Annotated in this window: 68 protein-coding genes and 13 tRNA genes (2 of these 81 only partly in view); 30 read left to right on the top strand and 51 right to left on the bottom strand. The window is 51.0% G+C overall.

The window, feature by feature from the left end:
- Positions 1 to 76 carry the 5' end (the start) of a hypothetical protein gene (locus tag GmarT_RS08890; RefSeq protein WP_044236710.1) on the bottom strand. Its footprint begins 104 nt before the window's first position, so the window shows 76 of its 180 coding nt (coding positions 1-76); the start codon lies at positions 74 to 76; its stop codon lies off the left edge, out of view.
- Positions 77 to 151: 75 nt separating this feature from the next.
- Entirely contained in the window at positions 152 to 1,519 is a 1,368-nt protein-coding gene (locus GmarT_RS08885) for a PQQ-binding-like beta-propeller repeat protein (protein ID WP_002644744.1), read from the bottom strand.
- Between the two features lie 526 nt (positions 1,520 to 2,045).
- Between GmarT_RS08885 and GmarT_RS08880 the strand changes: the two genes are divergently transcribed.
- The 3 genes from GmarT_RS08880 to GmarT_RS08870 all read left to right on the top strand — a co-directional run bounded on the left by GmarT_RS08880 (position 2,046) and on the right by GmarT_RS08870 (position 9,204).
- Positions 2,046 to 7,526: a protein kinase domain-containing protein gene (locus GmarT_RS08880; RefSeq protein WP_081459399.1), complete on the top strand. Its 5,481-nt coding sequence runs from the start codon at positions 2,046 to 2,048 to the stop codon at positions 7,524 to 7,526.
- 393 nt (positions 7,527 to 7,919) lie between these two features.
- Positions 7,920 to 8,126 (top strand): hypothetical protein, encoded by a 207-nt coding sequence (locus GmarT_RS08875; protein ID WP_002644746.1) that lies wholly within the window; start codon positions 7,920 to 7,922, stop codon positions 8,124 to 8,126.
- 160 nt (positions 8,127 to 8,286) lie between these two features.
- Complete coding sequence (locus GmarT_RS08870) at positions 8,287 to 9,204, top strand: DUF1559 family PulG-like putative transporter (RefSeq protein ID WP_002644747.1); 918 nt, start codon at positions 8,287 to 8,289, stop codon at positions 9,202 to 9,204.
- Positions 9,205 to 9,354: 150 nt separating this feature from the next.
- Here the strand turns inward: GmarT_RS08870 and GmarT_RS08865 are convergent, their stop codons facing one another.
- The 3 genes from GmarT_RS08865 to GmarT_RS08855 form a co-directional block, all read right to left on the bottom strand.
- Entirely contained in the window at positions 9,355 to 9,729 is a 375-nt protein-coding gene (locus GmarT_RS08865; RefSeq protein WP_002644748.1) for an HPF/RaiA family ribosome-associated protein, read from the bottom strand.
- Positions 9,730 to 9,963: 234 nt separating this feature from the next.
- Positions 9,964 to 10,461 carry a hemerythrin domain-containing protein gene (locus tag GmarT_RS08860; RefSeq protein ID WP_002644749.1) on the bottom strand — a complete coding sequence of 166 codons (498 nt, stop codon included), beginning with the start codon at positions 10,459 to 10,461 and terminating at the stop codon, positions 9,964 to 9,966.
- The gene (locus tag GmarT_RS08855) at positions 10,458 to 10,760 is read right to left on the bottom strand and encodes a hypothetical protein (RefSeq protein ID WP_002644750.1); all 303 of its coding nucleotides are present in this window, start codon (positions 10,758 to 10,760) and stop codon (positions 10,458 to 10,460) included. The genes GmarT_RS08860 and GmarT_RS08855 overlap by 4 nt, the downstream gene beginning before the upstream one ends.
- A 522-nt stretch (positions 10,761 to 11,282) precedes the next feature.
- Between GmarT_RS08855 and GmarT_RS29435 the strand changes: the two genes are divergently transcribed.
- The 4 genes from GmarT_RS29435 (at position 11,283) to rnk (ending at position 14,913) form a co-directional block, all read left to right on the top strand.
- Positions 11,283 to 11,429 carry a hypothetical protein gene (locus GmarT_RS29435; protein ID WP_155367898.1) on the top strand — a complete coding sequence of 49 codons (147 nt, stop codon included), beginning with the start codon at positions 11,283 to 11,285 and terminating at the stop codon, positions 11,427 to 11,429.
- Between the two features lie 112 nt (positions 11,430 to 11,541).
- Entirely contained in the window at positions 11,542 to 12,717 is a 1,176-nt protein-coding gene (locus tag GmarT_RS08850; protein WP_002644753.1) for a two-component system sensor histidine kinase NtrB, read from the top strand.
- A 27-nt stretch (positions 12,718 to 12,744) separates the two neighbouring features.
- Positions 12,745 to 14,142, top strand: coding sequence for a sigma-54-dependent transcriptional regulator (locus tag GmarT_RS08845; RefSeq protein WP_002644754.1), 1,398 nt, complete (start codon positions 12,745 to 12,747; stop codon positions 14,140 to 14,142).
- Between the two features lie 357 nt (positions 14,143 to 14,499).
- Complete coding sequence (gene rnk / locus GmarT_RS08840; RefSeq protein WP_002644756.1) at positions 14,500 to 14,913, top strand: nucleoside diphosphate kinase regulator; 414 nt, start codon at positions 14,500 to 14,502, stop codon at positions 14,911 to 14,913.
- 73 nt (positions 14,914 to 14,986) lie between these two features.
- Here rnk and GmarT_RS08835 read toward each other — a convergent pair whose 3' ends face one another.
- From GmarT_RS08835 to GmarT_RS08825, 3 genes are all read right to left on the bottom strand, one after another.
- Positions 14,987 to 15,589, bottom strand: a complete 603-nt coding sequence (locus GmarT_RS08835) for a flavin reductase family protein (RefSeq protein WP_002644757.1) — start codon at positions 15,587 to 15,589, stop codon at positions 14,987 to 14,989.
- A gap of 208 nt (positions 15,590 to 15,797) precedes the next feature.
- Positions 15,798 to 16,694, bottom strand: a complete 897-nt coding sequence (locus GmarT_RS08830; protein ID WP_002644758.1) for a dienelactone hydrolase family protein — start codon at positions 16,692 to 16,694, stop codon at positions 15,798 to 15,800.
- Between the two features lie 440 nt (positions 16,695 to 17,134).
- Complete coding sequence (locus GmarT_RS08825) at positions 17,135 to 19,156, bottom strand: right-handed parallel beta-helix repeat-containing protein (protein WP_052301220.1); 2,022 nt, start codon at positions 19,154 to 19,156, stop codon at positions 17,135 to 17,137.
- 356 nt (positions 19,157 to 19,512) lie between these two features.
- Here GmarT_RS08825 and GmarT_RS08820 point away from each other — a divergent pair, with 356 nt between their 5' ends.
- On the top strand, positions 19,513 to 20,916 hold the full coding sequence (locus GmarT_RS08820) for a DUF1501 domain-containing protein (RefSeq protein WP_002644760.1): 1,404 nt from the start codon (positions 19,513 to 19,515) through the stop codon (positions 20,914 to 20,916).
- Positions 20,917 to 20,918: 2 nt separating this feature from the next.
- Here the strand turns inward: GmarT_RS08820 and GmarT_RS08815 are convergent, their stop codons facing one another.
- Complete coding sequence (locus GmarT_RS08815; RefSeq protein WP_149302553.1) at positions 20,919 to 23,090, bottom strand: sulfatase-like hydrolase/transferase; 2,172 nt, start codon at positions 23,088 to 23,090, stop codon at positions 20,919 to 20,921.
- Between the two features lie 370 nt (positions 23,091 to 23,460).
- On the opposite strand from GmarT_RS08815, the gene GmarT_RS08810 reads away from it, so the two are divergent.
- From GmarT_RS08810 to GmarT_RS08790, 5 genes are all read left to right on the top strand, one after another.
- Positions 23,461 to 25,278, top strand: coding sequence for an arylsulfatase (locus GmarT_RS08810; RefSeq protein WP_002644762.1), 1,818 nt, complete (start codon positions 23,461 to 23,463; stop codon positions 25,276 to 25,278).
- Positions 25,279 to 25,647: 369 nt separating this feature from the next.
- Positions 25,648 to 28,887 carry a 3-keto-alpha-glucoside-1,2-lyase-like domain-containing protein gene (locus GmarT_RS08805; protein ID WP_002644764.1) on the top strand — a complete coding sequence of 1,080 codons (3,240 nt, stop codon included), beginning with the start codon at positions 25,648 to 25,650 and terminating at the stop codon, positions 28,885 to 28,887.
- A 406-nt stretch (positions 28,888 to 29,293) separates the two neighbouring features.
- Positions 29,294 to 30,835 carry an arylsulfatase gene (locus GmarT_RS08800; protein WP_369010746.1) on the top strand — a complete coding sequence of 514 codons (1,542 nt, stop codon included), beginning with the start codon at positions 29,294 to 29,296 and terminating at the stop codon, positions 30,833 to 30,835.
- 106 nt (positions 30,836 to 30,941) lie between these two features.
- A complete protein-coding gene (locus tag GmarT_RS08795; protein WP_002644768.1) occupies positions 30,942 to 31,910 on the top strand; it encodes an HAD family hydrolase in 969 nt (322 codons plus the stop codon).
- Between the two features lie 456 nt (positions 31,911 to 32,366).
- Entirely contained in the window at positions 32,367 to 33,452 is a 1,086-nt protein-coding gene (locus GmarT_RS08790; RefSeq protein ID WP_223123522.1) for a carbohydrate porin, read from the top strand.
- A gap of 16 nt (positions 33,453 to 33,468) precedes the next feature.
- On the opposite strand, the gene GmarT_RS08785 is transcribed toward GmarT_RS08790, so the two are convergent.
- The 13 genes from GmarT_RS08785 to GmarT_RS08725 form a co-directional block, all read right to left on the bottom strand.
- Positions 33,469 to 33,810, bottom strand: a complete 342-nt coding sequence (locus tag GmarT_RS08785) for a YegP family protein (RefSeq protein WP_002644770.1) — start codon at positions 33,808 to 33,810, stop codon at positions 33,469 to 33,471.
- A 96-nt stretch (positions 33,811 to 33,906) separates the two neighbouring features.
- On the bottom strand, positions 33,907 to 34,584 hold the full coding sequence (locus GmarT_RS08780) for a LamG domain-containing protein (protein ID WP_002644771.1): 678 nt from the start codon (positions 34,582 to 34,584) through the stop codon (positions 33,907 to 33,909).
- Between the two features lie 123 nt (positions 34,585 to 34,707).
- The gene (locus GmarT_RS08775) at positions 34,708 to 37,953 is read right to left on the bottom strand and encodes an efflux RND transporter permease subunit (RefSeq protein ID WP_149302551.1); all 3,246 of its coding nucleotides are present in this window, start codon (positions 37,951 to 37,953) and stop codon (positions 34,708 to 34,710) included.
- Positions 37,954 to 38,000: 47 nt separating this feature from the next.
- On the bottom strand, positions 38,001 to 39,242 hold the full coding sequence (locus GmarT_RS08770) for an efflux RND transporter periplasmic adaptor subunit (protein ID WP_081459401.1): 1,242 nt from the start codon (positions 39,240 to 39,242) through the stop codon (positions 38,001 to 38,003).
- A gap of 78 nt (positions 39,243 to 39,320) precedes the next feature.
- Positions 39,321 to 40,091 carry a class I SAM-dependent methyltransferase gene (locus GmarT_RS08765; RefSeq protein WP_002644774.1) on the bottom strand — a complete coding sequence of 257 codons (771 nt, stop codon included), beginning with the start codon at positions 40,089 to 40,091 and terminating at the stop codon, positions 39,321 to 39,323.
- Between the two features lie 82 nt (positions 40,092 to 40,173).
- Positions 40,174 to 41,463 carry an MFS transporter gene (locus GmarT_RS08760; RefSeq protein WP_002644775.1) on the bottom strand — a complete coding sequence of 430 codons (1,290 nt, stop codon included), beginning with the start codon at positions 41,461 to 41,463 and terminating at the stop codon, positions 40,174 to 40,176.
- Positions 41,456 to 42,271, bottom strand: a complete 816-nt coding sequence (locus GmarT_RS08755; protein WP_002644776.1) for an ABC transporter ATP-binding protein — start codon at positions 42,269 to 42,271, stop codon at positions 41,456 to 41,458. Before GmarT_RS08755 ends, GmarT_RS08760 begins: the two co-directional genes overlap by 8 nt.
- Complete coding sequence (locus GmarT_RS08750; protein ID WP_002644777.1) at positions 42,268 to 43,323, bottom strand: FecCD family ABC transporter permease; 1,056 nt, start codon at positions 43,321 to 43,323, stop codon at positions 42,268 to 42,270. The genes GmarT_RS08755 and GmarT_RS08750 overlap by 4 nt, the downstream gene beginning before the upstream one ends.
- A complete protein-coding gene (locus tag GmarT_RS08745; RefSeq protein WP_002644778.1) occupies positions 43,323 to 44,483 on the bottom strand; it encodes an ABC transporter substrate-binding protein in 1,161 nt (386 codons plus the stop codon). The genes GmarT_RS08750 and GmarT_RS08745 overlap by 1 nt, the downstream gene beginning before the upstream one ends.
- Positions 44,480 to 45,628 carry a PepSY-associated TM helix domain-containing protein gene (locus GmarT_RS08740; protein WP_002644779.1) on the bottom strand — a complete coding sequence of 383 codons (1,149 nt, stop codon included), beginning with the start codon at positions 45,626 to 45,628 and terminating at the stop codon, positions 44,480 to 44,482. The genes GmarT_RS08745 and GmarT_RS08740 overlap by 4 nt, the downstream gene beginning before the upstream one ends.
- A gap of 35 nt (positions 45,629 to 45,663) precedes the next feature.
- Positions 45,664 to 46,140, bottom strand: coding sequence for a carboxypeptidase regulatory-like domain-containing protein (locus GmarT_RS08735; protein ID WP_149302549.1), 477 nt, complete (start codon positions 46,138 to 46,140; stop codon positions 45,664 to 45,666).
- A 95-nt stretch (positions 46,141 to 46,235) separates the two neighbouring features.
- Positions 46,236 to 47,222, bottom strand: a complete 987-nt coding sequence (locus GmarT_RS08730; RefSeq protein ID WP_002644781.1) for a DUF1559 domain-containing protein — start codon at positions 47,220 to 47,222, stop codon at positions 46,236 to 46,238.
- 664 nt (positions 47,223 to 47,886) lie between these two features.
- Positions 47,887 to 48,897 (bottom strand): Gfo/Idh/MocA family protein, encoded by a 1,011-nt coding sequence (locus GmarT_RS08725; RefSeq protein ID WP_002644782.1) that lies wholly within the window; start codon positions 48,895 to 48,897, stop codon positions 47,887 to 47,889.
- 274 nt (positions 48,898 to 49,171) lie between these two features.
- Here GmarT_RS08725 and GmarT_RS08720 point away from each other — a divergent pair, with 274 nt between their 5' ends.
- From GmarT_RS08720 to GmarT_RS08710, 3 genes are read left to right on the top strand one after another with little or no spacing between them, the layout of a single operon-like run.
- Positions 49,172 to 52,036 carry a PSD1 and planctomycete cytochrome C domain-containing protein gene (locus GmarT_RS08720; protein ID WP_052301221.1) on the top strand — a complete coding sequence of 955 codons (2,865 nt, stop codon included), beginning with the start codon at positions 49,172 to 49,174 and terminating at the stop codon, positions 52,034 to 52,036.
- A 5-nt stretch (positions 52,037 to 52,041) separates the two neighbouring features.
- Positions 52,042 to 53,505 (top strand): DUF1501 domain-containing protein, encoded by a 1,464-nt coding sequence (locus tag GmarT_RS08715; protein ID WP_232288120.1) that lies wholly within the window; start codon positions 52,042 to 52,044, stop codon positions 53,503 to 53,505.
- The gene (locus GmarT_RS08710) at positions 53,502 to 55,304 is read left to right on the top strand and encodes an amidohydrolase family protein (protein ID WP_002644785.1); all 1,803 of its coding nucleotides are present in this window, start codon (positions 53,502 to 53,504) and stop codon (positions 55,302 to 55,304) included. Before GmarT_RS08715 ends, GmarT_RS08710 begins: the two co-directional genes overlap by 4 nt.
- Before the next feature lie 101 nt (positions 55,305 to 55,405).
- On the opposite strand, the gene GmarT_RS08705 is transcribed toward GmarT_RS08710, so the two are convergent.
- From GmarT_RS08705 to GmarT_RS08690, 4 genes are all read right to left on the bottom strand, one after another.
- Positions 55,406 to 71,269, bottom strand: coding sequence for a golvesin C-terminal-like domain-containing protein (locus tag GmarT_RS08705; protein WP_044236716.1), 15,864 nt, complete (start codon positions 71,267 to 71,269; stop codon positions 55,406 to 55,408).
- A 591-nt stretch (positions 71,270 to 71,860) separates the two neighbouring features.
- A complete protein-coding gene (locus GmarT_RS08700; protein ID WP_052301222.1) occupies positions 71,861 to 73,045 on the bottom strand; it encodes a sialidase family protein in 1,185 nt (394 codons plus the stop codon).
- A gap of 250 nt (positions 73,046 to 73,295) precedes the next feature.
- A complete protein-coding gene (locus tag GmarT_RS08695; protein WP_002644788.1) occupies positions 73,296 to 75,095 on the bottom strand; it encodes a cation:proton antiporter in 1,800 nt (599 codons plus the stop codon).
- 177 nt (positions 75,096 to 75,272) lie between these two features.
- Positions 75,273 to 77,048: a glycoside hydrolase family protein gene (locus GmarT_RS08690; protein WP_149302547.1), complete on the bottom strand. Its 1,776-nt coding sequence runs from the start codon at positions 77,046 to 77,048 to the stop codon at positions 75,273 to 75,275.
- A 384-nt stretch (positions 77,049 to 77,432) separates the two neighbouring features.
- Here GmarT_RS08690 and cls point away from each other — a divergent pair, with 384 nt between their 5' ends.
- Positions 77,433 to 78,872: a cardiolipin synthase gene (gene cls, locus GmarT_RS08685; protein ID WP_002644790.1), complete on the top strand. Its 1,440-nt coding sequence runs from the start codon at positions 77,433 to 77,435 to the stop codon at positions 78,870 to 78,872.
- 22 nt (positions 78,873 to 78,894) lie between these two features.
- Here cls and GmarT_RS08680 read toward each other — a convergent pair whose 3' ends face one another.
- The 3 genes from GmarT_RS08680 to GmarT_RS08670 all read right to left on the bottom strand — a co-directional run bounded on the left by GmarT_RS08680 (position 78,895) and on the right by GmarT_RS08670 (position 84,896).
- Positions 78,895 to 80,319: a DUF1501 domain-containing protein gene (locus GmarT_RS08680; RefSeq protein ID WP_002644791.1), complete on the bottom strand. Its 1,425-nt coding sequence runs from the start codon at positions 80,317 to 80,319 to the stop codon at positions 78,895 to 78,897.
- A gap of 2 nt (positions 80,320 to 80,321) precedes the next feature.
- Positions 80,322 to 82,559, bottom strand: coding sequence for a hypothetical protein (locus GmarT_RS08675; protein WP_002644792.1), 2,238 nt, complete (start codon positions 82,557 to 82,559; stop codon positions 80,322 to 80,324).
- 90 nt (positions 82,560 to 82,649) lie between these two features.
- Complete coding sequence (locus GmarT_RS08670) at positions 82,650 to 84,896, bottom strand: DUF1549 and DUF1553 domain-containing protein (RefSeq protein WP_002644793.1); 2,247 nt, start codon at positions 84,894 to 84,896, stop codon at positions 82,650 to 82,652.
- A gap of 314 nt (positions 84,897 to 85,210) precedes the next feature.
- On the opposite strand from GmarT_RS08670, the gene GmarT_RS08665 reads away from it, so the two are divergent.
- Positions 85,211 to 86,080 (top strand): class I SAM-dependent methyltransferase, encoded by an 870-nt coding sequence (locus GmarT_RS08665; RefSeq protein ID WP_002644794.1) that lies wholly within the window; start codon positions 85,211 to 85,213, stop codon positions 86,078 to 86,080.
- A gap of 25 nt (positions 86,081 to 86,105) precedes the next feature.
- Here GmarT_RS08665 and GmarT_RS08660 read toward each other — a convergent pair whose 3' ends face one another.
- The 5 genes from GmarT_RS08660 to GmarT_RS08640 form a co-directional block, all read right to left on the bottom strand.
- The gene (locus GmarT_RS08660; RefSeq protein ID WP_002644795.1) at positions 86,106 to 87,209 is read right to left on the bottom strand and encodes a type III polyketide synthase; all 1,104 of its coding nucleotides are present in this window, start codon (positions 87,207 to 87,209) and stop codon (positions 86,106 to 86,108) included.
- A gap of 29 nt (positions 87,210 to 87,238) precedes the next feature.
- Positions 87,239 to 88,402, bottom strand: a complete 1,164-nt coding sequence (locus GmarT_RS08655) for an NAD(P)/FAD-dependent oxidoreductase (RefSeq protein ID WP_002644796.1) — start codon at positions 88,400 to 88,402, stop codon at positions 87,239 to 87,241.
- On the bottom strand, positions 88,399 to 89,163 hold the full coding sequence (locus tag GmarT_RS08650; RefSeq protein WP_002644797.1) for a methyltransferase domain-containing protein: 765 nt from the start codon (positions 89,161 to 89,163) through the stop codon (positions 88,399 to 88,401). The genes GmarT_RS08655 and GmarT_RS08650 overlap by 4 nt, the downstream gene beginning before the upstream one ends.
- 121 nt (positions 89,164 to 89,284) lie before the next feature.
- The gene (locus tag GmarT_RS08645) at positions 89,285 to 90,724 is read right to left on the bottom strand and encodes a DUF1501 domain-containing protein (protein ID WP_044236718.1); all 1,440 of its coding nucleotides are present in this window, start codon (positions 90,722 to 90,724) and stop codon (positions 89,285 to 89,287) included.
- A 90-nt stretch (positions 90,725 to 90,814) separates the two neighbouring features.
- The gene (locus GmarT_RS08640) at positions 90,815 to 93,958 is read right to left on the bottom strand and encodes a PSD1 and planctomycete cytochrome C domain-containing protein (RefSeq protein ID WP_002644799.1); all 3,144 of its coding nucleotides are present in this window, start codon (positions 93,956 to 93,958) and stop codon (positions 90,815 to 90,817) included.
- A gap of 300 nt (positions 93,959 to 94,258) precedes the next feature.
- Between GmarT_RS08640 and GmarT_RS08635 the strand changes: the two genes are divergently transcribed.
- From GmarT_RS08635 to GmarT_RS08625, 3 genes are all read left to right on the top strand, one after another.
- Positions 94,259 to 95,152 (top strand): LysR family transcriptional regulator, encoded by an 894-nt coding sequence (locus GmarT_RS08635; protein ID WP_002644800.1) that lies wholly within the window; start codon positions 94,259 to 94,261, stop codon positions 95,150 to 95,152.
- Between the two features lie 167 nt (positions 95,153 to 95,319).
- Entirely contained in the window at positions 95,320 to 96,759 is a 1,440-nt protein-coding gene (locus tag GmarT_RS08630; protein ID WP_002644801.1) for a catalase, read from the top strand.
- A 525-nt stretch (positions 96,760 to 97,284) separates the two neighbouring features.
- Positions 97,285 to 99,270 (top strand): ATP-dependent nuclease, encoded by a 1,986-nt coding sequence (locus tag GmarT_RS08625; RefSeq protein WP_002644802.1) that lies wholly within the window; start codon positions 97,285 to 97,287, stop codon positions 99,268 to 99,270.
- A 50-nt stretch (positions 99,271 to 99,320) separates the two neighbouring features.
- On the opposite strand, the gene GmarT_RS08620 is transcribed toward GmarT_RS08625, so the two are convergent.
- The 15 genes from GmarT_RS08620 to GmarT_RS08550 form a co-directional block, all read right to left on the bottom strand.
- Positions 99,321 to 99,929, bottom strand: a complete 609-nt coding sequence (locus GmarT_RS08620; protein WP_002644803.1) for a hypothetical protein — start codon at positions 99,927 to 99,929, stop codon at positions 99,321 to 99,323.
- A 232-nt stretch (positions 99,930 to 100,161) separates the two neighbouring features.
- The gene (locus tag GmarT_RS08615; RefSeq protein ID WP_002644804.1) at positions 100,162 to 100,725 is read right to left on the bottom strand and encodes a 2OG-Fe(II) oxygenase; all 564 of its coding nucleotides are present in this window, start codon (positions 100,723 to 100,725) and stop codon (positions 100,162 to 100,164) included.
- Between the two features lie 56 nt (positions 100,726 to 100,781).
- Positions 100,782 to 100,854, bottom strand: a tRNA-Ala gene (locus GmarT_RS08610).
- 89 nt (positions 100,855 to 100,943) lie between these two features.
- Positions 100,944 to 101,026 (bottom strand) — tRNA-Leu (locus GmarT_RS08605).
- Positions 101,027 to 101,037: 11 nt separating this feature from the next.
- Positions 101,038 to 101,119, bottom strand: a tRNA-Tyr gene (locus GmarT_RS08600).
- A gap of 21 nt (positions 101,120 to 101,140) precedes the next feature.
- Positions 101,141 to 101,218: transfer RNA gene (locus tag GmarT_RS08595), tRNA-Leu, on the bottom strand.
- 9 nt (positions 101,219 to 101,227) lie between these two features.
- Positions 101,228 to 101,302, bottom strand: a tRNA-Asp gene (locus tag GmarT_RS08590).
- 14 nt (positions 101,303 to 101,316) lie between these two features.
- Positions 101,317 to 101,390: transfer RNA gene (locus GmarT_RS08585), tRNA-Leu, on the bottom strand.
- A 13-nt stretch (positions 101,391 to 101,403) separates the two neighbouring features.
- Positions 101,404 to 101,474, bottom strand: a tRNA-Trp gene (locus GmarT_RS08580).
- A gap of 36 nt (positions 101,475 to 101,510) precedes the next feature.
- Positions 101,511 to 101,585 (bottom strand) — tRNA-Asn (locus GmarT_RS08575).
- Between the two features lie 39 nt (positions 101,586 to 101,624).
- Positions 101,625 to 101,700: transfer RNA gene (locus tag GmarT_RS08570), tRNA-Pro, on the bottom strand.
- 10 nt (positions 101,701 to 101,710) lie between these two features.
- Positions 101,711 to 101,781, bottom strand: a tRNA-Gly gene (locus GmarT_RS08565).
- A gap of 30 nt (positions 101,782 to 101,811) precedes the next feature.
- Positions 101,812 to 101,884 (bottom strand) — tRNA-Thr (locus GmarT_RS08560).
- A 113-nt stretch (positions 101,885 to 101,997) separates the two neighbouring features.
- A tRNA-Lys gene (locus GmarT_RS08555) sits at positions 101,998 to 102,069 on the bottom strand.
- Positions 102,070 to 102,138: 69 nt separating this feature from the next.
- Positions 102,139 to 102,211: transfer RNA gene (locus GmarT_RS08550), tRNA-Glu, on the bottom strand.
- A 492-nt stretch (positions 102,212 to 102,703) separates the two neighbouring features.
- On the opposite strand from GmarT_RS08550, the gene GmarT_RS08545 reads away from it, so the two are divergent.
- Positions 102,704 to 104,062 carry a right-handed parallel beta-helix repeat-containing protein gene (locus GmarT_RS08545; RefSeq protein ID WP_002644808.1) on the top strand — a complete coding sequence of 453 codons (1,359 nt, stop codon included), beginning with the start codon at positions 102,704 to 102,706 and terminating at the stop codon, positions 104,060 to 104,062.
- Between the two features lie 46 nt (positions 104,063 to 104,108).
- Positions 104,109 to 104,627, top strand: coding sequence for a hypothetical protein (locus GmarT_RS08540; RefSeq protein ID WP_149302543.1), 519 nt, complete (start codon positions 104,109 to 104,111; stop codon positions 104,625 to 104,627).
- A 39-nt stretch (positions 104,628 to 104,666) separates the two neighbouring features.
- Here GmarT_RS08540 and GmarT_RS08535 read toward each other — a convergent pair whose 3' ends face one another.
- Complete coding sequence (locus GmarT_RS08535) at positions 104,667 to 105,758, bottom strand: prenyltransferase/squalene oxidase repeat-containing protein (protein ID WP_002644810.1); 1,092 nt, start codon at positions 105,756 to 105,758, stop codon at positions 104,667 to 104,669.
- Positions 105,759 to 105,958: 200 nt separating this feature from the next.
- Here GmarT_RS08535 and GmarT_RS08530 point away from each other — a divergent pair, with 200 nt between their 5' ends.
- From GmarT_RS08530 to GmarT_RS08510, 5 genes are all read left to right on the top strand, one after another.
- The gene (locus tag GmarT_RS08530; protein ID WP_002644811.1) at positions 105,959 to 106,981 is read left to right on the top strand and encodes an NHL repeat-containing protein; all 1,023 of its coding nucleotides are present in this window, start codon (positions 105,959 to 105,961) and stop codon (positions 106,979 to 106,981) included.
- A gap of 112 nt (positions 106,982 to 107,093) precedes the next feature.
- A complete protein-coding gene (locus GmarT_RS08525) occupies positions 107,094 to 107,891 on the top strand; it encodes a hypothetical protein (RefSeq protein WP_002644812.1) in 798 nt (265 codons plus the stop codon).
- 42 nt (positions 107,892 to 107,933) lie between these two features.
- Complete coding sequence (locus tag GmarT_RS08520) at positions 107,934 to 108,236, top strand: S24 family peptidase (RefSeq protein WP_044236721.1); 303 nt, start codon at positions 107,934 to 107,936, stop codon at positions 108,234 to 108,236.
- 340 nt (positions 108,237 to 108,576) lie between these two features.
- Complete coding sequence (locus tag GmarT_RS08515) at positions 108,577 to 109,536, top strand: histone deacetylase family protein (protein ID WP_002644814.1); 960 nt, start codon at positions 108,577 to 108,579, stop codon at positions 109,534 to 109,536.
- 1,005 nt (positions 109,537 to 110,541) lie between these two features.
- Entirely contained in the window at positions 110,542 to 111,297 is a 756-nt protein-coding gene (locus GmarT_RS08510; RefSeq protein WP_002644816.1) for a hypothetical protein, read from the top strand.
- Between the two features lie 14 nt (positions 111,298 to 111,311).
- Here GmarT_RS08510 and GmarT_RS08505 read toward each other — a convergent pair whose 3' ends face one another.
- On the bottom strand, positions 111,312 to 112,676 hold the full coding sequence (locus GmarT_RS08505; protein WP_002644817.1) for an aspartate kinase: 1,365 nt from the start codon (positions 112,674 to 112,676) through the stop codon (positions 111,312 to 111,314).
- A 487-nt stretch (positions 112,677 to 113,163) separates the two neighbouring features.
- Between GmarT_RS08505 and GmarT_RS08500 the strand changes: the two genes are divergently transcribed.
- Both GmarT_RS08500 and GmarT_RS08495 read left to right on the top strand, forming a co-directional pair.
- Positions 113,164 to 113,703, top strand: coding sequence for a DUF6790 family protein (locus tag GmarT_RS08500; protein ID WP_002644818.1), 540 nt, complete (start codon positions 113,164 to 113,166; stop codon positions 113,701 to 113,703).
- A 62-nt stretch (positions 113,704 to 113,765) separates the two neighbouring features.
- On the top strand, positions 113,766 to 115,343 hold the 5' portion of the coding sequence (locus GmarT_RS08495; protein ID WP_002644819.1) for a coiled-coil domain-containing protein. It continues 789 nt past the right edge of the window; the window shows 1,578 of its 2,367 coding nt (coding positions 1-1,578); its start codon is at positions 113,766 to 113,768; its stop codon lies off the right edge, out of view.

Below are 115,343 nucleotides of genomic sequence, written 5' to 3'. Positions count from 1 at the left end.
GCCCTCCCCACAATATTGAACCAGCTAAAAACAGTATTCCGCCAACAACGATACCTTTAAATTGCAAGCGTGTCATCAATCGAGACCTTTCATTGATTACCGTTTCAGTCAGTGTAGAAAAGGAATCAGATCACTTCACCAATCCCCCCATTCACCGACCTGCATCAATACAATACAGGTTGTCGACGGTGCGGATAAAGATGCTGCCGTCGGCGATGGCGGGGGTGCCCCAGGCCTGCTGGTCGAGTTTGTTGACGGCCACCACGTTCAGTTCGTCACCGGCCGCGATGACGTGGGTGTTGCCGTTGGAATCCAGCGCGAAGAGATGTTTGCCGTCGGTCCAGGGGGACGCCCAGAACGCGCGGGCTCCCGGAACGCGGCTTTCGTATTCCAGACGCCCCGTTTCCATATCGACACAACGAATGATGCCCCGGCGACGTTCGAAGAAATACAGGTTGCCAGCTAAATAAGTAGGCGACGCCATTTGAATGCCGGAACCGTCTATCCGCCACTCCACGAACGTTCCCTGCCTGACGTCACCCGGCGGAGTAATATCACCCGCGCCACCCGGTTTGATGGAGTAAAGCCGCCCGCCTCCGTCATCATCGCCGCCACGATTACGCAGTTCATTGCCGATGAACAGCCGATCGCCGACGGCAACAGGGGTCGCCGACGAACGCCCTTTGTTCATATCCAGCGTCCAGAGTAACTTTCCCGTCGCAGGATCATAAGCACGATAGACGGTCCCCCCCACGATCAGTTCATTCCGCAACGAATTCTTCCAGATCATGGGGCTGCTGTATTGAGACTTTTCATCACGGTTGACCTTCCAGATTTCCTCTCCGGTTTTCGTATCCAGGGCCACGAGGAACGACTGCTCCTGGTTATCAACCTGAATGAACAGCCTGTCTTCAAACAGCACCGGCGAGCTCGACGTGCCCCAGCCGGCCCGCATCTCATACACGCCCAGATCTTTCTGCCACAACACGTCGCCGTTCGGGTCGAGACAATAAACGCCGTTCATGCCGAAGTACGCGTATATGCGCTTCCCGTCTGTGACCGGCGTTTCCGTGGCATAGGTGTTGGTGTTGTGCCGCTTCAACGGCGGCTTACCTTCTTTCACTGTCTTCTTCCAGAGCGTCTCACCACTGGCAGCATCCAGACAGACGACCTGGTATTGATACAACACGTTAACCAGATCGTTACGATCGCGGCTGTAATCACCCCTATTGGATTCCGGCCGGGCGCTGTTTTTCTTTACTGGATGGGAGGGCACCGCAGCCGTCATGTAAACGCGATTGTCCCAGACTATGGGCTGCGACCAGCCTTCGCCTTCAAGGGGCTTCTTCCAGCGAATATTGGTTTGTTCTCCTGCCTCATCCGACCAGTTGACGGGCAGCGGCGTGGCAGAGACGGCATTGGAATGCGCGCCCCGGAACTGAGGATAGTTTTCGGCCAGGCAGGTTTGCCCCACGGCCAGCACGACGAACAGCACGGTCAATTGATAAGTGAAATGCATAACCTCTTCCTGACATCCATAACACGCGGTGATACGATGATTCATTGAGAACCATACGAAAAAAAATTTGACTCACTAATAGATAGTGTAAGGGCTGCGAACAAGAATGAAACAGCAATTCTGTGTGAGAGCAAAATCAGTGTCAGGTGCAGGAATCGTTCCTTTTCCCGAGGTCTGTCCTGGAGTTTGATCGCGGTCCCCAGGGCAGGATGTTGCACCGTTTATTCGCTCTACTCCTCCTCTCCGAAGGGATACCGCGGTGGTAGACGCAGTAACGGAGAGCCTTAAAATAACGCCTGATGAGAGGCTCCACCAGCGACAACAGGATTCGAGCACTCATCCTCAGGTTATGATAGACAACCCTGAAATTCAGAACATTCGTATACACGCACTCTGTCCAGTATCGCGAACAGGTCCTTAATGCACAATAATGCCGTAAATAAAGCTTTGTTTTAATCAATGATTTCAGTAGAGTAGCTATACGTAACCCATTTGTTCAGTTCACTTTCGTGCTAGTGCGCCAGCGATGTCGATAACCCTGGAAAAATTTATATCTCAGTTGGATGAAAGTGGTGTTATCTCCGCTGTGGAGATCACTGCCTTTCAACAGTCGCAATCTCCTGCAGCGGAGTCTGCCGAAGAGCTGGGCAAGCTGCTGGTGAAGCACAAAAAAGTCACCAAGCTACAAGTCCAGCTGGTTTATCAGGGCAAAGGCGACCGGCTGCTGCTGGGCAATTATCTCATTCTGGATAAAATCGGTGCTGGCGGAATGGGGGACGTCTACCTGGCTGAACACCGTCGTATGGAAAGGCAAGTCGCCCTCAAAACTCTGCCCGCTGCGATGACCAGAGATACACAGTCTATCCTGCGATTCCATCGTGAGGTCAAAGCAGCCGCCAAGCTGACCCATCCCAACATCGTTGCCGCTTATGATGCCGATGAAGCCAATGGCGTGCATTACTTTGTGATGGAGTATGTGGAAGGGATTGACCTTTCAGCGGTTGTGAAAAAACAGGGTGTGCTGGAGGTTGATGTCGCCGTCGATTATATTCTGCAGGCGGCGAAGGGCCTGGAGTTTGCCCATAACAAAGGTGTCATTCACCGCGATATTAAACCCGCCAATATGTTGCTGGACAACGATGGCACCATCAAAATTCTGGACATGGGGCTGGCTCGGATTGAAGACGAAGCCCACGAGATTCCAGCGACGCAGCTGACACAAGATGGCTCAGTGATGGGCACCGTCGATTACATGGCTCCCGAACAGGCAAAGGATACGCACACAGCCGATGCCCGTTCCGATATCTACAGTTTAGGGTGTTCGCTGTATTACCTGCTCACAGGGGAATCAGTTTACCGTGGAAGCACCATGGTCAACCGAATCATGGCTCATCAGAACGACCCCATCCCTACCCTGACAGGCAAGCACATCCTCATTTCTCAGGATGTGGATGCCGTGTTTCAGAAGATGGTTGCCAAGAAGCCGGAAGATCGTTTTCAGTCGATGAGTGAAGTCATTGTCGCCATTGACAATTGTATTCAGATGAAGTCTTCCTCGACTGTTGCGACAGAGCCATCCGATCCAGAGTTACACAAGTTTCTGCAATCACAGCGTATGGCATCCAGTCCAACTGTTGTCATGTCAGCGGATGCCATGAAGGCAGAGAAACCGTTGACGGATACTCAAAATGAGAGCCTCACTTCTGGCTTTTTGAATCACACGCTGGGTGGCACCAGCTATCAACCGTTAGCAAAGCGAAAGCAGTCCATCGGAAAACGGGGTGGAATTATTGCGGGCGTTGTGCTGGCTTCACTCATTTTAATAGCTGGAATCGTACTGAAAGTAGACACTGCGGCAGGGACCATCATTCTGGAAGTCGACCAGCCCGAACTGGCGGGGGCGGTGGTTTCCGTTGATGAGCAACAGAAAATCACCATCAAGACGGGTAAAGGTACAGAGCCGATTGAAGTGGTGGCGGATGAGAAGACACATACATTACAAGTGACCAAAGGCGGATTCGAAACATTCACAAAACAGTTCATTGTAAAAGCGGGTGGCAAAGAGACGATCAAGGTTCGGTTGGAACCGTTGGCAGTGGCTGAGAAAATACCCCCTTCCCAAAATAGTAACTATGCATTGGAGTTTGATGGGAAGACGAACTACGTTGCGGTAAACCTACCGAAGTATACTGCTAACCATCCGCTGACGCTGGAGGCGTTTATAATCCCGCGAGACTCGAGAAATAGTAAATGGCCGGATTCCCCGGTTGGGCTGGCGAGATTACCCCTGAATCTAAACGTCAAATTAGTGAAAGGAAGAGTGAAACTCGAAATATATGTTGAGAACGACCAAAATAAAAAAGATAGATATGCCGAGTTTCTAAGAACAGAATACATACCAATACCATCGGAAGGATTTCACGCTGCAGTCTGCTATGATGGAAAGCGATTGAGTCTGTTCCTGAATGGAAAAAAATTGAATACAACGCGTATGAAAAGAAACACTGATGGATCATATTCTGAAACCGACGGTGAAATTAATTTAAAAGAATTTTATCCAGGTGAGTCTTTTTTTATCGGTTGTCATAGAGACGGCGCCGAATTCTTCCCCGGCATTGTTGATGAAGTTCGCATTTCCAATGTCGCCCGCTACACCAAAGACTTCACACCAGAGAATCGCTTTGAAAGCGATGAGCACACAATGGCGTTGTATCACTTCGATGAAGGCACAGGCGATGTGCTGAAAGACTCTTCCGGCAACGGACATGATGGCAAGATTGTTGGTGCTAAGTGGGTGAAAGTGGATGATGAGTTGCAGGTTAGAATGGTGCCGTTCGCAGTGGCTGAGAAGAAGATGCCATCTGCGGGTACTCCAGCTAAATCGCATTCTGCATTACGGTTCCAAAACCGCTCCGATCATGTGGCTTTACCGCTGAAACATGAAACAGCAGGCGACTTGACAGTCGAAGCATGGGTCACCATTGATGAGAATTCTAATCAACCATCAACTTATATTACAAATGTTAAAGAAGGGCATGGTCTCTTTCTCAGTCTTGCATCGAGTAGGGGAGATAATCAACAATGGGGTTCGACCATTCTGAATAATGGTGAATTCAGACTTATGCCTAGCCATTCCAAAGTCGAAATTGGGAAAAGAACCAATATTGCAGTCACATACAAAGGTAATGTTGCTCAAATTTATGTGAATGGTCACAAAAAAGGAAAGATGAATTTCAAAGAATTAGATATCCTAACAGATGGGCCCTTTTCCATTGGATGGGTGTCAAACCAGAATTTCAAAGGTTCCATCGACGAAGTACGTTTTTCCAACACCGCACGCTACTCCGAAGACTTCACACCAACGGACCACTTTGAAAACGACAAAAACACACTGGCTCTCTACCACTTCGATGAAGGCACAGGTGATGTGCTGAAAGACTCTTCCGGCAACGGACACGATGGCAAGATCGTCGGTGCCAAATGGGTGGAGGTGGAAGATGAGTTGCAGGGTAGTATGGTTCCGCTGGCAGTGGCTGAGAAGAAGATGCCATCTGCGGGTACCCCAGCGAAATCGCATTCTGCATTACGGTTCCAAAACGATTCCGATCGTGTCGTTTTACCTCTGAAACATGAAACAGCAGGCGACTTGACAGTCGAAGCATGGGTCACCATTGATGAGAATTCTAATAGACCACTAAGGTTTATTGCAAATGGTTCCAGTTTGACCAGCTTCGGTATCGGTTATTCAAAAGCTGAGGGAAAAGAAAAAGAATGGTCTACGAGTGTTTCGAATAATGGTCAATTCCAAGTGCTGCAAACCAATTCCAAAGTCGAATTTGGGAAAAGAACCAATATCACAGTCACTTACAAAGGGAATGTTGCACAAATTTATGTGAATGGTCACAAAAAAGGAGAAATGAATTTCACTGGATCAAATATTCATACAGATGAGTTCATTACCATTGGAAATCGGTATAAAGGCCCTCCAATCAAAGGCTCCATCGATGAAGTGCGTTTTTCCAACATCGCCCGTTACACCGAGGACTTCACACCAACGGACCACTTTGAAACCGACAAAAACACATTGGCTCTTTACCACTTCGACGAAGGCAGCGGAGATATTCTCAAAGACGCTTCCGGCAATGGCCATGATGGCAAGATCGTCGGTGCCAAATGGGTGAAGGTGGATGATGAGTTACAGGTGACTGAGCCATCCACCGCAAGCGAAAAACCCATGACTGAACGTGAGGTTGCCGAGTGGGTGATTGGAATGGGCGGGTGGGTAAACACCGGCGGTAAGAGTATCACCAAGATCGAACAGTTGCCAACCGAACCGTTTGTCATCAACTTTTTAGACCTAAAAGGCACGAGCGTGAAAGACGACGATCTGAAACGCTTGGCTGGATTGAAAACCCTACCGAAATTGAATCTTGAAAATACTCTCGTTAGTGACACGGGACTTCAATATCTGAAAGACATCCCGTTAAACTATATTAGTTTAATCGGTACACAAATTACTGATAAGGGGTTCGGTTACCTCTCGAACATGCCAAGCCTGACAACTCTTTATGTTGGCAGCACCGCAATTTCCAATTCTGGTGTAGAGCAATTGAAAGACATGAAACAGCTTGAGAAGTTATCTTTCACTAATACACAAATCGACGGTGTTGGCCTTGGGCATCTCAAAGACTTGAAGAATTTAAAGATATTGGGTTTAGAATCAACGTCAATCAGTGATGTGGACCTGCAACATCTTCACGGTCTAAAGATATTGATTGTACTCGGTCTCAGTAACTGCAAGATAGCTGATTCCGGCCTTGCGTATCTCAAAGACTTGAAGAATCTAAAGGTATTGAGTTTAGATTCAACGCCAATCACTGATGAAGGCTTGAAACATCTTTCCGGCCTGAAGATGTTGCAGACTCTTGAACTCCAAAAGACAAAAGTCACCCCCCAAGGCATTGCCAGCCTGCAAAAAGCCCTGCCGAACTGCAAAATTGTCAGCGATTTCGAAACGAAGCCAATCATGACAAGCGACTCACCCATGACTGACCGTGAGATTGCTGAGTGGGTGATTGGAATGGGTGGAGGCATTGGCATCGGCTTTAAATTAAATTACAAGATCGAAGAGTTGCCAACCGAGCCTGTAATATTTAATTCTGTAAGCCTGAAGAATGCGAGTTTCGAAGACCACGATCTGCAACGTCTGGCAAAGCTGAAAACTCTCAAGTACTTATTTCTTGAGTCTACATCAATCAGTGATACAGGACTTCAATATCTCAGGCAGATGCAAAATTTAGAAGAAATATTTCTGGATTACACAAACATCACAGATGAGGGACTTTTACATCTCAGGGGGCTCCAGAATTTAAGAGTTTTACGTTTGTCAAAAACTAAGATCACAGGGGAAGGACTTGGTCACCTCAAGGATCTGCCGAGATTGCATACCATTGATGTGAACCGTGCGGCCATTACCAATTCGGGTATGAAAGCCATGGGGGATTTGAAACAGCTGACCTCACTAAATATATCTTTCAATTCACAAGTCGATGATACAGGTCTGGGATACATTGAAGGTCTGACAAAACTGGAGAAACTTTTTGCTCATCTTGTCCCCAAAATCACGGACGAGGGATTGAAACACCTGCAAGGCATGAAGCAATTAGAATCTCTCACATTATCAAGCACAGGAATCACGACTACAGGGCTGGAACAACTTACTAAGCATGAGAGCCTCAGCAAACTGGATCTTACCAACTGCAAGATCACTGACTCGGGGCTTGAGCATCTGCAGGACTTAAAGAATCTCCGGGATTTGAGACTTGATTTAACGCCCGTATCCGATGCAGGTTTGCAACACCTTTATAGTTTGAAGAAGTTGGAGAATCTCGATCTCCGAGAAACCAAAGTCACCTCTCAAGGCATTGCCGACCTGCAAAAAGCCCTGCCGAAATGCAAGATTGAAAGCGATTTCAAAACGAAGCCACCGGCAATGAAAGCTCCGTAGGGTCAAGCAGTTTCAACGGAATCTTGCATTGAAAGAATCCTCAAGAATAGAAACTCGATCTGGCCCGAGCGTCAGGAGGTTCACTATTTTAGTCAGACGCAACGAAGTCAGTCTCTCATAGACTAAGCGAAGCATCACTAGTTTTCGTGTTCCTCGCTACTTCAACCCCCTGCTGGCCAGGTCACAGCATACCAGTCCCAAACCTCTTACACCCCACGTGTACGCGTTCACCACCAGTGAACCTGACGCCACTCTTCTCTCTCCTCTACACCCGATCTTTAAGATATTTTGATCAAATTAAGAATTTATCGGTAAATGATTTTATTTCCGTACGATTTTATTGGTAGCTGGAGTGCTAAGCTCCTTCCAAAATACACATAACTACACTTATTTATGAACGGCTCGTTGAGTGCCGCAGCGATTGATCGCTCTGCCTTGCTGGGAACAGCATTCGATTCAGGGCGAAGTCTGCCAGCCACCCCAGGCCGCCTTCAGGTTCCAATTCGCAATCTTGCAATTCCTGCAGGCTGGTTCGACCAGGTGGGGACGCCCCTGTTAAAGTCGCACGGGTTCCATTCCATCAGCCGCTTTGAGCTTTGATGATTATTTCAGATTGATACCGCACTGGTAACGCACATTTCCGGAGCACTTCATCAGCACGGCAGATGAAACAGTTCCTCTTTTTTTACCCATTCTGAGCACAGATTGAGCACTTGGGTTGTGCTTGTTAACCTCTATTTTAAAGGAACGTGTACTTATTATGAGAATGACTCAACGGAACGAGAAACGCGGCTTTACTTTGATCGAACTTTTAGTTGTGATCGCCATTATTGCCATCCTCATTGCATTACTTCTTCCCGCCGTTCAGCAGGCTCGCGAAGCAGCACGTCGCAGTACATGCAAGAACAACCTGAAACAGATCGGTCTGGCGCTGCATAACTACCATGATACACACCGTGTCTTCCCGATGATGTACCAGGGTCTGTCCAGCGGTGCACCCAACCTAGGAGCCACCAACGGGCTGGGCATCGCCTGGGGAACCTATATTCTCCCCTTCATGGATCAGGCCAACTTATACAACAGTATTTCCACACGCATGTTCGGTGCCACCGGCAACGGTGCCGGCGTGCACTGGCTGGACGACACCACTGCCACCGTGGGCACAACCACCCTGGCAAAAACCATTCTGCCCGCCTTTATCTGTCCTTCTGACCCGATGGGCGGTATCAACTCCGACCGCGGTTCCTACGGGAAATCCAATTACCTGGCAGTTGTGGGAACCGACTGGGACGGCGACGGCCCTATCACCGGCGGTGCAACGACCACCTACAAAGGTGCGTTCTACGGAAACTCTCGAAACAGTCTCCGTGATTTTACCGACGGTGCCAGCAACTCGTTTCTCGCCGGAGAACGGACCACCCAGGGAGCCGCCAATGGTGGTATCTGGATCGGTGCCCGCGGAACCCGTTCTGACAATGGTCTGAGAACTTCCGCGAACGGCAACTTCCTGATCAACAATGCAGGCGCAACCGATGGTGCCGCCAGCAGTGCACACGTCGGCGGTTGCCACTTCCTGTTCGGTGATGGACGCATCAGCTTTCTGAGTGAAAATATCAGCTCGGAAACCTATGAGTACCTGGGACTGATCAACGATGGCAAAGTCATCGGCGAATATTAAATAAATGCATATCCGGTTCGTCGAACCGGGTTCCTGCAAATGACAAACGGCTGTTCGTAAAGAGCAGCCGTTTTTTTGCGAATAAAAAAAGTGCGTCAGCCCCTTAAGACTGACGCACCCGAAGAATCTGATTCAGTTAGAAATCACCCGTCACATTTCCGCATCCATTTCCACCAGCGGTTCGGTAATCGCATGTAACGGCTGACGTTTTTTGTCACGTTTTTTTGCCACCTGTCGTTTGAGTGTATGGGCGGCCCGTTTAATGGCGTGCGTAATCGCCGTGGAAATCCGCTCCTGGGTATCTTGAACAATCACGGGCGCACCCGATTGTGTATGCACGACGATTCGACATCGTTTACTGATCCCGCCGCGCGGGCCGTTGATGTCGGTTAGATAAATGCTGACAGTGCGAATCCAGTTATCAATCCGGTCGATTGCCTGATCCCACTGAGTCTCGACAAATTCTTTCGTTTGAGCGCTGCAATCAGTCTGCAGTGCGACACATTCGAAGTCATAGTTTCGCATCTAACTCTCCTCTGTGAAAAAAAAGTCACTCGGATACTAGAGCATGTCGTAATTCACCATGACGTCTCTCAATAGATTTTTTCGGTCCGAAGGGACAGGGAGACGTGACAGTAATTCCGGACACAGTCTGAGTCCATTTTATCTAACGCTGACTGGCAGACAATAAGATAATTAGAAATAACGCCCGTTGAGAATATTCTTATAATTTTCTGTTCACTCCCCCTATAAACCGGTTTACTGGTCTGTCGAAATCAGCGGTCGCTGCTGCTTCTGCTGTTCAGAGAAGACTCTGACCATCAGATCAAATTCCGCTGATTCGTGTTCCTGAAAAGCACGATAGAAGTCTCTAAACAGATCAACTTGTCTGGTATAGGCCTCTTCATCCATTTGCGGATAGAGCATCGCTTCGGCATTCTCTGCGATGGAACAGATTTGCAGATACAGTTCCTCGTGCTGAGCATGCAGCCGCTGAGCTTCGGCTGAGAGCAGCGGATCGGAACTCACCGGTTTTTCAAAATATCCAAACGCATTTTCCAGCGCAAAATGCATGGCAACCTGATCGCGCAGATCGCTGATGAGTCTACTGAACCATTCCGGTCGGAACACATCGGGACTATTCACCAGCCAGCAGGCACGCAGATTATCCAGCAGTCCATACAGCCGGAGATTGTCATCCTTGATCTCCTGCAGAAAGGCAGCATTGATCGTCAGTTTTGGGTTGACGCTGATCATGATCTTGTTTCTTCCCTTTGCTTGAAATGAGCTTCGAATACCCTCTGTTCTTTACCAACCTGAATCCAGAGATGAACCGGGCAGGTCGTGCTACTGCTCTTCCCTGCAAACAATTGTCGCACGATGCTTAACAGACTTTGCAAGGCGTAATAGGAGGGGGTTCTGCCTCGCACACATAACCGCTCCCCATCCAGTTCGAGCTTCAGTTCGTGGAACAGCATTTTCTGATTCGTGGATACAATTCGAGAAATGAAATACTTGAAAAATTCCGTATGCGGATTCAAATTGATCTTCGACATGAGTACGTTGCCCCTCTATGAGCTGATATCGATTCCCTGGATGCTGCCCTCACTGTCAACCGGGGTTGACGGTTTTCGCTTAAGACAGGCAACTCGTGTTGACAGCCTGTTTGATAGCGACCTGAAGATTCCGTCGCCATTCTGCTGTAAATTGCATAATGCGTTTCCAGCAGTCTAGTCAGGCTTGCGGTAACAGGCCCCTCTGCTGCGAATGGTGAGCGGTTCACCTGACTGGATTCGCAAACCATGTGCCGAACAGAGTTATCAACCAGGGAAACTGATCTTTTCACCCGGACAGACATCGCATGTGGCACCACGCACCGCTGCTTCAAAATCTGACTGGCGGCCGAGCCACGCGGAAGTGGCACACCGATTGCATCACAATCTCTCAGCCTCAACCTCGATTCGCTGCAGCTTCCTGCGAATTTACAGAGGAGTAAGATGCTGCAGGACTCGGGGGGACAGGCGATACGCATTTCAGCGGGGATACCAGAATCAATCGCTTTAGAAAGGACCCCAGCAATGACACACAAACCCCACTTCTCGTTCAAGCCAGATCAGCATCGTGAACCAGTCGTCAACTTCATGACCAGCCGGGAATTTCTGCTGGGACAATTCATTCTCGTGCTGGTAACGCTCATCGCTATTTTACTGCGATATCTGAACTGAAACACATTCCAATCAGTCTGCAGTCCGGAAAAACGAGCTGACTGCAGACTGACTTACTTTTTTCCTGCTGAATTCTATCAGTTACGATGTGGAACAGCGTATAATAACCATTATGAAAACGACTCTTCCCACCGATGATGTGTTCAATAACGATTGCTTTCGTGCCATTGCCAATTGTACGTATGACTGGGAAAGCTGGCATACCAGTGCTGGTCGGCTGTTATGGGTGAATGCTGCAGTCGAACGGATGACCGGCTACTCCCCGGAAGAATGCCTGGCCATGACCGATTACCCGCTGCCGATGGTCGCCCCGGAAGATCGGGATAAGATTTCACAGGTTCTGCAGCAGGCACAGGCAGATCAAATCGGAAACGACGTCGAGTTCCGCGCCATCCACCGGAAAGGGCATGAGCTCTGGATGGCTGTCTCCTGGCAGCCGATGTTTCACGGAAACGGAAAACATCTGGGCTTTCGAACCAGCATCCGCGATATTACCGAACGTAACCAGTTACGTGAGCAGTTAAAGTTGCACGCTGCGCACCTCGAACAGCTGGTACAGGAACGGACCGCACAGATCACCCAACTGGAAAAGAATCGCCGCAAAATGGAAAAACTGGCGGCACTGGGACAGCTGGCTGCCGGAGTCGCACATGAAGTCAATAATCCGCTGGCAGGAATTCGGAATGCGTTCGCTCTGTTCAAAGCAGATGTACCGGCCGAACACGAACATTTCGAACTGCTGGAATTGATTGACCGGGAGATTGAAAGAATCAGCTCCATCACCCATCTGATGTATCAGCTCTATCGCCCGAGTGCTCAATGCGCCACTTCTTTCCTGATCGACAATATAATAGAGGATGTCATCCGACTGCTGGAACCTGCCGCAGGCAAGGCACAGGTGCGGGTCGAACAGGAAGCCGATACCGGCGACATCCAGGTCACATTGCCTGAAGGAGAAGTCAAACAGATCCTGCTGAATCTGATTCAAAATGCGATCCAGGCATCAGCGCCCGGCGGCACCGTTTCCATTCGGGTCCGCACCCATAGTGAAACAGTCAAGGTGCAGGTAGCAGACCACGGATCCGGAATTACGGAAGAGAATCTGCCCCGCATTTTCGACCCGTTTTTCAGTACCAAAACCAGTACGCCCCGCCAGGGAATGGGGCTCGGACTCTCTGTTTCGCGAAGTCTGATCGAAGCCATGGGCGGGAGTATTGACGTGATGAGCGCCCCTGGATCCGGGACCTGCTTCACTGCCAGTTTCCCCCAATTTATCCAGCAATCCTGAAACACATTCAACAATAGCAGCATTCTGATGACCAACAGCCCCCAGCACCGAATTTTGATCGCCGATGATGAGCCACTCTATTTAAGAACGACGGGCGAACTCCTGCGCAAATCCGGTTATGATTGCGTCTGCGTTCCCAATGCTCAACAGGCACTCGAAGCGCTGCAGACTCAGCCCTTCGATCTGATTCTCTCCGATTTGAATATGCCGGGCAATTTCAAACTCGAACTACTTCGTGCCGGGCGCAGCAACTGGTCTCACATCCCCCTGATCGTGGTGACCGGGGTCCCCTCGATTCCCTCTGCCATTGAAAGTATCCGCCTGGGGATAACTGACTATCTGCTGAAACCTGTCAAATTTGAAGATTTACTCAGCAGTGTCCGCCGGGCCATTTCCAGTACGGAGAAGACACCCCCTCCCGCTACAACGGAAGATCGTGGACCGCTCAATCTGTCAGACCGATACCCGGAGATTATCGGCAACAGTGCGCCTGTCATGGAATTACTGGAAATCATCGATCGCCTGGCTGAAAGCGATGCCAACGTTCTCATCACGGGGGAAAGTGGAACCGGTAAAGAAGTGGTAGCCCGCGCCATTCATCAGCACAGCCATCGAAAGAAACACAACTTCCAGGTGATCGACTGCACGGCGATTCCCGAGTCTCTGTTCGAGTCGGTCCTGTACGGCCATGTCAAAGGATCGTTCACCGGTGCAGTGAAAGACCAGGCCGGCCTGCTTAGTCTCTGCCATCAGGGAACCGCATTTTTTGACGAGCTGGGTGAGTTACCCCTGACCTCGCAGGCTAAACTCCTGCGGGCCATCCAGGAATCAAAGTTTACTCCCGTCGGAAAGAACTCGCAGATCGAAGTCGATACCCGCTTCATCAGCGCCACCAATCGTGACCTGGAAACCGAAGTCAAAGAAGGTCGATTTCGACAGGACCTGTTCTATCGGCTGGGAGTGATTCACATTGAACTTCCCCCGCTGCGTGAGCGTGGAACTGACATCCTGCAGCTGGCAGAACATTTTCTTCCCGAACTCAAGCCTGTGAAGTCCCCGGTTAATGGATTCTCTGCTGAAACACTGGAATGCTTTCAGCAGTATCGCTGGCCGGGAAACATTCGTGAGTTGCGAAATGTCATTGAACGTGCAGCCACCCTGTCGCGTACTGATTGCATTGAACTGAACGATCTGCCGGAACAACTCAGACGACAGGAGATAAACGGGGAAGCTTCCTCTCTCGATTTGCAGACTGCCTCACGAAATGAAGCTGTCGAAACCGCCGAGCACTCTTACCTCGCCTCCCTGCTGGAAAAATATGCCGGTAATATTTCTCAAGCAGCCCAGCAGGCCGGCCTCTCCCGCCAGGGAATGCATAAGCTGTTAAAAAAACATGGACTGTCTGCCAACGACTACCGCAACTGACAACCCCGGTTTCCAATGACTGTCAACGGCAGTTCACACAGCCGCCTCAATACGCTGATGATTTCACAACCACAACTGCACGGCAGCCTCTTTCAGGTTCCGTTTATTCAGCACATTTTTCTGTCGCTCCGATATTCCTTCGACTTTTGAAAGACTGGTCTGTTTTTTGCAATGAAACAGATCAGTCAAGACAGACAGGTTCTGTGAATCCCCGCTCACACCAGAGCCTTTCACTTTGAACCATAGTGTCTCTGGCTCTATTTTACTCGGCCAAATGGTCCTGGAGACGTACAAACACACTGGAAACAGTCTAAAACACGACCCTTAGACGATTCATGATATTAGAGGAGACCAGCGATGCCTCAGCAGAAGATCTTCATCACCAAAACGGATTACCAGCGGTTGCAGAATCTGCTGCTCAGCGATTTCACACAGGCGATCGGCAACAAACCCTATCTGAGTGGACTTCACGCCGAACTTGCGGTGGCACACATCGTCGAGTCTGAAGAGATCCCCGCCGATATCGTTACCATGAACTCTACTGTGCGCCTGCGGGATCTGGAAACTGATGAACTGGAAACTTACACTCTCGTGTATCCCCAGGATGCGAATATCAAAGAGGGGAAACTCTCGATTCTCACTCCCATCGGTACCGCAATCCTGGGATATCGCATCGGCGATCAGTTACGCAGTCGGGCTTTAGCCGGCGGCAGTAAAATTCGAGTTGAAGAAATTTTATTCCAGCCGGAACGATCGGGACTGACAATATAGACGGTGTCCGTTTTACTGTCGCGTCTCCTGTGACATTTGCTTCACCGCAGCATCGGAGAGACCAGGCGTTCGACTATTGAGGTCGTTCCATTTCGAATCGATCTGTCGTGCGGCAGTACCAGCTGGGCCGGGCCATTCTGCCAATCAGCCGCAGTTCTTCAGAGCGAATGCGCATCGTGTCTGCTTCCCAGTACTGATCCTGAATATGCACCCGCTTGACCAGCCCGATCACCAGCCGGTTATCGCCGATCTGCAGCGTCCCCCATTCCGCACACTCCAGACTCGCCGGTGCAGCCGCGAGTCGGGGAGGTTTGACTGTCGAAGACGGCAACACCTCCATCCCTGCCGCTTCGACTTCACTCACGCCAAATGGCAGACTGGCTGCCGTCTGATTCATCTGCTCTGCCAGCGATTCATCTACCAGGTTAACCACGAACTCATGCAGCTTACGCACATTGATCGCGGTATCTTTCGGCGTACCATCTTCGCGATTTCCCGGACAGAACCCGACGATCGGCGGATGCGCGCCCAGCACATTGAAAAAACTGAAAGGCGCCGCATTCACGACGCCCGCCTCATCCAGTGACGTCACCCACGCAATCGGACGGGGTGTCACCAGTGACGATAATACGGCATAAGCACGACCCAGATCCGCGCCTTCAAAATCAAGTTCCATGGGTTTCAAATCTAATAATAACGAGATAAGAATCTCAGATACAGTAGGTTTATTTACAATCACGATTCAAAACACGGACGACAGGAAACATCAATATCCTGAATTGGTATTTCGAATTCTACGTATTAGAAAAAGCGATTCACTGAATAGTAAAAGCATCTTCCCCGCTGCCACCAGAAGTGACAGCGGGGAAGAAATCGATCACAGGTTAGTCATTTTCTGCCAGGTTCTTTTTGAAGAAGGCCACTGTCCGCTCCCATGCTTTTTTCGCGGCGGCATCGTCGTAGCGGGGAGTCGTATCATTGTGAAAGCCGTGATTGGCCCCTTCATACACGAAAGCCTCGAACGTTTTGCCATTCTTTTTGAGGGCCGCTTCAAACGGACCCGCACCGGCCATGATGCGTTTGTCGAGCGAAGCGTTCTGAATCATCAGCGGTGCCTTGATCTTCGGCACATCTTCCAGGTCAGGCTGCCGACCGTAGAAGGGAACTCCTGCGTCGATCACGTCGGGAAGTTTAACGGCAAGTTCATACACCACACCGCCCCCATAACAGAAACCGACAGCACCGACTTTACCGGTCGACTTCGGATTGGTATCCAGGAACTTGGCCGCGGCGATAAAGTCTTCGGTCATCTTAGCTTTATCGCGTTTGGCCTGCATCGCACGACCGTCATCATCGTTGCCCGGATAACCGCCCAGCGGGGTCAATGCATCGGGTGCAAACGCCAGAAAGCCATCGACGGCCAGCCGCCGCGCGACGTCTGCGATATACGGATTCAATCCGCGATTCTCATGAATCACCAGTACAGCCGGAAACTTCTTCCCCTTCGCCGGCCAGGCCAGCAGACCTTTCATTTCGCCCGCCCCTTCAGGCGACTTGTAGGTGACCGTCTCGGTCTTGATGCGTGGATCATCAGGTTTGACCTGTTCTGCCCAGGCATAGTTGGGACTCAGGCTGGCCATCAGAGCTTCTGCCGTCATCCCCCCCACAGCAAACATCCCGAGCTTTTTAATATAATCACGGCGGTTGAGTCGTCCATGAGCATAGTCGTCATACAGATCCAGAACTTCCTGATCAAACTCTGAAGTTTCTTTACGTTCCATAAGTATTCACTTTCCTGTTGCGATTGAATTTAGCTGGCCTCACTCTCTGATTTGGGGAATCGACCAGAGCCGCTATCGATTCAAATTTCCCCAGAGGCGGTCGGGTTTATTATAAAGTTCGAACCAGAGGGGTGAAACGATTTTTCGGAGAAAGCTCTGCTACATTTCCACCAGTGACGGCAGTGTTCCCGAAAACGTGGATCGATCAGGATCAGATCGCGACAACATGTTTTGGTCAGCCGGGGGAAAGTGGACACTCTGGTAGATGAGACTCCTGTTCATCAGAGTTTACATGAAGCACACTTCGAACTCTTCATCAGAAGTTCTGTTATCATTCCAGGAGTGCAATCGTTATGAATCTGCAGAAAGAATTGCCAACAAAAGCCCCCTTGCTGATCAAAAGGACGCAGTGAAAGCCACAGGCTTATCCTTGATCACTCTTATTTCTCAAAAGTTACAGCGGGAACCAGTAATTCCCCGGGCGTCAGCGCCAGCACGGAGGGAATCCCTACCAACAGCACATAATGGTCTTCAAAGCCCCCGGTTGAAGGACGGTCCAGCACCAGCCGCCATGTTTCTCCTGCTGCGGACGTTTTGTGAGTTTCTGTATATAACTTCGGAGTATTAATATCCTTTTCCGACCAGACCTGCTTTCCCGTGGAATCATACAGCGTCGCACTGACACGTTCCCCTGCACCGCCGCCAAACACACCCAAGGCCCACTTTTCGATCCCGGCGGGAACGTGGAAGTAGAAATCACCAGTGGCAGCCATGAGACGAATCGGAGATCCATCCGAAGTCAGACACAACGGATGCGTTGACTGGTCCACCGTGACAAAATTTGCCCCCGGATCACAGCTGATACAATACACGCCCGTTTCGGGAGCCGTGAATTCGCAGTTCGCACTCTGCTTGAATGGCACGGAGTCGACCGGAATCACTTTGCCGGAAGGTGCCGTCACTTTCACAGGCATCTTATCCCCCGTATAACGGGCCAGTTGATGATAAGTCAATTGAACGGAAACGTCCTCACCCTGCTTCGCATACACTAGATACTGCGACAGGGCACGCTGACGCACCATCCGTCGTGGCTTCGAACTGGTTTCATGATTTGCTTCCAGCGGCTGAAGTCGGCTGATGTCTGTCTGATAAGGTGTGATGTTCCCCGCTTCACTTGCTGGCATCCATTTTTGGATTAACTCTGAATTCAGACGATACAGAACATTCTGATTGTTGTGTTGAGCCTGCAAAGTCCCCGTGACATTGTCCACAGCGGAGAGATACGAGGCATCATAAAACATCATCACCGGATGCACTTCAGCGGCTTTGATAAGACAGTCTTTAAAGGCAACCCCTCCAATCTTACCCACAACGCCGGGCCGGGCGGTAAACTGAATGACCGGCAGCGCCGCATCATTATTCTCCGGACCGATGATCGTACAGTTTTTCAACGTGACCGGACAGACGTCCGCCGGCTTGTCGAGGAACGTCACCGGAGTCTGTTCGGCACTTTCAAAGGTACAGTTTTCAAAAGTCATCGATCCTGTCACACTGCCTGGTGTATTATTTCTTGTCGTAACGGAAAGAGCCCTCCCCTTGCCTGTACTGCGACAGTTCTCAAACCGGATGGAAACCGGTTTTGAATCCCGTGTCAGGTTCGGCAGATACAGCAGATAACCGGGTCCCTGGTTATTTTCGGAGACACAGTTCCGCAGCACACAGTTGACCAGACATTCATCTGAATGATTCGGTTCAAAATCAACACCTGCCATCGGTGCCGTGCCCGAAGTCTCTTTGAACACGGTATTTTCAATCTGCAAATCCTCTGCACTGATGATGCTGATCCCCTGGCGATAATTTCGTTCAAACACCACATCCCTGATCGTTATTTTCTGGTTGGTCACCCCCCGTTTCGCCACACCCAGGTACACACCGTCGCCGCCGGTTTCGCGAATCACCAGCCCGGAAATGGTGACGTTGCTGCAACTCCGCACGCTGATGCCGTTCCGCCACTCCGCTTTGGTATAGGGAGCTGCATCATAATCGGCTCGCCGCATTTCCAGAATCGCCCCCGCGCCGGTCAGTTGAATATTCTTCTTCAGTGAAGCGGTAAACAACGAGGCGGTGGCTGCTTTAAATTCCCCTTTTTTCGCCTGAACCACCACACCTTCTTCAAAGACGATTTCCTGATCACTGGCCAGTTGGATCGGTGTCACAATCCACGGCCCGTTCATTTTCTCCACGATCACTCTTTTCGCACCGGAATGAATCGCCGCCTGTAGCGCCGCTGTCGAATCTTCTCGCTGAAAACCCCACCAGGATGCATACGCCACATCTGTTTTTCCCGACTTCAATTCGTCAATCGCCCGTTGGTTGATGTCTGGGTTCCCACCTGCTTCGACGGCAGAAATCATCAGGAAACAGAAGAATATAACCAGGACTCGGGAACACGATAAAGACATGAAATACCTTTCATAAGCAGCAGGAGTCTGTGTGACAATCATAGAGTTACTGAAGAATTTTCCGGTCCATCTTGCTGGTCTGGCGGGGGATTCACGGAAGATTTTCCTCAAAACAGGCCACATGAATGGACGATGCAAGGAGAACAGACAGTGATCCTCTCTCCCCACTGAAACTACCAGTTATTCCAATAATAACGACCTGAACAATTCCCGACAGCATTCAAAGGTCGTGCTGGACTTAAATTGGAAAGAATGTTAACATAAACATCAACAGATATGAGACGCGCGCTGTTTACACTGCACATGATACCATTGAGTCTATACCGGACTCCTGTTTCACAACAGAGGAACGAGATATGCAACGACGGCAATTTCTGGTGGCATCGGGGCTCGGCTTTGCCGGCATGTCGTTTGGGAAACCCGCTTCTGTTAAGTCTGCTCCTCAGACTCAATCAGCGCCGGGACGCAAAACCGCCAAATCTACCATTCTCTTCTTTCTGTGTGGCGGTGCTTCGCATCTCGACATGTGGGATATGAAACCCCATGCGCCTTCCAACTATCGTGGGATGTTTTCTCCCATTCAAACTTCCGCACCAGGAGTTCAACTCTGCGAGCATCTGCCGATGCTGGCAAAACAGGCACACCATCTGGCCGTGATCAATTCCGTTGGTGCAACCGTCAACACAAACGACCATCACGCCGGCTACTATTATAATCTGACTGGACACATTCCCGATCAATCCTTTATCACACTCGGCAATAATCGCACCCCCATGCCGGACGACTGGCCTTACATGGGCTCCGTGGTTGCATCACGACGTCCCTCACACAAGAGTCTGCCGAACGCGATTTCTCTGCCGCACATGCCCAGCCGCGCCCCCTACACACGCCCCGGCCAATTTGCTGCCCGTATCGGCGTTGAACACGACCCCATGTACATTCAGGGAACCCGCGAAGAACCACTCAAGCTGCGCGGTCCCGCCATGTCGCTCGAAGGAGATGTCACAGCCGATCGACTGACCGAACGCATGTCACTTCTGAAACAGCTCGACACCGCCCGTCGTCACTATGACAGCTTCGCCGAAGTCACCACCATGAACCGGCATCAGGAACGCGCCCTCTCGCTGCTGCTTTCCTCCGAGTCCACCTCCGCCTTTGACCTGGAACAGGAATCACAGGCCACTATGGAACGGTATGGAAAAACGATCAACGGTATGAGCCTGCTGGTCGCCCGGCGGCTGGTCGAAGCGGAAGTCCCCTTCATCACGGTTTTCTGGAAAGGGGACCTCAACAAACTGGGGAAAAAATGTAAGAGCGCCGGCAGTTGGGATACACACGGCAATAACTTCAACTGCCTGAAAGAAAATCTGCTCCCCGAATTCGACCGCGCCTATTCTGCTTTGATTGAAGATCTCAACGACCGTGGTCTGCTCGATGAAACCCTGGTCATGGTCACCAGCGAAATGGGCCGCAAACCAAAAATCGGCGACCCCCGTTCCGGCGGAATATCAGGCGCCGGACGCGATCACTGGACGCATTGCCTGACCGACGTCCTCGCGGGCGGCGGAATCAAGGGCGGACAGACCTTTGGTGCCAGCGACCGTTACGGCGAATACCCGCTTAACAGCCCGGTCACCCCCGCTGACGTCACCCACACCGTCTACCACGCCATGGGCATCGACGACCTCATCGCTTACGACAAACTGGAACGCCCTTACCATCTGCTCGATGATTCCAAACCACTGACGGCACTGTTCTGATATCAGTCGTGTTTATCCCTGAGCAACACTGGCTCAGGGACTCTTGGTGTACGAGGCGGATAGTTCCAGCCGTAGCTGGCCGGGTTCTGATAGTATAGTAACTGCTGTCGACGCCACTGCTGCAGCAGCCTGGCAAGCTGTTTTGACATCTCCGGTTTTTCCTGCAGAACGTCTGTTGTTTCCCCGGGATCCTCGTTCAGATGATACAGGCTGGTCGTCTCCTGCTCTCTGTCGTGAACCAGTTTCCAGCCGGTTCCGCTGATGACAGCGTCACTTTTGCCGATCGTCGACTGACAATGCACGAACGCCAACCGTCGATCTTCTGCAGGGCGTTCCGAAGAAAGTACATCGATTCCCTGAAAACAGGGATGCACGGGAACTTCCAACAGGCCACAGATGGTAGGCACAATATCAATCGCCTGTGTCAGGTAATCGATCGTTTGAGTAGTCTGCTGGTGGGGCGCGTCGATTACCAGTGCCGTACGAATCGTTGGCTCAAAGGGAGGGCCGGCGTGTGTCGGAAAACCATTTTCATAAAACGCCTCCCCCTGGTCGCCCGCCAGTACCAGAATCGTTTTGTCCCGCAGTTGGTGCGCATCCAGATACGTCACCAGTTTACCAATCTGCTCATCGATATAATGCAACGAATTATAATAGGCATTCCGCATCACCGGAATTTTGTCTTTTGGATAAGAAACAAACGAAGCAGGAAAATCGATCGTCGCCGGCTGGAACGGCCCCGTCTGCCCCGATGGAAGCTCATAAGGAAAATGGGAACTCTGCAGATTCATACACAGCACAAAAGGCTGCTGCTTCGCTTCCTGGCGGGAAATCCAGTCGATGGCCTGCTCCATAGTAATCGCATCATCCAGCTTGCCGGCGACGTGCGTCTTTTGTGCATACTGAGCAAAGCCGACATCTTTCTCCGAGACCCGCGTCGCACCAGCATAGCTGCGCGAATCAAAGAAGACATCCAGGCCGGGGCTCTCCAGAATCGCATCCATGTGCCCCCAGGTCTCATTCTGTGAAGAATAGATGGCAGTCGCGTATCCATGTTGCTTGAGCACATCGTACAACATGACTTTCGGCCAGGGATCGGTACGGGAATAATAATGGTGCCCGGCGGTTCGCAGAGGATACAGCGAACTGAACAGACAGGGGTCAGCGTAATTCGAATGGGTACTCTGTGCATAGCAGCGCGTGAAATTCATTCCCTTTCGCGCCAGCTGATTCAGATGAGGCATCACTTCCCGCCCCTGATGCTTCAACAACACCACATCGCTGCGTAAGGCTTCAATGGCAATATATATCACGGAATATTGCTCTGTAGAGTCTTTCAGCCGCTGATTCACTTCGTAAGGCGTAGAACGAAGCGGACCTGATTCCTCAGCAGTCAATTCGCCCTCTAACTCATCGTTCTGCCAGGCCTGCATCGCAGACTGAACAGTCATCGTCAACACGGGATTTAACCGCGTCCGTAATTCATAATCACAATCCGGGCCTGCATGATTCCACCATTCAATCGTAGCCAACATGCTGTTCTGATTAAGGGACGACATCAGTACCAGCACGAATACCAGCTCTACAGTTAAAAAAACCGTGCGTCGGCCAATTTTTGCACTCGACCAGTCCTGCGGAATTGAATCAGAAACCCGCTGGAGCCGCTTGAAACCGTAAACAGCCAGAAAGAAACCGAACACACAAACTGCTGCGGCCAGCAACAGCGATGTCTGTTCTGACTGCCACAGATAATGTCCCATCATCAGCAGGTTACTGCCGCCAAAGGTCAGCGATTCCCAGTCCAGAAACGCACCGGTGCGCCAGTAAAAAACCCAACTGCAAACATAAAACAGCAATCCGCTACTGAAACAGACCGCCAGTAAGAAGAACAGCACCACGCCTTTATTTTTTCCCACTGGTGTAGATCGAGCGAGTGCCAGCAGCCACCACACAATCCAACTGAACGAAGCCCACGTTAAAACAGAGAGCGCCACCAGCGTCAATGTTTCATACCACACCAGGCTGGAATTATTCCAGAAGCTGTTCGGATGGAATGACAACAATATCAGTTCGCAGACTGCCAGCGCCAGAAAGCACAGCGCAAACCAGGGATGAGGATAGATCTTCCCCAGGTTCGTGACACACATCTTCAATAAAGCAGCAGCTTTCTTCACGCGATTGTTACCTGCAGACTGTTTTCATTTCTCTGAATATCCAGTACTACACTATTACAACGCGACCCCCTGCCCTCACGATAGTTCAGAATTCTTCAGAAACAGGGATTTTGCTGAAACGGGCATTTCTTGAACAAAATTAATTCAGAATATAACGGATATCACAGACGATCGGTTCTGTTGCTTTTAAAATACAAGCGGAGAGTCAAGCAGGCGATTTAAAGAGAAACAGGCCGCAAACCAGAGTCGATCCAATCTCAACGAACTTTTAATTTCTCTCGACGAAAACGTGATCCGAACCCCTTCATCCGGTATTATGAAGTCTGTTTATCAGCGATCTCGAATCCTCTGTTCAGCAAAGCGCATCTCGATGAAAACTTTTTTCTCCCTGTTCCTGCTGGCCTGTATTCTGACTGGTAATCTGACAGCATCTGAAAATAAAAACCCACCTCATAAAAAATCTCAAACCAGACCGGCAACACAGGCAACCACGCATCCCAACATTGTGATCTTCCTCGCCGACGATCAGGGCTGGGGGGACCTCAGTCATAACGGTAATACCAATCTGCACACGCCCAACGTCGATTCACTGGCAAAAGAAGGCGTGAAGTTCAACCGCTTCTACGTGGGCGCAGTCTGTGCACCGACCCGCGCTGCATTCCTGACGGGGCGCTACCATGCCCGCACTGGAACTATCGGCGTCTCCACCGGACAGGAACGTTTCAATTCCGATGAATACACCATCGCCCAGGCCTTCAAAGCCGCCGGCTATGCCACGGGCGCTTTTGGGAAATGGCATAACGGCACGCAGTATCCCAACCATCCCAACGCCAAAGGATTCGACGAGTACTACGGTTTCACTTCGGGTCACTGGGGACACTACTTCAGCCCCATGCTGGATCACAATGGCACCTTTGTAAAAGGGAACGGCTATATCACCGACGACCTGACCGACAAAGCGATGGCGTTCATCGAACAGCAGGTTCAGAATCATAAACCATTTTTCGCTTACCTCCCCTACTGCACACCCCATTCTCCCATGCAGGTGCCCGATCAATACTGGGATCGTTTTAAAGACAAACAACTCAAGCTGCATAACCGGGAACCAGACAGAGAACAGCCCGATCACCTGCGCGCCGCCCTCGCCATGTGTGAGAACGTCGACTGGAATGTGGGACGCGTCCTGAAAAAACTCAACAGCCTGAGAATCACAGACGACACCATCGTGATCTATTTTTCCGACAATGGACCGAACGGGGTTCGCTGGAACGGAGATATGAAAGGCAAAAAAGGTTCGCTTGATGAAGGAGGCGTCCGCTCTCCGTTCGTCATTCGCTGGCCCGGACATCTGCCCGCCGGACAGGAGGTCAATCAGATCGCCGGAGCCATCGACCTGCTCCCTACACTGACTGATCTGGCAGGCATCAAACGCCCCGAGCCCAAACCCATTGATGGCGTCAGTCTCAAACCATTGATGTTAAACTCAAAAGCAGACTGGCCGGAGCGCATGATTTTCTCCAGTCTGCGCAATCGCGTCAGCGTCCGCACCGATCAATACCGCCTGTCTCGCAAAGGGGAACTGTATGACATGCACGCCGATCCCGGCCAGCGAAACAACATCGCGAAACAGAAACCGGAAATCACCGCAAAACTGCAGCAGGCGGTCACAGACTGGAGGCAATCCGTCTGGCCGAACGGTTATCCTGAAGACACGCGACCATTTTTAATCGGCTATGGTGGCGCACGCTCCACACAGCTGCCAGCCCGCGACGCTGTCTCGCATGGCGACATCAAACGTTCCTCCCGGCACCCCAACTGTTCCTACTTTTATCACTGGACCAGTATCAGTGACAGTATCACCTGGAATGCCGAAGTCGACACAGCCGGAATTTACGAAGTAATTCTGTACTATACCTGTCCACAGGCAGACATCGGCTCGACTGTGGAGCTGAGTTTTAACGGCAGTAAACTGCAGGGACAGATCACTCAGCCCCACGATCCGCCACTGGTAGGCGCAGCACAGGATCGCGCCGTGCGCTCCGAGTCGTTCGTCAAAGATTTCAAGCCCATGACACTGGGAAAAATCACCTTAACCAAAGGGACGGGACAGCTCACTCTGCGGGCTCTCGAAATTCCCGGAAGTCAGGTCATGGACTTCAGACTGCTGATTCTTAACCGAATCGAATAATTTTCAGATCACATCGACTTCTGACTGGTGAAAATTACAGCTCCTGATAATTCAGTACAGGATTGCATTTCGCACCAATAATTAACTCCCTTCAGTAACCTGCTGAACAGCCGGTGAACCAGTCGAAAACGTTCTGTTTTGACTGGTATCATCCCGCGCAGATGGTCATAATGGACTGCGATCATCGTATTTCTGTTTCTGTGATACTTTTTTCCAGCTGGAATGTTGGCATCAGACTCACTCCCATCATGAGTGAGAGGAACAGAGATGATCGCCCCCACTAAAGTCCTCGATTCCTGCACTGACTGGCAGGTCAATGATGTCAAATGCCAGTCACTTTTTTATTCCTGATAACCCAATGGATACGTTATGAAACGACTCTTTACACTCTCTGCGATCTGCCTCGCATTGCTGTTTACTGTAACCACACACGCCGACGAAAAAGGTTTCACCCCGTTATTCAACGGTAAGAATCTTGATGGTTGGGTTCAACATGGCGGTAAAGCCAAATACGACATCGTTGATAATACCATCGTGGGCACTTCCGTCCCCAAAACTCCGAACAGCTTTCTGTGTACCAAAAAAATGTACGACGATTTCGAGCTGCAGGTGGATTTCAAAGTCGACCCGCTGTTGAACTCGGGGATCCAGATCCGCAGCAATGTTTATGATGAAGACAAAGTCCTTGAAACCAAAGGCGCGGACGGCAAAGATAAGAAAATCAAAATCGCCGCCGGTCGCGTGCACGGTTACCAGGTCGAAATTGACCCTTCCGATCGCGCCTGGTCAGGTGGCATTTACGATGAAGGGCGACGCGGCTGGTTGAACAACCTCGCAGACAACAAAGCCGCCCAGAAAGCCTTTAAGCAGAACGAGTGGAATCATTACCGCATCGTCTGTCGTGGCGACTCAATCAAAACCTGGATCAACGGCGTTCCCGCTGCCGATCTCAAAGATGATCTGACTTCCAAAGGCTTCATCGCCCTTCAGGTACACGGCGTAGGTAACCATCCTGAAAAAGTCGGCAAACAGGTCAGCTGGCGTAACGTGAAAATCAAAGAACTGAAACCAAAAAAAAAAGTAAAGAAAAAAAAGCCGGCTCCTAAAAAAGAAGTCGGTGCCGCCATTGGTGGCAATAAAGCCACACCCATTGATCGCATCTCAGCCGCCAAAGGATTCAAAGTAGAACTGCTCTACTCCGTTCCCGGTCAGGATCAGGGATCGTGGGTCAACCTCTGCACAGACGATAAAGGACGCCTGCTGGTCAGCGATCAGTACGGCGGACTCTATCGCGTCACGCTCCCGCCCGCGGGAGAAGAAGTGAAAGCAGAAGACGTGGAAAAAGTTCCCGCCGGAATTCGGGGCGTCAATGGGATGCTCTGGTCCAATGGCGCACTCTATGTTGGCGTCAACGATTACGAACGTAAAATCGCTTCAGGCCTGTATCGTATTTCCGACAGTAACGGCGATGATCAGCTGGATCAGGTCGAACTGCTGCAGGAAGTCGAATCACACAGCGATCACGGCGTGCACGCTCTCATGCCCACTCCCGATGGCGAAGACTTCTATCTGGTTACCGGAAACAACACCATCCCCCCCGCACTGGCCGACAGTTCGCCCGTGCGACAGGTCTGGGGTGAAGATCACCTGCTGCCCAGCATGCCCGATGGCCGAGGCCATAACCGAGGCGTACTGGCACCCGGCGGAATCATCTATCGTGTTTCTCCCGATGGCCAGAAATTCGAAGCGTACGCTTCTGGATTCCGCAACATTTTTGACGCCGCCGTCAACCGCGATGGTGAGCTGTTTACCTACGATGCTGACATGGAATACGATTTCAATACCCCCTGGTATCGTCCCACGCGTATCTGCCATGTCACCAGCGGTGCTGAATTCGGCTGGCGCAACGGCGCAGGCAAACGACCTCCCTTTTATGCAGACAATCTGCCGGGTGTACTCGACATCGGCCCTGGTTCTCCAACCGGCATGACGTTCGGCTACGGTGCGAAGTTCCCTGCGAAATATCAGAACGCACTCTACGCACTCGACTGGAGCTGGGGAAAACTCTATGCCATTCACCTCAAACCGGAAGGTTCTTCCTACACCGCCACCAAAGAAGAATTCGTGACCGGCGCGCCACTGCCCATTACCGACGCCATCATTCGCCCCCAGGATGGCGCCATGTATTTCACGATCGGCGGACGTCGCGTGCAATCCGGTCTGTACCGGGTTACCTATGTGGGTGACGAATCTACTGAGCCTGTCGAAGCAACACTCACCGAAAATCAAGCACGTAACACCCGACATGCCCTGGAAGCCTTTCACGGCAAACAGGATCCCGAAGCCATCGAAGTCGCCTGGCCTTACCTCGCCGACAAAGACCGCTTCATCCGATTTGCTGCACGCACCGCCGTTGAGCATCAACCGACAGAAACATGGGCAGAGAAAGCACTCACCGAATCCGATCCTGCCAGGCAGGTCGAAGCCTTACTGGCATTGGCTCGCGTCACAGGCGTCTGTCCTCAACATCGTGATGATCAGACTCCCGAAGTCGACACCGCCATGCGGGACAAACTGCTATCCGCTGTTATCAACCTGGATGACGCCAGTCTCGACCTGTCACAGCAGTTGACGCTGCAACGTGCCTTACAGATTATCCTGAACCGTTTTGGTCGCCCCGATGACGCAACGGTAGCAAAACTCATTGAAAAATTTGATCCGCAGTTTCCTGCAAAATCCCCTGAAATGAACTGGCTGTTATGCGAAACACTCGCCTGGCTGCAATCCCCCACCGTCGCAGAAAAAGCGCTCGCGCTGATACAGTCCGCTCCCACCCAGGAAGAGCAGATGCAGTACGCACGTTCCATTCGCATGCTAAAGACCGGCTGGACTCCTGAACTTCACAAAGCGTACTTTGAATGGTTCCTGAAAGCTGCCAACTATAAAGGGGGCGCGAGCTTCGATAAATTCATCGAATTCGTACGGACCGACGCGGTCGCTTCACTCAGTGAAGAACAAAAAACTGAACTGGCTGAAATCCTCGCACAGAAACCGGAAAAGAAATCTGCCCTCGAAAATCTGGGCGAAGTCTTCGCCGGACGCCCCACAAACAAATGGACGCTCGAAGAACTCTCTGCAGCCGCCAGTAAAGAAATGAAGAAACGGGACTTCGTCAATGGTCAGAAAATGTTCGCTGCGACGGGCTGTTACGCCTGCCATCGTTTCGGTAACCAGGGCGGCATGACCGGCCCCGATCTGACTTCAGCCGGACGACGGTACTCTCCCCACGATCTGCTGGATCAGGTGATCAACCCCAGCAAAGTCATCAACGAACAGTTCTCCGCAATCTCAGTCGTGACAGAGGACGGTAAAGTACATACCGGCGTCGTCGTGAATCTGAGCGGCGACAACATGACCCTCAATACGGATCTGACCGATCCCAACAAGCGGGTCAACATTGACCGCAAAACGATTGACGAGCTGGTGGTTTCCAAAACCTCTCCCATGCCCGCCGATCTGTTTGCCCGCATGACCAAAGACGAAATCCTCGACCTGATCGCCTACCTGATCAGTGCCGGCGATGCACAGCATCCCTTCTTCCAGGATTAAGTCTTTAAAAAGAAAATGAGACAATCATTCCCAGACAGGCTGCTTACTCACAACAGTAAGCAGCCTGTTTTTTTTTGTAACAAGATTAAGATACGCTGAGTTCTACTGATTCGATCTCTTTACTAAATCGAAACATCTCAGCCCTGCATAAGAGTTGATCGATTCTTCTTTCAATTTTAATTGGAATTCCTCTCAAAAAGCTGCTAGCATCGATTTTAATCAAATTGTTTTCGAAATGATCCATCTTTCTTGAATTCTCAAATTTGATCTATTTCAAAATCATCACCTCTGACTAAAACTACATCGGGCCAGATTGTAATTTTCAGACCATCCAGGTCTGTCCGCCAATTCTGTATCTGAGGAACCTCACATGAAAACCAGCACACTCAAGCTCCCTTTATGCATCATGCTGCTGGCATTATGCAGCACAGCGACTCTGTCCGCTGCCGACAAGCCTAATATACTTGTCATCTGGGGTGATGACATTGGTACCTGGAACATCAGCCACAACAATCGTGGCATGATGGGCTATCAAACCCCCAACATCGACCGGATTGCAAAAGAAGGAATTTCCTTCACCGACTATTATGGACAGCAGAGTTGTACCGCGGGTCGTGCTGCGTTTATTGGGGGGAACGTTCCTGTTCGAACCGGAATGACCAAAGTCGGGCTGCCCGGCGCTAAAGAAGGCTGGCAGAAAACCGATGTTACCATGGCAACAGTTCTGAAAAGCAACGGTTATGCCACCGGTCAATTTGGTAAAAATCATCAGGGAGACCGGGATGAACACCTCCCGACAGCACATGGTTTTGATGAATTCCTGGGAAATCTGTATCACCTGAATGCAGAAGAGGAACCCGAACACGAAGACTATCCGGCTGATCTGGTATTGCCTAACGGTAAAACATTCAAGGAACAGTATGGACCACGGGGTGTGATCCATTCCTGGGCCCTGGAAGATGGAACCCAGAAAATTGAAGATACCGGTCCACTGACCAAAAAACGCATGGAAACCATCGACGAAGAAACTGTCGCTGCTGCCAAAAAATTCATCACAGAGCAGAACGCAGCCGGAAAACCTTTCTTCTGCTGGTGGAATGGAACGCGCATGCACTTCCGCACTCACGTCAAAAAAGAACATCGCGGCCTGAGTGGTCCCAGCGGCGATGAATACCACGACGGGATGGTCGAGCATGACATGCAGGTCGGCGAACTCCTGAAACTGCTGGATGACCTGGGCATTGCCGACAATACGCTGGTGATGTATTCCACAGACAACGGCCCCCATTACAATACATGGCCCGATGCAGGAACCACCCCCTTCAGAAATGAAAAGAACTCAAACTGGGAAGGCGCTTACCGTGTTCCCGCTTTCGTTCGCTGGCCCGATCATTTTCCCGCCGGTAAAACACTGAATGGAGTAGTATCACACGAAGACTGGCTGCCCACTTTTGCAGCTGTTGCCGGCGACACAAAAATTAAAGACAAACTGAAAGCAGGCGTTGAGCTCAACGGTCGAAAGTATCACAATTATATCGACGGCTATAATCAACTCGATTACCTTACGGGAAAAACGGAAGACCCGCCGCGTAAAGAGTTCATGTACGTCAACGATGACGGCCAAATCGTCGCGATCCGGGCTGGAGACTGGAAAGCCGTCTTCCTGGAAAACCGCGGGATGGCGTTTGAAGTCTGGCGCGAACCGTTTACCGAGTTGCGTGTGCCTCTCCTGTTTCATCTCAGAAGAGATCCATTTGAAAAAGCACAACACAACGCAACCACTTACAACGACTGGTTCCTGTCTCGCGTGTATGTCATCGTACCAATGCAGCAGATTGCAGCAAATTTCCTGCAGACCATGCAGGAGTACCCCCCCAGTCAGACTCCGGGTTCATTCAACCTGGAAAAAATTAAAAAGACGATCGAGGACGCCGCCAGCGGCAGGTGATCAGACTGGTTGAAATGAAACAGACAGACGGTTGAATTGCGAATCCTGTTCAACCGTCTGTTCTTTTATCACTGCATTTCCCAATTCCTGGCGAGGGGTTCCTGACATGCGATACTTATTTCTTTTACTGTTTCTATTTGTAACTCAAGTTGTATCTGCAGCAGACCCCCTCCCTTCCTGGAACGACGGACCTGCTAAAGATGCGATTCTCAATTTCGTCAAATGCGCGACCAATGATGGTTGTCCGCTCTATGTCCCGCCGAAGGATCGCATTGCCGTCTTCGACAATGATGGAACCCTCTGGTCTGAACAACCGGCTTATTTTCAGCTGCTGTTTGCCCTGGATCGAGTGAAAGCGCTGGCGGATCAGCATCCGGAATGGAAAAACGAACAACCTTTCAAAGCCATTCTGGAAAATGATCTCAAAACAGCAGCGGCATCCGGCAAAGATGGTCTACTCAAAATCATGGCTGTAACACACAGCGGGATGACCACAGATGAATTTGAAAAAACGGTACGAGACTGGATCAGAACTGCCCGCCATCCGCAGAAAAATGTTCCATATACACAACTGGTCTTTGAACCCATGCGCGAAGTATTGAACTACCTGCGTGAAAACGGATTTAAAACCTATATTGTCTCCGGCGGCGGCGTGGATTTTATGCGAGTCTGGGCAGAAGACGTTTACGGCATCCCCCCCGAACAGGTCATCGGCAGCAGCATTAAAGTCAAACTGGCGAAACGCGCTGGCAAACCGGTTCTCGAACGGCTGGCAGAAATCGACTTCATCGATGATAAAGAAGGGAAACCGGTCGGCATCCATCGCTTCATCGGGCGTGCACCGGTGATGGCATTCGGGAACTCGGACGGCGATCTGCAGATGTTACAGTGGACGGACCGTAAGCCGAATACCTTCAAAGCCCTCGTCCACCATACCGATGCAAAGCGGGAATACGCCTACGACCGCAACTCGCACATCGGCCAACTCGACAAAGCCCTTGACGAGGGAACGGAGAAAGGCTGGACCGTGATTGATATGCGGAAAGACTGGAACCGCATCTATCCCACGCCTTAATGGAACGAAATTCATTCACTAACCGGAATAATCGTTAAGATCGTTTTTCTTTTGTTCTGATTATTCTGATTGAAGGGATAATTCATTCAGTAGATGGAGCCTCGCGACGAAAATTACCGAAAGGACCAGCTTTTTCAGAGGATCCCTTTCGAGATATTCCATGCTCACAGGTTTGAAAAAAAACTCCACAACCTGCGAACCAGTCTGATTTTCAAATCGATCTGGTGCTCAATCTGCATTGTCAGTCTTGTTATTTCCACTCGCAGCACGTTTGCCGACGACGCGATACCAGAATCACTGCCAGAAGAGCCTCGGGTAGAGAAACCTGCTTATGAGCAGACATGTTCCAGCTGTGAATGCAGTGGTCCTGATTTCTGGAATCAAACCACACTTACGGAAAACCTGTTTCAGCGAAGGCCATATCTGGCCGAACAAGGCATTACTTTTGAAGCCGATGTGACCCAGTTTTATATGGGGGTCGCATCAGGAGGTGAAGAACAGGATTTCCGCTATGCCGGGCACGGTGATTACGTGTTAAATCTCGATTCGGGAAAACTTGGCGGACCACAGGGATTATTTGTAAAACTCCGCGCAGAACACCGTTTCGGTGAAGGAATTACCGATGCGACAGGCGCCATCATTCCCGTAAACCTGGTTGCTGATCTCCCGGTCGCCGACAGCACAGAACTCTACCTGACCAACGTTCTGTTTACTCAGATGTTTTCCGAATCATTTGGCGTCTTCGCAGGTAAAATGGATACGCTTGATGGAGACATGAATGCGTTTGCACACGGTCGAGGTAAAACGCAATTCTCAAATGCCGCTTTTGTCGCCACTCCCATTGGTCTGCGTACTATCGTTTACTCTTCACTGGGAACGGGTTTTCTGATTATGCGGGAAGGTGAGCCGATCTTTACGTTCACGGTCATCAACTCCACCGACACGTCTGGGACAAGCGGGTTCAAAGAGCTGTTTGCCAATGGTGCATCAGTGATTCCCGAACTGCGACTTCCCACAAATCTCTTTGGCCGCCCCGGCCATTTTCTGTTTGGAGCCAGTTGGAGCAGTCGTGATTATGCGGCGCTTGAACAGGACCCGTTTATTGTACTGCCTGATATTCCTATCAGCCGCAAAACCGATTCATGGTCGCTCTATTGGAACTTCGATCAATACCTGTTCGTTGATCCCTGCGATGCTACGCGAGGCTGGGGGGTCTTCGGCCGTGCCGGTATTGCGGATGCAGAGACCAACCCGATTGAATGGTTTCTCAGCTTCGGCGTGGGAGGCAACAGCCCGATTTCCAGTCGCGAAGCAGATACGTTTGGCGTGGGCTGGTATTATTCTGCCACCAGCGACCGACTGTCTCCCTTTATCAATACCATTCTGGGAGGCGTGGGAGATGGATATGGCGTGGAAATGTTCTACAATATCGAAGTCAATAAATGGTTCCACCTGACAGCCGACATGCAGGTTATTCGACCGGCCCACGAGACCGTCGATACCGCGCTCGTGGTCGGCTTAAGAGCCGTGATTGATCTGTAAAAACAGAATTGTGAAATCAGGTCTTGACGATGATATCTTCCGTGATCGCTTTGGGAGCATTCCGGGACACAGACTTGATTCCATTCTTCATTCCGGTCGAATTGGCGTACCCTTCACTGGTCCCGATCACCAGAGAATTTTTCGCTTTCAGCACAAAATAATGTTCGCCCGCTTTATTGACCAGTGCTTCATAGCGGCTGGGATCAGTAGCGTTTGACTGCACCGAAAGGATTCCCTTCTTCGCCGATGATTTAGATGCATACATCTGGCTGGCGAGAATAATTTCACCATTATTCGCGAGCAGGTGAAAGTAGTACTTGCCATTTCGTGCCTGTTGAATCTGAAATCGGGCTGCCATGCTCGTCCCTTTCTGAAAGTTGAGGAAACATCAGTTCTTGTAGAATTATGGTATCCTTACCATTCTTCACGTGCAAGAAGATTATGGACGCGCCGCTCAACCATGCGTTGATTTCGCATAAATCTTCACATCATCCACAACAGCGTTTCGGGGAACAGCCAGCCGCAGCAACCGTTTGGTCGGATGTGCCATCCCTGCGGATGAAAATGATCCAACGGTTCTGCCATCAATTTTAACAGTCAACTCATCACCGCTGACAGTCACCAGCAGCGTATACCATTTGCCGGTTTCCAGTTTGACCGGAAAGCGTTTTCGTTTGGTCTTCAACTTTTCCTGAAGTTCTGGTGGCAGCTTTTTCGTGAGACGCAACTCTCGGGTTTTTAAATCCATGTTCCCGGTTTTAAGGTCGGTCAATTCGACATATCGCGGACTGACTTTCGCCATAAAGAGATGACCTGCATGCACTTTTTTATATTTCAGATCAGCAAAATTGAGTCCCAGGCTGTCCTTTTCATTTTCCAGCATGAATCGCAGCTCGACGGAACCATCCCGAAATTCGGCAGGTTGTGTTACTGAAACAGCATGGTCCGCAGCTTTGTGAATATAGATATACATCGCTCCATTTTTCAGATCGACCTGCTTATTGCCGGCAGCCCGTGTTCGACTGTTCGTCCCCCAGCCTTTCCCGATTTCATCTTTTATATCCTGCGATTCATTGCGTTCAAAATCGTCTTCAAAAATCAGTTTCCCGCGGTCTTCAGCAAATACAGGCACGGTCAGACAGAGTACAAGAGCGCAGGCAGAGAGGAATTGTGGTTTCACGGGTAGAGACCTTTACAACAGGAGAAGCGCAGAAATCAGGCACCGCATGCCAGACATTAATGAATCACTGTTATTTTAACGAACGAGATTCTCTTTTTGCATCGCATGCGCTTCTTTTTTCGCAGGATCAAGAACAGCCTGCTCTCCGTCGACTGTTTTCGGTCCCGTAAAGAATGACGACAGATCATCAAAAAATGTGTAGAGCACAGGAATCGCCAGCAGTGTCAGCAGCAGTGAAAGCGTCTGTCCGCCGACTGCCAGCACAGCGATGGAACGGCGTTCTTCGGCTCCCGGACCGGTGGCAATCAACAACGGAATCAGCCCAGCCACAAATGAAAGTGTCGTCATCAGAATCGGCCTCAGGCGATCCCGGTTCGCCTGAAGAATGGCCTGGTAGCGGGGAAAGCCCTGTAACTGCAGTGCATTGGTATGGTCAATCTGCAGAATGGCGGCCTTTTTCACCACGCCAAATAAAACCAGAATCCCCAACGCGGAATACAGGTTGAGTGTCTCGCCTCCCCAATGCAGGCTCAATAGTCCAAAAGGCACCGCCAGCGGCAACGACAGCAGAATCACCAGGGGATGAACCAGATTTTCGAACTGTGCCGCCAGGACGATGTACATGAATATAAAGGACAGAACCATGGTCCAGCCGAAGTCACCCAGCGTTCGCTCCAGTTCCCGACCACCACCCAGCACCATTGTGTTATAGCCGTCAGGGATACCAATCTCCTCCGCAGCGGCATTCATGGCAGCGATCCCGTCCCCCAGCGCATAGCCGGAAGCCATGTTCGCACGCACTGAGATCATGCGTTGTCGATTCAGACGGTCGATTCGAGAAGCAGCAGTATTGAATTCGAAATCCACGACGTTATCGATTCGCGCCAACCCGTTTCCAGATGTAGCTGAAGATAAACCTGAGATCGCCTGTGGTGACGTCCGCACATACAACTGTGAAATGGACTGAACATCTCCTCGATCCAGTCCGACCAGACGCAGTTCCACATCGTAAGCATCATCGACGGTCCGATCTCGGTAACGGGAAACCCGATCATCTCCTCCCACTGCAACCCGCAGCGTATCGGCGATTTCCTGCACATCAATCCCTAAAGCAGCCGCCCGTTCCCGGTCAATGCGTGCCAGCAGTTCCGGATTATCAATCTGTAACGTGGAATACACGTCGACGATACCAGGAATCGTTTTTACTTTTTCGCGTAATTTGTTACTGAAGTCCAGCAGTCCATCGATGTCAGGTCCCGTAATTGAAAAGTCAATATCGACGGGTGCCCCCTGACGCAGGGATGTCAGGTTACGTACGGAAATCCGCATGTCCGGAATTGTTTTAAGCTTCTTTCTGACCTCTGCCATCTTTTCACGCTGCGTAAAGTTTCCTCGGAACGCGGCATTGAAATCACCCTGTAACAATCCACCAAAAAAACGACCGAACGAAAAGGTCCGCTGCTCGCTGTCGGTCAGACGTACGAAGATACTTGCCCGGTTTACATCACCAAAGCCACCGGAACCGACTGTCAGCAGCAGTGTTTCCACTCCATCAGTATTAATCAGCTCTTCCTCTGCACGGTCAATGACCTGATTCATCGACTGCAACGTCGCTCCCTGGCGGGCTTCGAGTCGAATTTCAAATTCCGATTCATCCACATTCAGAGGAATATAGTCCTGCTTCACCAGTTGATACAGCGGGTAGTTACTCAAAATCACCCCCACCGAAATCAGCAGCACCAGCCAGCGAAAACGCAGCGAGAGTTTCAGAATCCAGAGATAGGACGATTCGATAATATGATAAAACCCCGAACGTGACCCCGGCCCATCCGGGTTCGGTTCTTCAGGACGCAATAGTTTGCTGCACATCATGGGGGTTAAAGTAAAACTGACGAGCATCGAAACCAGGATCGCAACGGTCGCTGTTACGCCAAACTGAAATAACAGTCTCCCGGTCACACTCGACAGAAACGAAACCGGCAGGAAGACAATCACCAGCGAAATCGTCGTTGCCAGAACCGCCAGACCGATTTCTTTCGTCCCGATGATCGCCGCTTCACGCGGTGACATTCCTTTTTCTTCAATACAGTGAAATACGTTTTCCAGAACCACAATCGCATCGTCGATGACCACGCCTACCATCAGTACCAGAGCCAGCATGGTCACATTATTCAGCGTAAAACCGAATAGTTTCATAAAAGCGAATGTGGAAATAATCGAAGCCGGAATCGCTACCGAAGCAATTATTGTTGAACGCCAGGAGCGCATGAAGATCAATACGGTAATACAGGCTAAGATACTGCCCGAGATCAAATGCTGTTCCAGTTCATGCAACGCAGTAACAATATAACGCGACTGATCTTGAACAATGCTGACTTTGACATCGTCGGGGAGCAACTCCTGACTGCGAGGCAGCATTTTTTTAATGCCTTCCACGACCGCCACGGTATTTTCTCCCGATTGTTTTTGAATCTCCAATACGACAGCTGGTTTCTGATTCAGCCGCGCAATCGTGCGGACTTCTTTTGTATCATCGATCACGGTCCCCAGGTCCGCCAGCCGAACCGGTGTGCCATTGACAGTATCTACAACTAGATTGGGAAACTGGTCGGAATCAGCAACGCGGCCCATCGTGCGCAATGAGCGTTCACGGAATCCCTGATCCAGCCTGCCGCCGGGCACTTCGGTATTCTGCCTGACCAGCGCATCGCGCACCTGTAAGATTGACATCTGGTAGGCGGCCAGCCGATCGGCATCGATATCTACTTTCACCGCTCGATCCGCTGCACCGGCGATCTGAACTTCACCTACACCAGGAGACGACTCGATCACATTTTTCACATACCGGTCTGCAAACAGAAACAGTTCCCGCGAGGTGCGCGGCCCTGAGACTGCCAGCGTCATAATCGGCGACGATTCCAGATCCCGTTTCTGAACAATAGGAGGATCGATGTTCGGCGGAAGTAGATTCATCACCCCCGAGACAGCATCGCGTACATCCTGAGTCGCGGCATCCACATTACGATTCAGGTTGAACGTGATGATCACAAACGATCGTCCGTCGCGTGAAATGGAGCGCAGTTCATCAATGCCGGCTACTGTCGCCACCGCGTCCTCAATGACCGCACTGACCTCGGATTCGACCTCCTGCGATGCTGCACCAGGATAATTGGTACGTACATAGATCGAAGGCATATCCATATTCGGAAATCGGTCGACGCCCAGTTCGGGGAATGCAACCAGACCAGCTACCACTAATGCCATGATCAGCATCAAGGCGAAGACTGGCCTCTTGACACAGATTTCCGCTAAGCCGTACAACGTCGATTCCCTTTATGCGAAAGCAGAATTCGTTTTTCAGAATGATCTTAAATTTGGGTTTTCTGTATTTCAGTCGGCAGTGGTTTCGAATCTCCCAGAACCCCGGGACGCCCTTCCCGGGCATTCAGTAGAATGCGATCTCTCGGTTTCAAGCCTTCTAAAATGCGAATCCGATCGCCTCGCTGTTCACCCAGCAAGACTTCCTGCATCTTCACCTTACCATCCACGACTTTCCAGACTTTCTCTGTTCCGGCGAACTGCACCACAGCTGACATCGGCACCACTATCGCCTTCTGGTCGGGATTGACAATGATCTGTCCTTCTGCAAACAGACCGGCTCGCAGAGCACGCTGGGAATTATCGACGACCGCTTCAAACAGCAGAGCACGACTCATCTGATCCAGAAAGGGACTGATGCGTGTCACTTTAGACTGCTTCAGCGGGAGTGATTCGATCTTCAACTCGACAGGCTGACCGACTTTAAGTTGCGTCGATAAACGCTCGGGAACCGTCCCCCGATAACGTAATTGATCAATCCGCACCAGCACCAGCAGCGGGTCACCCATTTTGATATAGCTGCCCGGAGCGACCAGTCGTTTCTGCACCACGGCGGTATAGGAGGCTGTCAGGACTGTATTATTCAAGTCTTCCTGGGCTAAATCCAGTTGGGCCTGCTGCACGGTGATATTCGCCATCTTTTCACGAACACCATTTAATGCAGAATCGTAACGGGCTGCTGCCACGCGTTCGAGTGATACGATTTGATCGTACTCAGCCTGTCCCATCACCTTCTTGTTAAACAGAACCCGGGCACGCTCGAGATTGGCTTTCGCTTCATCCCACTCTGCCTGTTGTTCTTTGGCAGGAGGAGATTTTTCCGGAACCAGATTTTCAACGGAATCGCCGGGCTTCAAACCAACCGCCGAACGCGCTTGAGATAGTTCAGCTTCTGCCTGTTTGACTCGCAGTTTGAAGTCATCCTGGTAGACCGTGACCAGCGGATCTCCCGGCTTTACGACATCTCCCAGGTCGACATGTACCTTGAAAACGCGGCCTTCCACTTTGATTCCCAGCGTGGCTTCTTCATCAGGATACAGACTTCCCTGGCTCCGGATGATGCGCGGCCAGTTTTCTTCTGCGACTTCCAGAGTCTCCACATTCAAGACCGGTAGCGTTTCACCTGCTTTGGAAGCAGGGGCGGATTCACTACGTTCACATCCCGCAAAAAAGAGAGTTAACAGGAGAGAGAACAGGCAGGTATATGGAGGGCAATAGCAACAATCGTTCATGGTGTTATTGTATCTGCGGATGAGCTAATGTCGAGCGATTTCCCTGCCGTGTCATAAAAATAATTTGCTTTTGACAGCTCAATAATTCAACCTGCGAGATCCTTCTATTCGCTGGCCTGTGAGAACATACGGAGTTCCCTGCAACACACCATAGTTCGGATTCTCTTGTTCATGTTCTTCTCTCGCAGCGAGCACTGATTGCATCGGCAGATTTTGAATATTCCGTAAACCTGCTGCTTCCATTACAACCCGAACCATTCCATCTGTGTGACTGCGGAATGGCAACTGCTCCAGCGCGTTGCGATATGCTTCATCCGGTTCCCAGCCAGGAGCCGGGCGATGCTGGCGTTTCAGCTTTTCTGGATCTGTGGGATTATTCTCGCCGATGAGCACCAGGACCCCTCCCGGCTTCAACAGTCGTATCCACTGCGCCACTGCATAACCAGGGTGAGGCAGTGTGAATAATACTGCGCGACTGGAAATGATATCAAATGTGTTTTCGGGAAAAGGAGGCGCTTCTACATCTGCTTCGACAAAGTCCACAGTCAGACCACGCTCTTTCGCAGCTTCTCGTCCTGCGGAAATCATCGTTGCAGAAAAATCGACTCCCGTTATCGCGTGTCCCAACTCAGCCCATAGCAACGCAATCGTTCCCGGTCCGGTCCCCATATCCAGAATCTTACAAGGGATTTCACCAGGAACTGTTTTCCGCAGCACATCCAGCCAGGCGGAGCGCGAAGCAGCAAATCCAAATTCTCCCTTGATAAATCGCTCAACCCGATGGGAAACTACATTTGGATTGGTCCAGCCAATGTGAAATATCTGTTTGAGTTCTTCATCCCGCATCATCTTTTACCAATCTCTCTTCTACTGTGGTTATGCTCAATGACTATGCTCCATCCGTAGTTCAATCCACCAGAAATCTGTCTGGTCATTTATTTTTTGAAACATCTTCATCTTGAATTTTAAACAGAAAACCAGATAACAATATCAAGGTAGCCAATATCCAGACCGCCAGTAATCCAAACTGGTCAGCCGCCCAGCCAAACAGAGGCAGCAGTACCGCCACTGTCACTGCGCGGGAGACGCTTTCCAATGAAAGAACTGATGCCCGCTCTGTTTTCATCATCTCCGTATTCAAGGCACTGACAAAGATGGGACGTCTTAAATTCTGCAAAAGCGTCAATACCATCAAAAGAACCAGTCCGGGCAGCAGACCCCACTTAAGATTCACAGCGCATCCCGCCAGAAACAGAACGGCAAAAAAGCCTCCAAAATAGATCCGATTCAAAGCATGACTTCGGCTGTCGGCCTGCAATTCAAACACGGAACTGAATCGTGCGCCCAGTGCCCCCAGACTGTCGCGTAGAAACTCATTCAATCCGACAAAGATTGCTCCTGCACTGGCGAAGCCACTGACGCCGACCGGAGCAATGATAGGAATTCCGAACATCGCCAGCCCGTTCTTCAGAAAAGGTTGTGTAAAATACTTAAGGATCATCTTCAGCTGACTCTCAAATACCACTGACTGAATAAACAGCTTGCGAAAATTGGGTCGCCGCCACATCACTCGAAATGGCTGTCGCATGCTGTCTTCAGGATTGACAGAGTTTGTTCGACGGGCACGATAAGCGTCCCCTTCCAGAGCGCGTGGGTATGTTAATAATAATAGAAACCCACAGACGGCGGCTCCCGCAGACAGGTAGAACAGCAATCCATAATCACGCGACCACGCCAGTAATACTCCCCCCGAAACAGCGGCCAGCGCCGAAGTAAATTTAGATACCGAACGCGTGCGACCCAATAGTTGCGTCGCCAGATGCGACTGATCCATAGAGTCCAGATAATCAAGCATGATTGCCTTATGCGAGCCGGTTCGCAGCGCTTCGCCCAAAGCAAATAACGCCAGACAGCCTCCCAGCCAGAAAATCAGCGGTAGCTCTGTAACCTGACCAGTCATGCCAAACCCAGTGAAGGAGAGGCTGTAAAAGGCAAAACATATTGCGGTTGCCCGACGCCGTCCCCAGTAATCCGCGAAAACCCCCGAAGGAAACTCCAACAGCACGGTCACCAGATGCTGCAACCCCAGCAACAGTCCGATTTCTGAATAGGACATCTCCAGTGCCAGAAAATACAGAATCAGAAACGGATCGGCGAAGCGCAGATTCTTGAAAAAGGAATACAGGTAGAACCGCAGGACCATGTGATTCGTATTAAACATCGTTTCCGGCACCCTGCCCTGATTCGGACTCCGCTGATTCAGTGGTAGCCAGCCCCAACACCGTAATCACCGGTCTCTCTTCCTGACTGTAAGTCACCAGCGTCTCCACTCCATAAACGTCTGCAATCAAAGATTCAGTGAGTACGTTTTTCGGTTCTCCGGCACAACACATCTTACCATCCTGAATCACATAAACCCAATCTGCATATCTCGCAGCGAGATTTAAATCGTGTACTGCCAGCGCCGTACTGATTCCCCGCGAATCCGTCAGTCTTCGGATCAAAGTACAGACTTCATACTGTCGCCGTAGATCCAGGTTCGACGTCGGTTCATCTAATAATAACACTGCTGGTTCGCGTGCCAGAGACTGAGCAATTGCCACCAGTTGCCTTTGCCCTCCACTTAATTCGTTGAGAAATCGATCAGCGACATCACTAAGTTGCATCTCATTCAATAACTGATTTACGATTCTGTTATCATCGTCTGAGACGCGCCAGCCCAACTGATGCACACGTCCGAGCAGTACCGCTTCATATACAGTCAACACTGCTGTCGTAATGAAGTCCTGAGGTAGGAAACTTACCTCTCGTGTCAGTTTTTCGTGTTTGAGTGACGACAGCGCGATTCCATCCAGACGAACCTCCCCTTCGGGTCGCAGCAGGCCGCTCAAACACTTCAACAACGTCGATTTGCCGGCGGCATTAGGGCCAATGATCGCAGTCATGCCGGGTTTCAGTTGCAGATTCACATCTGCGAGTACCCGGTGAGAACCATAACTGAAGGAGATACCAGCTGTTTCCAAAATCACCAGTACGATCTCCTTCTCAACAAGGCAATTGCCGCGAAGCAGGGCGCGCCGATGGCTGCTGTCGCGATTCCAATCGGAAATATTGTCCCCGGAATCAGTAGTTTCGTAACCAATGCGGCCACAGAGACCAGAAGTGCGCCACTCAATGCAGAAAGCGGGATGAAATAACGCTGATCTTCACCGACAAGCATGCGCGCCAGATGCGGTGCCAACAAGCCCACAAAGCCTATGACACCAGTAAAGCAGACAGCAGTCGCCGTCAGGATGGAAACCAGAATCAGCGTCTGTAGCCGCAGGCGTTCCGTATTGATTCCCAGACTGCGGGCGTGGTGTTCTCCGAGCCTTAATGCAGTCAACTGCCAGACACGGGACATTAATAATCCCATCGTCACAACCATCACAACAACGATGATTGCCAGTTTGTGCCAGTTCGCTCCCTGCAGCGTCCCAAAGATCCAGAAAACAATGGCTGCCAATGTATCTTCAGAAGCCATATACTGCAGGAATGCCACCCCGGAACTGAAAATAAAATGCAACGCAACCCCACCCACAATGATCGTTTCTGCCGATGCCCCTCTGAGACGACCAATAGCAAAGATCGCCAGAGAACAGCACATCGCACACACAAATGCACTCGTTGGCACAAAGACTGTTGTCGTCCAGATCAGTGTTCCGGATCCCAGAACTAATGCCAATGCAGCACCGAAACTGGCAGCCGCGGAAACCCCCAGAGTATAAGGACTGGCCAGTGGGTTGTTCAAAACCGTCTGCATTTCTGCGCCGGCGATACCCAATGATGCACCGACAAACACCGCCATCAAAGCTGTCGGTAAGCGGAAGGTCCACACAATCGTTCGATTCGCTTCGTTTACCGCCCCTGGCTGAAACAGGGTCGTCATAACATCAGACAGCGACAATGGTGCCGGCCCGGTAATCACATCCAGAAACAATGAGCCCGTGACCAGAATGACCAAAGTCATAATCACGGCTAACCGACGTCGGCCCAAACGCTGATATGCCTGATTGAGATCGTTCGATTTGGTGCTCTGCATCAATTACCGTCCAGGCTGACCATCCAGGTCCCACTCATTTCAACGGGCATGAACTTCAGGTGAAATTCGTGTAACCGTTCTTCTGGATTCAGTTCTTTAAACTCTTCTGGATACAGCCATTTTGCCAACTGTTGCGCCGCTGCAAAACTCATAATGTGACTCCCAAACCGTGTGTGAATCCCATGTACGCGACGCTGCTTGACCGCACTCAATTCCGACCAGCCGGGCCGTTCCGTAAATGCAGCCAGTCGCTTTACTGACTGATCCCGATCTGCATAATATCCCAGCTGCAGACTGTCAGGAAACGCGGTCCAATGCGCCCCCGTAATCACAATCACTTCCGGATCAGCGGTAATCAGGTACTCTGGTCGAATCACTCCCATACCATATAGACCGGAAATCGAACCGGCGGCGATATTTTGACACCGTAACTGTGCCAGCACACTTCCCCAGTTGACTGTTTTTCCCTGTTGATTTTCCCCGAATGTATTTCCATATTTCTCCGGTCCCTGGGTACCTGCTTCCAGATATATGGTGGGAATCTTCCCTTGAATGGTTTCGATTTTACTGAAAACCAGCTGCAGTTCTGCATCAATCCAGTCTGCTGCCGCATTTGCCTCCGTTGCTTTTCCCAGAACTTTACCCAGTAGTCGAATACTCTTCTGTGGATCGCGAAACGGATCTTCCGACTTCAAAAATAACAGAGGCACGCCCGCCTGTTGCAGTCGCTCCACTGTTTTCGAACCACGGTTCAGCATATACGTATTCATGATAACCAGATCGGGCTCTAAAGCCAGTACCGCTTCGGCACTCACCGTGTCGCGCAGGATATCTCCCAGAATCGTCACTTCTTCCAGACGTGGATACTGTGTTACAAACTTTTCATAGGTATCCAGATCACCGGTTTTTAATGACGAATCCCACCCTGCCAGCTTCTCTTCGACTTCGTCTCCCAGTACCGTCGCCAGTTCATATAGTCCCAGGCTGCGCATCAGGATGATCCGTTCGACAGGTTGTTTGAGCGTCACTTCCCGACCGGCCAGATCAGTAACTGTGATCGTGGGGTTCTCTGCTGGAGTAGCAGGTACCGACAGCGTCTCCCGCTGACATCCGGCATAAATCAAGATCAGTAAGCTTAGAATGGCAGCCGGTATTTTCATTTTGATTCTTGAAGCTCGAGTTGGGTGGGAGAATGCGATCTAAGTGAGCGCCGTCTCCGCCACCAGACCAGAAAACCAGTCATATATAATACGGCAGGCAGTAATCCCGACACAAAGACAATCCAGCGACCAGCCAACCCAAACGCTTCCCCATTATGCAGGGGAAACTGCCAGGCGAAGAAAGCGTCAGCTGCTGAACGTTGATTCCAGTCGCGCACCGCCAGCACTTCTCCGTTGAACTGATCAATCCAGACACGGCTGTTGCCCGAACTTCTTCTTACCTCCCCTTTCTGCCTCAGGCGAACCTCGAAAGAATCTTGCGGTTTTGAAGGAAGTTTGACACGTTTAAACTCGGCGTCCGGAAAGAGGGACCGTGCAATGGCAGTCGCCTGACTGACTTCAATTCGTTTACCGGGAATCACAGGCGTTGATTTTTTATTTTCAGAACGAGGTGTATCTTCTTTTAATACCGCCAGGACGCAAGGTCTGATCCAGGCAGGAAAGATCATATACACGCCCGTAAAGGAAATCACGAGCAACAGCACTGCGGCTATAATCCCCGTGCTTTTATGCAGGTCATATTGAAAGCGGCGACCGCTGCGAATGGCAAATGCCACCCGCCAGCTATGTCGCCACAAAGGCCACCAGAGATAAATGCCACTGGCAACTGACACCATCAGTATCAGACCACACAGGCCAACAATAATTTCGCCTGGCCTGCCGGACAGCAGCTTGTAATGCAGACTGTAGAGCCACGTCATCAGGTATTCCCCCCAGACGCGCTGACCCGTCACCTGTGCTGAGTAGGGATCGACATAAATCTGCGTAAAACCAGCTTCTTTATCGGTCGTATTTCGGAACCAGACCGTCCAGACACCGAGCGATGTGCGAGGCGGTTCTGCAAAATACAGCTGCAGACCCGGATCGGTGGCACTCAATTCTGCCGCTTCCAGAACTTCATCCACAGAGCGTGTTGAATCACTTTCCACTGTCAGCAGAATTTGTGGATTGAGCCATTCATCAATCGTGTGATGAAACACCAGCAGGCTGCCTGTCAACCCAATAATGACAAACAGCAGTCCCACCGTTAATCCAAGCCAGCGATGCGTGATCACCCAGAGCCTGCGCAGCCGATGGTTCAGCATAAATGAAACTCCCGGAAGCCCTCAGGCTCAATGACTCAATTGAGAGAAGAGCCTTTCAAGATCTTGACATTCTCCAGCACGATCGGCGCCATTTCATTCGCTCCTTCTTCCACTTTCAGATGAATGGTCGATTTTTTGGGATCGGCATACACGCCTTGCAATCGATCAGGAGGCGGAGGAGGCATTCCCCCATTCGGCGGTCGCCAGTTACGATCGGGCCATTCAACGGTCACCGTGTAAGCACCCGCTGGTGCACCGTCGGGCCCTTCATAAGTTGTCAGCTGATACACGCCTTCTGCATCGACCTTTCCACTGGGAAGCAGCGGGTATTTCGTTCCGGTCTGAGGCGTTTCTGGATGGAATCTGACCGTTGCCCCCGTCGCGGGTGCCCCGTTCACAGTCAGACGACCGGTTACGGCGTTTGTCGTAATCTTATCGTACTCGGTTTCACTACATCCGCTGCTCACAACAAGACACAATACAGCCAGCGAAACGGCCAGTTTCTGAAACATCAAAAACATCTCCCTCAATTCTCTGAACGCATCGTTTCTTCAGCAGTCATGTCTCTGAAGAAACGATCGAAGTAGCCTCAAATGAACTTCTTCGCTTAGAACTCGCCTACAACCTCACCATCCTGCTTACCAATCAGAGAACGAAACGTTCCCTTGTCGATATTGGCACTCAGAAATCGAACGGAGCCATCTCCCAGACTGGCATGCATGCCACCGGTATGATAGGAAAACGCACCACCCCAGTCGTTCGTGCAATTGATTACACATGGACCGTAATACTGCAATCCATCATGGGTCCAGCTGCGAATGCGGTCGTGCTGAGTTGACGCCCACCAGCCCTGGAAGTTGGTATCAACCACTGAAGGATAGACATAATCAGCAGGATCCTTTGGGACACTTCCTTTTCGTAGAATATTGGGAAAGTTACTGCGTTCGAAACAGAAGATGGTATTCGTCAAACCATCGGTGATGCTGTTCATTCTGGATCCACACTGAGTCCAGTTCACGCCGCCACTGATGTCACCGTTAAATAATGCGCCAGTTATCTCCTGGGGCGTAAAAACGGGATCACGGAAACTGCGGGCGATGAAATAGTCACCGCTGCCTGCTCTCAGATTCGTATTGAAGCTGGAAGTGTCGTCTTCCTGCTCGATCACTCCCTGGATCGGACTGCTCCGCGGAGTAGAAGGACAATTAAAGACGGCCAGTTGTGTCTGAATAACTGCCTGATTTGACTGATCTGAAACACCATTCGGTGCATTCTGATTAAACAGGTTATAGGCGGGTGCCTGATCCAGATAAGGTAATAATGAAATCCCCCAACTGGTGGTCCAATGCGATGTTGTCGCGTATGAAATACCGACGTCAGGTACCGGCAACATGTTGAATACGTCATTATAATTATGCATCGCCAGACCGAGTTGCTTCAGATTATTTTTACACTGCGAGCGCCGGGCTGCTTCGCGGGCCTGCTGGACTGCAGGCAGCAACAAGGCAATTAGAATCGCGATAATCGCAATCACCACAAGCAATTCAATTAGCGTGAATCCACTTCGAGACGCGCGGATACTCTTAAACGACATTTGGGAACTCCAGTTAAATCAGGCGGGATAGGTGCGGCTTTGAGGAATGCAAGCGGCGGCGAGCAGTGAGACTGAGTTTCAATCTCCAGCACAATCTTAATATCAGAGCAACATATTTCAACCCTGCACCTCGTATAATTCTCTCTACCCAGCCTGAGAAGACATACCAGGACGAGAATATAATGCACGGGGTGTGAGTTCACCATGCACACACGATTTCCGCAAAGCATTACAAGCAATAACTTTAAGAACATTTCCACTATTATAGATTATGAGAATATGCTGAATCTCAACCTGCATAGGGTTCGACTCACCGATCATAAGCGTTTTTTTTTCTGAGACAGGGCCTCGCAAATTACAATTCCAGCATCAATGCCGCATGCTTTCAGTCTTACTGGTCTGGTATCGAGTAATGACTTGCCTCCCAGCTTGTTATTTTTCTCTATGTCCAGGGAATCACATTCAAACAGTCATCCAGGATCACAGGTCTGAACCTGGATTCAAAAAACGGAATTTCCTCCTAATCTGATTCGCGAAGTTTGATGGTCACCAACGGCAACGCACAATCATTCAAGTGCTTCGCCAGACTTATCAATTGGAACTCTCTATCAGCGCACAACGCAGAAAAACAGTTGGCCACGCCCCATCAAAATCATAGATCGCTTCAAAAAGTAATGACAGAACCCGTCCGCGCGGAGTCCGTTGCCGCTGCCATCCAGGCGACAGCGGCTTGAGATTCTTCAGGAGTAATCCGCGCGGGACGCTCCCCTGTTCTGACACAATCAGCGAAATACCGCAGCTCTTCCTGCAACACTCCCAGGTAACGACCAAACGGCCGAGGCCAGTACATCGTGTCCGGCATTTTCACACCCGCAGCATCATGGATTGTCAGACCTGCCTCACCACAATTGATATAAATCGCACCTTTCGTACCGATGATTTCCATCCGCGCGTCGATGGTATAAGGTGTCGACTCCGGCAAATGCCAGACCGACTCCACCACCGCAACAGCACCATTATCCAGCCGCGCAATCGACCAGCCTCCATCAGGATATTTATTTTTACCCGGATGAACCTCCTGCGCATAAACAGTCGAAACATTCGCACCGCTGAACCAGAGCATCAGGTCCGCATCATGAATTCCATCTCCCATCAAAGCGGAAATGTCATCGAGTACTGTTTCACCGATCGCTTTGGACAGATTCCGCCGCGCATGCATGGAAATAATTTCGCCAATACGTCCTTCTTCAATCGCCTGCTTCGCCAGTGTCACGCGCGGATCGAAGCGACAGATATGCCCCACCATGAAAAAACCAGCCGCGTCGTGAGCGGCCTCCACAATTTTTTCACAGTCAGCCACTGTCGGCGCCATCGGCTTTTCCAGCAGGACATGCTTCCCGCTGCGCAGTGCCTCAATGGCAATGTCTCGATGATCGTTAATGTGAGTAGTGATGCTGACTACATCAATTTCGGGATCAGCCAGCAGTGCACGAAAATCGGTATAGCGTCGCGTGACTTCCAATCGGTCCGCAACTTCATTCAGACGTTCAGGACGTCGGGTGCATAACGCAGCAAGTTCGATTCCCGGCATTTCAGACAGGTTGTCAGCGTGAACTTCGCCAAACCATCCCAGACCAATTACTCCCCAGCGAACTGTTTTTGACGGGCTCATCATGTGACCTCGGTCCTCTCGAATCATGAATTCAACGACTTGTGTGGTAACTCACGATTTCCAAACTACCGCAAACCGGACTTCTCGTCCATCGAACCACGATCTGGATGATCCCGATAACTCACCCAGATATCGTAATGTGAATCTCATCATCAGACCAATTCAGAGACCCGTTTCAGGTCTTTTTTGTCTTGTATGCCCTGCCCGCTTAACGTAGTATAGAGAGAACAACACCTGCGTTCCTCACACCCTCCTGCCAGCGTTACCAATGATGCCTATGCGATTTCTTATTCCGCTGCTTGCTGTTGTTTTTGTTCCAGGCCCATTCGGAACAATTCAAGCCGCAGAAAAACCACTCCTCTTTGAAAAAGATATTCAGCCGGTTCTCGCTGCAAAATGTGGCAAATGCCATAGCGACAAGGTTCGCAAAGGGGGACTCGATCTCTCAAATATTACCGGCGTGCATCGTGGAGGAGAATCTGGAGAATCTGCCATCGCAGAAACAGTCGATGACAGCATGCTCTGGATTCTGGTTGACGGCGGAGATATGCCACCTGAGGGACAGCCTCAACTGACGGAAGCAGAACGCAAACTGATTCACAAGTGGATCGACACCGGTGCCAAATCTGAAAAACCTCATCAGCCCGAAGAAAAGCAGATCACACAACACGATGTCCTGCCCATCGTGCTCCTCCGTTGTACTGCCTGCCATGGCGCACGACTGCAGCGAGGCGGCCTTGATCTGCGGACTCCCGCCAGCATGCGGAAAGGAGGCAATCAGGGCCCGGCGTTTGTCGCGGGCAAACCGGATGAAAGCCTGATGATCAAACGCGTTGAAAGTCATGCCTGCCCTCCCCAGGAACAGCTGCTGAAGTTTTTTGTCAAGCGGCCTCCACAATCAGAAGTCGAAACACTGCGGGAATGGATCGCTGCTGCTGCACCAATCGTCGATCCCGAACCGGAAGTTGTCGGTTTGCAACCAGATCCACTCGTCACGGAAGAAGACCGCCAGCACTGGGCCTTTCAAGCACCACGGACAAAACCTGATATCAAATCCATTGATCAACTGATTCTCAAACAGTTGCAGAAACACGAACTGGAATTTTCTCCCGAAGCCAGCCGCGACACTCTCATCCGCCGTGCCTATCTGGATCTGACGGGCATTCCCCCCTCACTCACGGAGTGGAAACAGTGGCGTCATTCTGATGATCCAGACTGGTATGCGAGTATGGTCGATCATCTGCTCGCTTCTCCCCGCTACGGCGAACGCTGGGGACGCTACTGGCTGGATCTCGCGGGGTACGCGGACTCCGAAGGGGGCGTCTCTTCCGACCCGTTGCGGGCCGTCGCCTGGAAATACCGCGATTATGTCATCGCCGCATTCAATAACGATAAACCCTACGATCGTTTTCTGCTGGAACAGATCGCCGGCGATGAATTAACCGACTATGAAAATGCGCCGGTGATCACAGAAGAAATTGTCGACAACCTCGTCGCCACCGGTTTCCTGCGGATGGGCATTGACCAGACCGGTTCCCGCACGATGAATTTCGTCCCCGAACGCCTGGGAGTGGTCTATGATGCCATCAATGTGATGGGTTCCTCGGTCATGGGGTTAACGCTGGAATGCGCCCGCTGTCATTCACACAAATACGATCCGCTGCCGCATCGTGATTATTATCGCTTCAAAGCAATCTTCCAGGGCGCCCTTGATGAATACGACTGGCTCTCTTTTAAAAACCGTTCACTGGAACTGGGCACCCCCGAACAGAAAAGCCGCGTCAAGCAAACTAACCCGCTGCTCAAAAAAGAACTCGCCAAACTCGAAAAACAGCATAAAAAAGCAATCGCTGCCCAGCAGATCGCCATGCTTCGCCAGTACTATCCCGATCAACCCGCGGAAGAACAACAGGAAACCCTGCAGGCTTTAAAAATTGCCGATAACACCCGCACACAACGCCAGCGGATTCTGGTCGAGAAATTAAGAATCGCGGAAACCATGCCCGAGTCGGATTTCACAGATGAGGTGCAACAGGCATTGCAAAACGTATCATCGATCGAAAAACAGATGAGCGAAGTGCAACAGCAGATGGAGCCCCCCCTCACAATTCGTGCCCTCTGGGACCGCGGTGAACCCTCTCCCACTTACATCCTGTTGCGAGGCGAACACGATCAACCTGGTCAACAGGTTGGTCCCGGCGTCCCTTCGGTTCTCACTGATGGACGTACTCCCTTCACAGTCAACCCCCCTTTTCCTGAAGGAACCCCCAAGACCGGCAGACGGCTGGCCTTAGCACAATGGCTGACTGCCGAAGATCACCCGCTCACTGCACGTGTGATGGTCAATCGAATCTGGTACCACCATTTCGGTACAGGCCTGGTCAAAACACTCGAGAACTTCGGCGTCAAAGGGGAACGTCCCTCTCATCCGGAGCTGCTCGACTGGCTGGCTATCCAGTTTGTCGAACAGAACTGGAGCATCAAAGAGATGCACCGTTTGATGATGAATTCGCGTACCTATAAACAATCCAGCCACATTACTCCTGCGATTCAACAGCATGATCCGCAGAACCGACTGCTTTCACATATGCCACTTCGCAGAATGAACGCCGAAGCACTGCGTGATTCGATCCTTGCCGTCTCCGGTAAACTCGATCCCACTCCCGGCGGTCCCCCTGATTCCATCACCGTCGATCGCAACGGTCTCGTCAGCGCCAACGCCACCAGTAAAGGTGGCTGGCGGCGCAGCGTCTATCTGCAATATCGACGAACCCAGATACCGACGATGCTGGATACATTTGATTATCCGGAAATGGGCCCTAACTGTGTTTCACGCAATGTCTCTACCGTTTCGCCTCAATCTCTGATGCTCTTAAATAACGAACGCGTGCATTCTCTTTCACATGCATTCGCCGACCGGGTTCGCAATCTGCTGTCCGAAGACCAAAAACAGGACCTGGGAGCCCAGATCGACCTGGTCTACCAACTGGCCCTCAGTCGTTCCCCCAGCAAGGAAGAACGTCAACTGGGACAGGCCACTCTGCAGGAGTTGGAAGCACTCTGGAAGGAAACACCGGAAGCCGCTCTGGACACTTATTGCCACACGATTCTTAACTCTGCCGCGTTTCTATACATTGACTGATGAATATGAACAGCCAGCCCGAACCACTTTCCACCCGTCGAGACTTCTTTGCCCGCACCAGTGATGGCGTCATGGGCGCCGCGCTGACACATCTGTTATGCCAGGATTTCTTTGGTGGCACCGCAGCACTCGCGAATGACGCTCCGCACGCACCCCGGCAATACGATCTCAAACCCAAACAGCCTCACCATCCCCCTGCAGCAACTTCAGTCATTCAACTGTTTATGAATGGCGGTCCCAGCCAGATGGATCTGTTCGACCCCAAGCCGGTTCTGAACAAGATGGACGGCAAACCATTCCCGGGTAACATTGAAGACCTGGGAAATTCGAATACCACGAGTATCGGCGAGATGCTGGGCGGGCAATACAAGTTCGCCCGACATGGAGAATCAGGCATGTGGATGGCCGATGCCCTTCCCGAGACCGCAAAGATGGCCGATGAACTCTGCCTGATCAACTCCATGTGGACCGATCACCCCAACCACGATAATGCCCTGTATAAAATTCACAGCGGCCGCCTGTTCATGGGCTATCCCACACTGGGATCGTGGACCGTGTATGGACTGGGAACCGAAAACCAGAATCTGCCCGCGTATGTCGTCTTAACCGATCCACTGGGCGCTCCTAAAAACGGCACACGCAACTGGACATCCGGATTTCTGCCTCCCACGTACCAGGGAACCCGGCTGCGACCCACCGGTTCGCCAATTTTAAATCTCAAGCCGCAATACGACCAACCCTCGGCTGTCACCGAGTCCGCACGCAAACTGCTCAATCAGCTCGATTTCATCCATCGTGACAAACGACCTCACTACCCCCTGCTGGACGCCCGGATCGAATCTTACAGCCTCGCGGCACGCATGCAGATGTCAGCCACAGAAGCCCTTGATTTATCGAGCGAAACACAACACACCCTGACAGATTACGGCATCGGCGCGCAGGAAACCGATTCGTACGGCAAACGCTGCCTGCTCGCCCGCAGACTGGTCGAACGGGGAGTCCGTTTCGTACAGATCTTCCTCGAAGAACAACCCTGGGACAGCCACGCCGACCTGGCCGCCAATCACCGCGCCATGTGTCAGCGAACCGACAAACCCGTTGCCGGCCTGCTCCGCGATCTTAAACAACGAGGCCTGCTCGACTCCACCCTGGTGATCTGGGGCGGCGAATTTGGACGCACTCCCACTACACAGAAATCCGCTAACGGTTTCTCGGGCCGTGATCATAACATGCAGGCCTTCACATCCTGGATGGCAGGCGGCGGAATCAAAGGGGGCACCACTTACGGCGTTACCGATGAATTCGGACACAGCGTGGTCGAAAACCCCGTCAGCGTCCACGACTTCCACGCCACAATCCTCCACCAGTTGGGGCTCCATCACCAGGAACTTTTCTATACGCGCAGCGGACTCGAAGAACGCTTGACCGGTGTTAATCCACCTCGTGTGGTCAAGGAGATCCTCAGTTGAACCACCCGGGATGTGAATTCAACCGACGTGAGTTTCTGACGACATCTGCGACAGTCGGTTTCGCCGCCACTTTCGGCCTGAATACGACACAGTCTGCAAAGAACAAGACACCCGATCTTAAAATCATTGATACCAACGTCAGCCTGTTTCAATGGCCCTTTCGAAAGCTCCCGCTTGACGATACTCAGACACTGGTAAAAAAACTTCAAGTCCTGGGCATGGAACAGGCCTGGGCAGGCAGCTACGAGGGCATTCTGCATCGTGACATTTCGTCAGTCAATCAACGACTGACTGACGAATGTCGACGCTACCCCCAACTCATTCCCATCGGTTCCATCAACCCCACATTACCGGACTGGGAACACGATCTGCAACAATGCAGTCAAAAACATCAGATGCCCGGCATCCGCCTGCATCCCAACTATCACGGCTATACGCTCACAGATCCGCGTCTGCTGGCATTATTACAACAGGCCACCGCTGCAGGACTGTTCGTTCAACTCGCCGTCTCTCTCGAAGATATCCGCACCCAGCATCAATCACTGCAGGTTGCGGACGTAGATTTGACACTACTTCCGGAACTGGCAGCGAATGTTCCTGGACTCAGACTACAATTGTTAAACGCGAAACTCCGACCGGATCTGATCAACAAACTCAGCCAGGCACCAGGCATCTTCTTTGACACGGCCCGCATTGAAAGTACTGATGGCGTACCTGAGCTGGTGAAGCGTCTCCCTGCAGGTCGAGTCCTGTTTGGCACACACGCCCCTTTTCTGATTCCCGAAGCCGCATTAGTGCGTGTCTCTGAATCTTCGATCCTTAACACGGAAGAGCTGAAATTCGTACTGGCAGACAATGCGACTCAATTCTTTTCTGCCAGTAAAGCGAACCAGAAACAGCCTGACAGGATCCGAGTCAAAACAGACGATTCAAAAACAACAACTTCCCCACCTCAGACAGTTGGTCTGCCTGCCAGTAAAGTGCTGAAAGACTATCGCATCTGGGATTCGTATTTCACACCAGCCCATTCCCATCCGGGTAGAGATGGCAGCAGCAGTCTGATTGCCGAAATAGAACGGGCGATGCCCGCGATCAAAGCCGGAAAGTTTGAGAAACTCTGCTACTTCCCTCATGTCGGCATTGGGACAACGACGGACCGTGATCTGGAACAGACACTGCAAGCACATCCGGAACTTGTGGAAGGGCCGCTGAAACGCTGGCCTGATCTGCTGCTGGGCATGATTCAGCTCAATGCCAACAATGTGCCTGGTTCGCTGGACGCACTCAATCGCTGGTTACAGGACGGCCCGATGCGCGGCGTCTATTTTCCGGGAGGCGGACCAGCAGCTCTCACATGTACGCATCGCAATTTCGCCCCTCTCATCGAGCGGATTGCAGACTTGAATGGCGTAATCATGCAGCATACCTGGTTCATTACAGGAGGCAAGAAGAGCACAGGAATGTCGACTCCTTCCGAACTGGCAGTGCTGGCAGAACGCTTTCCGCAGCAGAAATTTATCTGCGCGCATTCCGGCGGTGAGTGGGAACGTGGCATTCGCGCAGTACGCGATTCGGAGAATATCCTTGTGGAAACTTCTGGTTTTGACCCTACAGCCGGCTTCATCGAAATGGCGGTGCGTGAACTGGGAGCCGACCGCGTTATCTTCGGCAGCCACCTGCCTTCCCGTTCGCTGGGAACCGAGCTATGCAAAGTCACGGCAGCACAGATTTCTGAAGCGGACAAACGTCTGATACTCGGCACCAATTTCCGCCAGCTGCTGACTCCCGGTTCTGAATAAGACCGCCTGCAGTCAGACGAATTCGCCTCTTATTTAAAAAAGCAGTCCCCGAAAACCGGAAGTTTTCGGGGACTGTCTGTCAATCATTTTTCACGACTGATTTAGTCCAGCAGTGGGTTATCCCCGTCAGCTACACCGCTGAAGAAATCATCGATTTCAGGCAGATGGCGTTCCGAGGCATCCAGAGCATCACTCATCAGCGAGTCACCATCATCGTCATGATCGTAACCCAGAGTATGGCCCATTTCATGCAGCATAACCGTCAACAGATCCATCTGGCCATAGGCTGCACTTCCAGTACCGGCAATCAGTTCACCACTGGCATCCAGGCTGAATTCACTGTTGTCGAACGGCGTGTCATCCACAAACCAGCCATAGCCAGCGGCATTGACGTCGATCAGAATTGTAGTGGTAGTCGCGGCCCCCAGCATTGCATCAGGAAGATCAGCCAGAACAAAACTGACAGACTCCAGCAGACTGATCTGGGTTTCACTTAATCCTGTCGATTTCCAGTAGCTCAATGCAGCGTCGCGAACAGAATCCAGATCGGATTGAGTAATCGCAGGAGCATTCGAAGTACTGACACCCGCTGCCGCCATCAGTGGCCCCGTGCGTTCGATGCGAATAGCATCAGCCCGGATTCTTCCATCGGCAGCATTCTCAGACAGTGTAACAGAAATCAAACCACCGGCTGTGACATTCACAGTTCCCAAAAGCTCCCAGTTCGCCCCATCACTGTTCAGGTCATTGGGGGCCAGACGCTGATTGACCACAATTGGACCACCCGCGTTAATCGAGTATTCCGCATTGGTGGCCAGACTTCCATGGGCAGACCAGGTCGCGTATACATTAAAGTTGTCACCAGGATTCAGACCACTGAATTCCCAGGTTGCCGTTCCGGTATCACCGGTATTCAGCTGATGGGCATCCCACTCGTAATAGGCCAGCCAGCTTGTCGCAAAGAAGTCACCTGTGCTGCTGAAACCGGTATCACCGTCGTCGATAATCAGTGTAGTCGTCATCGTGGCAGACAGATCAATCTCGAACGAGCCTTCGTCACTATCGTTACTGTTTATAGTAAGTAAGCTGGTTTCCGGACCGGCTGTTCCCGTACTGTTGAATTCCACTGTAAACGTCGTCGATTGACCAGCGTATATTGTAAAATCAGGGAGAACTGGAACACCGAACACAGAGCCATTAGTCAGGGTGACAGAAGATAGACTCAGAGTATCGGTTCCGGTATTCGTAATCGTAAATGTCTGGGACAGTGTTTCTCCATAGAAGGCGGTACCCAGATCGATGTTGCTTACACTATCAACCAGGCTGACGGCACCTGCCTCGATTTCGATTTCCGGATCAATCGTACCGGGTAACAGCACTTCCAGACGCATCGCATCAGCGGCCAATCTACCGGGAGTTCCATTATCCAGCAAAGTAATCGTTAAATCACTACCGCCGGCAACCTGGAATGTTCCCAGTGCTTCCCAGTTCACACCACTACCATCAACAAAATCGTCGGCAGCATAACGCTGGTCCAGCGATACGGTGATATCGCCACCCAATATTCCTGAAATCAAAAATTGAGCATTGGAAGACAGGTTACTGTGGGAACCCCAGTGTGAAGAGATACTGTATGTACCTGCTGCGAGGTTCGTGAAATCCCAGGTAGCGGTATCTGTACTGGGAAGATTATCACTGGCCAATACATCCTGGTCATCTTCGTAATAATCGTAGATTGTAGTGCTGGATTGTGGAATCCAGTTACCACTGGTCGTGTAACCCAGATCACCATTGTCAATAATCATGGAGTTTGCTGCTGACCCGGTAACGGTAAAGTTAAACGGATTCGCATCGGAAGAATCGACACCGAATGAGACCATACCTTCGAAGCTGCCGGCTGAGCTGGCATCCATCTGCAGGGTAAAGGTGGTGGATGCACCAGGTGCCAGATTAGTTGATCCAAACCCACTGATGAGACTGAAGCCGGCAGGTAGATTGATTGTTGGGCTCAGTGCCATGTTTCGTTCACCGTAATTGCTCACAGTGAATGTCTTGACCACAGAAGCTCCCACGATCGTGTCATCAAAGTTGACTGTCCCGCTGTCTTCAACCGTACCGCCATCCACTTCGACTTTGACCACCGGATCGACAACTCGATAGATGCGAATCTGATCCGCGTAAACGATACCATCAGCATCATCGGTCAACTGAACGGTCAATGTTGAACTGGGGTCGGAAACCACAAACGGATCGCCGATGTATTCCCAGAGAATTCCATCATCGAGGAAATCATTGGAACTGGTCTGTTGATTCACATAGACAATTACGGGAGAAAGTCCATCAGAGATTGTGTAAGGAGCATTTGAAGCAGCCCCCGAACCGTTCATGGTCACGCCAGGATCGACAGTCCAGTGAGCAACGACCTGATATCGCCCCGGTTCCACATCAAAGCTCCAGGTCGCGGCATTGGCACCAGTTCCGGGCTGGTACAATTCATTCGCATACAGAAACAGAGGATCGCCTATGTTTTCTGGATTCACTTCCTGCCAGGTCCCAGATTTAGAGAAATTGGTATCGTTAATTCCGACAGTCGCCGGCCCCGCTTCTCCACGAACCGTAAAGTTATACGGGTTCTCGTCAGCATCCCCTGTCGTAAAGGACACTTTACCAAATGTGGTACCGTTCGTTCCCCCGTCAAACTGAATGCTGAAAGTAATACTCGCACCGGCGGCAAGTGGGACTGTAGCCGTATCTGTACCGAACGGTGAAGTGGGCAGGATACTGAAACCCGGTGGGAATTCAATCAGTCCCGTCACATTCACTGCGTCAGTTGTTGACAGGTTGGTAATCGTAAATTCTTTGATCACGGGGATGCCAGGCAGTGTGCTGCCGAAGTCTACCACACCCGTGTCATCATCCACGGGTGAGCCATCAACTGTGATCTCAATATCCGGTACAGGCAGGTATTCAATGCGAACCGCATCCGCAATCACTCCGTTAGCCAGATCCCAGTGATCCCGGACCCAGTTACTGGCTTCGTTCGTCAGGGTGACGACCAGTTCCCCGGTAGTGACATTGAATGAAGTACTCAGATCGAACCAGGCAACTCCATCTTCCACAAAACTGGAAGGTGCTACACTCTGATCGACCTCAATAATCGAACCACCATTCAGTGAGTAAGGAGCATCTTCCACACGATTGAAATATTGAGACCAGGTTGTAGAGACCCGATAGTTTCCGTTCGTCAGGCCGGAAAAGGTCCAGGTAGCAGTTTCCAGTCCTGGAGCTGGTGTGCTGCCAGGATCATTGGGAACAGCCCCTGTCACATCGCCTTCATAACCGTTCGATCCCAGATTCTCCAGCGTGGGAAAATTTATAAAACCGGGTGTCGCTGAAAAGTCTGCATCCCCATCGTCGATGATGATGACATTGGAAACCTGACCATCCAGCAGAATATTGAAGGTCGATTCATCCACATCATCCGTTTCGAATGAGAAGATACCGGAACGGTCGCCGAAGGTGTCAGATCCCATGGTAATTGTAAATGAGACCGTATTCCCGCTTCCGATAACCTGATTCGTCAGAGTGGTTTCGTAACCGGTGGGTACTAAAACATTACTGATCGTCAGATCTGATGAGCCAGAATTGGTAATTTCAAACGTACGCACCACATCGGTCAACAGTTCTGTGGGACCGAACTGAATCCCGTCGGGTTCACCGTCGACAATCTGTGCCGGAGGTTCCATGGGATCGGTCACATCTACCAGATCAATCTCTGGTCCGGCAGAAACGCGTTCGATCCGGATTGCATCGGCGGTAATATACCCGTCGGCAAGGTTGGTCAGCATCACGGTCAACGTTCTGCTGCTTATGGTAAACGTATCCAGAATTTCCCAGGTGGTGCCATCGGCTGAATAATCATCCGGTTCCAACTGCTGATTCAGATCAAAGGTCCCATGATCAATGGCAGTGGAACCGATTTCATCGCGAGTCCCGTCATAGACGGTAAACGGAGCATCCGTTGCCTTGAACTGTGCGGCTGAAGGATTCTCAGAGAAAGGCCAGGTCACGGAAACGCGATATTCACCAGGAGTCAGCCCAAAGAATTCCCAGTAAGCCTGGGCAGGACCGGTACTAAAGGGAGTTTCAGCGTCAGTAACATAAAAGTCGTCTTCAAATCCGGCACCAGTGGTGAGATAGGTATTGCTAAGAGTATACCAGGGCCAATCGCCAGTGAATGTGAATCCAGGATCGCCATTATCGATAATGAAGGCGGGATTATCTTCAAAAGGCGTCACATTTTCGAAGTTCAGGTACTGGACGGTACCCACGCCGTCTGCAGTCAGGGAGAAGCCGGTGTCGATGACTTCCTGTCCCTTGGAGTCGAAATCCAGGAAGTCTGTGCCCCCCTGTCCATCAGCAGAACGCAGAACCGGAGGCCCGTCGATCGGGAAGTTACCATCCTGGGACAGGGGATCGATGTAGATATAATCGTCTTGCTGGCTGCCGACCACATTTTCCATGAAGCTTGGATTCGTATCAGGCTGCTCGGGCTGAATCTGTCGCAGTTCAACCGTGCTCGTACCGAAGACAGTCTGTGCCTCGTTGATGATGTCAACGTCAAACGTGATGCCGGCACTGGCAAAACGGAAGTCGACGGTATCATTACCATGAATGTCAGTAATCACATCGGCACTGCCGGCGTTTCCGGGTTCGATCAGGAACACATCGTTTCCGCCATTACCAGAACCACCTGCCCCGATACCACCGCCAGCACCGAAGCCACCGCCGTCCAGGTTGTCGCTGCCGAGACCGTCTCCCAGAATGTTATTATCATTATCGCCGGTGATGTTATCGTTACCATCACCACCGAACACGTTTTCAATGCTGTTATCATCGTCACCACCGCCGGCACCAGCGAGCAGACTACCAATATTGGTGGCAGTTCCTGCAAACAGGTTGACTGTCACACCCGTTGTAAAGTCCCGGTAATCCAGGCTGTCATTTCCACTGTCACCGTCGAGTGTTCCCGTCAGGCCAGCTCCGTCAGACAGGTCGAATCGATCATCCTGCGAGCCACCAATCAGGTTCTGGAAGCTGGTGAAATCCAGACGCTCTTCCGCTCCGCTGGCAATCGCATCCCCGGCTACTGTCGGACGACCACTGTTCAGATTGGTCCGATCGGCAATGATGAAGCCTTCGTCGGTAGAAGTGATGCCCCAGTAATTACTCAGATCAGGGCCTTGCAGCGTATCCACGCCAGCTGAACCGATCAGGTTGTCGATATTATCGAATCCTGTGGAGAGTACCGTTTCCAGAATACTGGTTGATTCGGTTCCCCTGAAACCATCAGTCGTACCTACTGCATTTAAGATGACATGCACGGCCGGGGTATAGCTACTGTAGTCAATCGTGTCGACATCAGCACCACCATCGATGACGCCCGTCAGCACGTTACTCGCCAGGAAAATGAAATCATCCAGGCCTGCATCACCATTTAAGCGGGTATCAACGCCCGCTGGCGTACTGTTCTGCAGATTGAAGGTATCATCGCCACCGGAACCGTTGATTTCGACGTTATTCAGATCCAGCGATGCTCCCAGATTTACATTGATGGTGTCATTGCCGGCGGTTCCCGTGACGTTCAGATTATCGATGTCTGTAAATGTCACGTCGGTTCCGGGAGAACTGCTGATGCCTTCAATAGTTGTGGAGGTCACTTCAAACGTATCATCACCGGTCACATCACCGGAGTCATCCAGTGTTAAAGTGTCAGTTCCATCTTCCCCGAAGACCGTAATCGCGGCGAAAATATTATCAACGGTATTACCAGCATCGAAGATCTGGATCAGATCATTCCCCAGCCCCCCCCGGACGGTGACATTGGTCACGGTACCTGTAGGAGTAGACTGCACACGGATCGTATCGTTGCCTGTATCCGTACCATCCACATCATCCGCATTCAGTTCCACATCGGTCAGGGTGGTGTCCGAATCCAGACCAACCAGATCCAGTGTTTCGGCCCCCGTTCCGGAAACGACCTGCAGATCATCAAAACCAGAAAAGAGTAGATCGGTGAACTGCATGTTTCCGTCGATGAGTGAAATACCGTCTGCAGGAGTTCCGTCATCGCTAATCGTAATATTGTCGGTAAGGGGAGTCGAAGAGGCATCCACGCGTAATCCGCCGGTCGCAGTACCATTGATCCCCACGCCTTCCAGGCGAGCGAAAGACAGTCCCAGATCAATGTCGGCACCGGCTGTAGTAGCGGCACCAATATTACCACTGCCCAGACCATCGTCGGTATCTGAGAAGTAACCCGTATTATGATCTGACGTGAAGTTCACATTGAGGGTATCTGTTCCCAGCCCCCCGTCATAGTGAATCGTGATGTCGTCAACGGTAAAGGGAGCCGCCCCTGCAAATTCCGCATCCAGGAACGTCTGAGCCGATGTATTCAAATGCGAACCGTTGGATCCAGGAATCGTCGCCGGAGCTGCCCCCTGGAAGAATGGCAAAACACCATTCCCATTCTCATTGATGTTCAATGTTTCGTTATCGGTCGAACCGATTGTAGTGAAGGACAGGATGTCGGCGACGGCTCCGGTGAAGAAGTTGCCTCCGTTGATATCCAGCAGCAGATCGGTGTCTGTTGCATCTACAGTCGCATCAATCGTATCGTCGCTGCTGTCCTGGAAACCGGATGTGAACATGTTGAGCACCAGGTGATATCCACCTACGCTGGTATTCACGTTTTCGATACTCGAGTAATTCACGGGTTGCTCTAAATCGGGAGCCAGGAAACTGAATGCTCCTGAGCCAGCATCAACACCCAATGTCAGAACCGGAGGCGAAGCTAACCCACTGAAGTCCAGATTCAACACATCGCCGGGAACAACTGGTAGTGTAGGATCGCCACCGTTCACGGTAATCGGCGAGTCCTGGGTCGGCAGAATATTGAACGTGTCGGAGTCATCACCACCGCTAATCGTGGTTTGGGCGGCAATCACGTTCCCCAGCAGATCCACTGTTGATCCTGCCAAATCGAGATCGCCTGCACTGGGATCGACATTGATCGCAATCGTCGATGCCGCCTGGATGGTGCCGCCGGCTGTCAGCGTGAAGTCATCTCCGACATTCAATTCCACACTCGCGGTCGTGGATTGTACAGTGACACCGGTATTGATCGTCAAGTCATCGTCAGCTCCGACGGTATCTACAGTAGAAATGGTGACGGAACCATTCGTTGCGACCACCCCCGCGGGGAAGCCGCCTACCGTACCAATCGTCAACGCCCCCGTGTTACTGACCCGGAACTGGCCATTCAGAGAGCGTCCGGCCAATGTCGTCACCGCGGTATTGATGTCATCGCCGGTTCCCACACTGGTGCCGGCTTCCAGATAGGCGTTGGTAGCGGTGATCAGGGGGGCTTCGCCAGGGCTGGTATTGTCTAGAATCGCCCCGTCTTCGGAATCAACCTGGACTGTGGCTCCCCGCAGATCGGCAATCTCGATGTTCCCTTCGGCGGTCACGTTCAAAACACCATCGCGGGCGTTGACCAGACTCGTTCCCCCGCCATCCTGCGAGAAGACACCACTGTCGTTATCATCGAAATCAGCAGTCAGCGTGACCGTCGCAGTGGAGGTGCCTACGACAGTATCGACCAAGGAACTGCTCCCCAACAGCAGATCATTGTCCGCCCGCAGGGTTATGGCACCTGCTGCCGTCTGCACCGTACCGTTCACGGTCAGATCATTGGCAGAGTCCACCTGTATTGCAAACCCACCCGTATTGGAAATCGTTGTAGAAGCATTCAAGACAAAATCGTCAACCGTGTTTTCCAGTTGCAGGTTGCCACCAGAAGCGGTAATACCTTCTGTCACGGTCATGGTACCACTCGAGGTAACACGCGAGGGTGCCCCAGCAGTCAATCCAACAATCCCACCGGTAAACCCGATGTTAAGTGTTCCTGCATCGTCGACTTCCAGACCAGCTCCGGTATTGGCTTCCAGAGCGGTGATCGTCGTTTCCAAGGCATCGCCCACGCCAGCACCGGTGCCGGCAGTCAACGTGGCGTTAACCGCGTTGATGTTAGTCGATCCCGCGTTGTTGTCGGTAATTTCGCCGGCAGTGGCGGTGACAGAGACATTGGCGGAGGTCGTCAACAGACCGAGTTGAACGTCATTCGCTGCGACCACTTCCACATCACCAGAGCCCCCGTCGATTTGTGTACCAGACGTCATCTGAACGTTGCCGGCGGAGGACTCCACATGAATCAGCCCGGAACCGGTCGCGGTTATATCTTCTGTCACTGACAGGGTTCCGGTGGAAGTAATCGTAGAAGCGGCTCCCACAGTTACTCCATTGATGCCGCCGGTAAATCCAATATCCAGGGTGCCCGTGTTATCCACATTTAAAAGACCACCTGCATTAGCCTCCAAAGCAGTAACAGCGATTTCTAATGCATCTAAGAAACCGACATCCCCACTGGAAACCAGCGTAGCATTGGTCGCGGTAATGTTATTGACACCAAGATTGATATCACTGATGATACCGAGAGCTGGTATGCCAGCGGTAGCCGTGAGCGTCACATCGCCCGTAGTCGTGACCTGTCCTAATGCGATATTACCGTTGTTGACGGTCAGGTCAATGTTGCTGGCACCAGCGTCAATCACACCGGCTGGAGTGAACACGATCGTCGTTTCCGCATCAATGTCCACACTGCCCGTTGTAGTAAATACGTTATTGATATTAACGATACCTGCATTCAGATCTGCAATCCCCGCACCGATGTCAACAGTAGTGGTGATGATCGTATCATCATTGCCCGCGTTCACAGTCAGGTTCGCAGTGAAGTTCGCATCGACCGCGTTGATCTGCACCAGGTCTGCTCCACTGCCGCCAGAGGCTTCAGTGTTAATTGTCACGGTGCCACTTGGATGTGCAAATGTGACGGATTCAGCCAGATCGGAATCAATCGTCGACTCACCATCGCCCACATCACCATCATCAGACAGTGTGATCGTTTCGGCTCCACCCAGGAAGCTGAAAATACGATCGGTGGCGGTAATATCATCCTGAATCGGTTCCAGACCGGTATAAGTAATGGTAGCAGTGGGCGAACCATCAATGTGGATGCTGCCGTCATTGTTATTGGTGAAACGGTGTTCTACGGTTGTGGCATCGCCACCCAGAATCTGCAGGCTGTCACCCACAACAGTGTTACCCTGGCCGTTGAAGAAGATACCGTCGACGGGGTTAAACAGGTCTGAGCCTGCTGTAGGAGCAATCCCGGAGTTGTCGATGATCAAAACATCGTCGCCGTCACCACCGTTGAAGGTAAAATCGGTGATGGAATTGATGTTTACGACAGGACCTGGCACGCCCCCGGATACAATCTGGTAGGTTCCGGCGTTGGCAGAAGTCGCGGTGATGGTCAGCACATCATCGTCGGCGGTACCAGTAACCGTGACACTGCCTCCCAGAGTCACCGTTTCGATTTCATCGAATGTGACTGTCTGGAACCCACCTGTCGCAGCGATCGTACCACTGTCGGCTCCCGTTGGTGTGTAGGTAGAACCTTCCCCAAAAGGAGTGAGATAAGTCAGTGAATCGCCGGGAGAGGTCGTCGGATTCCCGCCGATGATATTGATCGCCGTTGATATATTGGGATTGACCGTAATATCATCTGCGTCGGACCCGGAATAGACTGTCAGATCTTCCAGGTCTTCATAACTGAGAGTCACTGCACCAGCACCGATTACCGCACCAACTCCAGGCGCCGTATTCTGGATGATAATGTTATCACCAGTGTTATCGCCGGAGTCATCGACAATTAGTTCATCAGAACCACCACCACCCACGAAAGTGAAGAGCGACTGAATGCCGTCCACGGTACCACCATCGTTAGAGGGACCACCATTCGAGTCAATGATGACCTGATCAGCCTGAGTTCCACCATTCACGGTGATATCTGTTCCCGCTTGCAGAATTCCATTCAGGTTGGCCACACCACCCGCTGCATCTGCAACACCACCAAATGGACTATCAATATTGAGAATCAAAGCTGCCGCGGCATTCAAAGTGACTCCGGTTGCCAGATTCAAATTATCACCGGCCTGTAAATTGAGATTTCCACTTGTAGTGGTGACCCCTGCATTGACGTTCAGATCTTGTCCTGCGCTAGCTGCGTCAACGGCTCTCAGATAACCAATCGTTTCTGCTGAGACTGCCTGATTGACGGTCAACGCACCGGTGGCTGTCACGTAAATCTGGCTGCTGTTCGCTGTGATACCATCCAGGCCATTTACCGACCCGATCTCCAGGGAACCAATATTGTCAATGTCAAAGCCGCCATCTGTTGCTCTGGCAGCCAGAGTATTAACATTGGTCGTGATGCCGGTAATGCCACCAGTTCCAGCACGTAAGGCGACCCGATCAGCCGTAATCTGTGCATTCAAAGTCAAGTCATTAATGCCACCAGTAGTGGCAGTGACCCGCACCTCACTGGTGGTGGTCACATTTAATGAGTTCACATTGGAAGCGGCGGTTAAGTCAATCTCACTGGTACCGGCGTCGATGGACCCGGCTGATGCAAAGGTAATATTTCCAAATGTTGAGACAATATCCACACTGCCCGTGGTCGTGAAAGCACCATTCACATTGACCTGGCCACCAGTCAGGTCGAGCGCTCCCGATCCGATATCAACGGTACCCGTGTTGATCGTATCATCGGTTCCCGCAGTTACTGTCAGATTCGCATCAAAGTCAGAATCAAGACCGACAATATCAACCAGATCTGCTCCAGACCCGCCGGAGACTTCAGTATTGATGAATATATTATCGGTGGGATTGAGGAAGGTGACCACTTCACCGAAGAGATCGGAATCGATGCGAGAAGTTCCGTTCGCAGCTACACCATCATCGGACAGCGTAATTATTTCAGCTGCCCCGGTAAAACTGAAAGTCCGGTCCCCGGCGACAATCGTATCCAAGACTGGTTCCAATCCCGTATAACGGATGAAATCTGTTCCAGAACCATTAAGTTGAACACTACCGCTACTATCACTGGTGAAGATATGCTCGACCGAGTTCAGGCTTCCCCCCAGTAATTCCAGTGTATCAAAACCACCGGTACCGCCATTAAACTGAATCTGCAGCGGTGTTGTATCGTCAATGCCGGTCATGTCGATGCTCAAAGTATCATTCTGACCATCTTCCCCGTTGATGACCAGTGTGCCCTCCAGAGAAGCCAGTGGTGTCGATGAGATAATGTCCCCTGTAGTGACATCTTTGATCACAACATTGGTCCCGTCAATTTCCAATGAATAATGATCAGTCGTGCCATTTGCAGGTAGTGTAACTTCAGGTGTCGAATCTTCCATATGAATCACAACATCGTTTCCGTTACCACCAACATAGGTCAGGTAGGCGTTCAACCCGCTACCCAGGAAATTTGTGAACTCATGACCTTCAGGAAAGCCAATGAAAGTTCCTGTGATTCCGTCGGCAGCGTCATTATCGATCAATGTGAACCTATCACCATCCACTGGAGAATAAGTATTGGTCAGATTCAGAGCGGCATCGTTCAACACAACAGCTCCGTTGACGATAAACTGATCATAACCGGAACCAGCAGTTTGCCCGTTAATTTCGATATCAAGAAAATCATCACCGTTTAAGATCAAGTCTCCGTTAATAACGACCTGACCAGGACTGTTACCTGGTGCTAACGTAACATTCTTGTTAATCCCAGTCACAGTTGCGTCTACATTTCCGGCATAGGTTCCCGAAAGAATGTTGACGGTTCCACCAAAAGTGACATTGGAAATCGCTTCCTGAATACGCCCAGCAGGACCTGTTTGACTACCCAGTGCCGTCACATTGAGTGTGGAGAAATCGCCCTGAAAACCTGCCAGCCCCACGTTTTGGTCTGTGCCGTCATCCAAGAATGAAGTGAAGTCGACCATGAGTGGTGTGCCGCCATCTGCGTCTTCCATTAACGCTTCAATACTACTTTCGTTGGTGGTTCCCCACCAGTTTCCCGATGCATCGGCTGCGGTTGTCTGGTCACCGAAATGTCGAATCGCTTTGGCATCGCCGTGTACGCCGCCATCGATAAATGTGTTGTTGTTGATGTGAATCGTGGATGCATCGATCCCTGGTCCTCCATCGGGGAGACGCAATCGGATCCCGTGAGTCGGCTCGGCAGCACCGACGACATCGTTGTAGTGGATCACGTTATTCTCGATTGTCACGTTCTCTGAAACAGTCGTGCCGTACTGTCCTCCCCAGAGCTCGAATGCCTGCCCAAAGAAACCAGGGCTGGCTTCGATGTTCTGGAATGTGTTGCCGACGATTTCACCACCAATTGTTCCAACCTGAAAACCAGTGAAGAAAGTCCCATCGAAAGTGTTTTCCCGGATCTGAATATTACCAGCATCGCCCATGTTCATCCCGACGTCGCCTGTAAACTCGTTCTGTTCGACGACAGCGTCATTGATCGTGCCGCCGTTTTGGAAGATTCCCCCCGTCGTTCCAGCGAAGTGGTTTCCGACAATGTGCATTCTCTCGAAAGAACCGCCTGCGCCGACCAACAGCGCAGCTCCGCCTCCCGTGAACTGAAAGAGGTTTTGTTCGACTGTCAAATCATCAAACGAACCGGATTGTAACTGGATGCCACCTTGCCCCCCCGGAATATTTGTGTTGTTGAAAATGTTGTTGGCAATGGTCAGGTTATTCGCATCTGCGTAGCTATCGATCACACGTCCGCCGTTTCCTACGAAGGAAAAACCGTCGATTGTGGCATCGTCCGCAGTCGGATTAATCGCATAAAAACCAGCATGGTTGATAATACTTTCGGCTCCTCGGACCATGGAATTCGGGTCGATACCTGCATTAGCTCCGAGCAAATCGACCGACTTGTTCAATGAGATCAGCCCGCTATAAGTACCGGCAGCAATATTAATCGTTGCCCCTGATGCTGCCAGATCAATGGCGTCCTGAATCTCGGCGCCACCGGCAGAACCAGTGATATTCACTGTTGTCGCCGTTCCTGTAATCGCATCTGCAGTCACGTCGCCCGTCAACTCCACAACTTCCGCGTTAAACTGGATTGTCTTTCCTGCAGCCAGTGAAACGGAAGAGTCTACGTTTATCGTATCAGTTTCATCGCCGCCGTTGATGATAATGTTGGCGGTGTAGCCGGCAGCGAGTGAGTTGATATTAATCGTATCCGCACCGGTGCCCGCATTGATGGTCAGTGTTCCCGTCGGGTTGAAAAAGTCAGTCATTTCTCCGAGAGAAGAATTAGCACGTGTCTGTCCGCCGCCCAGATCGGAGATATCGATGATCTCAGCGCCCCCGGTATAAGTCAGCGTCACGTTGGTGGCGTTAACAGTGGATGTAACCGGCTCCAGACCGGTATAGGAAATGAAATCTGAGCCTGAGCCATTCAGCCTGATGCTTCCGCTACTGGGATCCACATAGCGAAACTCCATGGAGTCCAGGTTGCCGTTGACTAATTCCAGTGTATCAAATCCACCGGTCCCGCCATTAAAGATTATCTGGAGATCAGTCGTTTGATCGATGCCGGTCATATCGATCGTCAGCGTATCGTTCGCACCAGCTTCGCCATTAATGACCAGTGTGCCCTCCAAAGCAGACAGGGGAGTATTAGAAACGACATTCCCTGAACCCACTTCAGTAATAACGACATTGCCACCGATAATCTGCATGACATACTCGTCTGCACCACCATCTGCCGGGATATCCACAACGGGAGCAGGGATCTCTGTATAAATCGCAACATCATTTCCATCGCCGCCTGCATAAGTCAGGTAAGCAGAGAGCCCGCCAACTCCGAGGAAATCAGTAAACACATACCCTTCAGGATATCCATTAAATGTTCCCCCAACAGGATTGGGACCATTATTTTCAATCAGGATAAACGATTCAGCGACATCAGGAGTATGACCATCAATCAGGTTCAGCGTGGCACCGCCCAGTGCCAAATCACCATTGACGACGAATTGGTCGTATTCTGTTCCGGCAGTGGTTCCGTTGACTTCGATATCAACAATGTCGTTGCCATCCAGTTTCAGATCACCATTAATCACCACCTGCCCCGGACTGCTGCCGGGGACCAGCTTCACACTTTTATCAATACCCGTTGCTGTGGCATCAACGTTACCGGCATAGGTTCCACTGGCAATATTAATCGTTCCGCCGGGATTTACAGCCTCAATCGCTTCCTGAATCCGGCTCAATGGTCCGGTCTGATCCCCCAAAGCAGTTACATTCACGACATTGAAATTGCCCTGAAAGCCAGCTGTTCCACCGTCTGTATCTGTGCCGCTATTGAGGTAAGAAGAAAAGTCAACCCCCACGGTCATCAGACCAGCGACATCCCCCTCATCAAAACTCCCCCACCAGTTGCCGGAAGCATTTACGATTTCTCCTGTACCGCTGGTGACGCCTGCTGTGTTACCTGCCAGCGAATTATTTGTGACATTCACTTGAGCGCCAGTAGTCAACCCGCCTGGAGTGGATGCCTGCAAATCATAGAGACCGATGGCAGCGTCGAAGCCAGAGATGAAATTGTTTGAGATATCAATAACGGCTGTCGGTGAGATGGCACCCGAATATGAATTGTCTGTGGCGATGAATATTCCTGTTGTTTCATAACCGACAAGGGTCGTGTTGTCTGTCAGCGTATTCCCACTTATCGTGATTGCATCCGAACCCCCGGAAAGCGAAATGGCAGAGGTACCTGTCGATCCAGCACTCGCGCTGCCGGTGAAAGTGATGGAGTTGTTATTAATTGTAACCGGTGCATGGGAGTAACTCGAATTCAGGTTCACATCAATTCGAGTCCACGAATATGTCAGCGTTCCAATATCACTGTCGAACGTGTTATCGCTGATTGTAACGGCGCCTGTTATTGCTTCTGCTCTGCTGTCTAGTTGAATCGCTGGTCTGTCGGAATTTGAGAATGAGTTATTGGTGATCTGAATATTGCCGAAAGCCATGCCATTGGCGGAATACTTGTTATTCAATACGATGTCACGTTCAGAATCACCCGCCGGGTTTCCAAAAAAATCATTGCCGCTGATGTTGGAATCGCGCATGTCTTCTGCATAGATACTGACATCACTGATATTCTGGAATGTCGAATTAGTGACCTGTAGATCGCGAAGATGGCCGCCTGTCACAGTATTATTGCTGGCCTCATTGATGGCATTCTTCATCCCATCAAACTCAGTATTATTAACATGAATGCCATCAGCGACCGCAGTCGACGCCATTCTAATCCCAGTGCCACCGGTACCTGAGAAGAAACTATTAGCAACACTCAGATTCGTTAATACAGCACTATTATGGATCTCAATACCATAGGTACCGGATACAATGCCCTCGAAACTGAGATTATCAACCTGCAAATTGTCTACAACAGAATTGACCCGAATCCCCTGGGTTGCATTCTGTAGAGTCATATCTTGAAAACGGACATCATCGGCAGCCACGGTAAACAGAATTCCGCTTCCAGTAACAGTAGTAGCGGCTGTCCCTGCACCAATAAATTCGATTGACGTTCCCACGGTGACATTCTCATTGTATGTACCGTCTGCAATATAAATGATGTCACTCAAGTCGCCACTGGATGCAGCTGCAGTAACCGCATCCTGAATCGTCGCGAATGCATGAGTTCCAAAAACTCCTGCTTGATCTCCGCCCGTTACAGGATCGAAGTCCGCAATGGCATCCCCATTGGTCAGTCCCGAAAAGTCGTCATCCACTAAAAATGTCGTCAACAGCGTCCGGTCTTCAAGCGCTTCTGTTGTGGAGATTTGATTATTGACGATTGACTGCCAGCGTTTGCGAATGTCGCGACGGTCACGAGAACGGAAAACACGGCGTTTACGGATACGGGAAGTGAGTGTGTTGAGCCAGTTCGTCAGTAGCATCCTGTCATTCCTTCGTAAGTGAATCAAAAGTCTCGGGGATGAGAATCGTTAAGTCTATCTCTATTATTTTCTAACTGTCTAACCTACCGGAGTAACGTTTACAGTCCTGTACATCTCTGCTGATTTCTTCTAAATCCTGAATAACTCTCCAACTGCGCATTCAACCTATTTTCAGTTAAGATAATAGGATTAACCAATCTGTGGAAGAATTTCCACTATAAAATGGGACTTCTATCATAATTTTAACAATTTGGGGGTTTTTACCAATAAATCTACTATGTAGGCTTTTTTCAACAGATTACCTATACAGATCCGGCAATCTGAGTGATATTTTCAGTAAGAGATCGAAAATAATTTGGCCTCACTGCATAGCGATGCCGCCTGGGCTGAGTCCAGTTTTCCTGTTGCGATTCCGGGGCAATTTGGACTGAGTATAAAATATCGAGAGACGCGATGGTGAAGTGTGACGTGATCCAGGTCGACGACTTTTTTTTCAGGCAATGATTCTGAAGTCGTATTACAGAAGAGTGAGTCATATCCGGATCAACAAGCTGCAACAGCTGGAATGCCAGACTTCCTCAGCAGGCATCATCAGGCATAAAACTGCTGGACCTGATAAATTCGCAGTGTAATTTCAGAGTCACGTTTCCAGCGGGTCGAGCGCGAGTAATACGCGATGAATGCCTCATCATTCACAAACGTGATGGAAGGGTAAGCCGCATCAAAAGCGGGTCGCGCATCAATGTCCTTAAAATGCCCCCAGGTTTTACCGTCGTCCTGAGAAATCGCAGCGCTCAAGGGTGTGCGAGGCCAGTTGGTGGGGGAAGCCACATTATTCCACAATAACAGCAGATCCCCAGTCGAGGGAATGCGTTTTACGATCGCCGGTGATTCGGGGGACGGTAGTTTCGTGGGCTCAGGACGGGACCAGTGTGCACCACCATCGTCTGAAAAACTCTGATAGAGCCGTTGATTGGTATTCCTCAGAAAACAGAGCAGGCGTCCCTCTTTCAATTCCACGATTGCCGGTTCATGACAACCGCGCCCTGGTGCCGTCATGCTGTTCGCGCTCCGTTTCCACGTGCGAAAACCATCATCGGAATAAAACACGAACGAATGCAGGTCGCCCCCTTTATAAGAAGTTCCCCCCACATACTGTTTCGCATAGGGACCGTGCGCAGGAATCAGGATGCGACCAGTACTCAAACGCAAAGCATGGTCGGCATTGCAGCAGTACCAGCCGGGTTCAGAAATCTGCTGCTGCTCGCTCCACGTCTTTCCATTATCGGTAGACCGGCGCAGAAAAACGTTTCGCTGATTTTCGTCGTCCCAGCCCACGTAGGAAAACAGGATTTCCTGTTCGGACAGACGAATCAGGTTCGGATGTTTGACATTCTGCTTCCAGCGATTGGGCTGCAGCACCCGATGCTCTCCCCAGCTGCGCCCCTGGTCGGTTGAGATCATCGAGGAGATCTGGCAGGCAACGTGGTCGCTGATTCCCGAATGGCCTTTCCTGGTCGCAGGTCGCGGTGACTGACTGTAGTACTCCGACCAGACCAGCAGCAGCCTCTGCTCATCCAGGGGAAAAATCTGTTGATGATCGTGGCGGGGATGTTCCGGCCGCCAGGGACAGACAATCTGATCATGAACGGGCTTAAGCAGACGACGGTTCTCACCAATTGACTCCCCTTTCGCAGGCAATTGCTTTTGAGACAGGAGGCCTGTCAGCGTCGTCGCCATTGAAGATGTTAAAAAATCGCGTCGTCGTATCGTCATGATTGCAGGATTCCCTTACAGAGGATGTTCGAGAAAGAGCCTCGATTGTAGCAGGGGAATTTTGAGAGGTCGAGCAGGTTTTGTGCATGACAAAGATTTGACGTGCTCTCTCCTCACTCAACAGGAAATTCACGACAAAGACCTGCAGCAGATGTGTACATGCTTCTGCTCTGTAATGCCTGCAGATCAACCGGTAAATCATAGAAACCCTGACTCGGGTGACTGAAATCACTCAGGAGAGACGCCTGCTTTAAGCTTCCTGTTTGACCGCCAGCGCCATGATTTTCCATCCGGCTTTGGGTACAAAATCGGGCTCGGCGGTAAAGACATGTACGACTGCGTTTGCGTCGATCGAAAACAGGGAAACGCGCAGCGTTCCCTGCTGTTCCAGATAGTCTTCGTAGGTGAATTCTTGCGTCAGCTGGGTGGTTTTCATCTCCGCCCCGTGTTGCAGCATTTGTTCGAGATCCTGAAAGGTGACAGAATCACCAAACAGAACGCGTCCACTATATTTGAATGCTGCCTTCGTTTCTTCAGTGCCAGCGGTAGGCTGTGCATTGCGAATCGTAAAAATACTCGAAGGGGCAAACTCCAGTCGGTAATATTGCGCCGCCAGCGCATTCAATTCGACCTGTGGTGACATCGCCAGTAGATTTCCGATCCCCATCAGGTTCAAATTGCGTTCTGCATGCTCCGAAACCGGATTCCCCCAGTAAGCGGCCAGTCCTTTCAGCTTGGCCTCCGTTACTGACGACCAGTTCTGATCCGTCATGAGTGTATGAATACCATTTTTCTTTAATTCCTCGGCAATGATCTGTGCAACGGCATTAGCCCCCACGATCAGGAAGCCTTTGCTTTCCGGTTCAGCAACTTTGAGAAATCGTGCCAGAGGACCGGCTGTCGCACTTTGCAGCAGGACTGTCCCGATGATGACGATAAAGGTTAAAGGCACCATACGTGATGCATCCTGATACCCGAGATATTCCAGGCGAATCGCGAACAGTGCAGAGATGGCAGCAGCCACGATCCCGCGTGGAGCAATCCAGGACAGCAGATGCCGTTCATTCATTGTCAATTTGGATCCTACAGCACAAAGATGCACGCTCAAAGGACGGATCACAAATTGAATCACGGCAAAGACGGCCAGAGCGGGCCAGCCCAGATCGATAAACGCATTCAGGTTCATCCGGGCGGCCAGGATGATGAACAGCATGGAGATCAGCAGGATACTCAGGCTTTCCTTAAAGTCCAGAATATCGTCCAGATCGAGCCCTTTACTGTTGGCCAACCAGATCCCCATGATCGTCACCGACAGCAGTCCCGATTCGGCTTCAAAGACATTGGAAACGGCAAACACCACGCAGACCAGCGCCAATGCAGAGATATTATGCAGATAGTGAGGGATCCAGTATTTCTTTAAGAGAAAGCCGAACAGGAAGCCTCCTGCTGCTCCCAATATCATGCCGATCAGGATCATCTTCCCAAACACCAGCAGGCCCGCGGTAAAACCACCTTCGACTCCCCCGGATACAATAAATTCGAATACCAGCACAGCCAGGATGGCTCCGAGGGGATCAATCAGAATACCTTCCCACTGTAGAATACTGGCCACATTTTCTTTCGGACGAACGGTCCGCAGGAGAGGCATAATCACCGTCGGCCCGGTCACGACCATGAGCGCTCCAAACAGAAAGGAGACACTCCAGGAGAAGTCCAGCAGCGTTCGGGTGGCCAGTGTCGTAATCATCCAGGTGATGAATGCCCCGATCGTAATCAGATTCCGGATCACCCGTTCCAGCCCGGGAATATTCTGAATCTTTAACGTCAGGCTTCCCTCAAACAGAATCACGGCGACCGCCAGTGAGACAAAGGGAAACAACAGTTCTCCGAACAACTGATCCGGGTTGAGCCACTGGGTGACCGGTCCAGCGACAATACCGGCAGTCAACAGAAAAATAATCGCGGGAAATTTGACACGCCAGGCAACCCACTGGCACAGCATGCCTGCAAGCAGGATAAAGGACAGGGAAAGGATTGCGTGTTCATTCATGAAATTTCCAGCTGATCTATTTTAAGTCGGCTCAATTGACGTCAGCCGGTTATTTCGTCTGTTTAATACTTTTGTGGTCCGGTCTTCTGCAGATCGGTGGGACAAAACGGTGAAGTGTAAAACGACTGCAGTGCCGTTCTGCCAGAATCATTACAAGCGTGACTCAAAATGCAAGTGTCAATTATTCTGATCTGGCTCGATACTCACTGCGGTCCCGATTCCGGTTCTCCCATAACCATTCCCACAGTAAAACAGTCGGAACTGCTTTCCCTCCCTAATCACAGAGGGGTATTCCACCATCTGACTCTCCCAGCCGGAACCGGTTGGGGTAAGTTGCAGGTTATCCCCCGAATGCGCACCGCGGGTCCAATAGATCCCATCATCTGATTCTGCATAGCAGATACAATAATACCCCCAGCGGGAACCAATCGCGGAATACCACATCTGAAAGCTGCCATCGTCACGCTGCAGGACTACGGGGCCAGCGACACCTACGTTTTCATAATCCCGCTGGGGATCACGCAGCATGATTGCCCCCCGCTTATCCCAGTGGATACCATCTTCGGAAACAGCCAGACAGATTGTTTTCTGCTGATTGAGCAGGTGAGCCTTACCCGTAGTAGGACAGCCCGTGTAATAAAAACGCCATTCTGTCGTACCATCACTTCGCTCTACCTTCAGCACCGAACCTCCGGCAACGCCGATCGCATCAGGACTGCCCGGTTCTCCACTCCGTGGCAGGACCGGTTGATGACTGAAACGGGACCAGTTTTTACCGTCCACACTGGTCGCTACACCAATCCCGGGAAACGAGCTGAGTCCCGTCCCCTGCCCGCTGTTTCCTGTGTAATACAAATGCCAGCGGTCATCCGCCATTCGAATCGCATGAGGCAGAACACACCAGCGTGCATCAAAGCTTCCCGACATGCCTTTCTCAAATAAAGGATCACCCCGCTTCCACTCTGTGATGGCGTCCACATTTGCAGTCGCCATCCCGATCCGATGCTGACTGTGATCATCACCGCCAGCATAGAACAAATGATACTGGTCATTTTGTCTTACTACCCAGGGATTCATACAACGTGTCGAATCGAAGTTTCCCGCAGCCCGTGGGGGAAGAATGGGATTTTGTGCTTCGCGTTTCCATTGAATCCGATCGCGTAGCTCACTGAATTCGGCGGAATGCGTCAGCCTGAGTTTGACAACCTCTTTCGAACGTCGGATGATGCCAAAGCAGGTTCCAATATCGCTCTGATCCCAGGCAATTCCCTGCCCGGCGATGGGGGCAGATAACGTTTCCACATGCTCCAGAATTCCAGGAGTGTCTGGTATCCTCAGTACATAGACCTCTCCATGATCGTGACCTGTCGCATAGAGCAGCCCATTGGGTCCAAACGCTCCTCCCGAATTACTGTTGGGCAAAAACCGTTTTACGACGGAATCGGGAAATGTCCACTCTGCTTCCGGCTGCCAGTTTTCGTCATAGCGTACTATCCGGGTCTTGCGGACATTTTCGATCTGACCATAAAAAGCATAGCAGACCCACCATTTGCCTCCCCGATGATCGACCCAGTTGATGGCTCCTGCCGTCTCCGGAAATGTCAGTGTTTCCAGATGTTCCAGAGACTCCGGTTTGAAGACCTCAATCGTATTCTTCAGCGGGTTCTGAGGCCAGTTAGAATGGGCACAATACAGTTTCCCGCCCGTTACAATCCCGCTATTCAAATGACGAATGTGGGAGTCTTTCGGGCCCGTCCATTTTGTGAGCTGTTTCCCACTGGTTTTATCATAACGGGCCACTTCCCGACTCGAGATGGTGTAGAACGACGTTTCGTCAACCGCGACAGCCTGATGCGCCTCGGGAGCTTTCAATCGATTTAGTTCCCGAAAGCCGCGTTCCGGTTTCTGAGCCGCTTGTGTTGATGCGATCTGGCTGAAAAAAATGAAAGTCATCACCCAGCAACATCGTATTGGAAATTTTTTCAAGAGGACTTCCGCCTGATCAAAGTGACAATAAAGGTAAATAAGCTCCACTTTGATTTCACACTGGTCTTCTCCAGCAAAAATCAAACGCTCCACAATTTAAATATGATATCCAGCATTTCAGCAATTGTCTAAGTTCAGCTGCCGTGAACCCGCAAACATCTCTCATTCATGTAAAATCAAGTAAACCTCATCGTATCGACAGACAGTTACAAAGCGCCCCTGATTCAATTCTGATCAGAAGAAGGCCTGTCTTGAACTCATACCGACAATGCGGTAAGTTGACCCTTTCCAGACCAGGTTCTTCCAGATTCGATTACGCTGGACTCGATCCGCTTTTGCAGGGAACAATTAATGGACGTCGCTACGATCGCGGTGCTGATTCACGTTTCGATTGAAATCCTGGTCATCATGCGCGTGATATTAAGACCGCATCGTCAACCGACATCGCGGCTGGCATGGATCGTTGTTGTCGTCACGCTGCCTGTGCTGGGTATTCTCGCCTACCTGCTGCTGGGGGAAGTCAATATCGGACGTCGACGCGTCGCCCGTATGCAGAAAGTATTCGAACGCCTGCCGAAATTAAGCTGCAAGACCTGCCCTGAAGAAGATTTTCATACGCAGATTCCCGATAAATATGACCATCTCTTTCGAGTCGGGTGTTCCATCAGTGGCTATTCACCCGTGGGAGGGAACACTGCGCAACTGATGGCGGATTCCAACGCCACCATTGACCGGATGGTCGAAGATATTGACTCAGCACAGGAACACGTTCACCTGATGTTCTATATCTGGTTACCTGATCATAACGGCTGTAAAATAATCGACGCCTTGAAACGCGCGGCTGCCCGTGGTGTCCAATGCCGTGCCATGGCTGATGATCTGGGTTCCCGGATACTGATTAAGTCTGCCTACTGGAATGAATTGAAAGCAGCGGGAGTACAAACCGCAGTCGCATTGCCCATTGGAAACCCCCTGCTCCGTCCCTTTGTGGGACGCATCGATTTGCGCAATCACCGTAAAATTGTGGTCATTGATCACAGTATCACTTATTGCGGCAGCCAGAACTGTGCCGACCCGGAGTTTCGCGTCAAAGCAAAATATGCCCCCTGGGTCGATGCGGTGATGCGCTTTCAAGGACCGGTGGCGCGACAGAACCAGCATCTGTTTATCAGTGACTGGATGACACAGGTCGACGAAGATCTGTCATCACTTTTAGAAACTCCCATCACTCCCAGCGAGACAGGATTCCCGGCACAGGTCGTTGGTACCGGCCCCACCGTTCGCTTTTCCGCGATGCCTGAGATGTTTGAATCGCTGATTCATTCTGCCCGTCACGAACTGGTGATTACAACACCGTATTATGTACCGAGTGAATCGATGCAGGATGCACTTTGCGCCACCGCCTACCGGGGCGTTGATACGAAAATCATATTCCCGGCCCGCAATGACTCCCGGATCGTCGGCGCTGCCAGCCACAGCTATTATGAAGAGCTGCTGGAAGCAGGTGTGAAAATCTATGAATACGAAGGGGGGCTGCTGCATACCAAATCGCTGACGCTGGACGGCGAAGTCACATTAATCGGCTCCGCAAACATGGATCGTCGCAGCTTTGACCTTAACTACGAAAACAACATCCTGTTCTATGACTCTGCATTGACAGAAAAAGTCCGCGAGCGTCAGCAGCAATATCTGGCGTCTTCAAAAGAAGTCACTGCTGAATCCGTTGCCGCCTGGAGTATAGCACGCCGCTTCTGGAATAATACCATCGCCATGCTGGGACCTGTTCTGTAATCAGCGTGAAGCGTGAGCAGCGTTAACCCATCAGTTCCGGAATTGGTTTGCCCTGATCGGCAATGATTGGTGTCGGACGGCCGTTGAAGTCTTCGATGAAGACACTGGACGAATCAATTCCCAGATGATGATAAATGGTCGCCAGGAAATCCCCCGCGCCACAGATTCGTTCAATCGAATCTTCGCCCAGCTTGTCACTCGCACCGATAAAGCGACCGGTCTCGATACCGCCACCGGCCCAGATATTAGAAAATGCACGTGGCCAGTGATCTCGGCCCGGCTGTTTAGTGCCGGCAGGTGCACTCGCATTGCCTGCGCCGGTACTGGGCTGGTAATTGACCTTCGGAGTCCGCCCGAATTCACCGGTGACCACCACCAGCACTCGTTCATCCAGTCCACGGTCGTAAATATCTTCAATCAAAGCAGAGACAGCCTGATCGTATGCCTGTGAACGGAACCGCATGGCGTCGAAGACATGGTGGTTAACGGCATGATCGTCCCAGTTTGACACGCGGCCACAAAGCGGACCACTCAGGCTGGTCGAAATCACATCCACGCCTGCTTCCACCAGACGCCGCGCCATCAGCAACTGCTGTCCCCAACTGTTGCGGCCGTAACGATCACGGGTGCGATCATCTTCCTGGCTCAAATCAAAAGCATCTTTCGCCTTGGGGTTCGTCAACAGAGTCATGGCCTGGGTTTCAAATTCGTCCAGCGCCTGCAGTTCCCCCGCCTGATCAAACGATCGTTCCAGGGTGTCAAGTTTTTGACGCAGAGTCGCCCGACGATCGAGCTGTTTGACTTCAGCCTGGTTCGATAACCCGATATTGGGAACCGTGAAATTTGGTTTGTTGGGATCTCCTGAAACGGTAAAGGGACCATAGGCATCCCCCAGATAAGCCCCTCCCACACGCTGCGAAGAAAAGTTGATTCCCACGTAGGGCGGCAGCGGGTTTTTGCGTGGTCCTTCTTTAGAACGCAGATAATTCGTGACAGACATCCAGTCAGGATATTTGGGAATTTCCTTATCGCGACGATCCGTATCCCCCGTCAACATTCGCAGCGTACCCGCTGGATGCCCGGGGCTGTCGTGACGCATGGAACGCAGAACGGTAAACTTATCTGCAATTTTTGCCTGCATCGGCAGCAGTTCTGTAAAATTCATCCCCGGCACTTTGGTCGGGATCATGCCGAAAGGCCCGCGATACTCAATCGGCGCAGCGGGCTTGGGATCGTAAGTATCAATATGTGAACAACCACCCGGTTGCCAGACCATAATGACAGCCGTCTTTTTCTTTTGATTGGGCAGAGGATTCGCTGCCTGCAATCGCAGAATGCCGGGAAGACTGAGTGAAGCAAAACCAGCCAGGCCCATTTTGAGAAACCCACGCCGCGTTTCAGGACCCGGACATGGATGAACTGTCGATGCGTGAAAAGGATCTGTCATCACTATTTTGCCTTCTTAGCTGGGTTGACTCGAATGGTAATCGGCTTGGAAAAGATAATATCGACAATGTCTTTGGGCTTGGCTTTTGCGGTCGCCTGCTTTAACTGTTTATCGGCTTTTGCCACTGCAGCCTGTGCTGTTTTTGCTTTTGCAGCCGCTTCTTTTGCAGCAGCATCACCCTTTTTCTGCAATTCCTCTGCTTCCGCTGCCAGGGCAGTCGCTTCCTGTTGCGCCTGTTTCAGTTCTGTTTCAGCCAGGGCAACAGCATTCGGGTTTTCTCGATATTTCACCACCGCATAGCCTCCGAAAGCAATATTGTATTCTCCCGGAGGGGTTTTCAAGGTTGCCAGATCCAGAACTGCTTCAGAGGCATCCTCTTTTAAAGGAGCATCAAAGACTTTATTCCTATCAAAGCCTTCTCCATATGTCTTTAAAGTAATATTGGCACCCGAGAATTCACTGCGGCGAACATGCTTGAGCGGAATGGTCAGCTTTTCACCGGCTGTCACTTCCCAGACTTTCTCTTCTGCAGAAGCAATCGTGATCGGTGCCTGTTCCGACGTACTTACGGAAACAGGTACATCAGCCATCAAACGCGGACTGGGTACTTCACTCCAGGCATTTTTCACCGGCCACTGCATGGATGCCAGAGTACAGGGTCGCGTCACGACCTGGTCATTGATGGTCGCCCGTCCGAAGAATTTCGCACTGGTTAAACCACGGGGAGCTCCTTCTGCTGCAGTAATCAGCATCGTGCCCCGTGACTTTCCTTTACCGATCTTCAGTCCGGTTGCAGTAACTCCCTCTGGCAGGTTTTCCATAAACAATTCAATTTCTCCGTCAAAACCATCACGTCTGACCACAACCACTTCGAGAGGCATCGTGGCTCCCCCCCGCAGGGCAATGGGTTTGGACAGGGCATTCCGGTCACCGTTCCGCAGGTTCATATGCAGAGCCCAACCGACCAGCGCAAAATCGGGAGCCGCTTTGCGGATGATCAGTCGATAAATATTTTTTGCATCATTGCGTGTCCCGCCAAACAGATCCCGGATCTGCAGATGATGCACTCCATCCTGCTTAATCTCGACTTTCCCGATAATATCTGAGGAGCCGGCATTATAAGGAGGGCCATTGTAAGAATATCCATTGCTGGAAACCTTCACCGGACTGGGAATGTCGCTCAGTTCAACCAGATCCGTAACTTTGACTTCGGAACCGGATCCACTGACATGCTGCACGACAATGGAAGGATCGGTCGGGCGGCCCAGGCGCTCCGAAGCAACTTCGACCCACCAGACTTCACCTTTTTTAGCGGTAAACTCAAATGTATCAACGTCTGCAGCGGGAAAGAAACTGCCACTGATATCGCAAGGCAGAGTAATTTTTTGTGCTTTCGCACGTGCATTATTCGGTTCTACTTCCGGCTTGAGCATTTCATTTGTGAGCCCTGCGGGTGGCCAGGAGAACGCGCTGACCTTTTTAATGGATGGCATCCGGGGCACAAACTCATCCCGGGCCACGTTCTTGACTGCGAGTCGATAAAAATGATAAGGACCGCCATCATAGGTCAAACCGTGCACCTTAATCACGTATTTCCCTGTTTCAGGAACTTTAAAATCAAGCATCCCTCCGCGACGTTCTACAACCAGGTCCATGCCACGCTCATCGGCAATGATCACCACCGGATTGAGTTTGGAGTCGATGCCTTTCGCGGCGCAGTCAACAATCACCCGTTGATCCTTACCGGCTTCGAAAGTGTAGTAATCGATTTTCTGGCGAGACATCACTGCATTGCAGATCGAATTCAGTTCGAGTTTCTTTGCCGTTTCCAGTGTGGTATTTGCGGCGGTCTGTGAAGCTTCAGGCAGGCGTCCAACATTAAACGCTCGACTGGAAGAAACACCGAGGCGCGTCATGACGCGTGCTTCGTGAACTCCAACGGGACAGTCTTTGCCGATGGTCACAGTATATTTGTTGGGAACCGGCAGGCCGTCTTTTCCCAGTGTTGGGGTGGCAGTAATATCCGGGTGTGAGAAGCTGAGTTCATCGGCATCATCGATATCTTCACCGGTGATCGTCAGTTCAAAGGTGGTCCCGACCTGACCGCCCATCGGCATGGTCGTCAATAACCGGGGTGCAGGCAGACAGACCAGTTGTGCCTGTGCTGTCGCTGAAACCAGACAACTCACTGCCAGGCAGACCCCCATCACAAGTGAGAACTGCAATCGAATGTATTTCATGTTTCCCGGCCTCTACTGTATTGGTTTCGAACTCGATGATAGTGAGAGATACTGCTTCAGAGCAGGATGACTATTATGCGCCACCATTCATTAATGATTAAACAAAAACTCTTTCGTATTCATCAGGGCCCAGATCAGGTCCTGATAATCTTTGGAAGTCGGCGTTTTCTTTGCATCCGGTTTTGCCTTTGCATCAGCAGCCGGTGTCGTCAGAAACTGCACTGCAGTCTGTAATTCTTCAGGCTGAGGCCTGCGTGCAAACGCAATCAGATACAACGCATTCACTTTTTCTTCTACAGTCTTATCTTTCATTTTGGCTAATTCAGCAGCCCGCCCGTTAGCCGTGGCCAGTTTGGACTTCATCTCCGAGGAGTTAATCAGATGCAGACTCTGCGCCAGACTGGATGATTGCACCCGCTCGCATTCACAGACGCTGGCACTGTTGGGACGGCCAAAGACCTTCAGGAAAGCCGAAGCGTTGGTATAGCTGTTATCGGGCAAGGCAATCGCACGCGTTCCCGGTGGTAAATTGGCAAACGCCGTGGTCGAACCAGCCAGTTGATCGACCGAGTCCAGCAGCACTTCCGCCTGCAGACGACGCGGATAGAATCGCGAATAATTCTGGCGATCCTGCAAATTGTATTCGTTCGGCATCGAACTCAGTTGATAGGTATGCGACTGAGTAATCAGCTTGATCAGTTGCTTCAGATCAAAGCCTGACTGGATGAAATGTTCTTCCAATGCAGCCATCAGTTCCGGATTGGAAGGGGGATTCGTATCCCGGATATCATCTTCCGGCTCAATCAGAGCCCGCTTGAAAAAATGTTTCCAGTAGCGGTTCACCAGCGCTTTGGCAAAAAAGGGATTGTCTTTGGAACTCATCCAGTTGCCTAAACGCAGACGGGGGTCTTCATCGGGAGAAATCTCGCCGATATCATCGCCCAACGCCACCGGCTTGAGCATCTCGCCCGATTTCACATTCTTTGCCTGTGCGATACCGCGTTTATGAAATATCAGGTCTTCTCCCTGAGTCCCGGTCGGCTTACGACCAATCTGAGAGAAAAATGCGGACAGACTGTAATAATCGTCCTGACTCCAGCGTTCAAAGGGATGATGATGGCATTGAGCACATTGCATCCGCACTCCCAGAAACAGCTGGGCAATATCTTCCAGTTGATCCTTGGGATCTTTGACGCGTTTGTACCAGGCAACAGGCGGATTGCTCACGACGGTTCCGGTTGCTCCCAGCAGTTCGCGAACCAGTTGATCATAGGGGACATTCGCCAGCAGACTGTCTCGAATCCAGGCATGGAATGCGAAGTTAGAAGTGATATCGTTGGCTGCATCGCGGCGGTTCTTCAGCAGCGGCGTCCACTTGGAGGCAAAGTAGTCTGCATAGTTGGGACTCCGCAGCAGACGTTCCACAACTTCATCCCGTTTTTTGGGATCCTTACTCGCCAGAAACGTTTCGGTTTCTTCCTGTGTCGGAAAACGACCACAAATATCAAGGGTCACGCGACGCAAGAAAGTCTGATCATCACAGACCGGTGATGGGGGAATTCCCAACTCTTTCAAGTTGGCAAACACATGACGGTCTATCATGTTCTTTTCGGAGGGTACTTCCTGAATCGGTGCTCCCAGAGGAATTGCCGCTGTGAAGACCGCAATCTTACCCTGGTAGCGAACCATCACAGCCACTTTTCCCGGGATATCATGAACTTTGACAACCCCTTCCTCGGTTGCTTCTGCCATCGAGTTGATATTCGACTCATACAAGGCCACCTCAGTGACGTCGCGGATACTTCCATCCGAATATTTTGCGATCGCCTTCAGCTGTTGCGTCTCACCCATATTCACCACGCCACGTTCCGGCTGAACTTCCACTGATTCCAGCGTCGGTTCTTTTCCGGTTGAATAGCGGGCACCTTCTTCAATCCAGCGGCGGATTACCCGATAACCTTCAGAATCCTTAGGCAGACGGATTCCGCCCCCGTGTGGATTTTCATTTGATGCTTTGGTGAGCAGCAGGCTTTTGGATGGAACCGAAGGAAACAGACGACGCCCCTGCGCTTCCTTGACCAGACTTTCATAGTCATCCAGCGGCTCAAATCCCAGCAGGGACAGCTGAAAACCATTCTGCCCTCCTCCTGCTTTGGCATGGCAGACCCCCATGTTGCACCCTGCCTTGGTCAATACAGGCACCACATCATTGACGAAACTGACCGGGGTGTTTTTTTCTTCCGCGTTAGTAACGCCTGCAAAACAGCTCAGAAGAATCACAACCGGGAGGCAGAAAACGAACAGACGTCTCGAAGCAGTGTTATGCAATGTGTTCATGTCGATTCTGATTGAGGTGGGAAGGTTTCATGGGGGGCATACTAAAATAGCGCTATCTCTATATATAATATATATAAAAGCATACAGATGCGAATCTCGAATGTCAATAAATAAGTTTCATTTAGCAGACTGATATATATTCATAAACCCACTATAGAAAATTAGTTAAGCAATGAATTTATGTTATTGCCACGACCCTTGATCTCATTTGAAAATGAGCAGGGCAGCAGAATATTATTTGCACATGAGAATCTAATCGATAACATATCCAGTTATGAAACAACGTTTTTGTTAAACCACTTGAGCCTGACCTCATGATCAGTTGCCCGACTGTCCAAAAGGAAGTCATTCGCAGTCATTACAATCTGACAACGCTGTTTTATCGCCTGCTCTGGGGACGCCACATTCATCATGGTTTGTGGGCAGAGCCTGATGCCCCGTCAACCAGTCAGATTGATTATGGAAAATCTTCTGCCGTCGCCCAGCAACAGTTAACCGAAACACTCGCGGAACTGCTGGGGGTCCAGCCTGATGCAGATCTGCTGGATGTCGGCTGTGGTATGGGGGGCTCGTCAATACATCTGGCCAAGACCTTCGGCTGCCAGGTGACCGGTATCACTCTCAGCCCGGTTCAGCGCCGCTGGGCTGCGCTGGAAGCACACTGGCGGGGTCAGCGGCAGCGGACACAATTCCTCTGTCAGGATGCGGAAACAGCTGATTTTCCAGATGCATCTTTTGACTACGTCTGGAGTATTGAATGTACAGAGCACCTGTTTGATAAGCGGGCCTTTTTCAACAAGGCAGCCAGCTGGTTGCGACCTGGTGGCAGTATGGCGATCTGTGCGTGGCTGGCGGGTGATCAACTGGAAACAGAAGAAGCGCGACAGCAGGTTTACGATGTCTGTGAAGGTTTTTTCTGCCCTTCCCTGGGAAACGCCACAGACTATCAGTCCTGGATGGAAAATGCCGGGCTGGAATTCGAGGCGTATCACAACTGGACGAATCGCGTCGCGCCGACCTGGGAAATCTGCCGGCAGCGCGTTCAAAAAACCGGCGTCCGCTGGCTGGCACGACTTATCGATCGAAACACGGTCCTGTTTCTGGACCGTTTCGAGACCATTTTGCAAGCCTATGAAACGGGGGCAATGCAGTATGGATGCTTTATTGCCCGCAAGCCGCTGTAAATACGGTTGTGCTGTCGGTCCGGCATTATTTCACCAGAGCCGCTTCAATCGTCAGACCGGGACCAAAGCCCAGCATCACACAGGGACGCGCTGTCCGAGTTGCCTGCAAACGCTGCAAAATAAAGAGCACCGTTGGTGACGACATGTTTCCAAACTCGGCAAGGATCGCGCGGGAAGGTACCAGTTTTTCTTCGTCAAACCCGACTGCTTCTGACACCGCAGTCAGTATCCTTGGGCCGCCTGGATGAATGGCCCAGCTCCGGATTTCTTCAATACTCGTTCCCTGTCCGGCCAGCCAGTTCTCCAGCCAGGGGCGTAACCGGGACTTGATCAGATCCGGTATCAGTGGAGACAGTGTCATTTCAAATCCGTGGTCTCCAATCCGCCAGCTCATCATCTCTTCCGAATCCGGGACAACCGTCGAACCGGAGGCAACTAATTTCCAATGATCGCTGGAACTGCTTTGTGACTGTTTCCCCACAACAGCGGCAGCGCCGTCTGCAAACAGGGCGTTGGCCACAATTTTATCAGGACACCAGCCATACTGCTGATGCAGACTGCAAAGCTCAACCGCACAGACGACCACACAGGCCTCCGGATCGTTATCGGTAAATGACTTCGCCACACGCAGACCGTTCAATGCGCCATGGCATCCCATAAAACCGATGTGTGTCCGCGAAACATCAGGAGAAAAACCAGGCTGCTTCAACACCTGCAGATCAAAACCCGGGGCACTGAATCCACTGCAGGAAACGGTCACCAGTTGAGTCACTTCGGCGGGATTGACATTCGCTGAGTCCAATGCTTCTCGCACAGCAGTGATTGCCAGCTCAGCCGCATGTTTCTCATATTCCTGCATGCGTGTCGATGTCGCAGGTCCCAGATCAACGGGAGAATCGGCGGGCTGATAAAACGTCTGTCTGACCGCTTCCTCACCCGAACTGTTTTCCAGAACAACGCTGTGTCGTGTTTTCACTCCCGCCCTGCGATAGAGTACAGGCAGCAGACGTCGCTGCTGTTCTGTTGATTCGGCATGACACGAAAGCGACTGCGCGTGAACAGCTGCCTCCGACTGCTGAATCGAATGCTCTGGATTTGTGGTACCAATTCCCAATATTTCAAAACTCATAAATACTCTTTAATTACTGTCATAATTTTTCAATGATTCAAGCGGGCGACAATCGGCCGGGCCATTCCGGGAAACAGGTGAAACAGTCGCAGTCCCCAACCCACAGCGGCAGGAGAACGCAATAACCGCGCCAGCCAGCGGCACCAGAACAAACGCCCCTCCGTCAATGCATAGTGGGCCTTTAACCATTTTTGTTCCAGCGCGGAATCCCAATGGCGTAATCCTTGCGGCACCAGTTGCGCGACAGCCATTCCTTCCGTGATCGCATTCGCCATCCCTTCTCCGGTAAACGGTTCCAGATAGCCGGCCGCATCTCCCAGTATAAACAACCGGTTACCCACCGGTCGCAGAGTTTTACGGGTGACGGGCAATGTTCCCTTAAAATTGCTCTCGGTCATTTCAGGCAACAAGGGAGATTCAGAGGCTCTCAGGATCTGCAATACCGCGTCTGCAGGCCCGGCACACTGTTTCATAAAATCCCGGTCAATGGCAGCAGCCAGATTCAGGAGATCTCCCTCAACACGCACCAGTCCCACATATCCGGATTTGTGTATCGCCATGTGAATCAAACCAGCCGGATAGGATGACTGATTTTTGACAACAAACGCAGCACCGACGCCTATTCGAGAATCAGAGGCAACCTGCATGTCAAACCCCGCACAATTCTGCAGACTGGGATGCCCCAGCCCATCTGCTGCCAGCACAATTTTGGCAGACACTGAACCGGCTGTGTGTCCCTGAAAATTGAGTTCCACTGTTCGGGAAGATCGTTTTTCTGCACTGTCGACAATTGTCGCGGAAGTCTCCTGAAGATACGCAGCACCTGCATCGATCGCTGACTGAACCAGAAGTGTGTCGAAGACTTCGCGAGAAATCGCCAGTCCTCCCGGTAAAGATACGGCTGCTTTTCGTCCCTGGTATTGCATGCGAAACTGAGTTAACGGCACAGCCCCCGCAGATTCCAGTAACTGTCCCAGACCGATCTGTTGCAAGGCATTGATCGCCCGCTGATTCAGACAGCAGCCACAGACTTTGTAGCGGGGAAATGTTTTACGTTCGATCAACAGTGTCCGCAACTTCTGTAGTGCCAGCTGACGGGCTGCCACCGCTCCCGCCGGCCCCGCGCCAATCACGATGACATCCCAACTTTGCCCGCAGGCAGTTTCCCGGTTCAGAGAACTGGTCAGAGTCATTTCCGACTCCACTTCAGTAACCAGCGTTGAGGCCAGTGACGCGTGACCTGAAATCCACTCAAGCCGGCCTGTCTCGCCAGTTCGGTAATTTCATTCACCGTAAACGCACCCGCGACCGAAAGCGGGCCATCCGCATGCACCACTGGTGAACGAGTCAATAAACGACAGGCAGTCCACGCCAGACAATAACCGGCGCGCGACCGGCATAAATCATTCACCAGTATCAGTTCTCTGCTCGACTCTGCCATGATTTTGAGAAGCTGCTGAGCAGGCTCCTCATCGAGATGATGCAGGAATAACGAGCACATGACCACGTCATATTGTTTATCCAGCGATTGTGTGAGCACGTCGCATTCAAAAAAACGCACCTGCTCCAGTCCCCGGGCTGCGGCCTGCTGAGTGGCGTAGCTGATAGCGAAAGGGCTGATATCACAGCCATCAATCTCAACAGGAATTCCCGCGCGTTCTGCGCGGGCAGCAATACTCAGCGCGACATCTCCGCCACCACTGGCAATATCCAGTATCTGCAAAGGTTTCCCAGCGCGACGTCGGGCTGATTCCAGAACGGCCGGCCATACGATGGCATCACTGCGACTCCACCAGTTGATGCGTCCCAGCCCCGCCAGGGCGCGACCATGCTCGCCTGCAGACAAACCGGGCTGATCCATCAATTCCGGTTCTCGCTGTCGGATTTTGAAATTCATATCTAAGTCGATTCGAGTCGCTCCATCACTTCCTCCGGGCCCCTGCTGTGTGAGCATCACTCCAGGCAACCAGAAGATCAATGACTTTAAAACCAGGGGTACTACAAACGGACCTGTCCCCACCAGACCGCATACAGTTTATCAGGTACAACGCGCAGACAGTACTGATCACATCCAACTACGACAAAATGTCCGAAACAATCCGCGCGGGACGACCATTGGTAATAATCTGTTCCTGGCCATTGTGGTGATAGAGCAGTTGCTGATAATCGAGACCAAACAACCGCATGATGGTAGCCTGGAAGTCGTTGGGGGTCACCACATTTTCGACCGCCTTATGCCCGAACTCATCGGTTTTCCCAAAGGTCATCCCCCCTTTGATTCCGCCACCGGCCAACCAGATACTGAAACCCTGGCCGTTATGGTCGCGGCCTGCACTCTTGGCATCACCATGGTTCTGCGTCACAGGCAATCGCCCGATTTCACCTCCCCAGTGTACCAGCGTCGAATCCAGCATGCCCCGCTGTTTCAGGTCTTTTACCAAGGCAGCGGACGGTTGATCTGTCCGATGACAAATGGCCGGCAGTCCGGTTGAAATATTGCTGTGATTGTCCCAGGGTTGACCTCCAAGGAACAGTTGTACGAATCGCACCCCGCGTTCCACCAGGCGGCGGGCGATCAGGCACCTGGTTCCGTATTCTTTTGTTTTGGGATCATCCAGACCATACATCTCCTGCGTCGCTTTGGTTTCCTGAGAGAGATCCAATGCTTCGCGGGCAGAGGTCTGCATCCGCGCTGCCAGTTCATAGCTGGAGATTCGCGCTTCCAGATCCGATTCGTGCGGATGCTGCTCGTAATGTCGCTTATTGAGTGTCTGCAACAGTTCCAGATTCTGCTGCTGCAGAGAGCCCTGCAGATGTGCCGGCGCATCCAGATTCAGAATTCGTGGCTCCCTGGGTCGCAACACGGTCCCTTGAAACAATGACGGCATAAATCCGTTTGACCAGTTTGTGACGCCGTCCACGGGCAATCCCCCCGGATCGGTCAACACCATATAAGCCGGCAGATTTTGAGATTCTGAACCTAATCCATACACCAGCCAGGACCCCAGATTAGGACGCCCCAGCACTCCGGGAATCCCGCCATGAAAATATCGGATCGAGACTTCGTGACCATTGGCGCCGGTATGCATCGAACGAACCACACAGATGTCGTCCACGATTTCTGCCAGGTGAGGCAGTAGTTCCGAAAGTTCGGTCCCACATTCCCCATGTTTCTGAAATTTCCACGGACTCCCCAGCAGTTTTTTACTGGCCTGCTGCACGAAGCTGTATTGGATATCGCCTTTAAAATCGGTCCCGCTATATTTGGTCAACTCCGGCTTGGGATCGGTCAGATCCATATGCGCCGGACCGCCATGTTGAAACAGCGAGATCATGGCTTTGGCCTGCGGTGCAAACTGGGCAGCTTTAGGAGTCAGATCGAAATGAGGCTGCTTGATGGGAATATTCTTGGGACGCGCCAGGAGTTGATCCTGTTGAAGCAGCCAGGCCAGCGCAACAGTCCCAATTCCCATTGCGTTTTCTGCTAAAAACTGTCGTCTGCTAAATTGTGTCATCTGTTAAATACCAGAAAGAAGGAACTCGAATGCTTTCGAGAATGGGCATCAGTCAAACCGCACATCACATGTAATATTAATCGACTAATATTAATCGACATATAAGAATTCATTGGAACTCATCAATGCCTGGCACAAATTCGTAATGACCTGTCTGCCGGGCGTGACGTCTTTGGGAAGCTGTTCCGGGTGCTGTTGCAGATAAACCATCTGGTTGTTGATAAAACGGGTCACCAGCAGCAGTTCGTCCGGCGTCGGTTGACGACAGAGAGCCAGTTCAAATGCATAAGCGGCCTGGGCAGGCAGACTTTTCTGCTCTGGTTCCGGTCCCCGAAACTCAGCGGCTGAATCCCACTTCTGCACTCCCCCCTGCTCGTTTTTCAGCGACAACTTAACACCCCAGGAGAAGGAATCGAAGCCGACATCGTTCTGTTTACAATCCGTAATAAAATCGATCGTATCCCCCTGTTGAACGGCGAGTGAACTGACGGTTGTATCGACTGACTGATTCTTACCAGCCCACTGGCCAGCGAGACCGGATCGACTGGAAAGTACCAGTGCCCGCACGCCATTCCCGTGCTCACTGCCATGCTGTAATTTTCCGCTGACTGACAAAGTCCCCGATACAGGCGCTGTCCAGCGACGGATGGCAACATACTGACTGGCAGGGTGACCGCCTCCCGCATTCAACGTCACCCAGCCCAGAGCAGGATCCGGAAGCTGGGGACCGCCCTGCCAGCTGGAACCGGTCCAATGCGGAAGCGCAGTAAAAGTAAGCTGCGGCGCTGTCGATTCATCCAGTTTACCATAACCGTAACTCCACACCGGCCTGGCAGTTGGTGGCAGTTCAGGCAGTGATGCCAGCAGATCGGGTTTGAGTTCGGGTGCTTCCCGCGACAGACGTTCTGCCAGCTTCGCAGATTGAGAAAGGATAAAACTGCCGTTCATCAGCATCAGGGACTGCGTGGCGACAGTCGAACTGGAACGCCGCTCACAGTTGATCTCCATTACCGGCGCATCAAAGGTCTGCAGCATTCCCACCGGCTGACTGCGGCGGGCCTGAATATACAGACTGCGACGAAGCTGATCGCCGGAGACCACAACCTGACCGAAGTCGTCCTCTTTTATTCCTACCGGGGCACCAAACAGCTGTGGATCGAGTACACCGGAAACGGCCAGCATCCGATCCCGCAGCGTTTCCGCCTCGAGACGGACAATGGGTTTCCGCCAGTAGTAATTATTTTCCGGGTCGATGGATTCCTTACTCGGATCAGAGGCACCTGCCTGGCGGTACGCGGTCGACAGCATGATCGTTCGATGCAGTTGCTTGAGATCCCATCCCTGCTGCATGAATTCTGAAGCCAGCCAGTCGAGTAATTCCGGATGCGTGGGAGTCGAACCCAGCTTGCCGAATTCCCCCGGCGTGCTGACAATCGCCCGGCCAAAGTGATGTAACCAGATCCGGTTTACCAGCACACGTGCGACCAGCGGATGTTCTCCGTTCGTCAGCCAGCGAGCGAAGGCCAGACGTCGTCCGGACGTAGGCAGAGTATCGTCATTCACCGGGAATTTCCTGCGTTCCCCTTCTGGTGCGACCACTGTCAATCCTGCAGGCTCAACCACCTGTTTGGGTTGACGGTAATCACCACGATAAAACAGCTTTGTGACGGGTAGATGATTAGCAGGCTCTACGGCCACGCGCAAAAACTCTTCTACCGGTTTTTTACTTCTGATGTCGGCAATCTGTTTATCAAATTCCTTCAATTCTTCTGCAGCTTTAGGCAGATACTGATACAACACGCCCGGTGAAATATTCACGCTCGGGTTTTTCTTAAGCAGTTCTTTCTGCTCAGGAGTTCTTTTATCCGCGGCTGTCTGGTAAGCCGCTTTGAGCTGATCCCGCAAAGGCTGCTCATATTTCTTCAGCTCCGTCTCCAGGGCTTCCGCCATATACGCTGCCTGCTTTTCACTTTTCTTAGCAACGACTTTCTGAACTTCGGCTTCAATTTCAGCTGCTTTCGCCCGATCAGCGGCTGTGTAAAGTGAAACTTGCCGTTGTGGTGGTGTCTGCCACTTCTGCCAGTCAAACGCCGGTTCAAAGATGGCCCGCATCGCGAAGTAATCCGATTGCGGAATCGGGTCATAGCGGTGGTCGTGGCATTGTGCACAAGCGACACTGACCCCCATCAAAGAACTGCTGACAATTTTCATTGTATCCGCAATCACCTGATTGCGGGCTTCAGGTGTATTACTGCCACTCCCCGTACCATCGGCGGCCATGCGTAAAAAACCGGTCGCCGTCAGCAGTGCAATCTGTTTTTCCGTCAGATCGCCTTCACGCTTTCCGGCTAATTCATCCCCGGCAAGCTGTTCCTGGATGAATTGATCGAAAGGTTTATTGGCATTCAGAGATCGAATTACATAGTCGCGGTACTTCCAGGCCCAGGGTCGCACCACATCATTGACCGTATAACCTTCGGAGTCTGCATAGCCGGCGACATCCAGCCAGTGACGCGCCCAGCGTTCGCCATAGTGAGGCGACTGTAACAGTTCATCCAGATAAGTTTCATACCAGCCGACCGACTGATCAGCCATGACTCGGCGAATCTGTTCGGGACTGGGAGGCAGGCCCAGCAGATCGAAACTGGCGCGCTTGATCTGTGTCAGTTTTTCGGCGTCGGGAGAAAATGCCAGCCCTTCCGGCATTGCTTTTAAAAGTAAAGCATCGATGGGCGAACGCACTCCCTGACGGCTTTTCAATTCCTCTGAAACCGCTGGCCTCTTTACAGGCTGGAACGCCCAGTAGGCCCGTTCTTCGGGTGTGATTCCCAATCCTGGTTCAATGGTATCTGGTTCCGGTCGAGCCGTTTTCGCTCCTGCGGTGATCCAGCGTTTCAGCGTTTCGATCTGATCCTGAGGCACCCGTGCCTCGCCAGGTGGCATATCGCCACTTTCAATGCGTTCAATCAGATAACTCTCATCCGGTTTCCCTGGAATGATCGCTTCACCCGATTCTCCCCCTTTGGTCATGAAACGGACCAGACGTAAATCGAGGCCCCCCTGCATTTCTTCAACGGCGCCGTGGCAGTCAAAACAATGGGCGCGGAAGATCGGGCGAATATGCTCTTCGTAAGTTAATTTTTCCGGCTTTACTTCCTCAGCAGAAATACCTGCGCGCAACACACAGGAACTCATAAGTAACATCAAACTGAATCGTTTGAACAGGGTCGCCATACAGGACTCCATAAGAAGTAAATTTGACGGATCTCAGTACAGGTATCGTAAATCACTCCTTAATAACATTCAAGGATTTAGATATTTGGATATATATTGTCCGTTCTCTTCTATTTTCGCAGGCAGACTCAGTTTGACAAACCTCCAAATCCAGTTTTACCAATGATTTGAGAAAAAATCAGATCCAGAAACAGGTTCGTAATGGCTATCAGCGGTGCTTAACCACTAAACTATACCTTCACAGCATAGAACACAGATTCTAAATACCTTTTCAACATCACAAGATCGGAACCCGCTGCGATGGAAGTTGATCAGTTACGCTATTTTTTACGAGTTGCCGAACGCGGTAATTTTACCCGGGCAGCCGAAGAATTGATGATTTCGCAGCCTGCTCTCAGCCGTTCCATTCAAAAACTGGAAGAAGAACTGGGGCAACCGGTCTTCGAGCGTAAAACCCGCTCCGTCGCATTAACGGAAGCGGGGAAGTTACTACAGTCTCGTGCTCAGCAGGTACTCACGTTACTTGCCGATACGAAGGCGGAAATTTCAGACGATGGTCAAAGCGGCCAGATTCGGGTAGGTGCCATCCCCACCATTGCCCCTTTTTTCCTGCCTGATTTGTTACGTCAGTTCTCTGCCGAGTTCCCTAAAGCGTCGCTGATCGTTCAGGAAGACACAACCGACCATTTGCTCAAACGCTGTACCCAGGGAGAAATTGATCTCGCCATCATCGCCCTTCCGATCCCGGCCAAATATCTGGAAGTCGAGGAACTGTTCGAAGAAGAACTGTTTCTGGTCCTGCCACCAGATCACCCCCTGGTAAACAAACCTCATATCCGCTTAAACGATATCAAATCGTACCCCTTCGTACTGCTGGATGAAGCACACTGCCTGTCAGATAATATTGTATCCTTCTGCCGACAACGCTCCTTTCATCCCGTGGCGGTTGAGCAGACCAGTCAGCTGGCGATGGTGCAGGAACTGGTCTCTTTATCGCATGGAATCTCCATGATTCCCCAGATGGCACGCCAACTCGACAAAACAGACCGCCGTGTCTATCGCTCCATCAGTGGAAACAGACCCACGCGAAAAATCGCCGTCGTCTGGAATCCCTATCGCTTTCAGAGCCAACTGCTACTGGAATTCCGAAAACGTCTTCACGAGTATTCACAGACTCAGTGCTCACTGAAATAATTTTCGTAAAACCATGCGCGTGAGGTATGACAGCTATCCACTCATAGCATTAGACTTCCTGCGCGCAGATCAATATAGTTAACAGGCAGCTCAGATTGAGCTCTATGTCCCTGTCACGATTGAATAGAAAACGACGTGATCCTGCAAACTCTCAAGGAACAGTTACCATGACCGACAAGCCGACACTGACGACAACCGGCGGAGCCCCCGTCCCCGATAATCAGAATTCTCTTACCGCCGGGCCGCGTGGACCTGTATTAATGGAAGATTACCAGTTAATCGAAAAACTGGCACACCAAAATCGGGAGCGGATCGCCGAGCGGGTCGTGCATGCGAAAGGCTGGGGTGCGCATGGCACACTGACAATCGAACATGACATCAGTAAATATACAAAGGCCAAAGTCCTGCAGCCCGGAACGAAAACCGAGATGATCGCCCGTTTCTCGACCGTCGCCGGCGAAGCAGGCGCCGCAGATGCCGAACGTGACGTGCGCGGCTTCGCCCTCAAGTTCTATACAGAAGAGGGAAACTGGGACCTGGTCGGCAATAACACACCTGTCTTCTTTGTTCGAGACGCCTATAAGTTCCCTGATTTTATCCACACCCAGAAACGGCATCCCAAAACCAATCTGCGGTCCCCCACCGCAATGTGGGACTTCTGGTCGCTCTCACCCGAATCACTGCATCAGGTGACCATTCTGTTCTCCGACCGTGGCTTACCAGTCGGCGTCAGAAACATGAACGGATACGGCAGCCACACTTACAGTCTCATCAACGACCAAAACGAACGCTTCTGGGTGAAGTTCCACTTCAAAACCCAACAGGGTCACAAGCACTGGACAAACGCGGAAGCCGAACAGGTCATTGGAAAAACCAGAGAAAGTACACAGGAAGATCTGTTCTATGCCATTGAAAAAGGGGACTTCCCCAAATGGAATATGCAGATCCAGGTTATGCCGGAAACGGATGCCGACCTCACACCCTATAATCCGTTCGACCTGACCAAAGTCTGGCCGCACGGCGACTATCCTTTAATCGACGTGGGTACGATGGAATTGAACCGCAATCCTGAAAACTATTTCGCGGAAATCGAACAGGCTGCCTTCTCCCCTTCGAACAAGGTCCCCGGCATCGGCTTTTCTCCTGATAAAATGCTGCAGGCCCGCGTCTTCTCCTATGCCGACGCGCACCGTCATCGCATCGGCACGCACTACGATGCACTGCCGGTAAACGAACCAAAATGCCCCGTGCATCACTACCACAAAGACGGCGCGATGCACTTCAAATCCAACGGTTGCCCCGTAGACGCCTATTACGAACCCAACTCCTTCAACGGTCCGGTTGAAAAACCCGATGTCGCCGAGCCGCCACTGAAGATTTCGGGCGATGCCGCCCGCTATGATCACCGCGAAGGCAACGACGATTACTCGCAGCCCCGCGCCCTGTTCAATCTGTTCGACGACGGACAGAAATCGCGACTGTTCTCCAACATCGCCGCCGCCATGCAGGGCGTGCCCCAGGAAATTGTCGACCGCCAGCTCAAACACTTCGAGCTGGTCGATTCCGCGTATGCTGCCGGCGTGCGGGCAGCGTTGAACGCTTCCTGATAGTGAGCTGTCTTAAAATAGAAACTCCCCTCCCGATGGTTTCCCGTCGGGAGGGGAGTTTTCTTTGTATGTTACTTTAACCAGCAGCACTCCGTGGCTAAGACGCTCCTAAGTCAGCCAAAAACAATCTGTACGTGGTTGAAAAAAACGTTTTGAAAAATGTTACTTTTTCTGATTCACTCTTTATTCTCAAAGCATCCAGACAATGCGTTTCACCCTATGAATCATAGGATTTCAGTAGTATTTACCTTGGGATTTCACGAAATGAAATAACCCACCCCCGTTTATTACTACTCTGGCCTCGAAACAGGGCCTCCAATCTTATCTGCTTATCCCTTCATTTTTCATTTCTTCTGCAAGCAGATTTCCTTCTACTTGCTTAATCTCTGTTTCAGACTGGATTATCTGAATTATTATGCTTCTATACATTCAATGCCACATATCTAGACACTTGAACTTAATAACGCAAAGCATGATAATCCTTCCACCAAGTTATCTTCAGTACAGAGAAAAGGTGGTTATATCATGCAACTCATTTCTGCACAAATTACGAATTTCCGAAGTATCACTGACTCTGGAATATTTTCAATTGATCCCAAAGTCACATGCCTTGTTGGTAAAAATGAAAGTGGAAAAACCGCCATTCTGCAAGCACTTGAAAAAATCAACCCTTTAGATTCCAGTCATCGTGAGTTTCGCTCCTTAGACTTTCCTCGTGCGAGATTAACAGAGTTTCGCACTCGACAAGATGAGGAAGAAGACGTTCATTCTGTTACTACTTTTTGGAAACTTGACGACAGTGATGTCAAAGCAGTTGAAGAAATAGTTGGCGAGGGAGTCTTAAAATCAAGAGAAATCAAAATATCTAGAGGATATTACAATTCAACATATTGGATTTTCAATCAAGATGAAAAAAAAGGATTTGAAAATCTCCTTGATGAATCTTCTCTTCATGCGGAAGAGAAAGATTCTATAAGACTAACTGGTTCTATTAAGAAAGCAAAAGAATATATTTTAAGTAAGAGCAAAACAGCTGAGGAAGGCGGTGGTGAAATCCGTTCCAAGCGTGAAGAGGAGCTGCTTGAAACAATTAATGATTACTACGGAACTAAAGCTTCTTCCTGGCAAGCAATTGTCGATGTTCTACACGAACGATTGCCAAAAATGGTTTACTTTGGAAACTATATGACCATGCCAGGTCAGATATCGATTGAAGACCTCAATAAACGTCCGGGTGCGAAGGAAGAGGAACCTAATAAAGTATTTCTCGCATTGCTCAGTCTGATAAATAAAACTCCCGAAGATTTAGTGGAAATCGGTGAGTTTGAAATGATGCAAGCAGAACTTGAAGCCGCTTCGAGCAGCCTTACAAGAGAAATTTTTAATTATTGGACACAGAACCGCAATCTCAGGGTACAGTTCAGGTTTGAGCAAGGAATGCCTAATGATCCAGCCCCATTCAACTCTGGATATGTAATGCGAACTCGAATTGAAAACCTGAGATATGGAGTAACGACTAGCTTTGATGATCGAAGCACGGGTTTTGTGTGGTTCTTTTCTTTCCTTGTTTGGTTTAGCCAAGTGAGAAAGAACTATGGTAAAAACCTAATAATCTTGCTAGATGAACCCGGTTTATCACTACATGCCAAAGCCCAAGCAGATCTACTGAGATATATTGAGGAAAGACTAAAAGAGTTCCAAGTGACCTTTACAACTCACTCCCCCTTTATGATCGACTCAGAACATTTAGAACGAGTAAGAACAGTAGAAGATATTTTTGTTGAATCCGACGATCCGTTTGAGGAACAAGAAAGTGATTTGGGAACTGTAGTGGGTGATAAAGTCTTAAGCACCGATAAAGATACTCTATTTCCATTACAAGCAGCATTGGGATATGACATTACCCAAACTCTTTTTATTGGAGAGCACACTTTGCTAGTAGAGGGACCTTCAGAAATCCTTTATCTGCCGTGGTTCAGTAGAAAACTAAAAGCAGAAGGACGTACTTACTTAGATCCGCGATGGACGTTAACGCCCTGCGGTGGTATCGATAAAGTACCATCGTTTCTATCACTATTTGCTGGCCAAAAATTACATATTGCTACGCTTGTTGATTTCGCTGATGGAGGAAAAAAACGAGTTCGTGACCTGCGATCAAGTGAACTTTTAACAAGCGGCCATGTATTATCCGCAGATATATTTGCAGGACAAGACGAAGCTGACACGGAAGATCTTTTAGGCCGAGATGCCTATATCGGCTTAATAAATGATTGCTATGGCCTAAAAGGTGATGAAAGAATTCCAGCTAAAAAACCAGCAGATGCTCCAGATCGCGTAGTGAAAGAAGTAGAAGAGCACTTTAAAACAAAAGCAACTTCTGGTGATGAATTCGATCATTACCGGCCAGCTGAATTTCTTACACAAAAAGGCCTCAGCTACAATCTCAAAAAACCGGAAGTTGCACTGGATCGATTTGAAGAACTATTTAAAGTATTGAATGCACTACTCTAAATGCTCAACTTAATGGCTCTGAATTAAACTACCAGAGCATTGAGGGATCATTACTTTTCGAATAAGTCATCAAATTCTTTACGAGCATCAGCAATGTTTTCATCATCGCCCGTGGCAATATTGAACATTAAGCTGAGAATTAACATCCGTCCGGATGAGATTTCAGAATCATCGATTTCAGTATTATCAAAATCCGGGTTGGCAGGGATTGCAAATTCACGTATCCACCATTTGTCGATCTTTGTTGTCAACTTAACAATTGCATTCAGTAAATCCAGATCAATCTCTTTTACGGATGCAACGAACTCCGGTAATTCGTGAGTAATTTCGTTTCGGTGATGAAGGATCTTATTAGCCAAATCATGTTCAACAGAGTTTATCGCCCCATTCTGACACAGCCACATCAACGACGCATGCAGGGGGCTCTTTTTCCCTTTAGGATCTAATGATATTACTTCACTCTCATATTTCGAAAGAAAGCGTGCATCCTTTTCATCCAATCCCATCTGATAATTTTTTTTGAGTTGAACGATTACGGAATCACAGAATAATTCCCAGGCTGCGAGATACAGGGAAGCGTTAATTAAATTTGATTTTAATAGTGCAGGGTTAAGTAACTTGAACCACCCTGCATTTATATTTTTCGAATTACGACTCATTAAGATACCCACTTCTTCAACTAGAACTGTTCCCATTACCCAGAAATATCGAATGGGGATGAGTTCACACAACGAAAAGAGATTAAATGAAGCAGCCGGGTGGAGCCATATTTCATCCTGAACTGCCTCCCATCCCTACTCCAAGCCTCTTGTCAATTCCTGTTTTGATACCTGTAAATATAAGAATAAGAGTAGTCAAGAAACAATTGCCCCGCCTGTAAACCACTCTTTTTCATTTTTCCGGCACGGCAAAAACGACATCCGAACGCATTGCGTACTTGATGCCCGTCTCCACCATGTTGCCTGAATGATAGAGTTCGTGTGGAAAGATCACGGCCAGTCCGGTTTCCGGCACGACCTGATTGTGATCAAAAGTGGTTTCCCCGCCCGTATACTCGTTGTTGAGATAAAACAGCACCGTGTAAAATGTCCGACGGGTTTCGCTCCATTCGTAGGCAAAGTCTTCATGCCGACGGAACTGTTCGCCTGGCAGATATTTGTAACAGCGCAGCACTTCATTCAGACCGCATGGCTGAAAGGTCGCCAGTGGTGAATTCAGGTGCGGATACGGTGTGAATCCATCCGTATAAACTTCTGTCAAAGCGGGAACATGTTGCTGCAGACGCTGCCAGTAAGTGTCTGCCAGTTCCTGATCCGTAAAAACGCAACGGGCGCGGACCACGCGATCACGATCGCCGGAGAGTTGTTCTTTGAAGCCCTGCGTTTCCAGTCGTTCGATGAGCGCAGCACATTCCGTCGCGCTGAGGAAGTTTCTCACCTGGATAATGCGTCTCATCGGTCTCTCTCAATTCCCTGTCCTGATCGCAGGATTGATTGTCATAGCCAGAAAAGTGGACCGGATGGGAATCGAACCCAACACACCGACTTTGCAAGAGTCAGTCGCCCCCAAGGTACATGCCAGCCCAAAAGTAATAAATAGCAGAGCCCGGAATCGAACCGGGTGCACCAACCTTATGAGAGTCGGCCGGGCACCTGCCCCTCTGCGTAATGTAATAGCCAAGGCGAGATTCGAACTCGCAATCCCTGAGGGAACGACTTTCTGAGAGTCGCGCGTCTACCAGTTTCGCCACTTGGCCATAAGTAAAAGTGCGTCGGGACGGAGTCGAACCGCCACAGCTTAACAGCGGGTGGGTTACAGCCACCGGGGCTCGCCAATGCCCAGCCAACGCAGATCATAAGTTTTCAGTCAGTAGCGCGGGCGGGAGTCGAACCCGCAGACAATCACGAAATTTTAAGTTTCGTTGCTTTACCAGTTTGCATACCGCGCCGAATTTAAGCGTCCCCGATGGGATTTGAACCCACGACCTTCTGCGTGACAGGCAGACGAGCACTCCGGACTGCTCCACGAGGACGTAATATTTTTCAGTAGCTCGAGTGGGATTCGAACCCACAGCATCACTGATTCTAAGTCAGTGTGGTCTGCCAGTTGCCTACCGAGCCGGATTGGATTAAGCACGCCCCCAGGGATTTGAACCCCGATCGACCGGGTTGGAACCGGTCATGCTGCCGTTACACCAGAGGCGTCTGTTTTGAGATAGAAGACGATGACTTCCACTCCAGCTGCGGTGGCAGGAATCGAACCTGCGTCAAGACGATTAACAGTCGCCCACCCGTACCAGCACGAGTACCACCGCATTATTATCTTTCTCTTTCATGATCCCGCGTTTCGCGGAGTCAGGGTGACTGGATTTGAACCAGTGATCTCGTGCTTCCAAGGCACGCGGGTTAGACCAGACTTCCCTACACCCTGTTTAAAAAAGAGCGCCCAGCGGGAGTCGAACCCGCACTTCCGCCATGGCAAGACAGTAGGCTGCCGTTACATCATGGGCGCTGATTGGTTTGTTGATTGTCATAGTTCAAGAGCACCAGGTGGGATTTGAACCCACATGACCGTGTTACAAAGGCGACGTCTTACCAGGTTAGACGACCGGTGCGTTAGACTGCGTCCAGTTTTACTGTAGCGTCTCCAGAGCCAATTGGATCGAGTATATTAGATTGAAAGACGCTATGGTTAAATGTGATGCGCTCTAGATCTTTCATTTCAAAATGGGGCCGGAGGGATTCGAACCCCCACCTGTCTGGTTAAAAGCCAGCGATGCAGCCGTTACACCACGACCCCAAATAGAGAGGGGCGTGCGTTTAGAACAAAACAGATCAACCATGATAAATACTCCTTAAATGTTTTTAATGACCCGTGTGGGAGTCGAACCCGACCTGACCGGCTTGAGAAACCGGTGACCTCACCCGAAGTCGAACGGGCCTTGTTTCAGTACGTACCTCAAGCGTCATGCAGACGAAGCGGCACTTGTGTGTTTAGAATTCCATTTGAGTTTTGTGAAGACGCAAAAAAACCCGCTGCCTGATGACACCGGGTGATTTCAGAAGACTGCAGATCAACCAGGTGTTAACAGCGCAAATTGAGCGCGAGCATATCTTCAGCCGGGAGGCCGGCTGCAGGATTGCCTGCGGGTTTGCCGTTTAAACTGATTGTCCACAGATAAGAAATCATGGAAGATCATATTCCGTTTTTGAATGTGATGAAAAATAAGCCAACGTGTCTGTCAGTTGTACTGACTGCCTGATTAGATGCGTTTCAGAAGAAACGGTTCGCTGTTTTTTTGAGAAAAAGCGGTTTCTTTTCAGATGCGCGAGGGGGACGGATTATTTCATTGTTTTTCTCAATTCTGAAGATTAACCTGAAGAAAGGCGAAATCATCCAGCGAGTCCCTCTGCTTTAGAACAGGATCAGGTCTTTGTTTTCACTCAATCTCATTAAGACGTTTCCCATCTCTGTTCTACTGGCAATCTTACCTGCGGGCCCCCTGTCCGCTACAGATTATTATGTCGCCACGTCAGGTAACAATCAAAATCCCGGCACTCAGAATCAACCATTTCGTACTGTTGCCCGCGGTATCAATGCAGCCCGTCAACCTGGTGACACTGTTTTGATCCGCGCAGGAATCTATCCGCAGATACGTACGTTGAATCTCGCCAACCCTGGTACTGAAGGCCGATTCATCACATTAAAGGCTTTTGAGAATGAAGAAGTCATCATCGACGGCAGCAATTTACCGGAAGATGCGACGCTGATAGCCGTCCTCGCTCATCATATCCGTATTCAAGGCTTGACCGTCCGCAATTCACAGAACATAGGCATCTCGATCTGGGGGCCGGGCACGCGCGTGCATGCCGTCGAAGTCAGCGGCAATCGCGTGCATCATTGTCAGAACAGTGGTATCTATGCCGGGTTTAACAGACTGAGTGATCCCGTGCGTGACCTGCTTATCGCTGATAATATTATCTCAGAATGTTCGCTGATGAATGAAGGCGGACAATATAACCAGTGGAGCTTTGGCGCAGGAGCCGGCCTTTCCCGAAAAGTAACCATTATAAACAACACCGTTTCTCATTGTTATGGCGAAGGAATCGGCCTCTATCTTTCCAACAAAGGAACCATTGAAGGAAACACAGTCCACGATAATTTTTCAGTCAACATCTATCTGGATAACACAACCAATACGCGTGTCAGTCGCAATCTGGTTTATTCAACTGAAGATCAGCGATTCTACCGCTTTAATCACCCGGCGTCAGGGATTCAGATTGCCAACGAAAATTACCAGGGCTTTAACAACCCTTCTTCACATAACGTCATTACCAACAACATTCTGATCGGCAACTATATCGCTATTTCCTCGGGTAGTTATCAACGTGGCGGCGGATTGAAACATACCCTCATTGCCAATAATACGGCCTGGGGTTCGATCGGTCCTCTGCTGCACATCGATGCCGACACACGTCATTACAAGTCGCGTATCAGCAACAATATTTTCAAACAGACTGGAAAGATTCCTCTGACTGACATTCAGGGTTCGACCACTCAGATTGAATTCAGTAACAACCTCTGGCATGGTGGCGTGCCTCAGCAGTCTGCGCGCAGCACCAGTGATCTCCAGGCTGACCCACAGCTCATTAACGGGGGATCCTTCAACCCGGAAGCCTATCAACTGAGTGAAAGCTCACCCGCCCGCAACGCCGGAATGATACTCCCGGAAGTGGAGCTGGATTTCAACGGTAAGCCAAGGAATAATCGCATTAATCTCGGGGCGTGGTGAACCGAATGGCGTCTATCAGGTCAATCAAAGATTCTTGAATCAACTCTTGTCAGATCAATCCATTCTTCTCATGATCATCATCCAACATATCACAACTCTCTGGACCAAAAAATCGCGAGGGATGCCTGCCGCGGAGAAAAGGAACGCCGTTCCGCTCAAGTTACTCTTACCTGTTGCGCCTCAGCCCCTGCCACCGGTATTCGTGCATAAAATCTTCGCCGAAGAAAATGACTTTCAATTGAAACAGACAACACAGTTCCCCCACTCAGAGGAGCAATACTGGTCATTCCAGTTTCAACAGCAGGGAGATCAACTGGAAGTGGCATTTACATACTGTAGGACCGAGCACGGTGCACCAGACCGGGGCTCCTGCACCCGCCCGCTGTTCAGTCTGAAGCTGAACCAGACGGGAACCTTCTCAATCAACGGCCGATTTTCTTCATATCAGGGCCCGTATTATCAATCGCATACTGTCAATCTAGGCTTCGTCGATCGCTTTCACGACAATCTGTTTCTAACCCAGACTCCGGATCACAGCATCGATCTGCGCGCTCATCTGTTTTAAAGAGATATATCCAACGCGTCGTCATCAAAAGAGATACAATCACCGCATTGCCAGCAGAGGCACATTGCCATAAGGAAACTGTAACACAAGCAGCGCCATCGCGGTCGCGTATTCGTCCCCGATGCTGGCGTCGTGCCAGGCGCCACTGGTTGACTGCTGTTCGAGAAGCTCGTCACGAACCAGCGGATACCAGCGATCCCATTCCGGTTTGCCTGCCTGCCAGGCGGCGTGTGTCGCGTAGAATCGTCCGTAGAAATGGTACTCGGCCAGTTGTCCCGGTGAAAGTTCCTGCGGGGGATGTGGTTGTTTCAAATAGTCGCGTCCACGTTTGACAACTTCGTCATCCTGGAGTCCGGCACAGGTGAGTGCCACCACTGCGGCTGCGGAGCGGGGAAACAGCGATTCGGGAGGATCGTCCAGTCGATAACGGAATCCCCCATCCTCGTTCTGTGCCCGCTTGAGAAATTCAACGCTCCGCTCAATGGCTTCCCGAGGCACGCCAATTCCCGCCTGACGGGCTGAGAACAACGCCAGCAGCTGACAGGTGGTGATTGATACATCCGCGTCTTTGGGGTCGGAAGTATAACTCCAGCCCCCCTGCTCGTTCTGTAGATTCAAAATCAATTCCGTCGCCGCTTTCAATTTAGCGCGGACGTTCGGATCGAACGACTCGCCAAACACTTGTCCCAGTAACATGGTCGCGAATCCGTGACCATATAGCGTCGCATGCGTGCGGACCTCTGCTTCGACGATGAAGCCATTCTCCTGTGCCCTTCCCAGGAGATAACGCATGCACTCCTGGATCGAACGACGATACGGGCCGGTCATGCCACGATGTGACAGAAACGCCGTCCCCGCCAGCGCACAGATGCCGACATTCCGCGCGTAAGAACCTTGCCTGCCGAATCCGCCATCTGTCATCTGTTGTGAAACCAGCCATTTCAGGCCGCGTTCGATGGCCGCCTGTGTCTGCGGGGTGACATGCTCCGGGATCACAGGAAAGCCTGCCTGAACCAGAGTGCCGCGCCACCAGTTACGTAGTGCAGTCAAAGTGCCGACAAACACCGCGCCCAGTGCGCTGCGGCGGGAAAACTTCGGTTCTTTTTGCGAGGCAGATTCGACTTTTGACATACTCAATACTTTCACCAGAACAACTCAGGACTGTCTCCATTCTATACGTGCGGGCCACTTCCCGTCATAATAATTTACTGGAAATTCAGCAGTCTTCGAATCTCTTTGATCGAAAAGACTCAGTCGGGTATGATCGTATGAGTTTTAAGCCCGTGATGACCAGAAAGTAAACGGAATTGTCCTGTACATTGGAAACGACAATGCTGAAACATTGGCTGCTCTATACTCTGTGTTTCCTGATATCCCACAGCATACTTCCCGTCGTCGCTGCTGATGAAAAACCTCAGACAGCCACGTTCCTGAAAACCTGGGGTCAACAGGGAGACCAGCCGGGTGAGTTCCATTTTCCGATTGATCTTGCGATTAACGCCAGCGATGAAATTTTCGTGACCGATCACCTGAATGACCGCGTGCAGAAATTCGATCGCACAGGCAATCTGCTGGCACAGTTCCCGGTGCTTCCCAATCCGGGTGGACTCGCGCTGGATAAACAGGGGAACCTGGTTCTCGCGCACATCGTGGCTTCGGGATCGAGCAGACATAAAAGCGGCGATCGAATTTCGATCTATTCCCCTCAAGGCAAGCTCATTCGCCAATGGGGAAAGCCGGGGAAAGGACCGGGCGAATTCAACTGCCCGGGAGGCATCGCGGTGGCAGACAATGGCCGGATCTATATCGCCGATCAGACCAACCACCGGGTCCAGGTCTTTGATCCCACGGGCCAGTTTCTGTTTGAATGGGGCAAGTACGGCAGTCAGCCGGGCGAATTCGGCGGCAAAGCATCTCCCAACTCGCGAGTCGGCGGTCCGCAGTTCCTGGCCTTCGACTCAGAGGGAAACCTCTGGACGACCGAAGGGGCGAACTGCCGCGTCCAGCAGTTTACAGCGGAAGGAAAGCTGCTCAAGTACTGGGGAACTGATGCCGACGCACGGGGAGGACTGGGCGGTTATTTCAGCGGTTTTGACGGCAAGCCTGTAAAAATTCTCACCGGGCCGATTGCGGTCTGTATCGATCAGAAAGATCGTCTCTGGATCTCCGCCGTCAGCGGCCGCGTGCAACAGTTTTCTCCTGCAGGAAAGTATCTCCGCGGCTTTGGTATGGAACAGGGTACCGCTCCCGGTCAGTTCTACGCGCCGCATGGCATGGCATTCGACAGCAAAGGTCACCTGTATGTGGTCGATGCCTATAACCACCGTATTCAGAAGTTTGCGGTGGGACAATGAAATCTCGCATGCGTTTCAGTTAAGAATTTCATTTTCCCCTGCAACCGTTATAATCAATGGCGACGCAGGCACCGCATTCATTCTTGTTCTTTTTGACCTCTGACTGATCCTCATGAGAGACTTCTTACTCAGCTTACTGTGCCTGATTTTGTTACCGGCCTGTTCTACAGTCCGGCAAGAGCCCGAAAACTGGCAGCCTCCCGAGAATCCCGACCCGGAAGAGATTCTGAACAGCATCCATGATGACGTGGTCGCAAAACGCTATCAGACAGCTCTGGCGAAACATGTCTGGTTTTTTGAAAACGCGCTGCAATATAAACCAAAGTTGTATGGCGTACGACTTCTTAGTGGTTTGAGGGAATGGGCTGAATTGGCAAAAATCTATCCACCAGCCCTCGTGAAACTCAAAGAGGCGCGCGATAAGGCGTTGAAACAGGTGCGTGAGGGAGAAGATGTCTGGCCTGCATTCCAGGATCTGACTTCACTGAACCATCATTTGAATGAAGACACGCTGACAAAAGACACGTTTCTCCTACTCCAGCAACAAAACCCCACGGCGGCCAGGACAGTGTATGTACTGGCCCAACCGGCTCTGGTCAAAGCGGGGGAATACACAGTCTGTGGTCAGTATCTGGAGCCGGAGAGTTTCTATCAGAATATACTTGAGATCCGGCATGCCGAACTGAGGCTGAGCCAAACCCCACAGAGCAGTCCCAATACTCTGATGTTTTCAGACAAGCGATTTACCAGCGATGTTGGAATTCTGGTCGCTTTACTGGTGGTCAATGACCGGGCAGACGAAGCCCATAAAATCGCAAACCAGGCCCGACAAGAGTGGGATAATGCCGACTTCCACAAAGCACTTGATTCCGCCCTGACCGGGAAAGTACCTCCGCTGTGGCCTAATTAAGTTCAGTATTGCCAATCGAAACGATATAGAAGGAGCACCCCCATCGGCTGGGCCACACACTACATTGAACAACTGCAGGCAGGTGAGACCGTCTCTTTTCGTCCGCGGGGGAATTCCATGAAAGGAAAAATTGAATCCGGGCAGCTCTGCACGGTCGCCCCCGTTCTGGAAGATGATCTCCAGAAGGGAGACATCGTGCTCTGTAAAGTGAATGGCAGTCAGTATCTGCACCTGATCAAAGCCATACAGGGCAAACGCTTTCAGATCGGCAATAACATCGGCCGGATCAACGGCTGGATTACGTTTCAGTCCATTTATGGTAAGCTGATCCAGGTTGAACCCTGACCTGATGGTGAAGTTTATCAAGTAATCAAAACCAGGGGAGAACAATCTCAACAAAACGAGGATGATTTAGCTGAAATCGGCTCAATCCTCCCCCCAAAAGCAGAAGCTGGGATCGAAGGTAATTCAATCCGCGGGCAGGGATTCGCAGCTACCGCGATCAATTCAAAGTAACCGGTTTTCTTGAGAGCCTTCTGTTGAGCGAACCCAGGAGGAAAAATAGAATCAATCTACTTAGCAGTCGTTTCAATGATCTGATGTTGCCACCTGCGCTTTACCAGGGAGTCACGCGACATCGACATGAGATGCGAATTACTTTTAAAGGAAAGTCGGAAGTCCTGCCATGTGCCGCATTGTTTATTCTCCCAAATACAATATTGGTTTTTACGGACTGGAGCGCCTGCATCCGTTCGACTCTCGCAAATACGGGCGCGCGTGGAAACAGCTTCGTGCACGTTTTGGAAAGTCGCTGCGTCAGATCCATGTTTCCCCGGAACGAGCCGTCAGTCGTGAGGAACTGTTACTGGTTCACACGGAAGGCTATTTGAAACAACTTTCCAATTCGATGTATGTCGCGCAGGCACTCGAACTGGCACCGCTGCAGTTTCTACCATTCTGGATCATTGATCACCACGTGCTGCGTCCGATGCGCTGGGCTACACGTGGTACGATTGTGGCCGCTCAAGAATCGCTGGAACATGGTCTGGCCATCAATCTGAGCGGGGGATATCACCACTCAAAACCAGCCCAAGGCGAGGGGTTTTGTGTTTATGCTGATGCAGCGATCGCGGTGGCTACACTGCGACAACAGGCTTTGATCTCAGAGACCGACCGGATTGTTTACGTTGATACCGACGCGCATCAGGGGAACGGAGTGAGCCATGCGTTTATGAACGACAATCGGGCGTTTCTGTTCGATATCTTCAATGCGCGGGCCTATCCGCAGAACGATGTCGCTGCGCGGGAACGACTGGACTGTGAGATTGGGATCACGGGGAGTTGGACCGATCGCGAATACATGCTGGAGCTGGAAAACAGACTCCCCGGCTTTCTCGATTCGGTTTGCCAGTCGCCCGTCGGACTGGCGATTTACAATGCAGGCACTGACATTTTCGCGGGCGATCCCCTGGGGGGGCTGAATATCTCCGCACCAATGATCCGTGAACGCGACTTATATGTTGTCAGCGAGTTACGCAAACGGCAGATTCCCACGATCATGTTGCTGAGCGGCGGCTACACAAAACAGAGTTTTCAACTGGTTGCCGATTCTGTGACGGCGCTGTTTGAGAGAGAGGGATATTGAAAACGGGGGCCGACTCGTGAGGCGACTTACCGCAGTCTGGGAGTAGACAGGTCAGCGAACTCTGTTCCCTGATCGTCTCCCGCGATCACTCTCAGACCTCCTGTTGCCCGCAGCAATCCAGAACTACATTCGCTTTTTAGTGATTCAAGATTTTCATCTGCGGGCGTGGGGACACTTCTTTTATAATTCTTTGTGAAACATAAAAGGGGACGTTTACACAAGCACTGTCGGGCAAGCCGAACAGATGGCACGCGCTCGTCTGATTTTGCAGGAGACATTGCAATTAAGATAAGAGGTTTACGGGTGCCACGGCCCGGCTCGTCCGGCCGTGAAAACAGTGTATGGAAGCTCGGTTCTGGAACGAACGCGGGAGCTGCTACATCCTGCTCGCTGTGCTCGGCCCGATTTGCATTCAGGCTCACACTGCTTTATGGGCGTGTGCTGGCTAGCTGAGCACTCTCCGGCAAGCCGACAGATGGCGCCCGAGGTGTGGGAGGATATTGAATTATGTTTGTGGTTGTGATGTTCAATCTGATGACCAATCTGATGGCTGGTGTCAGTGGTTCATTGCATGGTGGATTATTTTGTGGAAGGGCGTGGGGAGGTCAAGGGGGATGAACAACAAAATGTGGCGATCTGTGTTGACAGGGGTACGATGTCTGGCGGTGCTGATGTGGTGCCGGGACGAAAACCTGCGATGTGCGGCGACCCGCAGGCATACATCGGTAACGTGTGTGGATTCGACAACTGAATATCTGGAAAAAACAGGCTCATTTATAGTGAAGAGAACGAACAAGTGTCGCGTGTTTTGGTGCACTGTAAACTGGCCACGCGCGCGACCCGAATCAACGCTTATCTCCAGTGGCGCGCCGCGGTCAAGTTCATTTTATGCAGGAGGAGTGCGGGAATGTGTAGCAGCAGGTGCGGGAATTCCATTTTGTTTCCGTCCATTTGTGGTAAACTGATCCAGGTAGAACCCGGTCTTGATGAGCAAGGAATGTTAACATGACAGATCAATCCTCAGGCTGGAAGCCTGCTGACTACCAGAATTTTGAATCGATTCATACTGAAGCCTGTGAGGACCGACGCGCTGGCCGTTATGCAGAGGCGTTAGCCAAACGAGTCTGGTACCATGAGAATGCTATCGAATCACCTGTTCGATTGTCATTTGCGCTAGGAGACTGGGCCGAATTGAGTCAGGTTTATCATCCCGCCTTGGAAAAGCTCATAGTCATCCGAGATACTGCAAAAGAAAAACTCTTTAATGGAAATGATCGTGAGGAATCATTTCATGAGTTTGCCAGCATCAATCAATGTCTGGGCGATGAGCGACTGACTGCTGAAATGTTTCTCTGGCTGGAAACCCTGGATACTGAACTCGCCAGAAAATGCTACCCTTTTGCAGAATCAGCGCTCATTAGTGCCGGTGAGTATCAGCTTTGTGGAAAGTATATGGACCCGCACGAAGCATTCCAACAACGTCTTCATATTTTCGAGCATCAAAAGCGACTGCCTGATAATCCGCTCTATCAAAAGTTGAGAACTGCGAGGCCAGATCTCGGTCCACTAGTCGAGAAAGCGACTAAGGATAGTTTCACTAACTCCATCGCCACAATCGTTGCCCTGCTGGTTCTCAATGATCGCAAAGTGGAAGCACAGGAGATCGCAGGGCGTGCTATGACCGAACTGAATGATGGGAATCTGGACTCGACAATCGCCTCGGCGCTAGAAGGTATTTTCCCACCCGCATACGATAATTGAGAAGTATTAAAAACTCACGAGCCGGCAATCAGTACTCGATACAGGAGCCGCAGGGCATCGTCGGCGATTGCCTGGCTGACGCCGATGTGGAAGCAGATTTGCGACGGACTCTGGTCGATCATTTCGATCGGGATATGGTGCTCGCCCAATGCATTGATCGCATCGACCAGGGGATAGGAGTTACGTTTGAGCCCCAGCCCAACCGGGGTAATGATCGACAGATTGTAAACGACGTCCATGAAATCGGGCTTGAGCTGTTTTTCAATCGTCCGCCGGAGATCGTTGATGCTGCCTTTGAGGTCATCCTGTTTCACGAGTACGGCGATGTCGTCTTTATCGGTGGGATAGTGGTATGTATTGATTCCGTAATTCTGAAAGATGGTCAACAGTGTGGCGGTAAAGCCGACCTCTTCGCAGAGCATGTCTTTTTCCAGATAGATATAGGCCATGTTATCCAGCCGGGCGATACCGACTACGCCTTCTTCGGGGACGCGCTCGTTGAGAATCTGCGTGCCGGGATCATCGGGGTGATTGGTATTACGGACGTGAATCGGAATTTTTCGTTTGCGGCAGTTGAGCATTGCATCGAGGTGGAACACGTTCACGCCCTTGGATGACAGCAGGCGAATTTCTTTAAACGTGAGCCGCGGAATCGCACGGGCAGCGGGGATGATGCCGGGATCTGATTCCAGCACGCCATTTACGTCGGTCCAGTTTTCGTATTTATCCGCATCAATGGCGTACGCGATTTCGCCTCCAGTGAGATCGGAACCGCCACGTGAGAAGACGGCGATTTCTCCATGCTCTGTCACGCCATAAAAACCGGGAACGACAGTGATCATTTCCGTGCCATCCAGGGCGGCGATATTTTCATAGGCGATCTCTTCCACCTTGGCATCCAGAAAACTTTCTGTCACCAGAAATCCGAATTCTTCCGGCAGAGAGACGCGGGCCTCCATCCCCTGCTTTTGAAAATAAGCGGCTATAATGCGCGCATTATAATGCTCTCCACGTGATGCCAGAAATGCAATTTGCCGTTCGCCTTGCAGCTTGGTCTCCAGATCCTGCTTCAGCGATTCCAGCATTTTTTTGCCGTCGATTCTCAGATCATTGATGATGCTGGTAAATCGCTCTAAGACGGCCTGCTTGCTCTCACCAGCAGAAATGGTCTTTCGTTTTTCCTGGAAGTGAGTACCATTTGAGGCAATATTCAGGAGATGATCTGTGATTTTCTCTTCATTTTTATAGATGCGTCCTGGTGCGGAAACGACGACAAATCGTCGCTGGGAATCATCTGCGACAATTCGTCGCACTTTTTCGATCTGATCTGCGTTTGCTACGGAGCTGCCACCAAACTTACAGACTACACTGTTTGTCATTCTAACCGGTTTCTCTCTTTATGATTTTTTTGTGATCCATTCACTGCTGCACACGACCGATCGATTACAGACGGTCATGCTGTGGAACTTCACTACTGATTGTGTTGTGTTATATAAAGCAGACGGAGTCGTTAGTCGATTCAACGTCAATGATTATCTGCCCGGAGTTTAAGGGCTTTGAGTTCACGAATTCAGGGACAACGCGTGTCGTCAAACCATCATCGGAATTCACAGGGAGTCATTTCAAACGAAATAACACATCGACTGGATAGATTAACAATATACGAATGACAATCGCATCGCAACTGTATGAATGCTGTTATACTGCCGTCTGCATCAATGCCAGACTGAGAAGAACAGCGAACAAATCTTTTCGATCTGGAAAACAGGGGATTCAAACCAAATTCATTTGTTTTTGAAAAAATGTGATACGAATATAATATTTTGATCGATCAAATCATTTTGGGTTTAATGCAGAAGGAAACTGATGAGTACCGCAATTCGCCTTGTCATGGAAAACTTCACCTTCAGTTTCCTGGTTTTGGGACTAATCGTTTCCGGCATATCACTCTGGAGACAAAAACGCCCGCGGAATGCCGCTGTAATTATCGAAGCATGTTTTGCTTACTTTCTCCTGTTCTCCGTCGGCTGTTCTTTTTTCTACAACTTCATCATGCATTCTTTTTTTGGTGAAACCGCAGCCCGATATATTGGCTGGGAGCAGAGTCCGTTTCAGTTCGAGGTGGGGACCGCCAGCCTGGGATACGCCGTCGTCGGTTTCCTGGCCTTCCGCGGAAGCTTCGGCATGCGGGCTGCCGCCGTTGTGGGACCGTCAATGTTTCTGCTGGGCGCTGCAGGCGGGCACATTTACCAGATGATCACAGCGCATAATTTCGCACCGGGAAATGCGGGTATCATCTTTTACACCGATATCCTGATTCCAATCATCGGTTTTGTACTGCTGGGAATGCAGTACCAGTATCAGCGGGCGCCGCAGGCTGCTGCCAATGATCAATCGCAGCTCTAAAAGGAAAAAAAACACGGATCTGTTTAATCCACGCTCTGCCTGCCTGCGTTAGTCACTAAAGCATGAAATTTCTTCACACAGCAAAAATCGGAAAACTGAAGACAAACGGGCCGCGGCTGTTATTCCTGCTGGTCATATTCGTGCTTAGTCTTCGTCTGATGGTGGTCGTCAGCAGTTCCCCCTCCGGCTGGCGGTCCTTTCGGAATGACTGGGAAGTTCAGGTGCTGCGACTGCTCGGCCGGGCGACATCAGTCGGAGAGGAGCCACCCCCGGTTCAGGCGGAATACTGGCTGGATCAGATCAGCCGGATCCCAACGACGCAGACAGATCCCCAGGTCGCACTGGGAGCAGCCTGGATGCTGGCCGAGCCGCAATACGGATTCCTGAAACGAAATATCACTTCCAGCCAGGATCTACAGGAACTGTCTGAGGGATATTTTGACAGATTCCATCAGTCCCAGGCGGAATATCAGTCAATCTGCCGCACCGGCTGCCTGGCGCAGGCGGCGATGGCCACGCGTCTGGCTCCGGAGAAAGTCGAATTCTGGAGACAACGCGCATTGCTGCTGTTTGCGGTCCATGATGATTCAGAACAGGAGCTGCCCACTGAAGGCTGGCTACAAATACTGGAAGAAGGTGTGGCCCACGATCCGGAGAATGCGCTCTACGATTACCTTGCAGCACTCCAGTTCTATGAGTTGTCCGCCGAACCGGTCTGGGATGAGGAAGATCAACTGAAGCTGATAATTACCGATCCACAGATCTATGCACAGGCTGAGCAACGACTGCAGGCGGGATTGAAAAAAACAACCCTGGATGTCGGCACGATCACCTGGTCGGCCACCCTGGCATTTTTAAAACAAACATCACTCCCGCTGGGAGAACAGTTCAAAGCTGCAGAAGCCAAGAATCCCAGTTACCCGGCTGTCATGATCGTCTCTCAACTGTCACGCTGGTTAAACAATGCCTGCGAATCCGATCTGCGACAAGAAAAATATGACTCGGTGATACAGAATGCAGGCCGTGAGTTGCGGATCGCAGAGCAGTTATCGGGCAAACAGAATTTCTACGAGCGGACGTTCTTCAAATTCAGCTTTCGCACATCGGGATTGGGACATTTATACCAGGTACTGCAGTTGCATCCTGAGTCATTCACTCCTGCGGAGACAGCAGAACTCAAGCAGGACCTGCATCAGGCCTGGCTGCAGCGAAACATCTTTATGGAAGCTCTGGATCAATACCACGAACATAAAGATGAGCAACCTGCTGGTGACGCGTCCATGGCTGCCGTACTGATTGAGCCGGCCCAGCGTTTCATCATCTTTCTACTTCCTTTGTCACTGCTGCTGGTTCTGATAGCCTCATTGACCGGCCAACCGGCTGACAGCCCCGCGCCTCAACCGGGCTGGTGGAGAACCCTGATTGCCTGGTGCGCTGGGGTGAGTCTGAGCCTGTTTATCTGGGGTGTCATCCCGGCTGGTATCCTCCCGGAACAGGCGTGGAATATCTCGCTGCTCTGCCTCTGCTGGCTGACTCTGATCCTGGTTTTAGCGGTTTCCCTGCGACTGCTCCGCAGGCAAAAAGATCTGTCCTGGCCTCAGCTGATTTCGCTGCTGCTGGTCCTGGCAGCTCCCGTACTG

It is taken from the genome of Gimesia maris (genome assembly GCF_008298035.1).
Lineage (GTDB): Bacteria > Planctomycetota > Planctomycetia > Planctomycetales > Planctomycetaceae > Gimesia > Gimesia maris.
This window is presented reverse-complemented; position numbering and strand designations above follow the sequence as displayed.

Bases quoted from the DNA above. Each gene is read 5' to 3' on its own strand.
- GmarT_RS08885 (WP_002644744.1), bottom strand. From the start codon at position 1,519: ATGCATTTCACTTATCAATTGACCGTGCTGTTCGTCGTGCTGGCCGTG.
- GmarT_RS08880 (WP_081459399.1), top strand. From the start codon at position 2,046: ATGTCGATAACCCTGGAAAAATTTATATCTCAGTTGGATGAAAGTGGT.
- GmarT_RS08875 (WP_002644746.1), top strand. From the start codon at position 7,920: ATGAACGGCTCGTTGAGTGCCGCAGCGATTGATCGCTCTGCCTTGCTG.
- GmarT_RS08870 (WP_002644747.1), top strand. From the start codon at position 8,287: ATGAGAATGACTCAACGGAACGAGAAACGCGGCTTTACTTTGATCGAA.
- GmarT_RS08865 (WP_002644748.1), bottom strand. From the start codon at position 9,729: ATGCGAAACTATGACTTCGAATGTGTCGCACTGCAGACTGATTGCAGC.
- GmarT_RS08860 (WP_002644749.1), bottom strand. From the start codon at position 10,461: ATGATCAGCGTCAACCCAAAACTGACGATCAATGCTGCCTTTCTGCAG.
- GmarT_RS08855 (WP_002644750.1), bottom strand. From the start codon at position 10,760: ATGTCGAAGATCAATTTGAATCCGCATACGGAATTTTTCAAGTATTTC.
- GmarT_RS29435 (WP_155367898.1), top strand. From the start codon at position 11,283: ATGACACACAAACCCCACTTCTCGTTCAAGCCAGATCAGCATCGTGAA.
- GmarT_RS08850 (WP_002644753.1), top strand. From the start codon at position 11,542: ATGAAAACGACTCTTCCCACCGATGATGTGTTCAATAACGATTGCTTT.
- GmarT_RS08845 (WP_002644754.1), top strand. From the start codon at position 12,745: ATGACCAACAGCCCCCAGCACCGAATTTTGATCGCCGATGATGAGCCA.
- rnk (WP_002644756.1), top strand. From the start codon at position 14,500: ATGCCTCAGCAGAAGATCTTCATCACCAAAACGGATTACCAGCGGTTG.
- GmarT_RS08835 (WP_002644757.1), bottom strand. From the start codon at position 15,589: ATGGAACTTGATTTTGAAGGCGCGGATCTGGGTCGTGCTTATGCCGTA.
- GmarT_RS08830 (WP_002644758.1), bottom strand. From the start codon at position 16,694: ATGGAACGTAAAGAAACTTCAGAGTTTGATCAGGAAGTTCTGGATCTG.
- GmarT_RS08825 (WP_052301220.1), bottom strand. From the start codon at position 19,156: ATGTCTTTATCGTGTTCCCGAGTCCTGGTTATATTCTTCTGTTTCCTG.
- GmarT_RS08820 (WP_002644760.1), top strand. From the start codon at position 19,513: ATGCAACGACGGCAATTTCTGGTGGCATCGGGGCTCGGCTTTGCCGGC.
- GmarT_RS08810 (WP_002644762.1), top strand. From the start codon at position 23,461: ATGAAAACTTTTTTCTCCCTGTTCCTGCTGGCCTGTATTCTGACTGGT.
- GmarT_RS08805 (WP_002644764.1), top strand. From the start codon at position 25,648: ATGAAACGACTCTTTACACTCTCTGCGATCTGCCTCGCATTGCTGTTT.
- GmarT_RS08800 (WP_369010746.1), top strand. From the start codon at position 29,294: ATGCTGCTGGCATTATGCAGCACAGCGACTCTGTCCGCTGCCGACAAG.
- GmarT_RS08795 (WP_002644768.1), top strand. From the start codon at position 30,942: ATGCGATACTTATTTCTTTTACTGTTTCTATTTGTAACTCAAGTTGTA.
- GmarT_RS08785 (WP_002644770.1), bottom strand. From the start codon at position 33,810: ATGGCAGCCCGATTTCAGATTCAACAGGCACGAAATGGCAAGTACTAC.
- GmarT_RS08770 (WP_081459401.1), bottom strand. From the start codon at position 39,242: ATGAACGATTGTTGCTATTGCCCTCCATATACCTGCCTGTTCTCTCTC.
- GmarT_RS08765 (WP_002644774.1), bottom strand. From the start codon at position 40,091: ATGATGCGGGATGAAGAACTCAAACAGATATTTCACATTGGCTGGACC.
- GmarT_RS08760 (WP_002644775.1), bottom strand. From the start codon at position 41,463: ATGTTTAATACGAATCACATGGTCCTGCGGTTCTACCTGTATTCCTTT.
- GmarT_RS08750 (WP_002644777.1), bottom strand. From the start codon at position 43,323: ATGCAGAGCACCAAATCGAACGATCTCAATCAGGCATATCAGCGTTTG.
- GmarT_RS08745 (WP_002644778.1), bottom strand. From the start codon at position 44,483: ATGAAAATACCGGCTGCCATTCTAAGCTTACTGATCTTGATTTATGCC.
- GmarT_RS08740 (WP_002644779.1), bottom strand. From the start codon at position 45,628: ATGCTGAACCATCGGCTGCGCAGGCTCTGGGTGATCACGCATCGCTGG.
- GmarT_RS08735 (WP_149302549.1), bottom strand. From the start codon at position 46,140: ATGTTTCAGAAACTGGCCGTTTCGCTGGCTGTATTGTGTCTTGTTGTG.
- GmarT_RS08730 (WP_002644781.1), bottom strand. From the start codon at position 47,222: ATGTCGTTTAAGAGTATCCGCGCGTCTCGAAGTGGATTCACGCTAATT.
- GmarT_RS08725 (WP_002644782.1), bottom strand. From the start codon at position 48,897: ATGATGAGCCCGTCAAAAACAGTTCGCTGGGGAGTAATTGGTCTGGGA.
- GmarT_RS08720 (WP_052301221.1), top strand. From the start codon at position 49,172: ATGCGATTTCTTATTCCGCTGCTTGCTGTTGTTTTTGTTCCAGGCCCA.
- GmarT_RS08715 (WP_232288120.1), top strand. From the start codon at position 52,042: ATGAACAGCCAGCCCGAACCACTTTCCACCCGTCGAGACTTCTTTGCC.
- GmarT_RS08705 (WP_044236716.1), bottom strand. From the start codon at position 71,269: ATGCTACTGACGAACTGGCTCAACACACTCACTTCCCGTATCCGTAAA.
- GmarT_RS08700 (WP_052301222.1), bottom strand. From the start codon at position 73,045: ATGACGATACGACGACGCGATTTTTTAACATCTTCAATGGCGACGACG.
- GmarT_RS08695 (WP_002644788.1), bottom strand. From the start codon at position 75,095: ATGAATGAACACGCAATCCTTTCCCTGTCCTTTATCCTGCTTGCAGGC.
- GmarT_RS08690 (WP_149302547.1), bottom strand. From the start codon at position 77,048: ATGACTTTCATTTTTTTCAGCCAGATCGCATCAACACAAGCGGCTCAG.
- cls (WP_002644790.1), top strand. From the start codon at position 77,433: ATGGACGTCGCTACGATCGCGGTGCTGATTCACGTTTCGATTGAAATC.
- GmarT_RS08680 (WP_002644791.1), bottom strand. From the start codon at position 80,319: ATGACAGATCCTTTTCACGCATCGACAGTTCATCCATGTCCGGGTCCT.
- GmarT_RS08675 (WP_002644792.1), bottom strand. From the start codon at position 82,559: ATGAAATACATTCGATTGCAGTTCTCACTTGTGATGGGGGTCTGCCTG.
- GmarT_RS08670 (WP_002644793.1), bottom strand. From the start codon at position 84,896: ATGAACACATTGCATAACACTGCTTCGAGACGTCTGTTCGTTTTCTGC.
- GmarT_RS08665 (WP_002644794.1), top strand. From the start codon at position 85,211: ATGATCAGTTGCCCGACTGTCCAAAAGGAAGTCATTCGCAGTCATTAC.
- GmarT_RS08660 (WP_002644795.1), bottom strand. From the start codon at position 87,209: ATGAGTTTTGAAATATTGGGAATTGGTACCACAAATCCAGAGCATTCG.
- GmarT_RS08655 (WP_002644796.1), bottom strand. From the start codon at position 88,402: ATGACTCTGACCAGTTCTCTGAACCGGGAAACTGCCTGCGGGCAAAGT.
- GmarT_RS08650 (WP_002644797.1), bottom strand. From the start codon at position 89,163: ATGCTCACACAGCAGGGGCCCGGAGGAAGTGATGGAGCGACTCGAATC.
- GmarT_RS08645 (WP_044236718.1), bottom strand. From the start codon at position 90,724: ATGACACAATTTAGCAGACGACAGTTTTTAGCAGAAAACGCAATGGGA.
- GmarT_RS08640 (WP_002644799.1), bottom strand. From the start codon at position 93,958: ATGGCGACCCTGTTCAAACGATTCAGTTTGATGTTACTTATGAGTTCC.
- GmarT_RS08635 (WP_002644800.1), top strand. From the start codon at position 94,259: ATGGAAGTTGATCAGTTACGCTATTTTTTACGAGTTGCCGAACGCGGT.
- GmarT_RS08630 (WP_002644801.1), top strand. From the start codon at position 95,320: ATGACCGACAAGCCGACACTGACGACAACCGGCGGAGCCCCCGTCCCC.
- GmarT_RS08625 (WP_002644802.1), top strand. From the start codon at position 97,285: ATGCAACTCATTTCTGCACAAATTACGAATTTCCGAAGTATCACTGAC.
- GmarT_RS08620 (WP_002644803.1), bottom strand. From the start codon at position 99,929: ATGAGTCGTAATTCGAAAAATATAAATGCAGGGTGGTTCAAGTTACTT.
- GmarT_RS08615 (WP_002644804.1), bottom strand. From the start codon at position 100,725: ATGAGACGCATTATCCAGGTGAGAAACTTCCTCAGCGCGACGGAATGT.
- GmarT_RS08535 (WP_002644810.1), bottom strand. From the start codon at position 105,758: ATGTCAAAAGTCGAATCTGCCTCGCAAAAAGAACCGAAGTTTTCCCGC.
- GmarT_RS08530 (WP_002644811.1), top strand. From the start codon at position 105,959: ATGCTGAAACATTGGCTGCTCTATACTCTGTGTTTCCTGATATCCCAC.
- GmarT_RS08525 (WP_002644812.1), top strand. From the start codon at position 107,094: ATGAGAGACTTCTTACTCAGCTTACTGTGCCTGATTTTGTTACCGGCC.
- GmarT_RS08515 (WP_002644814.1), top strand. From the start codon at position 108,577: ATGTGCCGCATTGTTTATTCTCCCAAATACAATATTGGTTTTTACGGA.
- GmarT_RS08510 (WP_002644816.1), top strand. From the start codon at position 110,542: ATGACAGATCAATCCTCAGGCTGGAAGCCTGCTGACTACCAGAATTTT.
- GmarT_RS08505 (WP_002644817.1), bottom strand. From the start codon at position 112,676: ATGACAAACAGTGTAGTCTGTAAGTTTGGTGGCAGCTCCGTAGCAAAC.
- GmarT_RS08500 (WP_002644818.1), top strand. From the start codon at position 113,164: ATGAGTACCGCAATTCGCCTTGTCATGGAAAACTTCACCTTCAGTTTC.